This is a genomic window from Flavobacterium sp. PL12, from assembly GCF_039123485.1.
GTDB lineage: Bacteria > Bacteroidota > Bacteroidia > Flavobacteriales > Flavobacteriaceae > Flavobacterium > Flavobacterium weaverense.
Genome location: NZ_JBANDI010000011.1, coordinates 1 through 110,769 on the forward strand (window position 1 = coordinate 1; position 110,769 = coordinate 110,769).

Annotated in this window: 94 protein-coding genes and 2 riboswitches; of the genes, 58 read left to right on the plus strand and 36 right to left on the minus strand. The window is 32.9% G+C overall.

The genetic code is table 11. From position 1 onward, the window contains the following. Positions 1-97: 97 nt before the first annotated feature. The 4 genes from RCH19_RS06685 to surE form a co-directional block, all read right to left on the minus strand. The gene (locus tag RCH19_RS06685; protein WP_343022577.1) at positions 98-616 is read right to left on the minus strand and encodes a C40 family peptidase; all 519 of its coding nucleotides are present in this window, start codon (positions 614-616) and stop codon (positions 98-100) included. A 38-nt stretch (positions 617-654) separates the two neighbouring features. After that, the gene (lpxB, locus tag RCH19_RS06690) at positions 655-1,767 is read right to left on the minus strand and encodes a lipid-A-disaccharide synthase (RefSeq protein WP_343022578.1); all 1,113 of its coding nucleotides are present in this window, start codon (positions 1,765-1,767) and stop codon (positions 655-657) included. A gap of 96 nt (positions 1,768-1,863) precedes the next feature. Then, complete coding sequence (locus tag RCH19_RS06695; RefSeq protein WP_343022579.1) at positions 1,864-2,136, minus strand: hypothetical protein; 273 nt, start codon at positions 2,134-2,136, stop codon at positions 1,864-1,866. Next, positions 2,129-2,908, minus strand: a complete 780-nt coding sequence (gene surE, locus RCH19_RS06700) for a 5'/3'-nucleotidase SurE (RefSeq protein ID WP_121925004.1) — start codon at positions 2,906-2,908, stop codon at positions 2,129-2,131. Before surE ends, RCH19_RS06695 begins: the two co-directional genes overlap by 8 nt. Positions 2,909-3,117: 209 nt before the next feature. Here surE and RCH19_RS06705 point away from each other — a divergent pair, with 209 nt between their 5' ends. Both RCH19_RS06705 and RCH19_RS06710 read left to right on the plus strand, forming a co-directional pair. After that, positions 3,118-5,295: a carboxy terminal-processing peptidase gene (locus tag RCH19_RS06705; protein ID WP_343022580.1), complete on the plus strand. Its 2,178-nt coding sequence runs from the start codon at positions 3,118-3,120 to the stop codon at positions 5,293-5,295. Between the two features lie 310 nt (positions 5,296-5,605). Then, complete coding sequence (locus RCH19_RS06710; RefSeq protein WP_343022639.1) at positions 5,606-6,295, plus strand: DNA/RNA non-specific endonuclease; 690 nt, start codon at positions 5,606-5,608, stop codon at positions 6,293-6,295. A 13-nt stretch (positions 6,296-6,308) separates the two neighbouring features. Here the strand turns inward: RCH19_RS06710 and rodA are convergent, their stop codons facing one another. The 6 genes from rodA to purH all read right to left on the minus strand — a co-directional run bounded on the left by rodA (position 6,309) and on the right by purH (position 13,529). Continuing rightward, entirely contained in the window at positions 6,309-7,544 is a 1,236-nt protein-coding gene (rodA, locus tag RCH19_RS06715) for a rod shape-determining protein RodA (RefSeq protein WP_121925007.1), read from the minus strand. Positions 7,545-7,549: 5 nt separating this feature from the next. Beyond that, complete coding sequence (gene mrdA / locus RCH19_RS06720) at positions 7,550-9,502, minus strand: penicillin-binding protein 2 (protein WP_121925008.1); 1,953 nt, start codon at positions 9,500-9,502, stop codon at positions 7,550-7,552. After that, positions 9,499-10,005, minus strand: coding sequence for a rod shape-determining protein MreD (gene mreD, locus RCH19_RS06725; RefSeq protein WP_121925009.1), 507 nt, complete (start codon positions 10,003-10,005; stop codon positions 9,499-9,501). Before mreD ends, mrdA begins: the two co-directional genes overlap by 4 nt. Further along, entirely contained in the window at positions 9,998-10,822 is an 825-nt protein-coding gene (mreC, locus tag RCH19_RS06730; protein ID WP_121925010.1) for a rod shape-determining protein MreC, read from the minus strand. Before mreC ends, mreD begins: the two co-directional genes overlap by 8 nt. A 96-nt stretch (positions 10,823-10,918) precedes the next feature. Continuing rightward, on the minus strand, positions 10,919-11,947 hold the full coding sequence (locus RCH19_RS06735; RefSeq protein ID WP_121925011.1) for a rod shape-determining protein: 1,029 nt from the start codon (positions 11,945-11,947) through the stop codon (positions 10,919-10,921). Positions 11,948-12,002: 55 nt separating this feature from the next. Further along, positions 12,003-13,529 carry a bifunctional phosphoribosylaminoimidazolecarboxamide formyltransferase/IMP cyclohydrolase gene (gene purH / locus RCH19_RS06740; RefSeq protein WP_343022581.1) on the minus strand — a complete coding sequence of 509 codons (1,527 nt, stop codon included), beginning with the start codon at positions 13,527-13,529 and terminating at the stop codon, positions 12,003-12,005. A gap of 196 nt (positions 13,530-13,725) precedes the next feature. Between purH and RCH19_RS06745 the strand changes: the two genes are divergently transcribed. Next, positions 13,726-14,976: an ABC transporter permease gene (locus tag RCH19_RS06745; RefSeq protein WP_121925013.1), complete on the plus strand. Its 1,251-nt coding sequence runs from the start codon at positions 13,726-13,728 to the stop codon at positions 14,974-14,976. 94 nt (positions 14,977-15,070) lie between these two features. Here RCH19_RS06745 and accD read toward each other — a convergent pair whose 3' ends face one another. The 3 genes from accD to RCH19_RS06760 all read right to left on the minus strand — a co-directional run bounded on the left by accD (position 15,071) and on the right by RCH19_RS06760 (position 19,721). Beyond that, positions 15,071-15,925 (minus strand): acetyl-CoA carboxylase, carboxyltransferase subunit beta, encoded by an 855-nt coding sequence (gene accD / locus RCH19_RS06750; protein ID WP_121925014.1) that lies wholly within the window; start codon positions 15,923-15,925, stop codon positions 15,071-15,073. A gap of 101 nt (positions 15,926-16,026) precedes the next feature. After that, positions 16,027-17,094: a class II fructose-bisphosphate aldolase gene (gene fbaA, locus RCH19_RS06755; protein WP_121925015.1), complete on the minus strand. Its 1,068-nt coding sequence runs from the start codon at positions 17,092-17,094 to the stop codon at positions 16,027-16,029. Between the two features lie 59 nt (positions 17,095-17,153). Then, the gene (locus RCH19_RS06760; RefSeq protein WP_343022582.1) at positions 17,154-19,721 is read right to left on the minus strand and encodes a BamA/TamA family outer membrane protein; all 2,568 of its coding nucleotides are present in this window, start codon (positions 19,719-19,721) and stop codon (positions 17,154-17,156) included. 37 nt (positions 19,722-19,758) lie between these two features. On the opposite strand from RCH19_RS06760, the gene RCH19_RS06765 reads away from it, so the two are divergent. Then, positions 19,759-20,481 carry an RNA methyltransferase gene (locus tag RCH19_RS06765; protein ID WP_343022583.1) on the plus strand — a complete coding sequence of 241 codons (723 nt, stop codon included), beginning with the start codon at positions 19,759-19,761 and terminating at the stop codon, positions 20,479-20,481. Between the two features lie 29 nt (positions 20,482-20,510). On the opposite strand, the gene RCH19_RS06770 is transcribed toward RCH19_RS06765, so the two are convergent. The 8 genes from RCH19_RS06770 to RCH19_RS06805 all read right to left on the minus strand — a co-directional run bounded on the left by RCH19_RS06770 (position 20,511) and on the right by RCH19_RS06805 (position 27,331). Beyond that, positions 20,511-21,239 carry a porin family protein gene (locus RCH19_RS06770; protein WP_343022584.1) on the minus strand — a complete coding sequence of 243 codons (729 nt, stop codon included), beginning with the start codon at positions 21,237-21,239 and terminating at the stop codon, positions 20,511-20,513. 1 nt (position 21,240) lies between these two features. Next, positions 21,241-21,972, minus strand: coding sequence for a bifunctional demethylmenaquinone methyltransferase/2-methoxy-6-polyprenyl-1,4-benzoquinol methylase UbiE (gene ubiE, locus RCH19_RS06775; RefSeq protein WP_121925018.1), 732 nt, complete (start codon positions 21,970-21,972; stop codon positions 21,241-21,243). Positions 21,973-22,557: 585 nt separating this feature from the next. Then, positions 22,558-23,040 carry a dihydrofolate reductase gene (locus tag RCH19_RS06780; protein ID WP_343022585.1) on the minus strand — a complete coding sequence of 161 codons (483 nt, stop codon included), beginning with the start codon at positions 23,038-23,040 and terminating at the stop codon, positions 22,558-22,560. Positions 23,041-23,042: 2 nt separating this feature from the next. Next, entirely contained in the window at positions 23,043-23,384 is a 342-nt protein-coding gene (locus RCH19_RS06785; RefSeq protein WP_121925020.1) for a 2TM domain-containing protein, read from the minus strand. 426 nt (positions 23,385-23,810) lie between these two features. Beyond that, on the minus strand, positions 23,811-24,635 hold the full coding sequence (locus tag RCH19_RS06790) for a thymidylate synthase (RefSeq protein WP_343022586.1): 825 nt from the start codon (positions 24,633-24,635) through the stop codon (positions 23,811-23,813). A 123-nt stretch (positions 24,636-24,758) separates the two neighbouring features. Then, positions 24,759-25,382 carry a bifunctional nuclease family protein gene (locus RCH19_RS06795; RefSeq protein WP_121925022.1) on the minus strand — a complete coding sequence of 208 codons (624 nt, stop codon included), beginning with the start codon at positions 25,380-25,382 and terminating at the stop codon, positions 24,759-24,761. 123 nt (positions 25,383-25,505) lie between these two features. Further along, positions 25,506-26,471 carry an electron transfer flavoprotein subunit alpha/FixB family protein gene (locus RCH19_RS06800; RefSeq protein WP_121925113.1) on the minus strand — a complete coding sequence of 322 codons (966 nt, stop codon included), beginning with the start codon at positions 26,469-26,471 and terminating at the stop codon, positions 25,506-25,508. A 113-nt stretch (positions 26,472-26,584) separates the two neighbouring features. Next, the gene (locus RCH19_RS06805) at positions 26,585-27,331 is read right to left on the minus strand and encodes an electron transfer flavoprotein subunit beta/FixA family protein (RefSeq protein ID WP_121925023.1); all 747 of its coding nucleotides are present in this window, start codon (positions 27,329-27,331) and stop codon (positions 26,585-26,587) included. 340 nt (positions 27,332-27,671) lie between these two features. On the opposite strand from RCH19_RS06805, the gene RCH19_RS06810 reads away from it, so the two are divergent. The 5 genes from RCH19_RS06810 to RCH19_RS06830 all read left to right on the plus strand — a co-directional run bounded on the left by RCH19_RS06810 (position 27,672) and on the right by RCH19_RS06830 (position 35,096). Beyond that, entirely contained in the window at positions 27,672-28,652 is a 981-nt protein-coding gene (locus RCH19_RS06810; protein ID WP_121925024.1) for a pyruvate dehydrogenase complex E1 component subunit beta, read from the plus strand. Positions 28,653-28,785: 133 nt separating this feature from the next. Then, positions 28,786-31,272 (plus strand): DUF5686 family protein, encoded by a 2,487-nt coding sequence (locus RCH19_RS06815; RefSeq protein ID WP_343022587.1) that lies wholly within the window; start codon positions 28,786-28,788, stop codon positions 31,270-31,272. Positions 31,273-31,387: 115 nt separating this feature from the next. Next, positions 31,388-31,990 carry a DNA-3-methyladenine glycosylase 2 family protein gene (locus RCH19_RS06820; protein ID WP_343022588.1) on the plus strand — a complete coding sequence of 201 codons (603 nt, stop codon included), beginning with the start codon at positions 31,388-31,390 and terminating at the stop codon, positions 31,988-31,990. Positions 31,991-32,098: 108 nt separating this feature from the next. Next, the gene (locus tag RCH19_RS06825) at positions 32,099-32,629 is read left to right on the plus strand and encodes an inorganic diphosphatase (protein WP_343022589.1); all 531 of its coding nucleotides are present in this window, start codon (positions 32,099-32,101) and stop codon (positions 32,627-32,629) included. 109 nt (positions 32,630-32,738) lie between these two features. Next, positions 32,739-35,096 carry a sodium-translocating pyrophosphatase gene (locus tag RCH19_RS06830; protein WP_343022590.1) on the plus strand — a complete coding sequence of 786 codons (2,358 nt, stop codon included), beginning with the start codon at positions 32,739-32,741 and terminating at the stop codon, positions 35,094-35,096. A gap of 186 nt (positions 35,097-35,282) precedes the next feature. Here the strand turns inward: RCH19_RS06830 and RCH19_RS06835 are convergent, their stop codons facing one another. Together RCH19_RS06835 and RCH19_RS06840 are read right to left on the minus strand one after the other, a co-directional pair. Further along, positions 35,283-35,897, minus strand: a complete 615-nt coding sequence (locus RCH19_RS06835) for a deoxynucleoside kinase (RefSeq protein ID WP_121925028.1) — start codon at positions 35,895-35,897, stop codon at positions 35,283-35,285. After that, positions 35,897-36,688, minus strand: coding sequence for a hypothetical protein (locus RCH19_RS06840; protein ID WP_343022591.1), 792 nt, complete (start codon positions 36,686-36,688; stop codon positions 35,897-35,899). The genes RCH19_RS06835 and RCH19_RS06840 overlap by 1 nt, the downstream gene beginning before the upstream one ends. 114 nt (positions 36,689-36,802) lie before the next feature. Here RCH19_RS06840 and RCH19_RS06845 point away from each other — a divergent pair, with 114 nt between their 5' ends. Next, positions 36,803-37,690 (plus strand): GLPGLI family protein, encoded by an 888-nt coding sequence (locus tag RCH19_RS06845; protein ID WP_343022592.1) that lies wholly within the window; start codon positions 36,803-36,805, stop codon positions 37,688-37,690. A gap of 7 nt (positions 37,691-37,697) precedes the next feature. Here RCH19_RS06845 and RCH19_RS06850 read toward each other — a convergent pair whose 3' ends face one another. Both RCH19_RS06850 and RCH19_RS06855 read right to left on the minus strand, forming a co-directional pair. After that, positions 37,698-38,378 (minus strand): response regulator transcription factor, encoded by a 681-nt coding sequence (locus RCH19_RS06850; protein WP_343022593.1) that lies wholly within the window; start codon positions 38,376-38,378, stop codon positions 37,698-37,700. Then, complete coding sequence (locus RCH19_RS06855) at positions 38,371-39,915, minus strand: HAMP domain-containing sensor histidine kinase (protein ID WP_343022594.1); 1,545 nt, start codon at positions 39,913-39,915, stop codon at positions 38,371-38,373. Before RCH19_RS06855 ends, RCH19_RS06850 begins: the two co-directional genes overlap by 8 nt. 117 nt (positions 39,916-40,032) lie before the next feature. On the opposite strand from RCH19_RS06855, the gene RCH19_RS06860 reads away from it, so the two are divergent. From RCH19_RS06860 to RCH19_RS06870, 3 genes are all read left to right on the plus strand, one after another. Beyond that, positions 40,033-40,875 (plus strand): GLPGLI family protein, encoded by an 843-nt coding sequence (locus RCH19_RS06860; RefSeq protein WP_343022595.1) that lies wholly within the window; start codon positions 40,033-40,035, stop codon positions 40,873-40,875. Between the two features lie 60 nt (positions 40,876-40,935). Continuing rightward, positions 40,936-43,641, plus strand: coding sequence for a carboxypeptidase-like regulatory domain-containing protein (locus RCH19_RS06865; RefSeq protein ID WP_343022596.1), 2,706 nt, complete (start codon positions 40,936-40,938; stop codon positions 43,639-43,641). 127 nt (positions 43,642-43,768) lie between these two features. Then, the gene (locus RCH19_RS06870; RefSeq protein ID WP_343022640.1) at positions 43,769-44,266 is read left to right on the plus strand and encodes an outer membrane beta-barrel protein; all 498 of its coding nucleotides are present in this window, start codon (positions 43,769-43,771) and stop codon (positions 44,264-44,266) included. 193 nt (positions 44,267-44,459) lie between these two features. Here RCH19_RS06870 and metK read toward each other — a convergent pair whose 3' ends face one another. Further along, positions 44,460-45,710 carry a methionine adenosyltransferase gene (gene metK, locus RCH19_RS06875; protein WP_121925034.1) on the minus strand — a complete coding sequence of 417 codons (1,251 nt, stop codon included), beginning with the start codon at positions 45,708-45,710 and terminating at the stop codon, positions 44,460-44,462. 572 nt (positions 45,711-46,282) lie between these two features. On the opposite strand from metK, the gene RCH19_RS06880 reads away from it, so the two are divergent. The 6 genes from RCH19_RS06880 (at position 46,283) to RCH19_RS06905 (ending at position 55,039) form a co-directional block, all read left to right on the plus strand. Continuing rightward, positions 46,283-47,575: an O-acetylhomoserine aminocarboxypropyltransferase/cysteine synthase family protein gene (locus RCH19_RS06880; protein WP_343022597.1), complete on the plus strand. Its 1,293-nt coding sequence runs from the start codon at positions 46,283-46,285 to the stop codon at positions 47,573-47,575. Positions 47,576-47,893: 318 nt separating this feature from the next. Then, positions 47,894-48,184, plus strand: coding sequence for a hypothetical protein (locus RCH19_RS06885; RefSeq protein ID WP_343022598.1), 291 nt, complete (start codon positions 47,894-47,896; stop codon positions 48,182-48,184). A 902-nt stretch (positions 48,185-49,086) separates the two neighbouring features. Continuing rightward, positions 49,087-49,209: riboswitch (SAM riboswitch) on the plus strand. An 82-nt stretch (positions 49,210-49,291) separates the two neighbouring features. Continuing rightward, entirely contained in the window at positions 49,292-52,678 is a 3,387-nt protein-coding gene (gene thrA, locus RCH19_RS06890) for a bifunctional aspartate kinase/homoserine dehydrogenase I (RefSeq protein ID WP_343022599.1), read from the plus strand. A 110-nt stretch (positions 52,679-52,788) separates the two neighbouring features. Then, positions 52,789-53,241: an OsmC family protein gene (locus RCH19_RS06895; protein WP_343022600.1), complete on the plus strand. Its 453-nt coding sequence runs from the start codon at positions 52,789-52,791 to the stop codon at positions 53,239-53,241. A gap of 90 nt (positions 53,242-53,331) precedes the next feature. Next, positions 53,332-54,504 carry an aminotransferase class I/II-fold pyridoxal phosphate-dependent enzyme gene (locus RCH19_RS06900; protein ID WP_343022601.1) on the plus strand — a complete coding sequence of 391 codons (1,173 nt, stop codon included), beginning with the start codon at positions 53,332-53,334 and terminating at the stop codon, positions 54,502-54,504. 124 nt (positions 54,505-54,628) lie between these two features. Beyond that, positions 54,629-55,039, plus strand: coding sequence for an Rrf2 family transcriptional regulator (locus tag RCH19_RS06905; protein ID WP_343022602.1), 411 nt, complete (start codon positions 54,629-54,631; stop codon positions 55,037-55,039). Between the two features lie 323 nt (positions 55,040-55,362). Here the strand turns inward: RCH19_RS06905 and RCH19_RS06910 are convergent, their stop codons facing one another. Beyond that, entirely contained in the window at positions 55,363-56,121 is a 759-nt protein-coding gene (locus RCH19_RS06910) for a sulfite exporter TauE/SafE family protein (protein WP_343022641.1), read from the minus strand. A 345-nt stretch (positions 56,122-56,466) separates the two neighbouring features. Between RCH19_RS06910 and RCH19_RS06915 the strand changes: the two genes are divergently transcribed. The 13 genes from RCH19_RS06915 (at position 56,467) to RCH19_RS06975 (ending at position 72,943) form a co-directional block, all read left to right on the plus strand. Next, a complete protein-coding gene (locus RCH19_RS06915) occupies positions 56,467-57,177 on the plus strand; it encodes a phosphoadenylyl-sulfate reductase (protein WP_343022603.1) in 711 nt (236 codons plus the stop codon). Between the two features lie 97 nt (positions 57,178-57,274). After that, positions 57,275-58,174, plus strand: a complete 900-nt coding sequence (gene cysD / locus RCH19_RS06920) for a sulfate adenylyltransferase subunit CysD (protein WP_121925044.1) — start codon at positions 57,275-57,277, stop codon at positions 58,172-58,174. A 111-nt stretch (positions 58,175-58,285) separates the two neighbouring features. Continuing rightward, positions 58,286-59,530, plus strand: coding sequence for a GTP-binding protein (locus RCH19_RS06925; RefSeq protein ID WP_343022604.1), 1,245 nt, complete (start codon positions 58,286-58,288; stop codon positions 59,528-59,530). 107 nt (positions 59,531-59,637) lie between these two features. Beyond that, on the plus strand, positions 59,638-61,731 hold the full coding sequence (locus RCH19_RS06930; protein WP_343022605.1) for a HEPN domain-containing protein: 2,094 nt from the start codon (positions 59,638-59,640) through the stop codon (positions 61,729-61,731). Further along, positions 61,721-62,497, plus strand: a complete 777-nt coding sequence (gene cobA / locus RCH19_RS06935) for a uroporphyrinogen-III C-methyltransferase (protein ID WP_343022606.1) — start codon at positions 61,721-61,723, stop codon at positions 62,495-62,497. Before RCH19_RS06930 ends, cobA begins: the two co-directional genes overlap by 11 nt. Further along, the gene (locus RCH19_RS06940; protein WP_343022607.1) at positions 62,497-63,141 is read left to right on the plus strand and encodes a bifunctional precorrin-2 dehydrogenase/sirohydrochlorin ferrochelatase; all 645 of its coding nucleotides are present in this window, start codon (positions 62,497-62,499) and stop codon (positions 63,139-63,141) included. The genes cobA and RCH19_RS06940 overlap by 1 nt, the downstream gene beginning before the upstream one ends. 100 nt (positions 63,142-63,241) lie before the next feature. Further along, positions 63,242-64,294, plus strand: a complete 1,053-nt coding sequence (locus RCH19_RS06945; RefSeq protein ID WP_121925115.1) for an NAD(P)/FAD-dependent oxidoreductase — start codon at positions 63,242-63,244, stop codon at positions 64,292-64,294. 92 nt (positions 64,295-64,386) lie between these two features. Further along, a riboswitch (SAM riboswitch) is annotated at positions 64,387-64,507 on the plus strand. A gap of 272 nt (positions 64,508-64,779) precedes the next feature. Then, positions 64,780-65,781: a homocysteine S-methyltransferase family protein gene (locus RCH19_RS06950; RefSeq protein WP_121925049.1), complete on the plus strand. Its 1,002-nt coding sequence runs from the start codon at positions 64,780-64,782 to the stop codon at positions 65,779-65,781. Positions 65,782-65,885: 104 nt separating this feature from the next. Next, the gene (locus tag RCH19_RS06955) at positions 65,886-66,386 is read left to right on the plus strand and encodes a hypothetical protein (RefSeq protein WP_343022608.1); all 501 of its coding nucleotides are present in this window, start codon (positions 65,886-65,888) and stop codon (positions 66,384-66,386) included. Positions 66,387-66,868: 482 nt separating this feature from the next. Beyond that, positions 66,869-69,550, plus strand: coding sequence for a methionine synthase (metH, locus tag RCH19_RS06960; protein ID WP_343022609.1), 2,682 nt, complete (start codon positions 66,869-66,871; stop codon positions 69,548-69,550). A gap of 81 nt (positions 69,551-69,631) precedes the next feature. Beyond that, positions 69,632-70,588 (plus strand): methylenetetrahydrofolate reductase [NAD(P)H], encoded by a 957-nt coding sequence (gene metF / locus RCH19_RS06965; protein ID WP_343022610.1) that lies wholly within the window; start codon positions 69,632-69,634, stop codon positions 70,586-70,588. A gap of 196 nt (positions 70,589-70,784) precedes the next feature. After that, on the plus strand, positions 70,785-71,573 hold the full coding sequence (locus RCH19_RS06970; RefSeq protein WP_343022611.1) for a polysaccharide deacetylase family protein: 789 nt from the start codon (positions 70,785-70,787) through the stop codon (positions 71,571-71,573). A 62-nt stretch (positions 71,574-71,635) separates the two neighbouring features. After that, positions 71,636-72,943: a TIGR00341 family protein gene (locus RCH19_RS06975; protein WP_343022612.1), complete on the plus strand. Its 1,308-nt coding sequence runs from the start codon at positions 71,636-71,638 to the stop codon at positions 72,941-72,943. A 4-nt stretch (positions 72,944-72,947) separates the two neighbouring features. Here the strand turns inward: RCH19_RS06975 and gldA are convergent, their stop codons facing one another. After that, positions 72,948-73,847, minus strand: coding sequence for a gliding motility-associated ABC transporter ATP-binding subunit GldA (gene gldA / locus RCH19_RS06980; protein WP_343022613.1), 900 nt, complete (start codon positions 73,845-73,847; stop codon positions 72,948-72,950). A 184-nt stretch (positions 73,848-74,031) separates the two neighbouring features. On the opposite strand from gldA, the gene RCH19_RS06985 reads away from it, so the two are divergent. The 11 genes from RCH19_RS06985 to queA all read left to right on the plus strand — a co-directional run bounded on the left by RCH19_RS06985 (position 74,032) and on the right by queA (position 85,647). Further along, entirely contained in the window at positions 74,032-74,949 is a 918-nt protein-coding gene (locus tag RCH19_RS06985) for a M28 family peptidase (protein ID WP_343022614.1), read from the plus strand. A 364-nt stretch (positions 74,950-75,313) separates the two neighbouring features. Next, positions 75,314-76,141, plus strand: a complete 828-nt coding sequence (locus RCH19_RS06990) for a prephenate dehydratase (protein WP_343022642.1) — start codon at positions 75,314-75,316, stop codon at positions 76,139-76,141. Positions 76,142-76,174: 33 nt separating this feature from the next. Then, on the plus strand, positions 76,175-77,326 hold the full coding sequence (locus RCH19_RS06995; RefSeq protein WP_343022615.1) for an aminotransferase class I/II-fold pyridoxal phosphate-dependent enzyme: 1,152 nt from the start codon (positions 76,175-76,177) through the stop codon (positions 77,324-77,326). Between the two features lie 226 nt (positions 77,327-77,552). After that, complete coding sequence (locus tag RCH19_RS07000) at positions 77,553-78,404, plus strand: prephenate dehydrogenase (RefSeq protein WP_343022616.1); 852 nt, start codon at positions 77,553-77,555, stop codon at positions 78,402-78,404. Positions 78,405-78,542: 138 nt separating this feature from the next. Continuing rightward, a complete protein-coding gene (locus RCH19_RS07005) occupies positions 78,543-79,625 on the plus strand; it encodes a bifunctional 3-deoxy-7-phosphoheptulonate synthase/chorismate mutase type II (protein WP_343022617.1) in 1,083 nt (360 codons plus the stop codon). A 239-nt stretch (positions 79,626-79,864) separates the two neighbouring features. Then, positions 79,865-80,842 carry a ribosome small subunit-dependent GTPase A gene (gene rsgA, locus RCH19_RS07010; protein ID WP_121925058.1) on the plus strand — a complete coding sequence of 326 codons (978 nt, stop codon included), beginning with the start codon at positions 79,865-79,867 and terminating at the stop codon, positions 80,840-80,842. 43 nt (positions 80,843-80,885) lie between these two features. Then, on the plus strand, positions 80,886-81,338 hold the full coding sequence (gene dtd / locus RCH19_RS07015; RefSeq protein ID WP_343022618.1) for a D-aminoacyl-tRNA deacylase: 453 nt from the start codon (positions 80,886-80,888) through the stop codon (positions 81,336-81,338). Positions 81,339-81,433: 95 nt separating this feature from the next. Beyond that, positions 81,434-82,756 carry a type ISP restriction/modification enzyme gene (locus tag RCH19_RS07020; RefSeq protein ID WP_343022619.1) on the plus strand — a complete coding sequence of 441 codons (1,323 nt, stop codon included), beginning with the start codon at positions 81,434-81,436 and terminating at the stop codon, positions 82,754-82,756. A 5-nt stretch (positions 82,757-82,761) separates the two neighbouring features. After that, positions 82,762-83,088 carry a nucleotide pyrophosphohydrolase gene (locus tag RCH19_RS07025; protein ID WP_343022620.1) on the plus strand — a complete coding sequence of 109 codons (327 nt, stop codon included), beginning with the start codon at positions 82,762-82,764 and terminating at the stop codon, positions 83,086-83,088. Between the two features lie 99 nt (positions 83,089-83,187). After that, complete coding sequence (locus RCH19_RS07030) at positions 83,188-84,405, plus strand: 3-phosphoshikimate 1-carboxyvinyltransferase (RefSeq protein WP_343022621.1); 1,218 nt, start codon at positions 83,188-83,190, stop codon at positions 84,403-84,405. Positions 84,406-84,597: 192 nt separating this feature from the next. Then, on the plus strand, positions 84,598-85,647 hold the full coding sequence (gene queA / locus RCH19_RS07035) for a tRNA preQ1(34) S-adenosylmethionine ribosyltransferase-isomerase QueA (RefSeq protein WP_121925062.1): 1,050 nt from the start codon (positions 84,598-84,600) through the stop codon (positions 85,645-85,647). Positions 85,648-85,892: 245 nt separating this feature from the next. On the opposite strand, the gene RCH19_RS07040 is transcribed toward queA, so the two are convergent. Continuing rightward, on the minus strand, positions 85,893-86,627 hold the full coding sequence (locus RCH19_RS07040) for an SIMPL domain-containing protein (RefSeq protein WP_121925063.1): 735 nt from the start codon (positions 86,625-86,627) through the stop codon (positions 85,893-85,895). Positions 86,628-86,781: 154 nt separating this feature from the next. Here RCH19_RS07040 and kynU point away from each other — a divergent pair, with 154 nt between their 5' ends. Further along, the gene (kynU, locus tag RCH19_RS07045; RefSeq protein WP_343022622.1) at positions 86,782-88,065 is read left to right on the plus strand and encodes a kynureninase; all 1,284 of its coding nucleotides are present in this window, start codon (positions 86,782-86,784) and stop codon (positions 88,063-88,065) included. 80 nt (positions 88,066-88,145) lie between these two features. Here the strand turns inward: kynU and RCH19_RS07050 are convergent, their stop codons facing one another. Then, a complete protein-coding gene (locus RCH19_RS07050; protein ID WP_343022623.1) occupies positions 88,146-89,708 on the minus strand; it encodes a hypothetical protein in 1,563 nt (520 codons plus the stop codon). A gap of 216 nt (positions 89,709-89,924) precedes the next feature. Here RCH19_RS07050 and RCH19_RS07055 point away from each other — a divergent pair, with 216 nt between their 5' ends. Next, a complete protein-coding gene (locus RCH19_RS07055) occupies positions 89,925-90,368 on the plus strand; it encodes a YMGG-like glycine zipper-containing protein (RefSeq protein ID WP_343022624.1) in 444 nt (147 codons plus the stop codon). Between the two features lie 76 nt (positions 90,369-90,444). Here RCH19_RS07055 and RCH19_RS07060 read toward each other — a convergent pair whose 3' ends face one another. Further along, positions 90,445-91,977, minus strand: coding sequence for a cryptochrome/photolyase family protein (locus tag RCH19_RS07060; protein ID WP_343022625.1), 1,533 nt, complete (start codon positions 91,975-91,977; stop codon positions 90,445-90,447). Positions 91,978-91,979: 2 nt separating this feature from the next. Beyond that, the gene (locus RCH19_RS07065) at positions 91,980-92,621 is read right to left on the minus strand and encodes a flavin reductase (protein ID WP_343022626.1); all 642 of its coding nucleotides are present in this window, start codon (positions 92,619-92,621) and stop codon (positions 91,980-91,982) included. 163 nt (positions 92,622-92,784) lie between these two features. Here RCH19_RS07065 and RCH19_RS07070 point away from each other — a divergent pair, with 163 nt between their 5' ends. Then, positions 92,785-95,175, plus strand: a complete 2,391-nt coding sequence (locus RCH19_RS07070; protein WP_343022627.1) for a penicillin acylase family protein — start codon at positions 92,785-92,787, stop codon at positions 95,173-95,175. A gap of 55 nt (positions 95,176-95,230) precedes the next feature. Next, entirely contained in the window at positions 95,231-96,568 is a 1,338-nt protein-coding gene (locus RCH19_RS07075) for an NAD(P)/FAD-dependent oxidoreductase (RefSeq protein WP_343022628.1), read from the plus strand. 35 nt (positions 96,569-96,603) lie between these two features. Here the strand turns inward: RCH19_RS07075 and RCH19_RS07080 are convergent, their stop codons facing one another. The 3 genes from RCH19_RS07080 to RCH19_RS07090 are packed head-to-tail and all read right to left on the minus strand — an operon-like array spanning position 96,604 to position 99,842. Then, positions 96,604-97,863, minus strand: a complete 1,260-nt coding sequence (locus RCH19_RS07080; RefSeq protein ID WP_343022629.1) for an NAD(P)/FAD-dependent oxidoreductase — start codon at positions 97,861-97,863, stop codon at positions 96,604-96,606. A 44-nt stretch (positions 97,864-97,907) separates the two neighbouring features. Next, positions 97,908-98,270, minus strand: coding sequence for a cupin domain-containing protein (locus tag RCH19_RS07085; protein ID WP_343022630.1), 363 nt, complete (start codon positions 98,268-98,270; stop codon positions 97,908-97,910). 60 nt (positions 98,271-98,330) lie between these two features. Further along, positions 98,331-99,842 (minus strand): helicase HerA-like domain-containing protein, encoded by a 1,512-nt coding sequence (locus tag RCH19_RS07090; RefSeq protein ID WP_343022631.1) that lies wholly within the window; start codon positions 99,840-99,842, stop codon positions 98,331-98,333. A gap of 370 nt (positions 99,843-100,212) precedes the next feature. On the opposite strand from RCH19_RS07090, the gene RCH19_RS07095 reads away from it, so the two are divergent. The 9 genes from RCH19_RS07095 (at position 100,213) to RCH19_RS07135 (ending at position 107,236) form a co-directional block, all read left to right on the plus strand. After that, the gene (locus RCH19_RS07095; RefSeq protein WP_121925074.1) at positions 100,213-101,031 is read left to right on the plus strand and encodes a MotA/TolQ/ExbB proton channel family protein; all 819 of its coding nucleotides are present in this window, start codon (positions 100,213-100,215) and stop codon (positions 101,029-101,031) included. A gap of 39 nt (positions 101,032-101,070) precedes the next feature. After that, complete coding sequence (locus RCH19_RS07100; RefSeq protein WP_121925075.1) at positions 101,071-101,682, plus strand: biopolymer transporter ExbD; 612 nt, start codon at positions 101,071-101,073, stop codon at positions 101,680-101,682. An 18-nt stretch (positions 101,683-101,700) separates the two neighbouring features. Then, positions 101,701-102,270 (plus strand): biopolymer transporter ExbD, encoded by a 570-nt coding sequence (locus RCH19_RS07105; protein ID WP_121925076.1) that lies wholly within the window; start codon positions 101,701-101,703, stop codon positions 102,268-102,270. Positions 102,271-102,304: 34 nt separating this feature from the next. Next, on the plus strand, positions 102,305-103,102 hold the full coding sequence (locus RCH19_RS07110; RefSeq protein ID WP_121925077.1) for an energy transducer TonB: 798 nt from the start codon (positions 102,305-102,307) through the stop codon (positions 103,100-103,102). Next, positions 103,102-103,332, plus strand: coding sequence for a hypothetical protein (locus RCH19_RS07115; RefSeq protein ID WP_121925078.1), 231 nt, complete (start codon positions 103,102-103,104; stop codon positions 103,330-103,332). Before RCH19_RS07110 ends, RCH19_RS07115 begins: the two co-directional genes overlap by 1 nt. Positions 103,333-103,335: 3 nt before the next feature. After that, positions 103,336-104,259, plus strand: coding sequence for a substrate-binding domain-containing protein (locus tag RCH19_RS07120; RefSeq protein ID WP_343022632.1), 924 nt, complete (start codon positions 103,336-103,338; stop codon positions 104,257-104,259). A gap of 16 nt (positions 104,260-104,275) precedes the next feature. Next, entirely contained in the window at positions 104,276-105,949 is a 1,674-nt protein-coding gene (locus tag RCH19_RS07125) for a hypothetical protein (RefSeq protein ID WP_343022633.1), read from the plus strand. A 217-nt stretch (positions 105,950-106,166) separates the two neighbouring features. Next, positions 106,167-106,799 carry a 7-carboxy-7-deazaguanine synthase QueE gene (locus RCH19_RS07130; RefSeq protein WP_343022634.1) on the plus strand — a complete coding sequence of 211 codons (633 nt, stop codon included), beginning with the start codon at positions 106,167-106,169 and terminating at the stop codon, positions 106,797-106,799. 35 nt (positions 106,800-106,834) lie between these two features. Then, positions 106,835-107,236: a DUF2059 domain-containing protein gene (locus RCH19_RS07135; RefSeq protein WP_343022635.1), complete on the plus strand. Its 402-nt coding sequence runs from the start codon at positions 106,835-106,837 to the stop codon at positions 107,234-107,236. Between the two features lie 75 nt (positions 107,237-107,311). Here the strand turns inward: RCH19_RS07135 and RCH19_RS07140 are convergent, their stop codons facing one another. Beyond that, complete coding sequence (locus RCH19_RS07140; RefSeq protein WP_343022636.1) at positions 107,312-108,028, minus strand: class I SAM-dependent methyltransferase; 717 nt, start codon at positions 108,026-108,028, stop codon at positions 107,312-107,314. Between the two features lie 106 nt (positions 108,029-108,134). On the opposite strand from RCH19_RS07140, the gene RCH19_RS07145 reads away from it, so the two are divergent. Beyond that, positions 108,135-108,629: a YkgJ family cysteine cluster protein gene (locus RCH19_RS07145; RefSeq protein WP_343022637.1), complete on the plus strand. Its 495-nt coding sequence runs from the start codon at positions 108,135-108,137 to the stop codon at positions 108,627-108,629. 166 nt (positions 108,630-108,795) lie between these two features. After that, on the plus strand, positions 108,796-110,031 hold the full coding sequence (locus RCH19_RS07150; protein ID WP_343022638.1) for an FtsX-like permease family protein: 1,236 nt from the start codon (positions 108,796-108,798) through the stop codon (positions 110,029-110,031). Positions 110,032-110,769: the final 738 nt, after the last annotated feature.

Consider the following 110,769-nt stretch of genomic DNA (forward strand, 5'->3'; position numbering starts at 1 on the left):
TTTTATAAAAGCACAGAAAATAAAAATTAAAACATTGGCAATCAAATAGATGAAAAATAAAATCATGCGGATTTATTTTTTATCGGACATTAATGTTTTATAATACTCTGTTGATTTGTACTAAAGCATTCCTGTAATACGCTTGTTTAGTTGACGAGATAATAACACCTTTTGAAGTGGAAGAGTGAATAAATTTAATTTCGTCTTCACTCACTTCGGTAATAATTCCAACGTGGTTAATTATTTTACTATTATCGGTTTTAAAGAAAATTAGATCTCCTTTTTGCGCTTGTTCCCGCTTTTGATTTAGAACTACACCTATTTTAGATTGTTCGTACGAATTACGAGGTAACACTATATTTTCAGCATTAAAAACTGTGTACATTAAACCAGAGCAATCAAATCCAGATCTTGTAGTTCCTCCATATTTATACCTTACACCAATATTATCTGCGGCAAGATCAATTAAATGATCAGCCACTTTATCAGTTCTTCTATTTTCAGAGCGACTGGATTTCTCTCTCTTTTCTCCTTTTTTAGAAGTAATTATGGGAGACGTAGATTTACAAGCTGTAAAAAAACTTGCTAAAAGTAGTAGCAGTATAAAATTTTTCAAAAGAGTTTACTTTTTATTTATGAGCGTTAATTATTGTCTTATTTTAGATCATCAAAAATAAGGGCAGCCGTTTTTTCGCTTGCACCAATTCCGCCCAACTGCTTTTCTAATAACGCATATTTTTCTAAAAGCGTATCTCGATAGCTAGGAGTCAATAGTTTTTGAAGTTCTTCTTTAATTCGCTTGTGCGTACAATCCTCTTGAATTAGTTCTGTTACAACTTCCTCATCCATTATTAAATTTACTAATGAAATATATTTCAATGTGATGATTCGTTTGGCAATTTGATACGAACCCCAACTCCCTTTATAACAAACCACTTCCGGCACTTTAAACAGTGCTGTTTCTAATGTCGCAGTTCCTGAAGTAACTAATGCTGCCGTCGAATTACGCAGCAAATCATAAGTTTTATTAGATATGAATTTTATATTATCTTGAGTGATAAAATTTTTGTAGAATTCGAAATCTTGACTTGGTGCTCCAGCAATTACAAATTGATAGTCTGGAAAATCATTAACTACGCTAAGCATAACCGAGAGCATTTTTGTAATTTCTTGTTTTCTGCTTCCAGGTAAAACAGCAATAATTGGCTTATCACTAAGTTTGTTTTCCGTTCTAAATGTAATTGCATCGACTTTTGGCTGATTGTTGATGGCATCAATAAGTGGATGTCCTACAAATTCTACTGGATACTGATGCTTTTCTTCGTAGAACTTTTTTTCGAAAGGTAAAATCACATACATTTTATCTACATCGCGCTTAATGTCACTGATTCTACTTTCTTTCCAAGCCCATATTTGTGGAGAAATATAGTAATGAGTTCGCATCCCTAATGCTTTTGCCCATTTTGCAATGCGTAAATTAAAACCAGGATAATCGATGAAAATTAGAACGTCAGGATTGAATTCTAAAATATCTTTTTTACATATTTTAATATTTCCAAGTATCGTTTTTAAGTTGAAAATAACTTCTACAAATCCCATAAAAGCTAATTCACGGTAATGCTTCACTAAAGTTCCGCCTACATTTTGCATTAAATCGCCACCCCAAAAGCGGATATCAGCAGACGAATCTTTTTTGTACAGTTCTTTCATTAAGTTAGAACCGTGTAAATCTCCTGATGCTTCACCTGCAATTATATAGTATTTCATTTTTTTACGATTTAGAATTTTCAATCCAAAACGAATTAAATTAGATGGAATTTAATTGTCTTAATTTGATATGCAAAGGTAAAGTAATATCCTTGTCTAAATAAATAAAGTAAGTATTGCCAGCAAAATCACTGATAACACTACACCACGTGCCATCATTTCTTTATTCAATTTCAATAGAATTCCAAAAACAATCAAGGTGAGAATAGTCCCAAGAGTACTTATTTTACCTAGATTTCCTTGGGATTTTAAGATTTGAATTCCCGCTAGAAAAGTAAAGTCAGTAAACAAGCTGATAAATAAATAAGATCCAACTACCGTAGCAGTAAATCCTATTATGAAGCCAATGAGTAAGTCTTTTTTATTCATTCCATTTCCATGTATTGAGGTTTTGTATAGTGTGGTGCGCTGTTAAATCAAATTGTACGGGAACCACTGAAATGTAATTGTGTTCTAATGCCCATTCATCGGTATCTTCTCCTTTATCTTGATTTACAAATTCTCCAGCAAGCCAGTAATAATCTCTTCCTTGCGGTGTTTTTCTTTTATCAAATTTCTCCATCCATCTGGCTTTCGCTTGACGGCAAATACGAATTCCTTTTATATCCTTTTCTTCAAGCTTTGGGAAATTAACATTTAGCACGACACCGTCTGGCAAGCCATTTTCTAATACTTCAGAAGCTATTTTTTTAATAAATGATTTTGTAGGTTCAAAGTTAGCATTCCAGTCAAAATCCATCAATGAAAATCCTATTGCAGGTATACCTTCAATTCCAGCTTCTACAGCGGCACTCATTGTACCAGAGTAAATAACGTTTATCGATGAATTAGAGCCGTGATTAATACCAGACACACATAAGTCAGGTTTGCGTTTTAAAATCTCATTCACCGCTAGTTTTACGCAGTCAACTGGCGTTCCTGAACAGCTATATTCAAGAATTGCATCACTGTCTTTTGAAATTTTATTTAAATACAAAGTGCTATTTGTTGTAATAGCATGTCCCATAGCGCTTTGTGGAGAATCCGGTGCAACGACTATGATTTCGCCAAGCTCTGCCATAACAGAAACAAGTGCTCGAAGTCCAGGTGCAGAAACACCGTCATCATTTGTTATTAGTATTAAAGGTCTTTGGTTTTTCATTGTAAATATGTTAAAAAGCAACGTTAATATATGATTTTACTGATAAATATAGCCACGCAAATTGGCATTGTGTGAACAAAAGATAAAAATATGTTATCTTAAATCATTTCCAATAGTAAAAAAAGAAGTATTTTATATCTTTAACAAAAGTTTATGCGCACTATGCTGCCGATGGCATGGTTTTTACCGTAAATTAGAATAAAAAATTCATGAATACTATTCTTAACTTTATGAAAAGAAATTATAAAATTATCCTTGTTGTCGTACTTATGTCGGTGACATTATTTGCTTTCAAAATGAATTCAACAAAAGCTAACGATCCAGAAAAGGATAAGTTGCTTTTAGAGTTGCTAACTTTTGTTATTGAAAAAGGACATTACAGTCCTGCGACAATTGATGATGCATTTTCGAAAGGTATTTACAAAGACTATATAGATGCACTTGACCCTTCAAAAAGATTCTTTTTGCAAGCAGATATTGATGAATTTTCAAAATTTGAGCTGCAGTTAGATGATCAGTTGCTAAATAAAGATTTATCTTTTTTTAGTCTTACTTATGATCGTTTGATGAAAAGAATGGATGAAAGTGCTAAAATATATAAGGAAATTTTAAGTAAGCCATTCGACTATACTGTTGATGAAAGTTTCAATATTGATTATGAGAAGGCTCCTTATCCAAAAAACTTAGCAGAATTAAAAGACAGATGGCGTAAGCAGATTAAATTGACTACTCTTTCTTCGTTGACTGATAAGCAAAAGTTAGAGGAAGACAAGAAGAAAAATGATCCTAAATACGAGGCTAAATCTTTTGAAGCATTAGAAAAGGAAACGAGAGAAAGTTCCGCTAAATCTTTAGATGAGTATTTTGGATTTATAAAAGACTTAAATCGAAATGACTGGTTTTCCGTATACGTAAATTCAATCACAGCTCGTTTTGACCCACATACAAACTATTTTGCGCCAGAGGAAAAAGAGCGTTTTGATGTTAGTATTAGTGGTAAGTTAGAAGGTATTGGAGCTCGTCTACAAAAGAAAAATGATTTTACTGAAATCACAGAACTTATATCTGGTGGACCAGCATGGAGAGGAAAACTTTTAGAAGCAGGTGACTTAATCATGAAAGTGGCTCAAGGTAAAAGTGAGGCAGTAGAAGTAGTGGGGATGCGTCTTGATGATGTTGTTAAAAAAATAAAAGGACCTAAAGGTTCTGAAGTTCGATTGACCGTTAAGAAAGTAGATGGAACTATTAAGGTTATTCCGATCATTAGAGACATCGTTGAAATTGAGGAAACATACGCAAAGTCAAGCGTTGTGAATAAAGACGGATTAAAATATGGGGTTATCTATTTGCCGAAATTCTATATTGATTTCGAAAATAAAGACGGTAGAGATGCTGGAAAAGATATCGCTATTGAAGTAGACCGATTAAAGAAAGCTGGTGTAGATGGAATCGTATTAGATGTTCGCGATGATGGTGGTGGATCTTTATCTACTGTTGTAGATATTGCAGGCTTATTTATTGAACAAGGGCCGATTGTCCAAATCAAATCAGCAGGTCGAAGAAAAGAAGTTCTATACGATAGAGATAAAAAGATTGAGTGGGATGGACCATTAGTGATCATGGTAAATAGTTTCTCTGCTTCAGCTTCAGAAATTTTAGCAGCTGCAATTCAAGATTATAAAAGAGGAATTATCATTGGTAGTAAACAAACTTATGGTAAAGGAACGGTACAAAATGTTATTGATTTAAACCAATTTGTTCGTAGTAGTTCTGCGGGTGACCTAGGAGCGGTTAAAACTACAACTCAAAAGTTCTATAGAATAAACGGAGGCTCAACCCAACTTGAAGGAGTAAGAAGTGATATCGTAATGCCAGATAGATATGCGTATTTAAAAATGGGTGAACGTGATATTAGTAACGCAATGCCATGGGATAAAATTGATAAGGCTGAGTATACAGAATGGAATAAAAATGCAAATTTTAATCAAGCAATTGCTAATAGTAAAAGTAGAATTAGTGGTAATCCGCAGTTCCAGTTAATTGAGGAAAACGCAAAATGGATAGATAGCAGAAGTAAAGAAAATGTATATAATTTAAACATTGATAAATTCAAAACGGCGCAAACTGAAATTGAAGAGAAAGCTAAAAAATACAAACCAATCTTTGATTACAAGAACACATTAATATTTACATCTTTACCTTATGAGACAGACGTAATGAATAATGATGCTACTTTGAAAGAAAAAAGAGAAAGGTGGCATGAAGCATTAGCGAAAGATATATATGTTGAAGAAGCGCTTAATGTTTTAGATGATTTGCAATCCAAAACAATTACTAAAAAAGCGATTCCAGTTACTATTAAAAAAGAAAAATTAGTTAAATCTTAATAGATCATAAATCGGTAATTCATATAAAAATGCGCTCCAAAGGAAATTTTCTTTTGGAGCGTTTTTTTATACTTCACTTTATAAATGATATTTTACTTTTTATAAGTATCTTGTTTTCTTATTTAAACCAAAATAATCATTCTAAAATAGTATAATGAAGACAAACAGCTCGTTTATAATTTTATTATTTTCGTTGACGTGTTTTTATTCATGTAATAAAAACCAATCCAATGATAATGACACAACGATACAAACTGAAAAGTCTTTTGAAGGTGGAAGAGTAAATACTGATGACTATAATGATACGGCGATGACGGGTGGTAATTTTGACTTTTTACCAACTTCAACAACTAATCAAATTGTCAACCACAGTTATTATACACTTTCGTACAATGAAGAATTTGAGCAAGCAGAGTGGGTTGCATACGAATTAAAGAAGTCTCATGTGCAAAACAGTAATTTTAAAAGACCTTATTTTATAGAAGACTCGAAGGTTACAACCGGTTCTGCAGATTGGAAAAACTATAAAAACTCCGGCTACGATAAAGGACATCTTTGCCCAGCGGGTGATATGGCTTTCGATCAGAACGCATACAACGACACTTTCTTAACCTCAAATATTTCACCCCAAGATCATAAATTTAATGAAGGAGTCTGGAATAGATTAGAGCAAAAAGTACGTTATTGGGCTGTAAAATATGATGGTTTATATGTCGTTACGGGAGGTGTTTTAGAAAGCTCATTGCCAACAATAGGGAAGGAAAAAGTTTCAGTACCTAAATATTTCTATAAAGTACTAATGAGCACAGTTGGAAACAAATCTAAAATGATCGCGTTTTTAGTTCCAAACGAAAAAAGTGATAAGCCACTTTATGAATTTGTGGTGTCTGTTGATAGCATTGAAAAATTAACGGGAATAGATTTCTTCCCAAAATTAGAAGATAAAGTGGAAGATATACTACAACGCAACACTGATTATAAAGATTGGAGTTTTAAATAGTAGGCAATATAATTTACCACTCATTCACTTTATTAGCATCCATTTTTATAAAGATAAACAGTAAGATCGTGAATCCCCAAAGTCCTGATCCTCCATAAGAGAAAAAGGGCAGTGGCACTCCAATTGTTGGGAATATACCAACAACCATCGCAATATTTACAAAAAAGTGTGTAAATAAAATTCCAGCGACACAATAACCGTAAACTCTACTAAATTTTGTTTTTTGCCTTTCAGCTAAATAGATTATTCTAAGAAATAAACCTGCAAAAAGTGCAATTACAACTAATGAACCAGCGAAACCCCACTCTTCACCTACAGTTGTGAAAATATAATCGGTATGTTGTTCCGGTACAAACCCACCTTTAGTTTGTGTTCCTTCAAGAAATCCTTTTCCAATCCAACCACCAGATCCGATTGCGATTTCTGATTGGTTTGTGTTATATCCTATTCCTTTCATGTCTACTGTTTTTCCTAAAAGGATGTTGAAACGGTCTCTATGATGCTGTTTGAATAAGTTGTCAAATACGTAGTCGACAGAAAAAACAAATGCAGTAATAAGCGCGAAAAGTATGCTACTTAAAACAATGTTTCGGTCGCCTAATCTAGATTTAAAATGGACGATGACTAAAACTGCAAGTCCTATTAGTATCACATATTGCGGTTCTAATACTAGTGTTAAGATAAATAACAGTACAGTCACAAAACCAGTTACTACATACCAAGCAGGTAAGCCTTCACGGTACAAAACAATTATAAAAATGCTGTAGATTAACGCACTCCCAGGATCGGGCTGTGGCAAAATTAACATTACAGGTAATAGTATAATAGCGAGGGCTTGCCATTGTCGACTGACTTCTTTTAAATTTATTTGAGTGTCACTTAAATATTTTGCTAGCGCCAATGATGTTGCGGCTTTTGCAAATTCAGAAGGTTGTAATGTAAAACTACCTATTGCATACCAACAACGCTGTCCAGCAATTGTTTTTCCAAAGGCGAATAAGCCTACTAATGACAGTAAGGAGATTATAAAAATAATACTGGCATACTTTTCGTAAAATTTGCCATCAACTGATAGCACTACGAAAATCAAAGGAATGGTTAGAACAATAAATATCAATTGCTTCTGATACGTGTCCTCCATTGAAGACAAGGATGAAGAGTATATATTTAGCCAGCCCAAAATAACTAATAACGTATAAATTACTATACTTATCCAGTCAATATTGTTTGATACACTTTGGTTTTTCATCTGAATTATATCGCTTGTTTTTTCTCTTTTGTAGTATCAATTTTCACTTTAACTACTGGAATTGCTATTTTTTTGTTTAAAATCGAATCGCGAATTCTCATTTGTGCCTTCACTTTTGCAGAAAGCCCGCCTAGTTTAGCGTATTCACTTTGTAAACTAGTCGCCAATATCTTTTTCTCTAAATCAATTCTTGTGATTTTTTGACGAAGGTATTTCTCAATCATTAAGCTGGCAATTGGTCCAGCTATCGCAGCTCCAAACCCTCCATTTTCAACCATTACAGCAATTGCTATTTTTGGATTGTCTTTTGGCGCGAAAGCTACAAATATGGAGTGATCTTTTAATTGTACTCTTTTACCTCCAATTTTTGCAAAATTTTCTGCTGTACCTGTTTTACCGCAAATGTCTATTCCTTCAACTTTAAGAGCTCTTGCAGTACCTAAGTTAAAAACGTCCGAAAGACCGCTTATAATTGGCTTAAAATGTTTTTTATCGATGGTAGTTACATGTTTTGTTGTAAACTTCTCATCTATTTTATGCTCTTCTATTTTTTTGATGATGTGAGGCGTGTAATAATAACCTTCATTAGCAATTGTCGCCATCATGTTTGCTAACTGAATTGGAGTCATTACTATTTCTCCCTGTCCGATAGCATTAGAAACGATAGTGGTAGATCTCCAACCTCCATTAGGATAGATTTTTTTATAAGTTTTCGAATCTGGGATTTTTCCTCTTTTACCTGTTGGTAAATCATACCCCATAAATTGACCTAGACCAAAGCTTTTTACGTGATTACTCCAAATATCCACTGCTTTAGCTGGATTATTGTATTTGTTTATGGTTAGCATAAAGGCTTGTGCAAAATAAGTATTGCAAGAATTGTAAATCCCGTTATGTAATTGTTGGGCAGGTGGGTGCGCGTGACATTTCATAAATCTACCGCGTCCATAACTAAATCCATGGTTGCAATAGAAAGTTGTTTGTTCATTAATTACGCCTTCCTGCAACCCAATAAGTCCGGTTAAAATTTTAAACGGGGAACCTGGTGGATATTCTGCTAATAAGCCTCTGTCATAGAGTGGTTTTGCTATAGAGTCGCGATATAATTCAGTGTAATTTTTAGAGCGTTGTCTTCCCACTAATATTCCAGGATCATAAGATGGTGCTGTTACTAACGCTAGTATTTCACCTGAACTAGGTTCAATGGCAACAATTCCTCCTCTTTTGTTGAGCATTAATTCCTCTCCATATTTTTGTAGTTCAGCGTCAATAGTAAGATTGATGTCTTCACCCTGAACGGCTATAGTATCATATTTTCCATCCTTATACGAACCGATTTCGCGGTTGTATTTATCTTTTTGAACATATTTCACTCCTTTGACACCTCTCAAAAGGTCTTCATAACTCTGTTCTACACCTTGTTGTCCTATTAAGTCACCGCTGTTATAGTATGGGTTTTTAGCAACTAATCTCTCATTAACTTGAGTGATGAATCCAAAAATATTGGCACCAAAACCTACTTCGTAATCTCTCAACGAACGTTTTTGGAAATAAAAGCCTTCATATTTTCGAATTTTTTCTTGGAAAGCAGCAAATTCACTTTTGTTTAATTGCGATAAGAAAACGGAGGGAAGTCTAGGACTGTATACTTTAGCCTTTGCAATTTTTTGGATAAAGTCTTCTTTAGTGATGTTCAGTAATTGGCAAAACTCTAATGTGTCAGTTTTTTTTACCTCGCGAGGAATTACCATAATGTCATAAGACGCTTGATTAGCAACTAATAACTTTCCTTTTCGATCATATATATAGCCACGCTCTGGATATTCGTATTTTTTTTTGATAGCGTTATTCTCCGACTTTAATTTTAAAGTATCGTCAACAACCTGTAAGTAAAAAATTCGAATTAAAAGTAATGAAGTGGCAATGATAATTAAAGAAGGCAACAAGACTTTTCTCATCTTTTGTTAGGCTTAATAAGATATATGATAATAATACAAATTATGATGGTGAATACAGTACTTAATAATGTCGTTATTAAAGTATCTAATATATAGGTCAACTGGAAAGCCTCTAATAAAAATAAGGTAAAGTGATGTATAACAACTGATAGTAATATAAATGAAAATCGTTGTGGTGTTAAAACATCATTTAATTTTATTGTTTGATATTCATAACTTAGTCCAAAAGCAAACTTGAAAATGGATGGCCTAAAGTAAGCTAAAACTAAACAGGCTGTTGCATGCGTTCCTCCAGAATTACTAAATAAATCCATGATTATTCCAAGTAAAAAACTCGCCGCTATTAAACCAGATTTATTACCATTTACGGGATACAAGATTATAAACAAAATATATGGAAATGGACTTATGTAGCCCAAAAAGTTCATATTATTGAATATGATGATCTGAACGGCTAATAATAGCAAAAAACGAAAAATATTGGCTAACAAGGCACTATTCATCTTTTAGTTTTTTTTCTAAATTAATAACTTCGTCGCGATCTTTTCTTTTGATAATATATACATGACCTAGATTTGTCATGTCATTAAAAAGTTTGATATCTAGTGTGTAAAAATTAGTTTGAGTATCTCTATAAATTTTAGCGATTGTTCCAATGTTAATGTTCTCAGGAAATATCACAGATTGTCCACCAGTAACAACTGTGTCTCCAACTTTGATTAATGCAAGTCTAGGAAGATCTGTTAGTTGGACAAAACCAGTGCTTTTACCATTCCAGTTTAATGAACCAAAATGATCAGACTTTTTAATCTTAGCGTTGATTTGAGTTCTTTTGTTTAATATACTTATTACAGTAGAATATCTTGGCGAGGTGTTTTCTATAATTCCAACAATACCTAAACTATTGACAACACCCATGTCAGATTTCACACCATCTAACTCACCAGAATTTAAAGTCAGGTAATTTTCGTAAACATTATAGGAGTTATGAATTACTTTTGAAACAATAATATCTTCCAGCTTTACGCCTTTTAAGCTATCAAGTTTTCTAGCTGAAGCAGTGTCTTTAGCGTTAAATAGAAGACTTTTTAGTTTAGCATTTTCAATAGCAAGAGCATCGTTTTGAGTTTTTAGATTCAAATACTCATTAAGATTACTCACTTTTTCATAAACTCCACCACTTAAAAAATTAGCTGAGCTTATAATCTTACTTCTGTGGAAAGAATGTGACTGTATCGTTAAGGACAACGATATAGTTAAAAGCAGCAAAAACAGTATTCTGTTACTGTTTTTAAAAATAAAATTAAATATTTGCTGCATTGTATGAAATTGAATATTTAAAAAAAAATCAAAAATGTAATTCTAAATTCTAATCGCTCCACTATCGAGGATTAGAATTTAGAATTTATCTTTTCGTTATTTTATAAGAATACTTTTAAATTTAGTAACGTTTTTAAGTGCCATTCCAGTTCCTCTTACAACTGCTCTTAATGGATCTTCCGCGATATATACTGGTAGATCTGTTTTTTGAGAAATTCTTTTATCAAGACCTCTCAACATTGATCCACCACCTGCAAGATAAATTCCAGTGTTGTAAATATCAGCAGCTAATTCTGGAGGAGTTTGCGATAATGTTTCCATTACTGCATCTTCAATACGTTGAATTGATTTGTCTAATGCTTTGGCAATTTCTCTATAAGAAACTTCAACTTGTTTAGGCTTACCAGTTAGTAAATCTCTACCTTGAACTGACATGTCCTCTGGAGGAGTTTCTAGATCTTCAATAGCAGCCCCAATTTGGATTTTTATCTTTTCAGCAGTACTTTCTCCAACAAAAAGGTTGTGTTGTGTACGCATGTAATAAACGATATCATTTGTAAAAACATCACCAGCAATTTTCACTGATTTGTCGCAAACAATCCCGCCTAATGCAATAACTGCAATTTCAGTTGTTCCACCACCTATGTCAACAATCATGTTCCCTTTAGGTTGCATAATATCAATTCCGATACCTATAGCCGCAGCCATTGGCTCATGAATTAAATATACTTCTTTACCGTTAACGCGTTCACAAGATTCTTTTACAGCTCTCATTTCCACTTCAGTAATACCAGAAGGGATACATACTATCATTCTTAACGCAGGAGTAAACATTCTTTTCTTCAATGCTGGTATGCTTTTGATAAACATACTAATCATTTTTTCTGAAGCATCAAAGTCAGCAATTACACCATCTTTCAAAGGCCTTATGGTCTTAATGTTTTCATGTGTTTTACCTTGCATCATGTTGGCTTCTTTACCAACAGCAATGATTTTACCCGAAACCCTATCACGAGCGACTATTGATGGGCTGTCAATTACAACTTTATCATTATGTATGATTAAAGTATTAGCGGTACCAAGGTCTATCGCAATATCCTCGGTCATGAAATCAAAAAATCCCATAAGTTTTTTAAGGGTTAAAATTTATAATAAATAATAGGATGCAAAGTTAAACAAATTAATGTTTGAAATGACGAGTTCCCGTAAATACCATTGCAACTTTATTTTCATTGCAATAATTAATACTTAGTTCATCTTTTATTGATCCTCCAGGCTGAATTACTGCTGTAATCCCTGCTTTTTTAGCTAATTCCACGCAATCTGGGAAAGGGAAAAAAGCATCACTTGCCATAGAAGCTCCATTCAAATCAAATCCGAAATTCTTTGCTTTTTCAATTGCTTGTAGCAATGCATCTACTCTTGAAGTTTGTCCTGTTCCAGAGGAAATAAGTGTTCCATTTTTTGCAAAAACAATCGTATTCGATTTAGTGTTTTTACATATTTTTGAAGCAAATATTAAATCTTTAATTTCTTGTTCAGTAGGTGCTGTTACTGTAACGGTTTTTAAAGCTTCTTTATTGTCAGTGATATTGTTTCTTTCTTGAATTAAAAGTCCATTTAGGCAAGTTCTTACTTGTTTATTAGGAAGTTCAACTTCATTTTGAATCAATATAATTCTGTTTTTCTTTTCTTCTAAAATTGCTTTAGCCTCGTCATCATAAGCAGGTGCTATAACTACTTCGCAAAATAATTTGTTTATTTCTGTAGCGGTTGCAACATCTATTTTAGTGTTCGAAATTAAAACTCCTCCAAAAGCTGAAGTTGGATCACAAGCTAAAGCGACATTATAAGCCTCGCTAATAGTTGGTCTAGTTGCTAATCCACAAGCGTTATTGTGTTTTAGTATCGCAAACGTTGGACCGTCGTTTTTAAATTCATTAATCAAGTTTACTGCAGCATCAACATCTAATAAATTGTTGTATGACAATTCTTTTCCATGTACTTTGTTAAACATTGCGTCAAATTCACCAAAGAAGTATCCTTTTTGATGTGGGTTCTCTCCGTATCTTAACACTTGTCCATCAGCGATGCTTTCTTTATAGATTGTTTCATCAGTATTGAAATAGTTAAAAATAGCACCATCGTAATGAGAAGAAACGTGAAAAGCTTTAGTTGCAAGAAGTTTTCTGTTTTCTAATGTTGTTGCTCCGTTTTGAGAAGTAATTAAATCAAGCAATAAACTATATTGATCTACTGAAGAAACAATTACAGTATCCTTGAAATTTTTTGCAGCAGCACGAATCAATGAAATTCCACCAATATCAATTTTTTCAATAATTTCTGCTTCGCTTGCGCCAGAAGCAACTGTTTTTTCAAAAGGGTATAAATCAACAATTACTAAGTCAATTTGCGGGATGTCAAACTCTTTCATTTGTTGAACATCACTTTCATTATCCTGACGATTTAATATTCCACCAAAAACTTTCGGGTGTAAAGTTTTCACTCGGCCACCTAAAATAGAAGGGTAAGAAGTTACATCTTCAACAGGAATTACTGGAATTCCAAGATTTTTTATAAAATCCTCTGTTCCACCTGTAGAATAAAGTGTAACATTTTGACTGTTTAGTTGTCTTACTATAGGTTCTAATCCTTCTTTAGAAAATACAGAGATTAATGCTGATTGAATTGTTTTAGTAGTGCTCATTATGTAGTTATAGTTATAAAATGCAAAAATAGTTTTTTAATGTTAAAATAAAGGCATTTGAAAACGAGATAATTGTAATTTTTACTTCTATTTTATTGGTAGACATGAAATAGTAGCATCTGCTGATATTCAAAAAATATTTCATTAGGATTTTGACAATTATTTATGGAATTTTACTTTAACAAAAATAGATTGTATGCTAGTTTACCTTAGGTTATTAAAAGAGAGTTTTGGCTTTGCAATGAATGCATTGAAAAATAATAAATTAAGAACCTTACTTTCTTTGTTAGGAGTGACTATTGGAATTTTCTCCATCATTGCAGTTCTTGCTGCTGTTGATTCATTGGACAGAAAAATCACTAAAGACTTAAGCAGCTTAGATAAAAATACTATTTATTTGATGAAGTTTTCATTTGGTCCATCAGAGATTCCGCAATGGAAAAGAGAACAGTTTCCTAATGTTAAGTATGATGAGTACACCTACATGAAAGGAGCAATGACAAATACTGCCCAGATGGCTTATCAAATTTTTACGAGAAGAGAAGCAATCAAGTACGATTCCAAAACAGTAAGTGATGTAAAAATAATTCCAGTTTCTCATGAGTTCATCGATATTCAAGGTATCGAATTTGAAAGCGGAAGATTTTATAACGAATCTGAAGCTAATTCAGGAGCGACAGTAATTGTGTTAGGAAATGAAATAGCTAAATCTTTATTTGAAGGCTTTGATCCTATTGGAAAAAATGTTCGTTTGTACGGGAAAAGATTTACAGTTATAGGAGTGATGAAAAAAGAGGGTTCAGGATTATTTGGAGATAGTAATGATACTGCTGCTTATATTCCTGTAAATTTTGTTCGTCAATTATATGGAGATAATAATAATTCATTGACTAATGTTATTATTTTTAAACCAGCTAAAGGTGCTGATATGGAAGCATATCAGGGAGAAATTACTCAAAAGCTAAGAAGTTTTAGAGGCTTGAAAGCTGGAGAAATTGACAATTTTTTTATAAATGTTTTTTCGGGTTTTACAGATCTTATTGATGGTATTTTAGGACAGATGAATGTAGTAGGATGGATCATTAGTGGGTTTTCATTACTTGTAGGTGGATTCGGAATCGCTAATATTATGTTTGTTTCGGTAAAAGAGAGAACTAATTTAATAGGAATTCAAAAATCATTAGGAGCTAAAAATAGGTTTATAATGTTTCAGTTTTTATTCGAAGCAGTAATATTATCAGTTATCGGTGGAGTTATTGGACTTTTACTAGTTTGGATTATTTCTGTGATTCTAACAAAAGCTTTAGATTTTGAATTCGTATTAGGAGTAGGAAATATAGTTTTAGGAACAGGACTTGCAGCAGCAATTGGATTAATATCAGGTATTCTTCCAGCTATAGCAGCATCTAAACTTGATCCTGTTGAAGCTATTAGAACTGGAATGTAAATAGTTATTTCTAATTCACAACAATATCTAAGCAAAAAAAATAGCTTCCAAAATTTTGGAAGCTATTTTTTTTAAACACTATTGTAATGAAAATTTACCTTATATCGTTGTTTTGAATCAAATCGATGTATAAGTTAATGTTGTCTTTTAATTGCTTTCTAGGTGTAATAAAATCTAAGAAACCGTGCTCTAACAGAAATTCAGCAGTTTGAAATCCTTCAGGTAAATCTTTTCCTGTAGTATCTCTAACAACTCTAGGTCCTGCAAATCCAATTAATGCTCCTGGCTCAGAAATATTGATATCTCCTAACATCGCATAAGAAGCTGTTGTTCCTCCAGTTGTTGGATCAGTACAAAGTGAAATGTATGGTAGTTTAGCATCTGCTAGCTGCGCTAATTTAACAGATGTTTTAGCTAGTTGCATCAATGAATAAGCTGCTTCCATCATACGAGCTCCACCAGATTTTGAAATCATTACAAATGGAAGTTTGTTTTTAATTGCGTGATCAATACCTCTAACGATTTTTTCTCCCACAACCGCACCCATTGATCCACCAATAAAGGCAAAATCCATACAGCAAATTACTAACTCTTTCCCTTTTGATTTACCAACTCCTGTGCGCACTGCATCTTTCAATTTGGTTTTTTCCATCACATCTTTCAAACGATCACCATATTTTTTTGTATCAACAAAATTTAAAGGATCTTTAGAAGTCATGTTTTTATCTAATTCAACAAATTCATTGTTGTCAAATAGGATTTGGAAATACTCGGCGCTTCCAATTCTAACGTGGAAACCATCTTCTGGACTTACAAATAAATTACGTGCAAGTTCATCGGCGTCAATAATTTTTCCCGTTGGAGATTTGTACCAAAGTCCTTTTGGAATATCCATTTTGTCCTCAGTAGCAGTCGTAATCCCTTTTTCTTTTCTTTTAAACCAAGCCATTTTTCTAGTATTCAGTGTTCAGTAATCAAATATTCAGTATTCAGTTTTTAATAATCAATTGTACTAACTGAAGATTAAAAACAGAATACTAAATACTATTTTTATAATGTATTCACATTGTTCAAGTCAGCAAATGCTTGTTCAAGTCTTGTGTTGAAAGTAACTTCACTTTCACGTACCCATTTTCTTGGATCGTAATATTTTTTATTTGGTACATCAGCACCGTCTGGATTTCCAATTTGCGTTTTCAAGTAGTCAATATTTTTAACCATATAATCGCGAATACCTTCTGTGTATGCAAACTGCAAATCAGTGTCAATATTCATTTTAATTACACCGTAGCTAATACCTTCTCTAATTTCTTCTAAAGTAGAACCTGATCCGCCATGAAAAACGAAATCAACTGGGTTATGACCCGTTTTAAATTTAGTTTGAACAAAATCTTGCGAATTTTTTAAGATTTTTGGAGTCAACTTAACGTTTCCAGGTTTGTAAACTCCGTGCACGTTTCCAAAAGCAGCAGCAATTGTAAATCTTGGGCTAACTTTCAAAAGTTCTTCGTAAGCGTAAGCCACTTCTTCTGGTTGTGTGTATAATTTTGAGCTATCTACATCTGAGTTATCTACACCGTCTTCTTCACCACCTGTAATACCAAGTTCAATTTCAAGTGTCATTCCCATTTTGCTCATTCTCTCTAAATAACCTTTGCAAATTTCGATGTTCTCTTCGATAGGCTCTTCAGATAAATCAATCATGTGGGAGGAGTAAAGCGGTTTTCCAGTTTTAGCAAAATGCGCTTCTGAAGCATCCAATAACCCGTCAATCCAAGGTAGTAATTTTTTTGCACAATGGTCAGTGTGCAAAATTACGGTTGCTCCGTAAGCTTCCGCTAAAGCATGAATATGTAAAGCACCAGCAATTCCACCGGCGATCGCAGCTTTTTCATTTGCATTAGAAAGTCCTTTTCCAGCATTAAATTGTGCTCCTCCGTTAGAAAATTGAATGATAACTGGAGCATTTAATTTTGCTGCAGTTTCAAGAACACCGTTGATTGTACTTGAGCCCGTAACGTTTACTGCTGGTAATGCAAAACCTTTTTCTTTTGCATAATTAAAGATTTCTTGAACTTGATCTCCTGTAGCTACGCCTGGTTTAATGTTGTGTGCCATTGTAAATTTTTTAGTTTTTTTTTAGTTTTTAGTCCTGCAAAAATAAGAATTAATTAGCACTAGAACGGATAATTTATTCCGAAATTTAAAACTGAGTTCGAAAAGTTGTATTCTCTAAACCATCTTCTGTTAGATTCATTGGCTGGATTGTATGTTTTAAATCCTAAGTCAAAACGAATTACAAAAAAACTTAAATCATATCGCAATCCAAATCCAGAACCCAAGGCAATGTCTTTTAAATCTTTAAATCCTGTAAATGTTGATTTTTCATCAGTAACATTATCAAGTACATTCCAGATGTTACCTGCGTCAGCAAAAACAGCTCCTTTTAAACTTCCCGCTACTTTAAATCTAAATTCACCGCTTAAGGCAATTTTCATATTAGCCTCATTAAAATCATCAAGTCCACCGCTACTTCCTGGTCCCAGACCGTAGGGTTGCCAAGCTCTATTGTCATTCGATCCTCCGGAGAAGTAACTTCGTGAAAAAGGAATATAATTAGAATTACCAAAAGGAATAGCAATCCCAAAAAACGATCTAAATGCTAGTATTTTTTCTTTGGATAAATCCCAATGCTTTATATAATCAAATTCAGTTTTAATGTATTCTGAATATTCCAAATTAAAAATTTGATAGTTACCGTTTATGCTTTTCTTTTGATTAGTAGTTTTTGCGAATGCACTTAAAATTGTTCCTGCAGATTCTATTTTAGTTTTAAAAAGATAAAAATTATTATCTGTCAAATCTTTTTTTGTTGTTTTCGAAAAAGTAAAACTGGTCGCAAAAATAAAGTCATTTTCAGTTAGTCTAAGTCTTCGTTCTTCGATGCTTTTTACAGCTTCTAAATCTGCATTTTCAAGAGGTTTTAAAAAGCTTCCTGTTCCATTTAAAACATCATTTGTAAATCCACGTGTTCCTCTTTCAATTGCTAGATTTTGGTCAGTAGGATTATTATAGTAAGAAGTATTTGTGTTGTAAGCTTTACTAATGTTATTTAGCGCTTTGTATGAAGAGCCGTAAACATTGAAATAATTCCTAGGATTTAAGTTTCTAACAAACTGAGTATTAAATAAATCAAATCGTGCGGTGTTATTTATTTTTGGTGTCCAATTATACGATAATCCTCCAGTAAAATTTTCTTTATCTAAACCTATATTTTGCTGTTTTGCAAAACCAATAGTTGCTAATGTGGACGGAATCATTCGCTTAGGTATAATTTTATCGGTATTGAAAGGCATTAAAATTCGCGGAATGTTTAATTTTAAATCTAATCCGTATTCTAGAACGTTGAAGAAGTTGTTTTTAGGATTTGCTAAATCTTTAGAGGAACCTACGTTTCCACGTGCCGCTAGTTCAAGCGTCTCTGCTCCGTTAAAGACATTTCGTATCGTTTCAGAAACACTTAATCCTATACCAAAATCTTGAATATTAGAATGCGTGATATCTAATGTTGTTCCAAAACTATATTTTTTTCTAGGCGTTAAATACACTTTTGCAATCAATGACTGTGCTGTCGTATCTCTTTTATCAACTTCATACTGTATGGTAGGATAGTTGAAAATTTTCAGGTTGTTAAGATATCGAGTCGTTAATACGGTTCTAAAATCAGCATACATTCCACCTTTTGAGATGAAAATAGCATCAGTAATTGCTTTTGGTTTGTATTTTAATTTTTTCTGACTGTATAAATTAAAATTTTTATAAGTAGAGCTATCAGTAATCTTTAATGAATTACTGCTAGGCGAGTAATCAGTATAAATATTAACATCACTTATTTTATATAATTTAAAAGGTTCAGTCCTTGTCGAATCGCGATCTTGAAAAGAATAATTGTTAATCATCAAAGTGATATCTGCTTTATTCACTTTTTTGATTGTGTCGATATTAAATGTCACATAATTAGGCTGAAAATAATAAGCACCATTATTTCTAAAATTAGTCGTAATGCGGTTTCTCTCATCCTCAAAATCGTCAGTTTTGTATTGCTTCCCTGATTTTATGAACGTATTAAATTTATTCAACTGATACAATGAATCTAGTGCTGGAGTTGAAATAGACGCTTTTACCGAATCTAAAAAGAAGGCATTCCCTAATGTTATGTCATATTTAATTTTAGCTTTTTTAATGCCTACAGTATCTAATTTAAATGCGGCATCAACATTAAAAAAACCATTGTTAAAGTAGTAATATTTTAGTCTTAATAAAGATTTTTTAGCTTTCTCTTGATCAATAATTACTGGTGGTTCACCCGTTTTAATTAAAAAATCATGAATACCGTGATACCAAAAAGATTGACCAAGCCTATCAACTTGTTTTGCAGAAAGCCACTTCGATTTTCGCTCGTACTTTCCTGGATTATTAGCGAACTTAGCTTGATAAGTGGAGTCCGGATTTAGATTCGCAAAATTATATAGGTTCAAGCGCAGTCGGTAACCTAAAAAAGTACTATTAGGTTTTTGATACAACTGGTTAAAAACACTTTCCTCCTTAGTTGTCTTATCATTAACAGTAATTTCGTTCTTAGTTAGCAGTAATTTGCCATCTGGAACTCTTTTTACAGCGTTACATGCAGAAATTAGTATTGCAATTACAATAAATGCAGTTATTTTTGTGGAAGTCTTTTTCAAGTGTTCTAAAATATTTAATTCAAAAGTACATTATTTTATGGTTAGTAAAAACCAAATAAAGCTTATAACGAGTTTGCAGCAAAAAAAATATAGAAATGCCAATAAATTATTTTTTGCCGAGGGTGTAAAAGGGATTGAAGAGTTATTAGAATCAAATTTTGAATTGGAGCATTTGTATACAACTCAAACTAATTTTGATACTGTTTCGAAGGAAAAGAAAACAATTATTTCTGAAAATGATTTAAAAAAAATCAGTGCTTTAGCTAGTCCAAATTCGTGCTTAGCTATTTTTAAAATGCCAGAAGAAAAAGTCATTATTGAAAATGGTTTAATTCTAGCATTAGATTCGATTAGAGATCCTGGTAATTTAGGAACTATTTTGCGTTTGTGCGATTGGTTTGGAATACAGCAAGTGCTTTGTTCAAATGAAACTGTTGATCTTTTTAATCCAAAAGTAGTACAAGCCACTATGGGTTCGATAGCAAGAGTTAATTTGAATTATGTCGATTTAAATAAGTTTTTACAACAAACTAAACTTCCTATTTACGGAACATTCATGGATGGTGAGAGTATTTATAAATCTCATCTGCCACAAGATGGAATAATAGTAATGGGGAATGAAGCTAACGGAATCTCTGAAGAGCTTGAAAAATTAGTTCAAAATCGCATTACAATTCCTCGTTTTGGTGACATTCAAAAAACGGAAAGTTTAAATGTAGCGACTGCAACAGCAATTGTTTTAAGCGAATTCCGTAGATGATAATTTGCACTGCAAAAATAAATTGATTTCTAGTGGAAGGTGAAATTAATAAATATAGCTCTCGTTTTCATAGATTCTATGTTTCCAGTCCAAGGACTGGAAGGATTTTTATCCCTAATTAATTCATCATTTATTCCAAATACGCCTCTTATGGATGGTGAAAATATAAAGTACTCAGAGAAAAGATCAATTCCTAAACCTAGTTCGTAATTAGGAGTCCATGCTTTCACTCTAAAACGATTCTCAACGTTGTCATCTAATGATTTAGAATTACTGGACAAGTTTAGCGTTGCAGATAATCCGCCTAATGCATATGGACGAATATTTCCTGTTCTGAGTGAGGAAAATTTCAATAGCAAAGGAAAGTGAATGTATGTGCTATTTACTTCTCTAAGTTTAGCGCTCGGCGTAAATTCTACTCCAGAATTAAGGAAAAAATCAGAAGGATAATTTAAATCTCTTTTAGTGTAATACAATCCGGGTTCAAATCGTAAATTAACGTATTCATGAAGCTTTAAATCGGCGACGATACCTACATTAAATCCAGTAGTTTTTTTAACTAATATATCTGGTGTTACTTCTTTATAATCTATTTTAAAATCATAAGAGTTAAAGCCTAAATAGAAACCATAATAAATTCTACTTTTTTGAAAATTCTCTAAGTTAATTATTGGATCTTTACTAAAGATATTTTTTGATCTTTGGGCATACCCATTTAGAATACTGACAAAAAAAAGTAATAGAAATAATTTTTTCATGTTATTTTTTAGAAGCTGAATAAATAGTAGCCACTCCAAAAGTTTGAGGCAATGCTACAACATCTATAAACCCAGTTTTTCTTAAAATATTGTTTAGAGCCTCGCCATAAGGAAAAGCTGCAGCTGATTCTGAAAGATATCCATAAGCAACATCATCTTTAGAAAATAATTTCCCTATTAACGGAAGAATATTTTTACTATAAAAATTGTAACCTTGCTTGAATGGAGTTTTATCTGGTACAGAAGTTTCTAATATTACAAAAACACCATTAGGCTTTAAGACTCTTAAGATTTCATTCAGACCTTTTTCTAAATTTTCAAAATTACGAACACCAAAAGCAACGGTTATCGCATCAAAATAATTATCTTCAAAAGGCATGTTTTCGGAGTCGGCCAAAATCATATCTATTGTACTAGAGAGATTTTTAGAAGCTATTTTTTTCTTACCTACATCAAGCATTCCTGCTGATATATCAAGACCAATTATTTTCTCCGCATTAGTCTGAGCCATTAAAATAGCTAAGTCACCGGTTCCAGTCGCGATATCCAATATTATCTTTGGATTTGAAGCGCTAACCATTTTTAATACTTTTTTACGCCATTTTAAGTCAATTCCAAAAGAAATTACGCGATTCAAATTGTCATAATTACCAGAAATGGTATCAAACATTTGTGCAACTTGTTCTTTCTTGCCTAGGGCTGAATCTTTATACGGAGTTATTTTCTCAGACATCTTTTTTGTTTGTACAAATATAGAACAAACTTGAGAAACATAAAATCAGTTTTAAAAATAGAATTAAGATTTATTAATTACGGGATTTAACAATTTTTATAAAAAAGCGAAGAAAATTTTATTTTGTTATAAATATCACTAAAAGTGGGTATTGTAACTGCAGTTTTTATTATTCACATTTGTCACATAGTTAAGCTATGATATTAATGATTAAAAAAGAGACGATGGGCCAAATCAAATGGATAGTTTTAGCGCTCCTTATCTCATTTGTCCTTGTAAGTGTTTTTGAAAGTGCTGCTTTTCAAAGCGGTATTGAATTGAATGCGCAAAATACGTTCTTAGGATTAAATTTGTTTTTGGAAATTTTAATTTTTTTCGTCTTTAGTACCTTCGTGGTATTTGGTATTAAAGGCTTTTTTGAGATGTACTCTCAAAAAACAGCAAATATTGTAACCTTCATTTCTGGAGCGTTATTAGTATTTGTGATTTTTATTTTATTTTATCAAATACTCTTTCAAGGCTAAGTCGTTTTTTTAAAATCATTATGTAAAGAAAAACATCCCGTTAAAAGGATGTTTTTTTGTTTTATTTTCTAACGAAGGTTTGATAAGTGTACTCAAAATTGTGAGAGTCGTCTTTTTCGTTGAACTCAGAATTTTCTAATTTCCATTCTTGTTCATCTATCTTAGGAAAAAATGCATCTGCTTCAAAGGTGCCGTGAACTCTTGTAAGTTCGATTTTATCGGAATAAGAAATACCAATTGTATAAATTTCACCACCGCCTATTATAAATGAATCCTCCTCTTTTGGACAAGCATCTAAAGCTTTTTGCATGGTGTCTACCACAATACAGTCCTCGGCTTTATAATCTTTCTGTCTTGTAATTATGACATGCTTTCTATTAGGCAATGGTTTTTGAAGACTTTCGTAAGTTTTACGACCCATTATAATATGATGTCCAGTTGTGAGTCTTCTAAACCTTTTATAATCGTTAGGCAAGTGCCACACTATTTTCCCATCTTTTCCCAACGCATTGTTTTCGGCTGCCGCCGCAATCATTGTAATCATAGTTATATACTATTATTAGTTTCTTCGCTTTCTATTTGTAACTGTAGTTGCTCAATTTTCTTTTTCTGCAAAGCTACTAAGCGGTCAATTTGTTCTCTTTCCCAATCTTTATTCATAAAACGGTCGGTTATGAAAATTTTTATAAAATGCAAAATAAATAAAAACAACCATGTCGCAATTATCCATTGATACCAATCAGAAATTACATTGCTGTTTAGAAATTGGTGTCCAAGAAATAATAATAAACTTCCTAAAACGAAAACAACAAAATGGAAATATAATCTCTTTTTTTGCTTTATCCTTCTTCTTGCATATTCATATTGTTCATGTACTTCTTTTTCCATCTGTAATATTTTATTTTATAAAGATAAAATTTATTTAAGCAAAATGCTGTTTTGCTTCTAGAATATTTAATTTCAGCGCACTTTTAATTGCTAAAATATTAATTATTAGAAATTATCAAGTTCTAAACAAGAAGAAACTTTAATATTCATAGAATGTAGTGTAGCTTATAATAATATTGAACTAAGATAGGTATTGAAAGGATTTATTATAAACACGAATAAATTAGATATGTTTACTTTAATTTTAAAGTTTTAGTACAAATTTGGTATGTTACTATTGATAAAATCACTTAAGCAAATCCAATAGGGAAAGACTTATTCGAGACCAGTTTGCTGAAATTTAATTAAAAACTTTAAAATTATTTGGCTGAATGATAAGCATTCAGTTATAGTTACGAAATTTTTTTAAGACGTTTTTAAAAGTTACTAAACCGCAACACTCCCTTTAATTAATGGATGTGGGTCATAACCTTCGAGAGTAAAATCTTCGTAATCAAAATCAAAAATATTTTTTATCTTTGGATTTAAGATCATTTTGGGTAATGGTTTTGGATCACGAGACAATTGTAACTCCAGCTGTTCAAAGTGATTGTTGTAAATGTGTGCATCGCCAAAAGTGTGAATGAAAGCACCTGGTTTTAAGTCGCACACTTGAGCAATCATCATCGTAAGCAAGGCATAAGATGCAATGTTGAAAGGAACGCCTAAGAAAATATCGGCGCTTCTTTGATATAACTGACAAGATAACTTGCCATCAGAAACATAAAATTGAAAAAAGGCATGACAAGGTGGTAAGGCTGCTTTATTATTCCCAACATTTTCATCAAAAGACTTTGTAGTATCTGGAAGAACAGAAGGATTCCATGCTGAAACCAGCATTCTTCTACTGTTAGGATTAGTCTTTAACTCTGTAATTAAATCGGAGATTTGATCTATTTCTTCACTATTCCAGTTGCGCCATTGGTGACCATAAACTGGGCCTAAGTCTCCACTAGCATCTGCCCAAGCATCCCAAATTTTAACTCCGTTTTCTTGAAGATATTTAATGTTAGTATCACCTTTTAGAAACCAAAGCAATTCATAGATTATAGATTTAAGATGCAATTTCTTAGTAGTAACCATTGGAAAACCTTCGCTTAAGTCAAAACGCATTTGGTAACCAAAAACACTTTTTGTTCCAGTTCCCGTTCGGTCTCCTTTTTGGCAACCATTATCCATTACATGCTTTACTAAATCTAAATATTGCTTCATTTTATGCTATATAAATGGTGGTAGAAATTATTATGAAATGTCTCTATTTCTTATTAGTAATAATTATTATTTTTTATTTCGAAGAAAATAAAATTAGGAGGCTTTATGAATTACATATAAGAATTATCGCTTCGAAATCTCATCTCTAATTTTTGCTGCTTTCTCATAATCTTCGTGAGAAACTGCCTGATCTAGAAGTTCGTTTAGCTCCTGCAACGTATGTTTAGAATAGGTTTCTCCAGATTGATTACTTTCTTCTTCACGACCAAAAGTCTCTGGGTTAGAAAGGACATCATCTATTTCTTGAGAATCTTTATTACCGTCAGAAGGATTTGTTTTTAAATAAATTCCTGCTTTATCTAATATGTTTTTGTAGGTAAAAATAGGAGCGCTAAAACGCAACGCCAATGCAATTGCATCTGAAGTTCGTGCGTCGATTATTTCTTCTATCTTATCTCTTTCACAAATAATGCTCGAATAAAAAACACCGTCTACTAGTTTGTGAATGATAACTTGTTTTACAATAATGTCAAATCGTTCCGCAAAGTTTTTGAATAAATCATGTGTAAGTGGACGTGGTGGTTTAATTTCTTTTTCTAAAGCGATAGCAATAGATTGAGCTTCAAAAGCGCCAATAACAATTGGTAATTTGCGCTCGCCATCAACCTCATTCAAGATTAATGCGTAAGCTCCATTTTGAGTTTGACTGTAAGAAATTCCTTTTATAGATAATTTAACTAAGCTCATAATTGTTATAGTGGTAGTAACGACATACTTTTATTAAATAATAAGCATAAAAAATGCTATCTAAAGGCAAAGATACAAATATCTTATTTTTAGATAGCATTAAAAATTGTTTTATTCTGAGTGCTAGTTGTGTGCTTTGAAAGCTTTAAATTTCTCAATTAATTGAGGAACGATTTCAAATGCATCGCCAACGATTCCGTAGTCAGCCACTTTAAAGAAAGGAGCTTCTGGATCACTATTGATTACTACTTTTACTTTTGATGAGTTAATTCCAGCAATGTGCTGAATAGCACCTGAAATTCCAATAGCAATATATAAATTAGTAGCAACTGGCTTTCCTGTTTGCCCTACGTGTTCTCCGTGAGGTCTCCAACCTAAATCAGAAACTGGTTTTGAACATGCAGTTGCAGCTCCTAGAACTGATGCTAATTCCTCAACCATTCCCCAGTTTTCAGGACCTTTAAGTCCACGTCCTGCAGAAACTACGATATCAGCGTCAGCAATTGATACTTTACCTGAAACTTTTTCCACTGATTCCACTTTTACACCAAAATCATTTTCTCCAATTGTTGGATTAAAATCTTCTTCAGTTAAAGTAGATGGTGTTTCAAAAATACCATAAGAGTTTTTAGCTAAGCCAAGAACTTTAATATCTGTTGTGATTTCAGTAATATTAAAAGCTTTGTTTGAGAAAGCATTTCTTTTTACTTGAAAAGGTGAAGTTGAAACCGGTAAGCCAACAACGTTAGACGCGTATCCCGCTTCTAAAGCTACTGAAACAAGTGAAGATAAGTACACACTATCTGTTGTAGAAGATAATAATACTAACTTAACATTCTCTTTCACTGCAGCTTGTTTGATTACATCAGCATAAGCTTTTGCAGTAAATCCAGATAGTTTATCATTGTTTACTTTTAAAACTTTATCAACTCCGTACTTTGATAATTCTGAAACATCTCCTGCGTTTACAGTAACTGCTGTTACAGTCGTTCCCAATGTTTCAGCTACTTTTTTTGCATAAGAGGCTAATTCGAAAGCTACTTTCTTGAATTTTCCTTCTGCATATTCTGCATAAATTAATATAGACATAATAATTTTAGATTTTAAGTCCTCACCCCAACCCCTCTCCAAAGGAGAGGGGCTAAAGTTTGGAATGTTTTTTTATTTTTTTATTCCCCTCCTTCGGAGAGGCTAGGGGAGGATTATATCACTTTTGCTTCGTTGTGTAATAAATTGATTAACTCGTCTAAGTTGTCAGCAGCTATCAACTTAACTGCAGATCTTGGAGCTGGTTTTTCAAATTTCATTGCTTTTGTATTAACTGCAGCATCCACTGGCTCTACAATTGTAAGCGCCTTAGATCTTGCTGTCATAATTCCTCTCATGTTCGGGATACGCAAGTCTTTCTCTTCAACTAATCCTTTTTGACCACCAATAATCAAGGGTAATGTAGTGGCAACTGTTTCTTTTCCACCGTCAATTTCACGTACTGCTTTTACATTCGTTCCATCAACAGTTAAACTTGTACAAGAGTTTAGGAAGTTATATCCTAAAATTCCAGCTATCATTCCAGGAACCATTCCGCCATTATAATCTAAAGACTCTTTTCCTGCAATTACAATATCGTAACCACCATTTTTTATAACTTCAGCTAGTTGTTTTGCAACATAAAAACCATCAGCTGGATTTGCGTTTACACGAATTGCTTCGTTTGCGCCTATTGCTAATGCTTTTCTTAATGTAGGTTCCGTCTCTGGTCCACCAACATTTACAACCGTAACTGTTGCGCCTTGTTGTTCTTGAAACCAAATTGCACGTGTAAGACCAAATTCGTCATTTGGATTAATTACATATTGAACACCATTTGTGTCAAATTCAGAATCACCATTGACAAAATTGATTTTTGAAGTAGTATCAGGAACGTGACTGATGCAAACTAATATTTTCATAAGTATATATTTAGTTATTCTTAATTTCTTTTACAAATTTAAAATATTAAATTGAATAATATACTATGCACGCATAATATTTTTTAGTAACTATTACGTTTTCGTACCGTGAAATAGAGCATAATAACTTTTAAGCAATATTTTTAAATAAATGTAGTGAAGAATTACAGCACAGTTACATCTCGAAATAGAGAGTCGTAGCGCACTTTTTCGGCTGGAAAATTCAAAAATAAAATAGTAGCGCAAGTCTTGAATTAATTTAGGGAATTTTATGCATTAAAGTGATTTAAAATAATTATTTTTGCTTTTCGAAAAATTTAGACACATACAACATAATAATATGAGAACGATACAATTTAGAGAGGCTATTTGCGAAGCGATGAGTGAGGAAATGCGTCACGATGAGTCCATATACTTGATGGGTGAAGAAGTTGCTGAATACAATGGTGCTTATAAAGCATCTAAGGGAATGCTAGCTGAATTTGGTGCAAAAAGAGTAATTGATACTCCTATTGCTGAGCTTGGTTTTACCGGTATTGCAGTAGGTTCAGCAATGAATGGTTGTCGTCCAATTGTGGAATACATGACTTTCAACTTCTGTTTAGTTGGAATTGACCAAATTATAAATAATGCTGCGAAAATGCGTCAGATGACTGGTGGGCAATTTAATGTGCCAATCGTTTTTCGTGGACCAACAGCTTCAGCAGGACAATTAGGAGCAACACACTCGCAAGCTTTAGAAAACTGGTTTGCAAATACACCAGGTCTTAAAGTTGTAGTTCCTTCTACTGTTTATGACGCTAAAGGTTTATTAAAAGCAGCTATACGTGATAATGATCCTGTGATTTTCATGGAATCAGAACAAATGTATGGTGACAAAGGAGAAGTTCCAGATGGTGAGTATACAATTCCATTAGGAGTTGCTGATATTAAACGTGAAGGTACAGATGTAACAATTGTTTCTTTTGGAAAAATTATTAAAGAGGCTCATATCGCTGCTGAAGAATTAGCAAAAGAGGGAATTTCTTGTGAGATCATAGATTTAAGAACAGTACGTCCTATGGATTATGAAACGATTTTAACTTCAGTTAAAAAAACAAATCGTTTAGTAGTTCTTGAAGAAGCATGGCCTTTTGCAAGTGTTGCTTCAGAGATTACTTATATCGTACAAGAACGTGCATTTGATTTTCTGGATGCGCCTATTCAACGTATAACAACAGCAGATACTCCAGCGCCTTATTCTCCAGTTTTATTGAAAGAATGGTTGCCTAACTCTGAAGATGTTATAAAAGCAGTTAAAAAAGTAATGTATAAAAAATAATAGTTTTGATTTATTTGATTTTAGTTGAGATTTAACAATTGACATACTAAAATTCGAATAATCAAGTACTGCAATTAACTACCTTTGAAACTTCATCAATTATTTATTTGATGAAGTTTTTTTTTGAATGATTATGAAAAAGAATATTTTATTTCTCGTTGTTTTTTTACTTGTTTCTGCAACTGCTATTTTAGCGCAAACTAAAGTAAGCGGTACTGTTTTAGATAAAATGAATCAGCCCATTCCTTTTGCAAATGTGGTTTTTAAGAATTCTAGTACGGGAATCGTAGCTAACGAGGATGGTGCATTTTATCTTGAATCTCCACAAGCATATACTGTTTTAGTAATTTCATCAGTAGGTTATTCTGAAAAAGAAATTACGTTGCAAAAAGCGATTAATTATAATATGAAGATTCAGTTAAGTGAAGCAGAAACTCTGAATGAAGTGGTAATTTTCACTGGAAAAACTTCAAAGAAAAACAATCCTGCTTTAGATATTCTTCGAAAAATTTGGGAGAAAAAACGAAAGAATGGTTTGTACTTATACAACCAGTACGAAATGGAAAAGTATGAAAAAATAGAATTTGATATGAATTCTATAGATAGTGCTTTTATGAAAAGTAAGCTTTTTAAAGGTATGGAGTTTATTTTCAACCAAATGGATACTTCAAAAGTTACTGGTAAAACCTATTTACCCATTTTTGTAAACGAAGCTTTGTACGACGTTTATGGAGATATGAAAATGAAGAAGCTCAAAGAGAAATTAAAAGCGAGCAAAACATCTGGTTTTAATGGTAATCAACAGATTTTAAATTTTGTAAAAGATTTATATTCTAACTATGATATCTACAATAACTATTTGACATTTTTTGATAAAAGTTTCACTAGTCCGTTGTCAAAAACTGGTATTGATGTTTATAACTATATATTAAGAGACAGTGCTTACATTGATGATAAATGGTGTTACAATATTGTTTTCTATCCAAGAAGAAAAAATGAATTGACCTTCAAAGGAGACTTTTGGGTAAACGATACGACATTTGCTATCAAAAAAATTAATATGGCCGTTACTAAAAGTGCCAATATTAACTGGGTAAAAGACATTTACTTAGAGCAAGAATTTGATGTTGTAAGTGACTCTGTGTTTTTATTGACGAAGGATTATTTAATGTCTGATTTCGCTTTAAATAAAAAAGAGAAATCAAAGGGTGTTTACGGAAAACGAACGACCTACTTTAGAGATCATAAATTCAACATAGAAAAGCCAGTCGCCTTTTATAAGGATGAGGTGAATTATATGGATGCCGACGTATATAATAAATCTAATGAGTATTGGGAAAAAAATCGTTTTGAGAATTTGTCTAAGGATGAGTTAGGCGTTTATAAAATGCTTGATACATTGCAAACAGTTAAAAAATTTAAGCAAATTTATAGCTCAGTCCAAGTACTCGCTAGTGGATTTGTACAATTTGGTAATTTTGATTACGGACCTATATTCTCCACATTTGGTTACAATGAAGTAGAAGGTGCACGATTGCGTGTGGGTGGAAGAACTTATTTTGGTACAAATGATACTTGGAGAGTTCAAGGATATACTGCATATGGATTTAAAGACGATAAATTCAAATATGGATTTTCGGGAAAATGGATGGTTGACAAGAAAAACAGAGTTATACTCTTTGGAGGTAATAGACGTGATATCGAGCAAATAGGCGCTAGTTTAACTACCACTTATGACATCTTAGGCCGAAGTGGCGCATCGTCTTCTGTATTTGCTTCTGGAAACAACGGAAAACTCACTAATATTAATCTAAGTAATGTAGCCGTTGAAATAGAACCAGTTAAGAATTTAACCTTTCAAACCGGATTTTCATATCGTACTTTAGAGTCTGCGTCACCAACTTTTAGTCTTGATTATTTCATTGATGTTGCTAATGGAATTATTAAAAGTGATGTTAAACAGTCAGAGGCTAGTTTGCAAATTGAGTATACACCAAAGAGAAAAACGATTGGATTTGCTGTAGAAAGAGAGAACGTAGATAGTCCTTACAGCCGGTTTTTTATTAATTATAGCCACGGATTTAAGGGATTACTGGATAGTGACTTTCAATACGATAAAGTGCAATTGTACTACAAGCAACCTATTATTATTGGACCATTAGGTCGTTCTAATATTATAATGGAAGTTGGAAAAACTTTTGGAGCTGTTCCTTTAGGATTGATGAGTGTTATACCAGGAAATCAAACTTTTTTCAGCCTAGAAAACACTTTTAGTAATCTTAATTATTATGAATTTATTTCTGATGAATATGCGACTTTGCAATGGAATCACAATTTTGGAGGGCGTCTATTCTCTAGAATTCCATTCATGCGTAAACTAAATTGGAGAGAAATAATTGCTGTAAAAGGTGTTTACGGAACCATATCTGATGAAAACAGAGCTATAAATGCATCTGGATTACTATACAATGCTCCGGATAAAGGGTACTGGGAATACAGTGCGGGTATTGGAAATATTTTTAAATTATTCCGAATCGATTTTTCGTGGAGAGGTAATTATCTTAATACTCCCGACACAAATCGCTTTAGCGTTAAAGGTTCTTTCGGATTTAATTTTTAGCATCAATGAAGAGATTTTTATTTTAAATATTCAAATACTAGATTAAGTGAGATTGCTTCATTCTTATGCTGTAAGGATGAAGCAGCGACTTTTCTTGATAATAGAAAATCAGATTATGAAAGAAGCGTTCGATTATCTCTCAGAAAAAGAAAGCATCTTTAAAGAAATAATTGAGCAACACGGAATTCCTATTATTCCGCAAAGACCTCAGGGATTTGAAACTCTCGTTTTATTAATCTTAGAGCAACAAGTTTCTATTGACTCGGCTAAAGCTACATTCTTAAAAATTAAAGGGAGGTTCGAAAATCTAGTACCAGAAGTTTTAGTGGCTGTTACTGACGAAGATTTTAGATCCTTTGGCGTAAGCCGTCAAAAAACTAGCTATATAAAAGCACTGGCGACTGCAATACTTGATAAACAAATTGATCTCCAAAGTTTACCAAACAAAACACCAAAACAAGTACGAGAAGAACTGATAAAGATAAAAGGTATAGGAAACTGGACCATTGATATTTATTTAATGTTTTGCCTGGAGGAGCCAGATTTACTCCCAATAGGCGATATTGCGGTAGTGAACACTATAAAAGAGTTGCTACATATTCACGATAAGAATGAGATGGAAATTCATTCCTTGCAATGGAGTCCCTATCGTTCCTTTGCAACTTATCTATTATGGCATCACTACTTAAAAAAGAGAAATAGAACAGTAGTTTTCTAATATGTTGGGTTTTAAAAATGATCCAATTTTTAGAGTTAATATTTTTATTGTAAAAAAGCGATAGATTCCTTACTTTTGCACCCATAATTATAGAAAAGAAAAACGAAAATGACTGCAGACAAATTAACAACTTTCGATGTTTTAATCGAAATACCAAGAGGAAGTAGAAATAAATACGAATATGATTTCGAAATAAAAAGAATGCGTTTTGATAGAATGTTGTTCTCTTCAATGATGTATCCAGCTGATTACGGTTTCATTCCTGAGACTTTAGCTTTAGACGGAGATCCATTAGATGTATTAGTTTTAGTAAACGAACCAACTTTTCCTGGATGCGTAATGGAAGTGAAGCCAATTGGTGTTTTCCACATGGCAGATGATAAAGGACCGGATGAAAAAGTAATTTGCGTTCCTGTTTCAGATCCAATTTGGAATTCATTGAATGATTTATCTGATATGAATCCGCATTTATTAAAAGAAATTGAGCACTTTTTCCAAGTGTATAAAGATCTTGAAAATAAAAGGGTAGATGTAGGTGGTTGGGGAGATGTTAAAGAGGCATATTCTATTATTAAAGAATGTACAGACCGTTTTGACCAAATTGAAAACAAGCCAAAAGGATTATTTAGCATCAAATAATTAATCTCATAACTTTATAAAAAAAGCAATACTCCGTTAAGAGTATTGCTTTTTTGTTTATTTTCGTTACGTTACAGTATTGAATTTAACCAAAAACCAAACCAAAGTTATGGATACAATAATGATCTACTTGCCAATTGCTATGGCTTTTATTGGACTGGCATTTATGTTTGCCAAAAGGAAATGGGTTTTAAAACAAGATCCTGGAGATGGTAAGATGAAAGAAATTTCAGATTACATATACGAAGGAGCATTAGCTTTTCTTAAAGCTGAATATCGATTATTAACCTTTTTTGTTATAGGTGCAAGTGCGGTTTTAGCGGGAATTTCCTTTATTGTTCCTACGACTCATATCTTAATCGTTGTTGCTTTTATTTTTGGAGCCTTCTTCTCAGCATTAGCTGGTAATATGGGAATGAAAATAGCAACAAAAACAAATGTTAGAACAACCCAAGCAGCAAGAACAAGTTTACCGCAGGCTTTAAAAGTTTCTTTTGGTGGTGGAACGGTAATGGGCTTAGGTGTTGCCGGTTTAGCAGTTTTAGGACTAACAACTTTCTTTATTTTCTTCTTCCACTTTTTTATGAACGGCGTTTGGACTTCTACTCAAGACATGACAATCGTTTTAGAAACTTTAGCTGGATTTTCTCTTGGTGCTGAATCTATTGCCTTGTTTGCAAGAGTTGGAGGTGGTATTTACACTAAAGCTGCTGATGTTGGCGCTGATTTGGTAGGTAAAGTTGAAGCTGGAATTCCTGAAGATGATCCTAGAAATCCTGCAACAATTGCAGATAACGTAGGAGATAATGTAGGAGATGTAGCTGGAATGGGCGCTGATTTATTTGGTTCTTACGTAGCAACGGTTTTAGCAGCAATGGTCCTAGGAAATTATGTTATAAAAGATATGGGCGGAAATATCCAAGATGCTTTTGGCGGTATTGGTCCTATTTTGTTACCAATGGCGATAGCAGGTTTCGGAATTTTATTTTCTATCATTGGAACTATGTTGGTGAAAATATCAGATGATAATGCTAAAGAAGCACAGGTTCAAAAAGCATTGAATATAGGAAACTGGGTTTCTATAGCATTGACAGCAATTTCTTGCTACGTATTAGTAAAATATATGTTGCCTGAAACTATGAAAATGGATTTCTTTGGGGAAGGAACTAAAGAGATATCATCAATGCGCGTTTTTTATGCAACAATAGTTGGATTAGTAGTTGGCGCTGTTATTTCATCAGTTACTGAATATTACACAGGATTAGGAACAAAACCAGTAATGGCTATTGTGCAAAAATCGTCGACTGGTGCTGGAACTAACGTAATTGCTGGATTGGCAACAGGAATGATCTCAACATTTCCAACTGTTTTATTATTTGCAGCTGCGATTTGGACGTCGTACGCTTGTGCAGGATTTTATGGTGTAGCATTAGCTGCTTCAGCAATGATGGCAACAACTGCTATGCAATTGGCAATTGATGCTTTCGGACCTATATCAGATAATGCTGGTGGAATTGCAGAGATGAGCGAATTACCGAAAGAAGTTCGTACTAGAACTGATATTCTAGATTCTGTTGGAAACACAACAGCTGCCACTGGAAAAGGATTTGCAATTGCTTCGGCGGCATTAACTTCACTAGCTTTATTTGCAGCCTATGTTACATTTACAGGAATCGACGGAATTAATATATTTAAAGCGCCAGTTTTAGCTATGTTATTTGTTGGTGGAATGATACCCGTTGTTTTCTCGGCATTAGCAATGAATTCTGTTGGAAAAGCAGCAATGGATATGGTTTATGAAGTACGTCGTCAGTTTAGAGAGATTCCTGGAATTATGGAAGGAACTGGCAAACCAGAATATGCAAAATGTGTGGATATTTCTACTAAAGCGGCATTGCGTGAAATGATGTTACCAGGTGTTCTAACTATTGGTTTTCCAATCGCAATTGTTCTCCTTGGTAAAATAGTTTACGCAGATAATAATCAATTGATCGCAGAAATGTTAGGAGGTTATATGGCTGGAGTTACTGTTTCTGGAGTCCTTTGGGCTGTTTTCCAAAATAATGCAGGTGGTGCTTGGGATAATGCTAAGAAATCTTTTGAAGCTGGAGTAATGATTAATGGCGAAATGACTTTTAAAGGTTCTGATGCACACAAAGCTGCAGTAACTGGTGACACTGTTGGAGATCCATTTAAAGATACTTCTGGGCCATCAATGAATATCTTGATTAAACTAACTTGCTTAATAGGTTTAGTTATCGCTCCAATTTTAGGTGATGGAAGTGAAGCAGTTGTGAAAAGAGTGCAGCAAACCGAAATAAGTTCTAAAGAAGTAGCTATCGAAAAATCTAATATTGATGGAAAAGTGACAGCAACCGTTACCACTACAATTAACGGCAAACAAGATATTCAAAATTTTGAAGGGACAGATGCTGAAGTTCAAGCAAAAATTGATGCTTTGAGATAAAGTATTAGTAACTTTTGACAAACTCCCAAATAGACTTAAACCTTTGTCAAAGTTTAAAACTTTGACAAAGGTTTAAATTAAAATGCCTCACTTTAGAAATTAAGAGTGAGGCATTTTTTATATTTAGTAGTTCTAGATAATTATATTTCTTCTCCCTCTCCTTCGGAGAGGGCCGGGGAGAGGATTCTAAAACAATCCGTTTATCTCTGCGTCAATTCTATTAATAATGTTTCCCAAATCTTCTTGACTGTCAACAAAATTGATGTTGTCTACGTCTATAATTAGTAGTTTTCCTTTATCATATGTTTGAATCCAACCTTCATAACGTTCGTTTAAACGGCTTAAATAATCAATTGAAATTGAGTTTTCATACTCTCGTCCTCTTTTATGGATTTGCCCCACTAGATTAGGAATAGAACTTCTTAAATAAATCAATAAATCAGGTGCTTTAACAGTTGATTCCATTAATTCAAAAAGTGATGAGTAATTTTGAAAATCGCGATTCGTCATCAAGCCCATAGCGTAAAGATTAGGGGCAAAAATATGTGCATCCTCGTAAATAGTTCGATCTTGAATAATCTTTTTACCACTTTCACGTATCTGCATCACCTGACGAAAACGGCTATTCAAAAAGTAAATCTGTAAATTAAATGACCAACGTTCCATTTGGTGATAAAAATCATCCAAGTAAGGATTGTCAACAACATCTTCAAAATGTGGTTCCCATTTAAAATGTTTTGCTAATAAACGAGTTAATGTTGTTTTTCCAGAACCTATATTTCCTGCTATCGCTATGTGCATTATGGTATTATGATTTTATAATTTGTAATTCCTTCTGATGTAAAAATAGATAAAATTTGGTCCTTGTAATAGAATTTTTCAAAGGATTTTTGCGAAAACTTTATTTCATAACTTTTATTCTTTTCCAAATCTTTAAGAATTAAAATCCCTGATTCAGAATAGATAAATTGACTTTTACTAATAATTTGAATTTGATCAAATTCAGTAACATTTACTCTAAAATTTACAGCGCCAAAAATATCTGAAGTGTACCAATTATTTTTTGAGTCGATCCAAGAAAAGAAATTAAAGTCTGAAGTATATTGCTTTATCGTTTCAGAAAATGGAACGCTAATAGTTTTAGACTCATTCTTTAAATAATCGTATAAACCCAATTGTTGATTCATGCTATTGTAAAGCCACAAATTATTTTGTGAAGATAAACCAATGGCAGATACAACTATTGGAAGAGTAAAGTCGGAAAAATTTATTTTTTGAATTTCGTTGAGTTGATTGTCAAGTACAATTATCGTATTGAAATCACTGTAAAATAATATAATTTTAAGCGGATTTTGAAGATCAACTTTAGTGATTTTACCAAGAGAAACATTCTTATATTCCAAATTGGTATTCATACCAACTTTAGAAAAAACATTATTTGTAATACTATAATAAAATCCGAACGCATCGTATCCAAGGAATTCATCGCCCTCAAATTTAAAACTGTTAATTTCTGTAGCTGTCAAATTTATATTCTGACTTGAAACGACTGAAAAAGAGGTGATAAGGAATAAGAGGAACAATTTTTTCATAAAAGCGAATTTACAATTAAACCTTAAAGAATAAGGATTGTCTTATTACTAATTTAACAAATTTATTGTAACGAATGCTGTATTTTTATGTCCTACTTACTAAAATCTAAAACTATGTATAAAATAATTTTCACATTAGCAGTAATTGTTTTTTCTGCTGTAGAAATTAAAGCTCAGGAATTTCAAGGAATGGCAGTTTACGAATCTAAAACTAGTACTTCGGATTTTAGTAAAAGAATGGAGGGAAACAAGAATGTGACTCCAGATATGCAAAAAATGATTGAGGATAGAATGAAGAAAATGTTTGAAAAGACATTCATTCTTAATTTTGATAAATCAGCTTCTATCTACAAAGAAGAGGAAAAGCTAGAAGCGGGTGGACAAAGTGGTGCAGGAATGAGAATGATAATGTCAATGACTGGTGGCGGCGGAACTTTCTATAAAAATGTTAAGGAGAAATCTTATACGGTTGATAAAGAGTTTATGGGCAAAGAGTTTTTAGTAAAAGATTCATTACCTAATCTTCAATGGAAAATGGAAGGTGAAACAAGAATTATTGGCGGTTACAATTGTTTCAAAGCGACAGCTGTTCGTGAAGCAAGTAAAACTGACTTTAGAAATTTCACACCTAAAAAAGAGGATGCAAATGCAAAACCCGCAGATGCGACAAAGAAAACAAGTCTTTTAGAAGAATTAGACATGCCTAAAGAAACAGTAATTACTGCTTGGTACACTCCAGAGATTCCTGTCAATCAAGGCCCAGAAAATTATTGGGGTTTGCCAGGATTGATTTTGGAGGTAAACGATGGTAAGACTGTGATTCTCTGTTCAAAAGTGGTTCTAAATCCAAAAGTAAAAACGGTTATAAAAGCTTCGACGAAAGGGAAAGTAGTTGCGCAGAAAGAATTTGATGATACGGTTTTTAAAAAGATGGAAGAATTTAGAGATATGAATCAAGGTCGCGGAAACGGCGGTGGAATACCTGCGAGATTTGGAGGGTAACCTTAAATTAACAAATTAATTTACAGCCTTGGCCACGAACATTAATAATTTGAATGTTGGGGTCAAGGCTTAATTTTTTTCTCAACTTTGTAATGAAAACATCCATACTTCTACCAGTAAAAAAATCATCATTCCCCCAAATTTTATTTAATATTAAAGAACGGTTAACTATTTTGTTTTTATTTTCAGATAGTAACTCTAATAGGACAGCTTCGCGATGGGTTAATGAGATTATTGCTGCAGAACATTGTAAGGTTTGTTTAGTAAGATTAAAAAAATAGTTGCCAATTACAATGTTTTGGTTGGTTTCAAGATTAATTTTTCGCCCAAGAAGAGAGTGGATTCTAACAATCAGTTCTTCCATACTAAAAGGTTTTTTTAAGTAGTCATTGCCACCAAAATTAAATCCATCAACCACATCTTGGGTTTGTGATTTAGCAGTGAGAAAAATTATAGGAATCTTATTATCTAATTTCCGAATATCTTTTGCTACTGAAAATCCATCTTTCTTTGGCATCATGACGTCTAAAACTATTAGCTCTATTTTTTCATTTTTAAAAGCATCAAAAGCTTCTTCGCCGTCTTTACAGAGAATAACCTCAAAATTTCTAGTTTCTAAACTTTCCTTAACGATTTGTGCTAAGGCGGGTTCGTCTTCGGCTAGTATTATTCTTGTTTTTTTAGACATTCGAGAGAGTAATTTTAAAAATGTTTTTTGAATTCACGATTAGCTCAAGTGTTCCTTGATGTTTTTCTATAATTTTTTGCGAATAGTATAACCCTATTCCAAAGCCTTTCACATCATGGATATTGCCTTTTGGAATTCTATAAAACTTTTCGAAAATCTTTTCACGTTGATTTCTATCAATCTCAATTCCGTTGTCTTGTACTGTTATTTCTACCCTTTTTTGGTCTAATTTCAATGCAACTTCGATTTGACTTCCACCATATTTAAGAGCATTATCAATTAGATTTGAAATTGCATTTTCAAGATGAAATGCATCCACATTCAAAATTAGTTCTTCAGACTGTGAAAGAAAAGAAATGGTTTTGGTAGCGGTATTTAATAGGTGTTTCTCAATATTTTTTTCTAGTAATTGAACGATATCCATCGGTTCTTTGTTTATTGTAAGATTGTCAGATTCTAAGGATGCAGTTTCCAAAAGTTTCTCGACCATGTTGGCTAACTTGCCCAATTGCTGGCTTGCTATGCCTAAGTAACGATCAGTTTTTTTTGGATCATTGTTGGAATTAAAATTCTTAATTCCATCTATCGCTGAAGAAATAGTGGTAATAGGCGTTTTGAACTCGTGGGTAATGTTGCTAATTAAATCGTTTTTAATCTCATCAATCTTTTTTTGACGGTGTATAATTTTTAAAAGATAAAATAAACATGCAATAATAGAAAGCGATAACAGTAATGAAAGAAGTATTTCAATCATGCTTCTTTTTACAAGTAATTCTACAGGTTCAGAAAATGAAATTTTCAATTGTTCATTAACGGGAAGATAAGTTGAATTTGAAAAAGCAGAAAGTTTTAATTCAGACGATTTGACTGATGTGTCTTTTTCAAATTTGTCAAAAAGAGTATCTCTTTTAAAATGTTCTATAGTATAATTAACAACAATTTTTTTTCGAGAAAGTTCTTTATTTAAAGCTTTATTTAATTTCTTAAAAGAAATAGAGTCTTTAACCATAGATACTACAATTCTACTTCTAGAATCGCTTATTTTTAAGATGCTATCTGTTGCACTTTTTCCTTTTAGTACCACTACAGAGGAATTCCTCCTGGATATAGGTTTAACAGTAGCAATTGTTTTTTTGTTATTTCCTTTTTGTTTTTCAATGATTTTCGAATCTAATTTTATAGATTTAGTTGCTTCTGAATGAGAAATTATTTTCGGTTTGACGGATCCAAATTTTGAAAGTTTAAGCTGGTCTCTTTTTGCTTTATAGTTTTTAAAAACCGTATCAAGTTTTAAGTCATCCATAAATTGCTCATCAGAAACTGAATCATCTCGGTTCACAAAACCGATATAATTTTCTTTTGATTCTTCGATATAATAAAATTCACTACTATTATCAAAAGCAATTTGTACATCATTAATCAATCTTTGCTTATTTTCCTTGTAATTTTTAATATTCCAATGTACCTGTAAGCCTATGGTTGCTAAAATGGTAATGCTTATAAAAATAATAATTGAGGCATAGTTTTTTACTTTCATTTTTCAAATATAAGGACTAAATGGTTTTAAATGTAGCCATTAACAATCGTTAACTTTGCTTAACTAACATTGTAGTTATTTACTACGTAATTTGTCAAGTAACTTAAAAACAAAAAAATGAAAAATTTATTCAAGTTAATTTATTTAACTGTAATTTTTATCAATGTGAATTTGATTACTGCTCAAGATTTTAATGGTGTAGCGGTTTATCAATCTAAAATCAAATTAGAGGAGAATGACGGTGAGTTTAAATCGTCTGGTAATGCTGAGTTTGATAAAGTATTTCAAGATGAATTGAAAAAAATTTCACAAAAAACCTATTCGTTAAGTTTTAATAAGTTTGAATCTGTATTTGAGGAAGATAAAAAGCTTGAGCCAATTGGGAAGAGTGATAGCGGGATGACTATTTCTATTTCAGGAAATGGAAAAAAGTATATGAATAGGAAGGTAAAAAAACAAATTTTCGAAGGGGAGATTTTTGACAAGGAATATCTTATCACGGATGAATTAAAAAATTGGGATTGGGAGTTAAAAGGAGAAACTAAAAAAATTGGCGAATACTTTTGCTATAAGGCAATGACTATAATTAAAGTTTCTAATGCTCAAAAAAAAGAGTATAAAGATTATTTAAAAAATAAACTTAAACAGAGAACTAACTTATTTGAAATGAACGAGCCCAAAGATCAAATTATTACTGCTTGGTACACATTAGAAATCCCAGTTAATCATGGGCCATATAAATATTCAGGCCTGCCAGGTTTAATTTTGGAATTAAATGATGGAGAAGTAATATTTCTATGTAATAAAGTGGTTTTAAATAGTGAGGATAAAGTGAAAATTAAAGCGCCAACTAAAGGTAAAGTTTTAACTCAAAAAGAATTCGATATAGAAGAAAAAATGAAAATGGACAGCATGAAAGATAAGGATGGCAATATCATTTTTAGAACCTTTACAAATTAGTCGTTTTGTAACGAGTTAAGCCTTTTAATGACTAACATGTAACACTTAGTAATCAACTCAATGAAAACAGCAATACTTCTATTTTTATCATTATTAATTACCTCGATTTCGTTTTCACAATCGATCAAATTTGAGGGCTTAATCACTGATTCGAATGCAAATGGTTTAGAAATGGCTAATGTAATGGCAGTCAATAAAGTCACAAAAGCGATGGACTCTTATGCTATTACAAATGATAAAGGTAAGTTTCTTCTCAATTTGAAGCCAAATACAGCATACAGCTTGAAGATTAGTTATTTAGGAATGCAAAATAAAGAACTAGATGTTACTACTGCTACCGAAAATATAATTAAAAATATTGCTCTAGAGGAAGGTGGAATTGAACTGGAGGGTGTCGAAATTGTTCGTGAAATGCCAGTTTCAATAAAAGGAGATACTATTGTTTATAATGCCGATTCCTTCAAATCTGGAACCGAAAGAAAGCTAGAAGATATTCTAAAAAAGCTACCTGGTGTTGAGGTAAATGCAGACGGTGAGATAGAAGTAGAAGGAAAAAGAGTTACTAAATTGATGGTGGAAGGAAAGGATTTTTTTGACGGTGATACTAAGTTAGGAGTAAAAAACATTCCGGCTGATGCTATCGACAAAATTCAAGTTTTAAGGAATTATAGCGAAGTAGGAGCGTTGAAAGGAGTTGAGAATAATCAAGACAACCTAGCTATGAATATTAAACTAAAGTCGGGAAAGAAAAATTTCTGGTTTGGTGATGTTACTGCAGGCGTAGGTGTAGCTCAAAAACAAAGTCGTTATTTAATCAATCCAAAGCTATTTTATTACAGTCCAAAATATAGTATCAATGTTTTAAGTAATATTAATAATATTGGGGAATTGCCTTTGACGGTTCAAGATTATTTTAAATTTACTGGTGGTTTTAGAGGTGTTGCACAAAAGGGAGGTTCAAGTTTTAATGTTTCTTCAAATGATTTAGGAATTTCTCTTTTAAGAAATAATCGTGCTAAAGACATTGAAACTAAATTTGGAGCTACTAACTTCTCTTTTAATGTTAATAAAGCGTGGTCGCTGAGCGGCTTTGGGATACTTTCATCAGCACTAACAGAGTTGGAAACCAAATCACAGACCAATATTTTACAGCCTAAATCTTCTGATGTTTTATCAACTGAAAATCGGGAGGAGAACGTAAATCAAAAAAGCAATTTAGGTTTATTCAAATTAAGCTCTACTTACAAACCCAATGTTCGTTTTCAATTTGATTACGATGTTTTAACTAAGTTGTCTAAGCAAGACGAAAATAATTCGTTAATAAGAGAATCTATTGTAGGTGGTAATTCTGCTACTGAAAATATTAGTACCGTAAAAAAGCAAGACCCAATTTCAGTCAATCAAAACTTGAGTTTGTATTATACGCAGAGTGATAAAAGTATTTTTGCATTCGAAATGCAGCATTTATATCAAGATGAAAATCCTTTTTATAATGCCAATTTAAAATCGCAGCCCTTCAACTTGACTGATTATATTTCCGGTCAAAATAGAAATGATATCAATCAAAATCGTTTTGTGAAAACGAACAAAATTGATGCTAAATTAGATTACTATTATATGCTTACTAATAAAAGTAATATAAATCTAACCCTTGGAAATACCTATTCTAATCAAAATTTTAATTCTAGTATTTATCAAATCTTAGACAATCAAAACAGAAATGATTTAAATGATAATTCTAATAAAAATGATGTAAATTATAACTTCAATGATAGTTTTATAGGCTTGCATTACAAAATTTTGACAGGTAAATTTACTTTTACTCCTGGAGTTAGCATGCATAGTTACAACATGAGTAATGAGCAATTAGGCACTAGCAACAGTCAAAATTTCTTTAGAGCCTTACCAGATTTTTTGGCTATTTACCAAATCAAAAAGGCAGAGACATTAACTTATAACTTTTCTTACTCCAATACTTTTACCGATATTAATCAGTTAACTGAAGGATATGTTTTTTCAAATTACAACAGTTTAATGAAAGGAAATCGCTTGTTAGAAAATGCAACTTCGCAGGTTCACTCGCTGCGTTATTTTAAATATAACATGTTTAATTTCGAAAACATTACAGCATTTGCTACTTATTCGAAAAGAATCGATGCTATAAAAACTAGAGCTATTTTTAACGGAGTGAATCAAACATCGTCTCCTTTCAATTCTGATTTTGCTGATGAAACGATTCTTGGTAATGGTTCATATGGTAGGTCATTTTTAAAGAATTACAAAGCATCTCTAAGCGCTAATTTGAATTGGTCTAAGTTTAATAATATTCAAAACAATCAGATATCAACAAAAGAAAGTTTCACTCAGAGTTATACTTTTAAAGCTTCTACGAATTATAAAAACATGCCTAATATCGAATTAGGATACAATCTTGTTAAAAACGATTACAATAACAGCACTTTTTACACCGAAAGGCCATTTGCTAAACTAGATTATTTCTTTTTGAAAAGCTTTTCATTTGTAACTGAATATGAGTTCTACCATTATTACAACAATAGTAAAAGCGTAAATTATGAATATGATTTCTTGACGGCAAGTCTAATCTATCAAAAGAAAGGCGGAAAGATGGAATATAAAGTTAGTGGAACAAACTTATTAAATACTACTTCTTTGAACGATGATAACTTTAGTCAATTTGCAACAAGAACATCACAATATTCCGTTCAGCCTAGATACGTACTGTTTTCTTTGAAATACAACATATAATCGCTGCCGTAATACTTTTTTTACTTTTAATACGTTTATTTATTAGATAAATACTACTTTTGCACCATAAATTCCGAAGTAGGAGAAATAACATTATTTTTAACTTAAAATTTTTATTATAAAAAAAATCGCTCTTTTATTAGCTGTATGCGCTTTTAGTTTTGCAAATGCTCAAGCTCCTTTGGAAGAAGGAGGAATTCAATTAAACGCTGGAGTTGGAACATCTGGATGGGGAACACCTGTTTATGTAGGTCTTGATTTTGGTATTGCTAAAAACTGGACTTTAGGTGGAGAATTATCTTACCAGTCTTACAATCAAACTTATGCGTCTACAAGAATAAAAAGTTCTATTTTAGGAGTTCAAGCAAATGGAAATTACCATTTTAATGAAGTATTAAATATTCCTAGTGAATGGGATTTTTACGCTGGAGCTAATTTAAATTATTACAGCTGGAATACAAAATCGAATGGTAATTCATTCAATTACGATGATGAAGATAACTTTGGTTTAGGATTACAAGTTGGTGGTCGTTATTTCTTTAGTGACAATTTTGGTTTAAACCTTCAAGTTGGTGGCGGTAATGTTGTAAGTGGTGCAAAAATCGGAATCACTTATAAGTTTTAATTACAAACTTAAATACTATATAAAAGCCGTCATTTCTTAATTGAAATGGCGGCTTTTTCATTTTATATAACTGACGAATGATTGGAGGATAAATTTTTTGTTTTTGATTTGGATCCAAAAAAAAACCGCAATCCAAATGGAGTGCGGTTTTATTTTTCCTTTCTTCGAAAAAATCAAAAGTAAAAATGATTAATTATAGACCGAACGCAGCTTTAATTTTATCTACGAAATCTAATTTTTCCCAAGTAAATAATTCAACAGTAACTGTCTTTGTTAAACCACCTGGAGCAGAAAACGTTTTTGTAACTGTTTCTGGTGTGCGACCCATGTGACCATAAGCAGCAGTCTCACTATAGATTGGATTTCTTAATTTTAATCTTTGCTCAATAAAGTACGGACGCATATCAAAGATAGCCTCTACTTTCTTAGCAATCTCACCGTTAGTTAGGTCAACTTTTGAAGTTCCATAAGTATCTATAAAAATACCCATTGGTTTAGCTACACCAATTGCATAAGAAACTTGTACTAAAATCTCATCAGCAATACCTGCAGCCACTAAGTTTTTAGCGATATGACGTGTAGCATAAGCTGCACTTCTGTCAACTTTACTTGGATCTTTTCCTGAAAACGCACCACCACCGTGAGCACCTTTTCCTCCATAAGTATCAACAATAATTTTTCTACCTGTAAGTCCAGTATCTCCATGAGGTCCACCTATTACAAATTTCCCTGTTGGATTAATATGATACTGAATTTTATCATTAAATAAATGAGCGTGAGCTGGATTTTTTGCTATAATTCTAGGAATTAATATTTCAACAATATCTTTTTTAATTTTAGCAAGCATTGTAGCTTCTTCATCAAAATCATCATGTTGCGTAGAAATTACAATAGCATCAATACGAGTAGGTTTATTATCGTCGCTATATTCTAAAGTCACTTGTGATTTTGCATCAGGACGCAAATAAGTGATTTCATTATTTTCACGTCTTAGTATGGCTAATTCTTGCAATAATTTGTGAGATAAATCTAGTGCTAATGGCATGTAATTATCTGTTTCATTAGTGGCATAACCAAACATCATTCCTTGATCACCTGCACCTTGCTCTTCAGGATTTGCTCTGTCTACACCTTGATTAATATCAGCAGATTGCTCATGAATAGCTGAAAGAATGCCGCATGAATTAGCTTCAAACATGTATTCACTTTTTGTGTAACCAATTTTTCTGATTACTTCACGAGCTATATGTTGTACGTCTAGATAAGTATTTGATTTTACTTCGCCAGCCAAAATAACTTGACCAGTAGTTACAAGAGTTTCGCAAGCTACTTTTGAATCAGCATCAAATGCTAAAAAGTTATCGATTAGTGCGTCTGAAATTTGATCTGCAATTTTGTCTGGATGTCCTTCGCTTACAGATTCTGACGTAAATAAATAGGCCATAATATTATTATTTTAAATTAAACGAGAAAAAATAATTGCTGAAAAGGACTAAAGGAGAGTTTCTGCTTTAGCATTTTTTCTACTGAAAATTTTTCAGCATCCACAATGAATTGGTTTCATTATGAAGAGGTTGCAATCAGTTCAAATTTTTCCTCTGTATTCGAGTGCAAATGTATGAAACCATTTTGAATTGTAAATTATACTTTTGTTTTTTTAATTTAATTTAAGAAAGTTTAACAAATCCTACTAATTCTATAGGGATATTATTTTTTTACATTTTTATTTGGTTAATTCAAAAATAGGTTGCAGATTTGCAGTATTAAATATTAAAAATATGAATTTAATTGCTATCAATATGTGTTTTATGATGCCGGAGTATTCCGCAGAGTGCACTATTGTATAATTTTAAATTTTAAAATATATAATTAGAACCTCTGCTAAAAGCAGGGGTTTTTTTTTGGAAATAAGATTAATGACAGTTTAAAACTGGAACTGCTTTAAAAATTTAAAATCAATTATTTAAAATCAACTATTAATAAAAATACCAACTACACTATTAAAATCTAAAAATTATGAGCACACAAAAATTTGAAACAAATGCATTACACGCAGGACATGACGTAACAAAAACAGCAGGAACAAGAGCAGTTCCTATTTATCAAACAAGCTCTTACGTATTTAACAACTCAGAGCACGCAGCTAAAGTTTTCGGTCTTGAAGAGCCAGGATTTATATACACGAGATTAAATAATCCAACTAACGATATTCTAGAACAGCGATTAGCAGTTTTAGAAGGTGGAATTGGAGCAGTGGTTACAGCTTCAGGAACTGCAGCAATTACTACGGCGCTACTAGTATTGCTGAAAGCTGGCGATCACATTGTAGCATCTAACAGTTTATACGGAGGAACGTTTAATTTATTTAATGTTACCCTTCCACGTTTAGGTATTACAACCACTTTTGTAGATCCATCTGATACTGAAAATTTTAAAAATGCAGTTCAAGAAAATACCAGAGCATTTTTTGTAGAATCTTTGGGTAATCCAAAGTTAGACGTCCTCGATTTGAAAGCCATTTCAGATGAAGCTAAAGCGGCGAAGGTTCCTTTTATAGTGGACAATACTGTCGCTTCTCCTTATTTATTGAATCCAATTCACCATGGTGCTGATATTGTGATTCACTCGTTAACAAAATATATCACAGGAAATGGAACTTCCTTAGGTGGAGTGATCATTGATGCAGGAAACTTTGATTGGACTAATGGTAAATTTCCTGAATTCACAGAGCCTTCTGCTGGTTACCACGGTTTAGTGTATCACGAGGCTTTAGGTAGAGCGGCTTTTATAGCCAAGGTGAGAATTGAAGGCTTGCGAGATTTTGGAGCAGCCTTAAGCCCTTTTAATGCTTTTCAAATAATTCAAGGTTTAGAAACTTTGCCAATTAGAATTCAAAGACATAGCGAAAATGCTTTGGCTTTAGCCGAATGGTTAGAAAGTCACGAAGAGGTTGCTTGGGTAAATTACCCTGGATTGATGTCTAGTAAGTATTATGATTTAGGGCAGAAATATTTACCTAAAGGTCAAAGTGGAGTAGTAACTTTTGGTTTAAAAGGTGGCTTTGAAGCAGCTAAAAAAGTAGCGGATGAAACTAAAGTATTCTCACTTCTAGCTAACATTGGCGATACAAAATCTTTAATAATACATCCGGCAAGTACAACGCACCAACAATTATCAGCAACGGAGCAAATTGCTGCAGGAGTTCCAAATGACTTAATTAGATTATCTGTTGGTTTAGAAGATATTCAAGATCTAATTCAAGACCTAAAACAAGTATTTGAAAATATAAAACAGGCTCAGCTAGTTTAAAGAGAAACCTGTTTTTCTTTGAATGTTTAAATTTTAAATGAAGGACTTCTGTAAATTCAGAAGTCTTTTTTTATATGATTGATGAGTTATATAAGAGAAAATATTTGACTTGTCAACATCGAAATATAATTCCCTACGAAAGCAATAAAATTGGTAAGAAATTATATAAGTTTTAAAACTAATTGTGTAACCTTTTTAGCAAAAGATTAAACTAAATTTGCTGAACAAGAAAAAAGAGCGAATAACTATCTTGTTAGCTTCTCTTTTTGATTATAACGTAATGTGGGTATTTATAAATAATTAAACTAAAATTTTATTATGGAATCAAAAGAATTATTGGATACAATGGAAAATTCGACCAAAGTGAATAATAGAATTGGAGATCACAAATGGGATAAATATCTAGATGATTATTTTAACTATTTTAAAGAATATAAAAAGCATTACAATAAATCAGTTGAAGGAAATAGTAAGTCACTATCAATATATCCTTATATGCAGCAAAAATGGGAGTCTCTGAAAAGAAGAATCAGTAGAGCGCATAAGTATAATCGCTTAAATGATAAACAAATTGAAAGGCTGATTGTTATGAAAATTAAGGAATATTAATTTAAAGTTATTAATCCGTTAAATCCGTTAATCACATTAGGAGAATGCGAAAATAATTTCGATATTTGAGTAAATAAAAAATAAACATGGAATTTAAAATTAGTAATACGTTTATGGTCGGTCAGGATAAATCCTGAGGGTAGTTTATTGCGTAATTTTAAATCGAAATTATAATAAATAAGCTTCCCAGGTAACGGGAGGCTTTTTTTATAAATAGTCGTGTAACATTTTTTTAATAGAATATAGTCAAAACAGATGAATAGAATAAAAAATCATAATAGTAGCAAGCTAGCAGTCACAAAAATAATTTGTGTCATTATGATGCTGCGTATGAATGTCTGTTAAATCCAAATGTGAAAGTTTAAAGCATAGCTTAAAACCCTTTTGGATATAAATCTAAAAGGGTTTTTGCTTTTAGAAATAAATGAAATAAGTAAAAAAATGAATATTATAAACCTAACAACTAATTAATTATGAGTGCCACTAAGTACGTAGCAAAAACATTTCAGTTATTAAAAAATCTTAATTTCAGAAATAAAAGAAAGAAGAGTAATGACTTTATAAATGAGTTAATCGATTCTAGATTCGGAGTTTCAATAAATGATAATTTATCACAGACAAAAGTGCCAAATTCATTGCTTTTTTTAATGTATTCAAAAGAGAATGAAACTTTATTTATTTAAAAAACGGGATTTTAATTTCCTCCATTTTAAAGTAGAAAAAACGTGCACTGCTTATTCAAATTAGAGATTGTAAAATCTATCGTTATATTTATTTTGCGAGAATAGGCAGTGTACTTTTCATTTTTAGAATGTAAAAATTAGGAATCAAAAGAGGCAAAAGTTTTGTTTTTAAAAATAATTACAGTTAATTTGCTGCTTTAAGTTCACACTTGTATTGAAATGTTATAAAGAAAGGCAGAGGGATTAGACCCGATGAAGCCTTAGCAACCCTTCGATTTATCGAAGAAGGTGCTGCATTCTACCTCGAACTGAAATTATTTCAGTTACATGGAAAGATAACAATAAGAATTCGTCTAGACACCTAACATCTAGCTTTCTTTCTAATATTTCCAGACACAAATCAAAAATCATTAAAGATTTGAAATTGGAAAATAAACCTTCATTAATTACATTACAAGATTTCACCACACATAATGGTGCTTTCTATGCTACACTTAACTTAAGTTATCAGGTTTTTGGTGCTGCTTTGCACACCGCTCCTATAATTTTAATCAATCACGCTTTAACTGGAAACTCACAGGTAATAGGAGAATCTGGTTGGTGGAATGAAATAGTAGGAGTTGATAAAACAATCGATACTAGAAAATATACAATCATCGCTTTTGATGTTCCAGGTAATGGTTTTAATTCAGCTACAATCGAGAATTACAGAGATTTTATTGCCAGAGATATTGCTAAAATTTTTCTGGAAGGACTTCGTGTCTTAAAAGTTGATCAACTTTTTGCGCTTATCGGTGGATCTGTAGGAGGAGGAATAGGTTGGGAAATTTTAGCCTTAGAACCAAAACTAACACAAAATTTTATTCCCATTGCTACCGATTGGAAAGCTACTGATTGGTTGATTGCTAACTGTTACTTGCAAGAGCAAATATTAAACAATTCCAAGAAACCTATAGAAGACGCGCGCATTCACGCAATGTTGTGCTACCGAACTCCTGAATCTTTTAAAGAAAAATTTAATAGAGATATCAATGTACAACTTGAAACCTTTCAAGTAGAGAGTTGGCTGAATTATCACGGAGAAAAATTGGAGAAAAGATTTCAGTTAGCTGCGTACAAGATGATGAATCAACTATTAAAAACGATTGATATCACTCGGAATCGAGAATCTTTAGAATCACTGATTTCTAAAGTCGATGCCAATATTTATATCGTAGGAATCAATTCTGATTTATTTTTTACGGCAAAGGAGAATAAAGAAACATACAACGATATTAAAAAATTTAAAAATAATGTATTCTATAGTGAGATTGACTCGCAGCATGGACACGATGCTTTCTTGATGGAATACGAACAATTAGACAATTTATTAGAAGTAGTCTTCAAAAATAAAAAACAAATGAAAATATTAAAATTTGGTGGAAAATCTTTAGCAAACGGTGAAGGGATTAATACGGTTCTAAATATTATTGAAAGTAAAATAAAGCAAGAAGAAAAAGTTGCAGTTGTTGTATCAGCAAGAGGAAAAGCTACTGATGAGCTAGATGATATTTTAACCATCGCTGTAAAAAATGGTAATTACAAACCACTTCTTGAGAGTTTTAAAAAATATCAAAAAGATGGATTTGAATCAATTGATTTTTCTGTTGAATTTGAAAAATTAGATAAGCTTTTTGAAGGCGTAAGTTTAATAGGCGATTACAGCACTAAAATTCAAGATCAAATTTTAGCGCAAGGAGAAGTGCTTTCTGCTAAATTACTTGTGTTTTTATTGAACGAAAGAGGTATTCTTGCAAAATTCGCCGATACCCGTGAATTGATAGTGACAGATTCGAATTTTGGGGATGCTCAACCTATTGAAGCTGCTTCGAAAAAGAATATCATCCAGATTTTTAAAGAAAATGAAGATGCCGTTTTAGTAATTACAGGTTTTATTGGTGCAAATGCAAAACAGGAGACCACTACTTTAGGTAGAAATGGAAGTAATTACACAGCTTCACTAATAGCAAATTTCATCAATGCTGAGGAACTACAAAATTTCACGCATGTTGATGGAATATATACTGCAAATCCAGATTTAGTTCTAGATGCTAAGAAGATAGATCACCTGACTTTTAATGAAGCTAATGAGTTGGCTAATTTTGGAGCAACAATTTTACATGCTAAGACTATCATTCCTTTATTAGAAAAAAATATCCCGCTTCGTATTTTAAATACTTTCAATCACGAAAATAAAGGAACTTTAATTACTGCTAATGCTGCAGGAGCTGGTATAAAAACACTTTCTGTTTTAAAAAATGTAGCTCTAGTGAATCTTGAAGGAAGAGGATTATTAGGAAAAACAGGTGTAGATGCTCGTATTTTTAAAGTAATGGGCGATAATGACATTAGTGTAAGTATCATTTCTCAAGGTTCGTCAGAAAGAGGAATTGGATTGGTCGTTGCAGCTGATAAAGCCACTAAGGCTATGATCGAATTAGAAAAGGAATTTGAAAATGATTTCTATTCTAAGGATGTAAATAAAATTACTGTAGTCGATAATGTCTCGGTAATTTCTATAATAGGCCAAGATTTAAGTACGTTCCATAAGCCGTATACTGCTTTAATTAAGAACAAAATAATTCCAATACTTTTCAACAATACTGTTACGGGTAAAAACGTGAGTTTAGTGGTTAAGAAAACAGAACTTTATAAAGCATTAAATGTTATTCACGGCGAGATTTTTGGAGTTTCAAAGAAAATAAATATTGCTATTTTTGGTCATGGTTTGGTAGGAGGAACTTTAATTAATCAAATTTTAGAGTCTGCTGAAGCAATTGATAAAAGGAAACATATTAAACTAAATGTTTTTGCTATTGCCAATTCTAAAAAAATTCTTTTAGACAAAAATGGTGTTTCTTTAGAATGGAAAAATCAAATTCAAGATCAAGGAATTCCGTACAAGATGGAAGACGTTATTGCTTATGCAAATGAACATCATTTAGAAAATTTGATTGCAATCGATAATACAGCAAGTGCTGCATTTGTCGAAAATTATATTCCGCTTGTAGAAAGCAGCTTCGATTTAATTTCGTCGAATAAAGTAGCAAACACCTTAAGCTATGGTTTTTATAAAGATCTAAGAAATTCGCTAGCCGAAAACCAGAAAAATTATTTGTATGAAACTAACGTAGGTGCTGGATTACCTTTGATTGATACAATAAAATTATTACACCTATCAGGTGAAAACATCACTAAAATTAAAGGTGTATTTAGTGGAACGTTAAGCTATTTATTTAATAATTTCTCTGCAAAAGATGCTCCATTTAGTGAAATTTTAAAAGAAGCAATTGAAAACGGTTACACGGAGCCAGATCCAAGAGAAGATTTATGCGGTAATGATGTAGGAAGAAAATTGTTGATTTTAGCAAGAGAACTAGATTTGCAAAATGAATTTGAAGAAATTAAAATCCAAAATCTTATACCAGAACATTTACGTGAAGGTGATGTTGCTGATTTTTTAACAAAACTCAAGGAATTTGATCCTATTTATAATAAAATAAAAGCGGACCAAAAACCGAATCATGTTCTAAGATATATAGGCGAATTGTCTGGAGATTTGCAGCATGATAAAGGAATACTGGAAGTGAAATTAGTTTCAGTTCCTTCAGATACTGCATTAGGAGGATTGAAAGGTTCTGATTCTTTCTTCGAAATTTACACAGAGTCTTATGGAGATCGACCAATTGTAATTCAAGGAGCGGGCGCTGGATCAGCGGTAACAGCGAGAGGAGTTTTTGGAGATATTTTGAGATTGTCGGATAAGGGATAAAATCCCCCTAACCCCCGAAGGGGGAATAAAGAAAATATAAATAAGTATAAAAGGGACATACCTCCGGTCTTGGCTCCCTCCCTTTCGGGGAGGGTTGGGGAGGGGATATTATGAAAGTAACATTAAATAGAGTAAACGACAATTTCCATTTCGAATTAAAAAACGAACGTGGACATATAGTAAACGTAGACAGTCGTCCAGAATTTGGAGGCAATGATATGGGGCCAAGTCCCATGGAATTGATATTAATGGGAGTAGCTGGATGTAGCGCCATAGATATGATTTCGATTCTAAAAAAGCAACGTCAAGAAATTACTTCGTTTAAAGCTGAGGTTGATGGCGAAAGAGTCCAAGTAGGAGAGGCAAAGCCTTTTAAAGACATTCACGTTGTTTTTCACTTAGAAGGTGAAATTATTCCTGAAAAAGCAGCGAGAGCCGCACAACTTTCTTTCGAGAAATATTGCTCGGTTTCGAAAACTTTAGAACCAACAGCTACTGTTCATTACAAAGTGGTTTTGAATGGAATCCCCTTAACACACGAAGGGGGAACTAGCAACTTATAAATAATTGCTGATTTTTTAAATAATAACACTCTAGTCTCGGCTCCCTCTCCGCCGCAGCGGAAGGGCTGGGGTGGGGAAAATACAACTTATATGAACGAAGAAGAATTTGGATTTGAAACCCAAGCGATCCGCAATCAAATAGAAAGAACACAATATTTAGAGCATTCAGTGCCTTTATACTTAACATCTAGTTTTGTTTTTGAAGATGCCGAAGATATGCGAGCATCATTCGCAGAAGAAAAGGATAGAAATATCTACAGCCGATACAGTAACCCAAATACCAACGAATTTGTAAATAAAATTTGTAAAATGGAAGGGGCTGAGGCCGGTTATGCCTTTGCTTCAGGTATGGCAGCGGTATATTCTACTTTAGGAGCTTTGTTAAACTCTGGTGATCACATCGTGTCAGCAGGAAGCGTTTTTGGAGCGACTCATTCTCTTTTTATGAAATACTTCCCGAAATGGAATATTGAGACCTCTTATTTTGATATCAACAAACCAGAAACTATTGAAAGTTTCATAAAGCCCAATACAAAAATACTTTTCGCAGAATCGCCTACCAATCCCGCAATTGATATTATAGATTTGGAGTTACTAGGAGACATAGCTAAAAAGCACAATTTGATTTTAATAATTGATAATTGCTTTGCTACACCTTACATTCAACAGCCTATAAAATGGGGAGCGCATTTAGTCGTTCACTCCGCAACTAAACTAATTGATGGTCAAGGACGAGTTTTGGGAGGAGTAACTGTGGGGGATGTTGATTTGATTAAAGAAATATATTTATTTTCTAGACTCACAGGGCCATCTTTATCACCATTTAATGCTTGGGTACTTTCAAAAAGTTTAGAAACATTGGCCGTTCGAGTAGAAAAACATTGCGAAAACGCGCTTAAAGTAGCAGAGTTTTTAGAAAGTCATCCTAATGTCAACCAGGTAAAATATCCTTTTTTAAAGTCTCACGCGCAATGTAAAATTGCAAAAAAACAAATGAGTTTAGGTGGAAACATTGTAGCATTTGAAATCAAAGGAGGTCTTGAAGCGGGAAGAGCATTTTTGGATAAAATTAAATTATGTTCATTGTCACCTAATTTAGGCGATACGCGAACAATTGTAACGCATCCTGCTTCAACAACGCATAGTAAATTATCAGTTGAAGAAAGATTAGCTGTAAGTATCACAGATGGTTTAGTTCGTGTTTCAGTTGGGTTAGAAACTGTAAAAGATGTGATTGCTGATTTAAAGCAGGCGCTTGCGTAAGATTTTAGATTTGTGATTAACGATTTTTGATTGTAGATTTGGTGTTGGTGCCAAAAATTAAAAAATACGATACTAATTTTTTAAAGATCTAAAATCGTTAATCCTCAATCAACAATAGTTAAAAATGCTTTCAAAAAAAACAAAATACGGAATAAAAGCAATGACTTTTTTGGCTCGTCAGGAGAACAACACTCCTATTCAAATTGCTGAAATAGCAAAAAGCGAAAATATTTCATTAAAGTTTTTAGAAAGTATTTTGTTATTACTTCGTCATTCGGGGTTTTTAGGTGCTAAAAAAGGTAAAGGTGGTGGATACTATTTGATCAAAGATCCCAAAGATATCAATATGGCTCATGTCTACCGAATTTTAGAAGGACCCATAGCACTTTTGCCTTGCGCAAGTCACAATTTCTATGAAAAGTGTGATGATTGTAAAGATGAGGTGGCATGTGCTGTTCGCAAACTAATGATTGATGTTCGTGATAATACGTTACAGATATTGGAAAGTAACACACTCGCTGATATCGCCTTTTAATTCATTATTTCAATACCATTTATTTGGGCGTGTCCCGCAGTTTACTTCGTCGTTCCTCCTCGCAACTTCGGGTCGGGCTTTACGTTCCCGCTTTTATTTAGTAAGTCTCGTTTTTCAAACGAAACCCAATAAATAAAGAGCTCCACTGCAATCCCTCACGCAAAAAAACCGATTTCAGTTTCAAATTCTTTTACGAAATAACATTTTAAAGGATCTCGGTAATAAAAAATACCGATCGATTATATTTTCTTAAATGTCTTATATGGATTAAAAAAGGAAGTACTTTCTTAGTAATTAAAATACCGCATCGCAAAACCTAAAAACTAAAAAAGCAATTTATATCCCACCATAAATAGCATGATAGCGATTGCATTTCTCAAAAACAAATCAGGAACTTTTCCGCTAAGCATGCTTCCAAAATAAATTCCAGGTAGAGAGCCCAGCAATAATTGTCCCAACAAGCCTAAATCTAAGTTTCCCATTGAAGCGTGTCCTAAACCAGCAACAAGTGTTAGCGGAACAGCGTGAGCAATTTCAGTTCCTACTAATCGTGGAGTTGCTAGAAGAGGATAAAGGAAAAACAAAGTGACAGTTCCCAAAGCTCCCGCTCCAATTGATGTTAGTGTAACTGTTGCGCCAAGTAATATTCCAATTGCGACTGTCAATAAATTGCGCGTTTTACTTTCGCTATGAAATTTATTGCCAGCGTGTTTTTGAGACAATATCAATAATTTCTTTTTAAATAAAATCGCTATTGACGTAAGGATAAGCGCCCAACCTAATCCGTATTTTATTATATCGTTTAGTGCGGTTACATCGGTTTTTATACTGTGTAAAATCCACAATGTTAGTAAAGCCGCTGGAACACTTCCTAGCGATAGCCAACCCGTAATAGACCAATTGATGTTTTGTTTTTTATGATGGACATAGATACCGCCCATTTTAGTAAAAGCTGCATACAATAAATCAGTGCCAACTGCGGTTGTAGGTGGAATTCCAAACCATAATAAGATAGGAGTCATCAAAGAGCCACCGCCTACACCTGTCATGCCTACAATGAAACCCACAACTAATCCTGCAATTACTAAACCGAATTAGAAATCCATAAAATTTTTTTTTCGACAAAAATAATAATATTTTATAATCATCCTATCGGGAAAGTAGAGTAATTAATATATTTTAGTTAGAATTACGTCAAATGTAAACTGACAAACTATTTTTTGAGGATATAATAAAATAATTGTTGCTGTTTAAGAATTCCATAAAAATAATGCTTAATCTCTTCAAAGCCTTTGCTGTCAAGCGCTAAGAAGCGAACTAAAATAGAATAAAATAATTTTTTTATTTTGTTTTCTAAAATTATATATTACATTTGCAATTCAATCTACTATTCCGATAGGGTAATAGATTTAAAATAACATACTATAATGAGTATAATACTAGCACAGCAATTAAGTGAAAAAACGAAAAACTTCTCAATAGACGAGACGTTACGTTTTTTAGCTTCTGAATTTCAAAACGAAATAGTTTTTTCAACTTCTTTTGGGCAAGAAGATCAAGTAATCACTGCGCTAATTACTGCTGAAGATTTGCCAATCACCATTTTTACTTTGGATACAGGCCGATTGTTTCAGGAAACTTATGATGTATTTCATAAAACATTGAAAAAATATAAAAAAGAGATTAAAGTTTACTTTCCTGAGTCTGTCGCTGTAGAAGAATTACTGAATAAAAAAGGTCCGAACAGTTTTTATGAAAGTATTGAAAATAGAAAAGAATGCTGTTTTATTCGAAAAGTAGCACCGCTAACCAAAGCATTAAGTGGGAATAAAATTTGGATTACAGGCTTGAGAGCAGAGCAATCAGACAATAGGAATGATTTGAATTTTTTTGAATATGATGCGCATTTCAAGATCATCAAATTCAATCCGTTATTGAAATGGACGTTAGAAGAAGTTCAACACTATATTGATCATCATAATGTGCCACAAAATGTTTTACACAAACAAGGATTTATAAGCATTGGTTGCGCTCCTTGCACCAGAGCGATTGCTGCAGGAGAAGATATTCGAGCAGGAAGATGGTGGTGGGAATCCAGCCATAAAGAATGTGGTTTGCATGAGGCGAAGAAAGAGTAAAGAACAAAGAGAATATAAAATATGATACTAGTGAGAGATTTTAGACGAGGCTATACTAACCTTGAACTTTTAACCTTAAACTTTTAAACAAAGAAAAATGAGTACGACATTAAAAACAAATGCTTTAGAAAGCGAAGCGATATATATATTTAGAGAAGTTATTTCTCAGTTTGACAAACCGGTTTTGCTTTTTTCAGGTGGAAAGGATTCAATTACTTTAGTGCGATTAGCTCAAAAAGCATTTTTCCCAGCTAAAATTCCTTTTCCATTGTTACATGTTGATACTGGACATAATTTTCCAGAAACTATCGAGTTTAGAGACCGATTGGTTAAAGAATTAGGTTTAGAACTTATCGTTCGAAATGTTCAAGATGCTATCGACGAAGGTAAAGTTGTTGAGGAATCAGGAAAATATTCGAGTAGAAATAGTTTGCAAACGACTACACTTCTTGATGCAATTGAAGAATTTAAATTTGATGCTTGCATTGGTGGTGCGCGTCGCGATGAAGAAAAAGCGAGAGCTAAAGAACGCATTTTTTCTGTTCGTGATGATTTTGGTCAATGGGATGAAAAAAATCAACGTCCTGAATTATTTGATTTGCTAAATGGCAAAATTGAAAATGGTCAAAATGTTCGAGTTTTCCCAATTTCAAACTGGACAGAGCTGGATGTTTGGAGTTATATCGAACAAGAACAAATTGAAATTCCATCTATTTACTTTTCACATAAACGCAAAGTTTTTATGCGAGATGGATTGATTTGGTCTCATTCTCCTTTTGTTTACCAAGAAGAAGATGAAGAAATCGAAGAAAGAATTGTTCGTTTCAGGACTGTGGGAGATATGAGTTGCACTGCTGCAGTTGATTCTTACGCTGCAACAATTACTGAGGTTGTCGGCGAAATTAGGACATCAACTATTTCTGAAAGAGGTGCTAGAATTGATGACAAACGTTCGGAAGCAGCAATGGAGAAAAGAAAACAACAAGGATACTTTTAGGAAATTATTTTAAATTATAAATTATGAATGTTTGAATTATTTCTGATGCATTTAAAATTCAACATTTAAAATAAAGTTTAGAATTCAATATTTAAAATAAAACAAAAACTGATGGAAGTTTTAAAAATAGCAACAGCAGGAAGTGTAGATGATGGAAAAAGCACTTTAATTGGGAGATTATTGTATGATACACAATCTTTAACATCAGATAAATTAGAAGCAATCGAAAAAAGCAGCAAGCAAAAAGGATATGATTATCTTGATTTTTCGCTAGCAACTGACGGATTAGTTGCTGAGAGAGAACAAGGAATTACAATTGATGTAGCGCATATTTATTTTTCGACAGCCAAGAAAAGTTACATCATTGCGGATACGCCAGGTCATGTAGAATATACAAGAAACATGGTAACGGGAGCTTCTACTTCTCAAGTTTCAATTATTTTGATTGACGCTAGAAAAGGAGTTATTGAGCAAACCTACCGTCACTTTTTTATCAATAATTTATTGAGAGTAAAAGATGTAATTGTTGCCGTAAATAAAATGGATTTAGTTGACTATTCTGAAGAAGTGTACAACAAAATCAAAGAAGATTTTCAAGCGTTAAATAAAAAAAGCTGCTACAAAGAACAAAATGTAAGTTACATTCCATTAAGTGCTTTAACAGGAGATAATGTGGTAGAAACATTAGGAAAAATGCCTTGGTACACTGGACAAACTATTCTACAACATTTGGAAGGATTAGAGTCAAAAGATATCTATGATAATGGAAAAGCACGTTTTCCTGTACAAACGGTAATCCGTCCTAAGACAGAAGAATACCACGATTTTAGAGGATATGCTGGTAAATTATACGGTAATAATATCAAAGTTGGAGATGCTGTGACAGTTCTTCCTTCGTTAACCGAATCTAAAGTGACGAAAATTCACTTTTTCGATAAACAATTTAGTGAAGCAAGCGTTGGTTCTTCCATTACTCTTGAATTAGAAAATGATATTAATGTCACTAGAGGAGACATGATTGTAAAATCAGATGAACTTCCTAGAATAGAAAAAGACATCACTACAACCGTTTGCTGGATGGACAGCAAAAAATTATTTGCAGGAGCTAAATATTATATTCAGCATAACACAAATAGAGTTTTAGCTAAAATTGATAGTGTTAAAAACGTTATCGCAACTGATTATTCAGGTGCTACGCCAGCTACTCAATTATCTATTAATGAAATTGGAGAAGTCACAATTAAATTGAGTAAAGCTCTTTATTTTGATTCTTACAACGATAATAAATCAAATGGCGCTTTTATCTTAATTGATGCATCCACAAATACTACTGCTGGAGTTGGTTTTATAAAGTAGATCCTCCTAAACCGCCTCGGAATAAACAACCATTTAAGACAACCACTTTCCATAACGGCTCCCTCTACTTTGGAGGGGGTCGGGGGGAGGAAAAATCATACTAGGAAATGCAAAGTTTTAGAACAGAATTAGAAAATCCAATCGTCGAAAAAGAAATAATTGATTTAGAAAAAAAGATTCATGCTTTTCGTGGCGGAACAATTGATGGAGAACGTTTTCGCAGTCTTCGTTTAGCACGAGGAATTTACGGTCAGCGCCAAGAAGGAGTTCAAATGATACGCATTAAATTACCTTTTGGAAAAGTTACTAGCGAGCAATTAGTGCGTATTACAAAAGTTTCTGATGAATATTCAACAGGCCGTTTGCATATTACCACTCGTCAAGATATCCAAATTCACTATGTCAGTCTAGACAGAACACCTGAACTTTGGGCAAATTTAGCTAAAGATGATATCACATTGCGTGAAGCTTGTGGAAATACGGTTCGTAATATTACAGCGAGCGAATTAGCGGGTGTTGATGTCAACGAACCTTTTGATGTGTCTCCTTATGCGCACGGAATGTTTCAATATTTGTTGCGAAATCCTATTTGCCAAGAAATGGGACGTAAATTCAAAATTTCATTTTCTTCGTCTGATGAAGATACTGCTCTAAGTTATTTACATGATTTAGGATTTATTCCAAAAATTGTTAATGGAAAAAGAGGATTCAAAGTGATGCTTGGTGGTGGATTAGGTTCTCAACCTATTCACGCAGAACTTTTAAGCGATTTTATTCCCGCAAACGAAATTGTTCCAACGGCTGAAGGTATCATTCGCGTTTTTGATAGACATGGGGAACGCAATAAAAGAATGAAAGCACGTATGAAGTTTTTAATCAAAGATATAGGAAAAGAAGCTTTTCTAGAATTGGTTGAAAAAGAGAAAAAAGCAATCGCTTTTGAGACATACGAAATCGACATTGCAGGATTTGATGAAACTATTCCAGAAACTTTATTGGAAGTGCCAAAAGTTACGATTACGGATGCCTCCGCTTATGAAAAGTGGAAAAAATCTAATGTTATCCCGCAAAAACAAAAAGGATATGTTGCTATAGGTATCAAAGTACTTTTAGGTGATTTTTATACGGACAAAGCGAGAATTTTAGCAGACTTAATAAAAAATTATGCGGCCAATGAATTGCGTTTTTCACTGCGTCAGAATATTGTTATTAGGAATGTAAAAGACGAAAATCTTCCTTTCTTTTATCAAGAATTGGCTAAATTAGATATGGTCGCTCTAGGATATAATTCTACTGCTGATATCACCGCTTGTCCAGGGACTGATACTTGTAATCTCGGAATCGCAAGCAGCACCGGAATTGCAGAAGAACTTGAGAAAGTTATTGAAGCCGAATATCCTTACTATAAAAACAACAGCGAAATTGAAATTAAAATTAGCGGTTGTATGAATGCTTGCGGACAACATAATATGTCAGCAATTGGTTTTCAAGGAATGTCAATTAATGCTGGAAAATTAGTTGCTCCTGCTTTGCAAGTTCTTTTGGGTGGTGGAAACCTAAGAAACGGGAAAGGTCGTTTTGCTGATAAAGTAATCAAAATTCCCAGCCGACGAGGACCTGAAGCGTTGCGATATATTTTAAATGATTTCGATGCAAATGCAAATGGATCTTCATTTGTGAATTATTATGAAGAAAAAGGTGAGAAGTATTTCTACGAAATTTTAAAACCTTTAGCTAATATAACCAACCTCACAGAAGCTGACTTTGTTGATTGGGGAAATGCTGATAATTACGTGAAGGCTGTTGGAGTTGGTGAATGTGCTGGCGTCGTGATTGATTTAGTAGCGACTTTATTATTAGAAGCTAAAGACAAATTAACTTTTGCGAGAGAAGCTTTCGAAGAGAAAAAATGGTCAGACGCTATTTATCACGCCTATTCCGGTTTTGTAAATGGTGCCAAAGCACTGTTACTTTCTGAAAACCAAAAAACGAATCATCAGGCAGGAATAATAGAATTATTTGATACCGTTTTTGTAGAAACAAATAAAATTCCCTTTCAAACTTCATTCAAAGATTTAGTTTTCCAAATCAATAAGAATGAGCCTTCTGAGGCCTTCGCCAAAAAATACATACAACAAGCAATCACCTTTTTTGATACTATAGAAGAGTTCAGAGCTAAAGAATTAATATATGAAAAATAGAATCAAACCTCAAGTAACTTTAGTTGGTGCGGGTCCAGGAGATCCAGATTTACTAACAATAAAAGGAGCAAAAGCTTTGGCAGAAGCCGATGTCGTTTTGTACGATGCGCTATCAAATGATGAACTATTATCTTTTGCACCTAAAAACGCATTAAAAATATTTGTTGGAAAAAGAAAGGGTTACCATGCATACACGCAAGAGGAAATTAACCAATTAATTGTAGACAATGCGCTGACTTATGGCCATGTGGTTCGGTTGAAAGGTGGAGATCCATTTATTTTTGGAAGAGGAAGTGAGGAAATAGAATTCGTAGAAAGTTTTGGAATTCCCACATTTGTAATTCCTGGAATTTCATCCTCGATTGCGGTTCCTGCAATGCAAGGAATTTCGTTGACAAAGAGAGGAGTTTCAGAGAGCTTTTGGGTAATTACGGGAACAACTTCGACAAGAAAATTGTCTAATGATGTTGCTTTAGCGGCTCAATCAACAGCAACAGTAGTAATATTGATGGGTATGAGCAAGTTAGATGAAATTGTTGCTTTATTCCAAAAAGTGTCTAAAGGAGAAATGGCAGTTGCAATTATTCAAAACGGAACAACACCTCAGGAAAAAGTAGGAATTGGAACAATCGATAGCATTCAAAAAGTCGTTGCAGAGAACAAATTGAGTTCTCCTGCGATTATCGTAATTGGTGAAGTTGTCAAAGAAAGTAATAAGTTAAAAGGCTTTTACGAAGAATTTGTCTCTTCTAAAATACGATTGTAATGAAACAAGAAGAATCATTTTCCAAAATTCACGACTCGGCTCCCCTCTCCTTCGGAGAGGGGTTAGGGGAGAGGAATGAATTGTATCCCATTTTTTTAAAAGTGCATCAGCTAAATGTACTTATTGTTGGCGGCGGAAATGTAGGATTAGAAAAATTATCTTTTTTATTAAAATCTAGCCCGAAAGCTATCGTTGAAGTTGTAGCTCCGCGATTTTTACCAGAATTAGTCGATTTAGTACATCAACATGATTCGGTAAAACTGACAATGAAAAAATTCAGGAAAAGAATGCTTAAAAAAAGGCATTTGGTTATTGCTTGCACGGATGATTTAGAAGTCAATAAGAAGATCTACAACTTATCAAGAGAAAGATATTTGCTGTGCAATATCGCTGATACGCCTCAATTGTGTGATTATTATCTGGGCGGAATTGTCACTAAAGGCAACGTAAAAATTGCTATATCAACTAATGGTAAATCTCCGACAACAGCTAAAAGGCTGCGACAATTTTTTGAAGAAGTAATCCCAGATGATATTAATAAAATGGTAGAAAACTTAAATGAATATCGGAAAACATTGAAAGGAAACTTTGAAGAAAAAGTTGAAAAAATGAATAAGATTACTGAAACGTTAAAAAATATATAAAAAGTTCCTGTAGATTTAAAGGAATGATAAAAATCATAAAAAGGAGAAGCAAATATTCGTTTCTTTGTAAACTCAAAAAATGACTATAAATAGTAATGTAATGATTAAAACTGATATTCTTATAATAGGAGCTGGTCCAACAGGTTTATTTGCTGTTTTTGAAGCCGGTTTGTTAAAGTTAAAATGCCACATACTAGATGCGTTGCCACAAGCAGGAGGGCAACTTTCAGAATTATACCCTAAAAAACCAATATACGATATTCCAGGATTTCCAGAAGTTTTAGCTGGGGATTTAGTTGATAACTTAATGGAACAAATTAAGCAGTTTGAACCTGGATTTACGTTAGGAGAACGAGCAGAAACAATAGAAAAGCAAGATGATGGAACTTTTATAGTTACATCTAATAAAGGAACACAATTTCACGCTCCAGTAATTGCGATTGCAGGTGGTTTAGGAAGTTTTGAACCAAGAAAACCACTTATTGATGGGATTAATTTCTATGAAGATAAAGGAATTAAATATTTTATAAAAGATCCAGAGGAATTTAGAGATAAGAAAGTTGTTATCGCTGGAGGTGGAGATTCTGCTTTAGATTGGAGTATTTTCCTGTCTAATATTGCTTCAGAAGTAACGTTAGTTCATCGAAGAAACGAATTCAGAGGTGCTCTAGATTCTGTTGAAAAAGTACAAGAATTAAAAGATGCTGGAAAAATAAGATTAATCACACCGGCAGAGGTTATCGGTATAAATGGCGCCGAACATATCGAATCGGTTGTTTTAGATGAAAACGGAGCACAAAGAACAATTGCTACAGATTTCTTTATTCCACTTTTTGGTCTTACACCTAAATTAGGTCCTATTGGAGATTGGGGATTAGAAATTGAAAAGAATGCAATCAAAGTAAATAATGCTTTAGATTATCAAACTAATATTCCGGGTATTTTTGCAATAGGTGACGTAAATATCTATCCAGGAAAATTAAAATTAATACTTTGTGGCTTCCACGAAGCAACTTTAATGTGTCAAGCTGCATACCAGATCATAAATCCAGGTAAGAAATATGTTCTAAAATACACTACGGTTGCTGGAGTAGACGGCTTTGATGGAACTCGTAAAGAAGCTCCAAAAGCAGTGGTTAAAGCAATAGTTTAACAATTTCCCATAAAATAGTTAAAAAATATAGCGTTATTACTTGCAAGTAGTAGCGCTATGTCTTTACTTTGCATTGTTCATATATTTATTGACAGTTATCACGAAAGGCGGAGGGAAAGACCCAATGAAACCTTAGCAACCCTTTATCTTTTAAAGAAGGTGCTACATTCTACTTTATGCTGAATTTATTTCAGTAATTAAGATAGATAACACACGAATACTCACAGCAGTATTTCTCAAAATTTTTCTTGATAACATATCGATATTTAGCCCACTGAATTAATTTCAGTTTTAGGAGCGAATTATTATGCTTTTTTGCTAATAATTTTCCCGCTGTTCACTGTATCTTTTTATACTGAAATAAATTCAGCATAAAAAGGATGCCGTTTCCATCGGGGCTAAGCAGTTTATATATTGAATTTTTGTTAGTATTAATAAAATGTACAGATCTCTATAACAAAGAGGTTTTTAAGAAATAAACGATTATGTCAGATATTCAAAAGGCCATAAAAGAGAGAATTCTTATTCTTGATGGCGCAATGGGAACTATGTTACAACGCTACAATTTCTCCGAAGAAGATTTTCGTGGAGAGCGTTTTAAAGATTTCCCACATTCACTTAAAGGAAATAATGATTTACTATCACTGACCCAACCCAAAGCGATAAAAGAAGTTCATGCTAAATATTTTGATGCAGGAGCAGACATCATAGAAACGAACACTTTTTCGAGTACCACTATTGGAATGGCTGATTATCATCTCCAAGATTTTGTATACGAAATGAATTTTCAATCTGCAAAAATTGCTCGCGAAGTTGCTGATGACTTTACCGCTAGAAATCCAGAGAAACCTCGTTTTGTAGCAGGTTCAGTAGGACCAACAAATAGAACGGCAAGTATGTCGCCAGATGTGAATGATCCAGGGTATAGAGCAGTAACTTTTGATGATTTGCGCAAAGCTTACAAGCAGCAAGTAGAAGCCTTGATGGATGGTGGCTGCGATATATTACTTGTAGAAACTATTTTCGACACCTTGAATGCTAAAGCAGCGCTTTTTGCTATTGAAGAAGTCAAAGACGAACGCAATATTGAAATCCCAATCATGGTTTCAGGAACAATTACCGATGCATCAGGAAGAACACTTTCAGGACAAACGGTTGAAGCATTTTTAGTTTCAGTTTCACACATTCCATTATTAAGTGTAGGTTTCAATTGTGCGCTTGGAGCTGACTTATTGAAACCATACTTGCAAACATTATCTCATAACACATCATTTAATGTTTCGGCGCATCCTAATGCAGGATTGCCAAATGCTTTTGGAGAATACGATGAAACACCAGAAGAAATGCAAGCCCAAATCAAAACGTATTTAGACGATAATTTAGTAAATATAATAGGTGGTTGTTGTGGAACAACTCCACAACACATCAAGTTGATTGCAGATATTGCTAAGGATTATAAACCAAGAGTTTCGACTGCGGTGATGTAAAACACTAATAACCTTTGTCAAAGTTTTAAACTTATAAATGGAGAGTTTTGACTGTTATGATGTAAATCTTTTTTTATTTAGAAATGAATTAAAAATTAGAAGCTATGTTAAAAAAAATCAATGCATTATTTGTACTTTTTAGTTTGATGTTTTTTTCAAGTTGTAAGCAAGAAATCAAAATTGATAGCGGTCGAGAATTAATTATTCAAAATATAAATGTTTTGTTAGATTCTGTTGAGCGTTTTGATACAAGTAAAATGCCTACTTCAGAAGAGTTTAAAAACGTTAAAATTGAGCAGATAAAAATAGGGTTAATTGATTCTGTTTTAGTTCAAAATATAAAAGACTACAATTCAAGTTTCATTATTAATAGAAATGATTTAGTTAATTTCAAATCAAATTATAATATAGAGATAGTAAAGGTTAATAATGATGATATCAATTTTTTGTTTGTGAGTTTTTCAAATTTCAAAGTTGACAAGTACAAAGCGACTATCGATGTTAAAAAAATGATTGGAATAGCTATGACCAAGGACAGATATTATTTTACAAAAGAAAATGGACATTGGGTGTTTGTCAGTAAAAAAAATATTGGAATAGGATAAATCATTTGCGAGTGCGAGAGTCTAGCTCGTGTCCACAAGGAGACTAAACGTGCTCAAGAAATAAAAGCATCAAGTGAGTCATTCCGAGGAACGACGGAATCGCATCACGAGAGCAACTAGTAGGATTGCTTCGTTCCTCGCAATGACAGAGAATACCCTGCGAGCGCGAGCGTCATGCTCGTGCCCACAAGGAGAATAAATATTTTCCAAGAAAAAAGCTATAGAGGAGATCATTCTGGCAAGTTGAGAGGAATTACGCAAAGGAATCGCATCATAAGGGCAAAGAAATAGGATTGCTTCGTTCCTCGCAATGACAGAGTACAAAACTGCGTGAGGGATAGTAGCGGCATCCTTTTGTGAAGCGATAGCGAAACAAAAGATATAGCGGATAGCCCGACCCTTTTGGGGCACGCCCAAAATAATAAGATAAAAGATTAAATCTATTTCGTTTTTAAAATGATTTAGAATTAAAAATAAATAAAATGGCAGAAAAAGTAACAAGAAAAAACCTTGTATTAGCAGGATTAGAGCCTTTGATTATAACACCAGAGAGTTTGTTTATCAACGTTGGAGAACGAACAAACGTTACAGGTTCTAGAAAATTTCTTCGGTTAATTAAGGAAGAAAAGTACGAAGAAGCACTAAGTATTGCAAAAGAGCAAGTAGAGGGTGGCGCCCAAATCATCGATATTAATATGGATGAAGGGATGCTCGATGGCGTTTATGCAATGAAAAAATTCCTGAATTTGATTGCTGCTGAACCTGATATTTCCCGTGTACCCATCATGATTGATAGCTCGAAATGGGAGATTATTGAAGCAGGTTTAAAAGTAGTTCAGGGAAAAAGTGTAGTGAATTCTATTTCTTTGAAAGAAGGTGAAGAAGCTTTTATTCAACACGCTAAATTAATCAAACGTTACGGAGCCGCAGTAATTGTAATGGCTTTTGATGAGGTTGGACAAGCTGATAATTACGAGCGAAGAGTCGAAATTTGTCAGCGGTCATATGATATTTTAGTGGATAAGGTTGGTTTTCCAGCACAAGACATAATCTTTGATTTAAATATATTTCCAGTTGCAACAGGAATGGACGAGCATCGCCTTAATGCTTTAGATTTTTTTAGAGGAACAAAATGGGTTCGTGAAAACTTACCTCATGCGCATATTAGTGGTGGAGTAAGCAACGTGTCCTTTTCTTTTAGAGGGAACGATACGGTTCGTGAAGCCATGCATTCTGTGTTTTTGTATCATGCCATTCAAAATGGAATGACAATGGGAATTGTAAATCCTGAAATGCTTTCGATTTACGACGAAATCCCAAAGGATTTATTAGAGCATGTTGAAGATGTTATTTTAAATAGAAGAGATGATGCGACAGAACGCTTATTGGATTTTGCAGAAAATGTAAAAGGCGATGTAAAAGGAAATGAGAAAGCAATTCAAGAATGGCGTTCAGGAACCGTTCAAGAAAGAATTACGCATTCGCTTGTTAAAGGAGTTGACCAGTTTATTGAAGAAGATGTCGAGGAAGCGCGACTATCAGCTAAAAAACCAATTGAAGTTATCGAAATAAACTTGATGACAGGAATGAATGTCGTGGGTGATTTATTTGGATCTGGAAAAATGTTTTTGCCGCAGGTGGTAAAATCGGCTCGTGTAATGAAAAAAGCGGTTGCTTATTTATTGCCATTTATTGAAGCTAGCAAACAAGCGGGCGATAAGCAAGGAAATGGAAAGATCTTAATGGCAACTGTAAAAGGGGACGTTCATGATATTGGTAAAAATATTGTTTCGGTGGTTTTAGCGTGTAATAATTATGAGATCGTAGATTTGGGTGTGATGGTTGCTCCAGATAAGATTATAGCTGCGGCAATAGAACATAACGTTGATATTATTGGTCTTAGTGGATTAATTACTCCGTCGCTTGACGAAATGGTTTATCTAGCTAAAGAATTAGATAAGCGTGATTTCAAAATCCCTATCATGATTGGCGGTGCGACTACTTCGAGAGCGCATACTGCCGTTAAAATTGCCCCACAATACAGACAAACAGTAATTCACGTTAATGATGCTTCAAGAGCTGTTACGGTCGCGGGAAGCCTGCTTAATAATGATCGAAAAATATATATGGCATCGATTCGTGAAGAATATGACGCTTTTAGAGAGACATTTTTAAATAGATCTCGAGATAAAAATTATTTAACTATTGAACAAGCTCGAAAGAATAAATTGAAGTTGGATTGGGAGAACTACACTCCTAAGAAACCGAATTTTATTGGCGTAAAATCAATCGAAGTTGATATAGATGTTTTAGTTCCATATATCGACTGGACGCCATTTTTTAGAACTTGGGAATTGCACGGAAAATATCCAGCTATTCTTACTGATGAGGTAGTTGGTGAGCAAGCAACTGCTGTTTTTGCTGATGCTCAGGAAATGTTAGCGGTTATTTTGAAAGAGAAAAAGCTTGATGCCAAAGGAATTTACGGTATTTTTCCAGCGAACCAAGTCAACGATGATGATATCGAGCTGAGCGACGAAAATGGAAAAGTATTAGATAAATTTTTGACATTACGTCAGCAATCACAAAAAACTAAAGGTGCTCCAAATATTGCATTATCTGATTTTATTGCACCAAAAGACAGTGGTAAAACGGATTACATGGGTGCGTTTTGTGTTGCTACTGGTTTTGGTGTTGATGAATGGGCTGAAGAATTTGTAAAGGATTTAGATGATTATAATGCGATAATGGTCAAAGCATTAGCGGATCGTTTAGCGGAAGCTTTCGCAGAATACCTTCACGAAAAAGTACGTAAGGAAATTTGGGGTTACTCAGCTGATGAAGCTTTAAGTACGGAAGATATGATTGCAGAAACCTATAAAGGAATTCGTCCAGCACCAGGTTATCCAGCTTGTCCAGACCATTTAGAAAAGCCAACAATTTTTAAACTACTTAATGTAGAAGAAGAAATTGGAGTTGTTTTAACCGAAAGTATGGCGATGTGGCCTGCTTCTGCTGTTTCAGGATATTATTTTGCCAACCCAGAAAGCAAATATTTCGGACTAGGTAAGATAAAAGATGATCAAGTTATTGATTACGCTAAGCGAAGAAGTATTCCAACAGAAGAAGCAATGAAGTGGTTAAACCCAAATATAGCAGATTAAAAAATTAGTCATAATGTCAAAAGTTATAAAGTCCAAAGGATTTGACTTTAGACTTTAGGCATTCAAACTTTAAGACTTAGAATGAAAGTAACACAACATATAGAGGAATCCAAAGGAGAAACATTATTCTCATTTGAAATTATTCCGCCTCAAAAAGGCAAAAGTATTCAAGAATTATACGACAATATTGATCCATTGATGGAATTTAAACCACCATTCATTGATGTTACTACTTCACGAGAAGAATATATTTATGTAGATAAAGGCAATGGTTTATTAGCTAAAAGATTAACGAGAATGCGTCCAGGAACGCTTGGTATCTGTGCTTCTATAAAACATAAATATGATGTAGACACTGTCCCTCATGTTCTTTGTGGTGGTTTTACTAAAGAGGAAACGGAGTATCTTTTAGTAGATTGTCACTATTTAGGAATTAATAATGTTATGGCTTTACGCGGTGATGCGATGAAGGATGAGCAATCCTTTGTAGCAAAAGTTGGAGGGAACAATTATGCAGTTGATCTGGTAAATCAAATTTATCATTTGAATCAAGGGAAGTATTTACATGATGTAATGCATGTGGACAACAAAGCTGATTTTTGTATAGGTGTTGCAGGTTATCCTGAAAAACATCTAGAATCACCTTCACTACTTTCCGATTTAAAACGTCTTAAAGAAAAAGTTGATGCAGGAGCAGATTATGTGGTTACACAGATGTTTTTTGACAATGCTAAATATTTTCAATTTGTTGAGAAAGCAAGAGAAATGGGAATAACTGTTCCTATAATTCCTGGTATTAAACCGCTTGCAGTGCAAAGACATTTACAGGTTTTACCACAAATTTTTCGTATCGATTTGCCTGAAGAATTAATCAGAGCAGTGGACGATTGCAAAGATAATGCAGCCATTAGAGAAGTAGGAATTGAATGGGCAATCCAGCAATCATTAGAGCTTAAAGCTGCCGGTGTTCCGGTTTTACATTATTACTCAATGGGAAAATCAGAAAATATTAGACAAATAGCAAGTCAGGTTTTTTAAGAACAATAAAAAGTCAGGTTTCGTTATTTGAGAAGATGCTTTCTTTACTGTTTGATTTCTATTCGATTTTGATTTCTTTTACTTAAAACAAGAGCATAATTTATTCCTACTAAATTTTGAAAAAAAATAGTGTGTAAGAATAAGTAGATTTAATTCAATTACATTTATCAAATAAAAACGATAGAGAAAACAATATATGAATCTAAAATATGCTTTTGCTTTCGTTGCTTTTCTTTTTCTGACTGCTTGCAGCAAGAATGAAAATGACCTTATTGCTGTAAAAGATCAAAAGATTCAGGCAGGAGTGGCAATTACTTTTGATGATAACTACGTCGATGAATGGTACGATGCAGCTAAAGTTTTAGAGAAATACAATTGGAAGGCTACATTTTTCGTTTCACAATTTAATACTCTTTCTTCTAAAGAATTAAATAAATTAAAAATCTTAAAACATAGAGGTAATGAGATAGGCGGCCATGGATGGATTCATGTAAAAGCTGCACCTTTCGAAAAGAACAATGGCAAAGCCAGTTATCTCGAAACGGAGATTTTTCCAATGATAAATTCTATGAATCAAAAATCATTTGAGATTCACTCTTTCGCTTATCCCTACGGATCAAGAGATGCGTTGACAGATACTATTTTACTCAATGAATTTAATATTATTAGAGGAACGACTTATGGTAATGAACCGCCACATTTACAGAGATGCTATTTTGACAATCAGAGTAGGGTATTATTTGGTTTAGGAATCGATAATAATTATGCACAATACAGCATTCCTTATTTTCTATCATTACTAGAATATGCAAAAGCTAATAATAAAGTCGTCGTATTTTATGCTCATAAACCGGTTTTGAAATCAAAATCAAAATACGAAACAGAATACAAAACATTAATCGCGATTTGTAAATATATTCAAGATAATGACATGAAATTTTACACTGTCTCAGACCTGTATTTGAAAGAAAGAAATAAAAAATGATTTGGTTATGGTATTCGAGAATAAAAATGTAATTTCATTTTTGTTTAAAAAACGTAACATTGATGAAAGAAATTCTGCATAAAGTTATAAACTTCATAAACCTTCATACAGGAGAAGAAGATCGGCTTAAAGTTTTAGAAAATGTAAAAGCTAATATTTCTTTTAGAGGTTCAAATTTTTGGATTTTAGCTTGTGCAATTGTAGTCGCATGCGTTGGATTAAATGTAAATTCCACTGCTGTAGTTATTGGGGCGATGCTTATCTCTCCATTAATGGGACCTATTGTTGGTGCCGGTTTTGGTTTAGGAATTTATGATTTTAATCTACTAAAAAAAGCCTTAAAAAATCTTCTGATTGCAACAATCGTAGGATTAGTAGTCTCCACATTTTATTTTTACTTAAGTCCATTTAAGGAAACGCAATCTGAATTGTTATCCAGAACTTCTCCCAATATTTATGATATTTTTATAGCCTTTTTTGGTGGTTTAGTTGGTGTAATCGCCATCACTAGAGTAGAGAAAGGAAATCCAATTCCTGGAGTAGCGATTGCAACTGCATTAATGCCTCCTTTGTGTACAGCTGGATATGGATTAGCGATTGGTAATTATAGTTATTTCTTTGGTGCGATTTATTTGTACGTTATCAATTGTGTTTTTATTTGTATTGCTACCTTTCTAATTGTAAAATATCTTAAATATCCATCAGCAAAGCAAATTGACGAGACTAAAGAAAAAAAGGTAAAATATGCAATGACATCGTTGATATTAGTAATGATTATTCCTAGCGTGTACTTTGCTTACATATTAATTCAAGAAAAGAAATACAATCAAAAAATAGAACTTTTTATAAGTGATGAATTTACCGCAAAAGGGTATACGATTCTTTATAAAAAAATCAAAACTAACGTAAGTCCTAAAAATATAGAATTAGTGTTTTTAGCTAAAAAGACTAGTGACGATGAATTGAAGGTCCTAAATAAAAGACTGAAAACCTATGGTGTTGAAAATACAGAACTTAAAATTCGACAAGACACCACCGATATCAAAAAGTATATTTCGAATCAAATAAATTTTGAAAAAGCGACTATAAATAAAAAAGATTTAACCATTCTAGAATTAGAAAAACAGATAAAGAGAAATAATTATAATAATGCTGTGATTTTAGCCGAGGCAAAAATAATTTTTCCTGAGATTGAAAACTTGTCAATTTCTAATCATATTTACGATGAAAACACAGAAAAAGCTCAAATAATTCCGGTGCTCGTTTACAAAAGCAAAAGGGAATTAAATAGAGCCTCAAAAACAAAGTTTGTTTTATGGCTTCAGCAAAGACTTTCAAAAGAGAAGGTTGAAGTTTACAGACAGATTTAGAGGTCTATTCTTTTGTAATTTCTCTAAAAACCGCTTCTAAATTTTTGTTCTTTTGGTTCAGCTGTAGTGTTTTTAAACCATTTTCATTCGCAAAGTCAAATACTGCAGGACGCATATCCTTATCAGCAAGGAACGTTAATTCCCAGATCATATCATGGGTGTTTTTGTACGAAGTAAGATTTTCTATTTTTGCAATAGCTTGTTCTTCAATTTTATAATCAAATTCAACTTCGATAACTTGCTCCTTGTCTGCAGAAATTAATTTATCTAATTTTTTGTCTGCGACAATTTTGCCATTATTGATAATAATAACTCGGTCACAAATAGCCTCTACTTCCTGCATAATGTGAGTAGAAAGAAAAATTGTTTTATCCTTTCCAGCATTTTTGATCACATTTCTTATTTCAATTAATTGATTAGGATCTAAACCTGTAGTAGGTTCATCTAAAATTAATACTTCTGGATTATGCAATAAAGCGTTAGCTAAACCTACACGCTGACGATAACCTTTTGATAATTGTCCAATTTTCTTGTGACTTTCAGAAGATAGACCAGTAAGTAAAATAACTTCTTCAATACGTGATTTTGCAATTTTATATACATCCGCATTAAAAGCTAAATATTCTCTGACGTATAAATCTAAATACAAAGGATTGTGTTCTGGCAAATAACCAATAGAGCGCTGAACAGCTTTTTGATTTAAATTTACATCATGTCCGTTTACGACGGCAGTTCCTTCATCTGCGTTGATATAAGTCGTTAATATTTTCATCAAAGTAGATTTCCCAGCACCGTTTGGACCTAAAAAACCAACAATCTCACCTTTTTCTACAGAAAAAGAAATGTTGTCTAATGCCTTTTGAGCACCGTAACTTTTTGATATATTATTTACTTCTATCGACATGTCATATTATTTGTTGCAAAAGTAAACAGAAAAATTATGGATTTGTTGTTTCTTTGATTGCCAAATATGTATTTTTAAAAAATATTACAAGGGAGCGTTTTGAAATTGAATTGTAATTTTAAGAGTTAAGCTTTGATATTGCATCGCTTACCTCTGTGAACTGATAAATAAAATGAGTCTAATTATGAAAAATAAGAGCATACTGTTGTTTGCGTTTCTTGGGTTTTTTGCCCAAGCGCAAGTAGTTATAGATAAAGAAGAAGTAATCCGAATCGAAACCGAACTTGCGTCAGATAAGATGGAAGGAAGAGCGACTTTTTCTCCTGGAATTGAATTAGCTTCTACTTTCATCGAAAGTGAGTTTAAAAAAATCAATCTTTCTTATTATGATGACTTAAAAAATTACCGTCAAGAATTTGATGTAAAAGGAAAACCAGCAAACAACGTTATCGCAATTTTACCGGGGAAATCTCGGCCAAATGAGTACGTGATTTTTTCAGCGCATTATGACCATTTAGGAATGGAGAAAGAAGGTGTTGATAAAATTTATAATGGTGCAAATGATGACGCTTCCGGAACAACAGCAGTAATTGCTTTAGCAAAATACTTTAAGGACTTAGATAAAAACGAGCGCACAATGATTTTTGTAGCTTTTACTGGAGAAGAAATAGGCGGTTTTGGTTCTAAATTCTTTTCTGCAAAGATGGATCCAAATAAAGTTGTTGCTATGTTTAATCTCGAAATGATAGGGACAGAAAGCAAATGGGGTAAAAATTCAGCTTATATTACAGGATTTGAGAAAACAGATTTTGGAACTATTTTACAGAAAAACTTAGTTGGCACAAATTTCAATTTCTATCAAGATCCTTATCCAGAACAACAATTGTTTTATCGTTCAGATAATGCTAGATTAGCAGCTCAGGGAGTTCCAGCGCATACTATTTCAACTTCAAAAATGGATGTCGAAATGAATTATCATAAATTAAGCGATGAGGTTTCAACCTTAGACTTAGATAATATGACTGAAATTATAAAAGCGATCGCAATTAGTTCAGAAAGCATTATTAATGGCACTGATACTCCCACAAGAGTAAAAAAATAATGTTTTTATTAAGCTGATTATTACTTTTCTTTTTAATACAGCATTATTTAAATGTTATTTTAGAAGCCTTTTTTTAACTATAGCATAATTTTAAATGGATTTTATCGCCGATTCTTTTTTTGTTTCAAAATAAATAGATTTTTTTTTGGTGCAGTCGAAATTATTTATACATTCGCAGAGAGTTTAATACAAAAAATGAAAACATAATGTTCAATAACCGATTTTATTTTAGCAATTCTTTTTATTTCTGGAAACAGGAAAGGGATTGTCGTATGGTTATTTAATTAGAAAATTAAATTGATAATTATAAATATACAATCCCGATGTGAATCGGGATTTTTTTTTGCCTAAAATTTAAAAAATGATAAATAATATAATTGCAATTCAAGGAATTAAGGGTTCTTTTCACCATCAAGTAGCACAAGAATACTATCAGCGAAATGTTGCTGTAGATGAGTGTTTGTCGTTTGAGGAATTGATAGATAGCTTACTTTCAGGAAAATGTGATCAAGCAGTGATGGCAATTGAAAATTCTATTGCAGGTCCTATAATTCCTAATTATGCATTAATTGACAAAAATAATTTACACATAATAGGAGAACATTATTTAAATATTAATCAAAATTTAATGGCTTTAAAAGGGCAACGAATCGAAGATATTACAGAAGTTCATTCGCATCCTATGGCAATTTTACAGTGTATGGATTTTTTAAAAAAATATCCGAATATAAAGTTGGTTGAAGATAAAGATACTGCTGAAACGGCTCGACGAATTCAGCAGAATCAGTTAAAAGGGATAGCTGCTATAGCGAGTGAAACAGCTGCAGAAATGTACGGTTTAGAAATATTAGTACCTAAGATTCAAACTATAAAAAACAATATGACTCGTTTTGTTATTTTGAAAAAAGAGAATTCGTTTGTGCCAGAATCAGAAATTAGAAGAGCTTCAATCAAATTTGAATTAGATCACAAGCGAGGCAGTTTAGCTGCAGTTTTGAATGTAATGAGTGACTGTAAAATGAACTTGACTAAGATTCAATCATTGCCAAAAATAGAGACTCCGTGGAAGTATTCATTTTTTGTGGATATTACTTTCGAAAAATACGAAGACTATGCAAAGGCAAAATCATTACTGGTAATTATGGCCGAGTATTTTAAAGTACTAGGAGAATATAAAAACACAAAAGATTAAGTACAAGAAGGAATAAAGATTTAAAATAAAAACATGATTACAACAGCAAAACGTTTAGATACAGTCGAAGAATACTATTTCTCTTCAAAGTTGAGAGAAGTGAGACAACTAGCGTCTGAAGGGAAGCCCATCATCAATATGGGAATTGGAAGTCCAGATTTATTGCCTTCAAAAGCAGTGGTTGATGCTCTAATTTTAGCAATGCAAGATAACAATGCGCACCAATATCAAAGTTATCAGGGCTTGCCAGAATTACGCGAAGGAATGGCTAATTTCTATAAAAATAATTATGACGTTGTTGTAAATCCAATTAATGAAATTTTGCCATTGATGGGTTCAAAAGAGGGTATCATGCATATTTCTTTAGCTTTCTTGAACGAAGGAGATCATGTTTTAATTCCGAATCCAGGTTATCCAACCTATACGTCGGTTACTAATCTAGTTGGTGCAGTACCAGTTTTTTATGATTTAAAAGAAAATACAAATTGGGAACCCGATTTTGAAGCTTTAGAAAAGTTAGATCTATCGAAAGTTAAAATTATGTGGATAGGTTATCCGCACATGCCTACGGGAGCTCGAGGTAGTCTACAGTTGTTTTCAAAACTTGTGGCATTCGCTAAGAAACATAAGATTTTACTAATAAATGACAATCCATATAGTTTTGTTTTGAATGATAAACCAATGAGTTTGCTGCAAGTTGAAGGTGCGAAAGAAGTGGCTTTAGAACTAAATTCGTTGAGCAAAACATACAATATGGCGGGATGGAGAGTAGGAATGCTTTTAGGGAATGCTAAATTTATTGATTCTGTTTTGAAAGTGAAAAGTAATATGGACAGCGGAATGTTCTTTGCAATTCAGAAAGGTGCAACCGAAGCTTTAAAGAGTGATTCTTCTTGGTTTCAAGATATGAATACGATTTATAGAAAAAGAAGAGTGCTGACTGAGAAATTAGCTAAGAAATTAGGATGCAAAGTTTATAAAGAAGGAGTCGGATTATTTGTGTGGGCCAAATTGCCTGACGGTATCCAATCAGCAGAAAAGTTCATTGATGGGATATTATATGAAAAATCAATTTTCATAACACCGGGTACTATTTTTGGAAGTAATGGTGAAGGATATATAAGATTTTCATTGTGTGTAACTGAAGAAAAAGTTCAAGAAGCAATAGATAGATTCACAACTTAGAGAAGCGATTTATTTCGGAGGATCTTATAATGAATAACAGACTTCTTTGTCAAATTTTCAAACTTTGACAACGATTTAGTAAAGAAGAATGTTCTTAAAGGGCAAAACATTCTAGCCCTGATAGTAGTAAAAATCCTTTTATGTCCGCCACGGCGGAAATAAAAGATTGCAGCGGATAGCAGGAAATAGCTCCTAGTAAAAATTAGGAAAATATAGAAGATATAAAATGAAAACATACATAATAGGGATAGGTTTAATAGGTGGTTCGATGGCTTTAGACATCAAAGCGCTACAACCTAATTCCAAGATATTTGGGATTGATAGTAGTGAAAAACATTTGCAAGAAGCAATGGAGCTAGGGATTATTGACGAGCCTGGAAAAATGGAAGATTTAGCAACAGCTGATTTTGTGATAGTTTCGGTTCCGGTAGATGTGGCGATGGTTCTCTTGCCAACGGTACTAGATTTAATTGGAGAAAATACTATCGTTTTTGAAGTTGGTTCTACCAAATTACCAATTTGTGAAGCAGTTAGTGAACATCCAAAAAGGAGAAATTTTATTGCGACTCATCCTATTGCAGGGACGGAGTTTTCAGGACCGTCTGCAGCTATAAAAGGTTTGTTTCAAGGGAAGACTAACATTATTTGCGAGGTTGAGAAAACAGCTTTCAAGCTGCAAGAAAAGGCACTAGAACTGTTTAGAGAATTAGGAATGAGAATTCGTTATATGGAACCTAAATCGCATGATAAACATATAGCTTATGTGTCGCACTTGTCCCATATTTCTGCATTTATGCTTGGTAAAACGGTTATTCAAAAAGAGAAGCACGAGCAAGATATATTTGATATGGCCGGTTCTGGTTTTGAAAGCACTGTGCGATTAGCTAAAAGTTCGCCAGCAATGTGGACGCCCATTTTTAAGCAAAATAGAAAGCAAGTTGTTAAAACTTTAGAGGAGTATATTTCCAACTTAACGCAGTTTAAAGATTTACTTGTAAACGAGGATTACACGGCCATTTTTGAAGAGATGGAAAGTGTAAATAGAATAAAAGAAATTTTAAACGGAATGGGCAAGTAAGTATTGATCAGTATTAAGTGGTAAGTCACAGTTTGTATTAAAAAAATAAAACATAATAAAAGTAATTAACAACAGTCCTTTTTTAGATCTCTCTCTGCTATGGCACGAGTTTAAAAATTAAGGACAAATTTAGAAAATATGGAAAATAAGAAAGAAATGAGAAGTTGGTTAAATGATTTCAATTTAACACATCCTTTAGTGATAGCGGGTCCTTGTAGTGCAGAAACAGAAGAGCAAGTTTTAAAAATTGCACATGAATTGAAAGATTCTGATGTAAGTATTTTTAGAGCTGGAATCTGGAAACCAAGAACGCGTCCCGGAGGATTTGAAGGTGTTGGCGAAATTGGATTGAAATGGTTAGTTAAAGCCAAAAAGGAAACAGGTTTGCTAATGGGAACTGAGGTTGCAACTGCGGCACACTGTAAATTAGCTTTAGAATATGATATTGACGTTTTATGGGTTGGTGCTCGTACGACTGCAAATCCATTTGCTGTTCAAGAAATTGCTGATACATTAGCAGGAACTGATAAAATTGTATTAATAAAAAACCCAGTTAATCCAGATATGGCTTTATGGCTAGGTGGGGTAGAACGTTTGTATGCTGCTGGAATTAAAAAATTAGGAGTAATTCACAGAGGTTTCTCTACATACGAAAAAACTAAATATAGAAATATTCCAGAATGGCAAATTGCAATTGACTTGCAAAATAAATTTCCTGATTTACCTTTAATTATTGATCCATCACATATCACAGGAAACAGAGATATGATTCTTGAAGTAACGCAAGAAGCGCTAAATTTAAATTATGATGGTATGATTATCGAAACTCATACGGATCCTGATAATGCGTGGAGTGATGCTGCACAACAAGTAACACCTGATGCATTGAAACAGATTTTTAAAGATTTGAGAGTAAGGAAGCAAGATGATGTTTCTGATGAATACACTCAAAAAATGAATAAGCTAAGAGCTAATATCGATGTGTTAGATGGTAATTTACTTGAATTGTTGGGCAAACGTATGAAAGTAGCGGACCAAATAGGTCAAGTGAAAAAAGATGCTAACGTTGCGGTTCTTCAAAATACGCGTTGGAATGAAATTCTTGGCAAAATGATTTTAGAAGGTGAAAAGAAAGGTTTGACAGAAGAGTTTGTTCTTAGAATGTTCAAGGCAATTCACCAAGAGAGCATTGGTCACCAAGAAAAAATAGTTAATGTTTAAAACATTCGGCATTGCATTTTAAATATTTCTTATTTTAGATTTCGTGAGCTCAAAAAAATGATTTTGAAAAAATCCCAAAGTTTATAATTTTGGGATTTTTTATTTAGAGTCACTTATAAAATCATAATTCTAAAATTGTCACTCCTCAATCATAAATCATTTATCTTTGCAAAACATTCGAATTAAAATAAAAATCGATCCCGCACTTTCGGGACGTTAATCTTCAATCAAAATCCTACATGACAGGACTCGTATATAAATCTACAGGAAGCTGGTACACCGTAAAATCCGAACAAGGTGATTTTATAGAATGCCGTATGAAAGGGAAATTTAGAATCAAGGGAATTAAAAGCACCAATCCTATTGCGGTAGGTGATATTGTTGATTATGAACTCGAGGAATCTTCAGATACTGTCACTGGAACAATACACAATATTCACGAGAGAAAGAATTACATTGTTCGAAAATCAGTGAATTTATCTCACCAAATGCATATTATTGCTTCTAATATTGATTGTGTTTTTTTATTAATTACAATCAATAATCCTCCAACGACTTTTAATTTCATTGACCGTTTTTTGGTTACTGCTGAAGCGTACGGAATAGAAACTATTTTAGTTTTTAATAAAATTGATACTTTAGATGACGCTACACTTGATGAGCAATTGTATATGCAGCATGTTTATGAACAAATTGGATATAAATGCTTGAGAGTTTCTTCGACTGAAATGAAAGGAATCGAAGCTTTAAAAGAAATAATGATTGGTAAGGTTAGTATGTTTTCAGGACACTCCGGTGTTGGGAAATCGACATTGGTTAATGCAATGGAGCCAACATTGCATTTGAAAACAAAGACAATTTCAGAAGCAAGTAAACAAGGACAACATACGACGACTTTTGCTGAAATGTATGATTTGTCTTTTGGTGCAAAAATTATCGATACTCCGGGAATCAAAGGTTTCGGGATCGTTGACATGGAAAAAGAAGAAATCAGCGGTTATTTCCCTGAATTTTTCAAATTGAAAGAACAGTGCAAATTTAATAATTGCTTACATAAAGAAGAACCGCATTGTGCTATTAAAGCTGCTCTAGAAAGAGATGAAATTCCGTGGTCTCGTTACAATAGTTACTTAAAAATACTAGAAGGTGATGATGAAAACTATCGCACTGATATTCATAATGAAGACAGAATAATAAGTGATAAAACAAGAGAATAAAATTGCTCTAAAAACCCCAAATTTAAAATTTAATATCTAATATTTGAAAACAGTAATCCAACGAGTATCCTCCGCTTCAGTAACGATAGATTCAAAAGTAGTTGCTAATATTGACAAAGGCTTACTGGTGTTGGTTGGAATAGAAGACGCCGATAATCAAGATGATATTAATTGGCTAACCGCTAAAATTGCTAATATTCGGATTTTTGAAGATGAGAATCAGGTAATGAATCTTTCAATAAAAGATACCGAAGGAGATATAATTGTAGTAAGTCAATTTACGTTACACGCCAATACCAAAAAAGGAAATCGACCGTCCTATATAAAAGCTTCAAAACCTGATGTTGCTATCCCGCTTTATGAGAGTTTTTTACAGCAGTTAGAAAAAGAACTTGGTAAAAAAGTACAAACGGGAGTTTTTGGCGCTGATATGAAAGTTGGTTTGATAAACGATGGGCCAGTAACTATAGTGATAGACAGTAAAAACAAAGAATAAGTTTGAAATTTTAGTTTTCTGCTCAAAATTTAGTAAGAATCATTCTTAAAGATATCTTACTTACAATTCTTTACATTTGTTTAAATTCATAGTCAATGACTTTAGAACAATACATCCAAAATTTAAATTCAGCTATTTTTTCAGCCGATACTAATGATTTAGTCTTGACTAATCTCCCTGATTTTAATCATGAAAGTATTGTTGCTTTTAGTAAAAAGATAAATTTAGATTTTGTTTTAAAAAAAGAAAATGGAAATGTCTGTTTTGCGAACAACAATGACGAATTAAGAGACGACTTTAAACAAGTTTTTGACACGACCGATTTTCTAAATTATATTTATGCTGTTTCTTTCTCAGTTATTTATAAAGAAAAATTCCAAAAATATTTTAGTATAAATTTTCCCAAAATTCCATTTCCAAAAGTTGATGATGATTTTTGGAAGCTGGTGAAATTGGGAAGAGAAATGCGAGAAATAAATTTGCTGGAAAGTCCATGTTTAGGAGGGAATATTGCTCAATTTCCTGTTGATGGGAATAATAAGGTTCATAATCTACGATTTAAAATTAAAGATACCACCCCGGCCTACAGCCACCTCTCCGAAGGAGGGGAATTTACTAACTCGAATTCCCCTCCTTTGGATGGGTGTCCGCCGCAGGCGGACGGGGTGGTATTTCCTTCTGCGACACAAGTCCTGGAAAATAACACAACTCCCCCACATTTCACAATCAAAAACATAAAAATATTCCACAATACAGTTACCACAATACAGTACAATCCAAAATTAAAAGAAAGAGCAAAAGCACTTCGATACGCATATAACTTGTCAGAGGTATTGTTCTGGATGCAAGTTAATAAAAGTCATTTTTATAAAATAGATTTTGACCGTCAAAGAATTATTGGCAATTACATTGTGGATTTTTACGTAAAAAAGCTAGGTTTAATTGTCGAAATAGATGGAGTAAGTCATGAAGGAAAAGAAAAGAATGATGCTGATAGAGAAGAGTATTTCAAATCATTGGGTTTAAAAATATTCCGAATTCCAGTTGTAGATGTTTTGCAAAATATGAGTAAAGCTATGACTGATTTAGAAAATTTTATTGTTGAAAACTATGGGGAGATTGATTGTGATGAAATAGAAAGACCACCCCGTCCAGAGGAGGGGAATTGTATCGAAGGAAATTGTAGTGATGAAAATCTAGCTAAAGTATTTATCAACGACACACAATATTTTGAAAACATTCCTGAAGCAGTTTGGAATCTATACATCGGAAATTCTCAACCAGCACAAAAATGGCTCACAGACAGAAAAAGTAAGTTACTAGAATCTAAAGATATTAAACAATATCAAAGAATAATAGCTACTTTAATAAAAGCAAATCGAATAATAAAACAAATTAATAAAATCAAAATACACTAATAAAAATGGACTTAAAGAACTCACAACTTGACGTAGATAATTGGATAAAAGAGCACGGTGTTCGTTATTTCAATGAATTGACAAATATGGCACAACTTACAGAGGAAGTAGGTGAAGTAGCTAGGATTATCGCGCGTCGTTACGGCGAACAATCTGAAAAAGAAAGTGATAAAAATAAAGATTTGGGTGAAGAATTAGCTGATGTGGTCTTTGTGGTTTTGTGTTTGGCAAATCAAACGGGAATTGATTTACAAGCAGCTTTTGACAAAAAGATGGATTTCAAGTCAATTAGAGATAAAGAACGTCACAAAAACAACGAAAAACTGAAGTAATTTGTAGATCATAAATTATGAATTACAGTCGACTATTGGTAAATTGCACACTTCATTTATTTCGAAAATAATTCCTACTACACAACTGATAATCACAACATGGATCTACTGTTACAAACTACCCATTCTAATTTAAAAGCTCAAATTGCCGTTACTGGATCAAAAAGCGAAACCAACCGATTACTATTATTACAAGCTTTATATCCTAATATAACTTTATCAAATACTTCTAATTCAGATGATAGTGAAGTCATGCAGAAAGCATTAAAAGGTAATAATGAATCTATAGATATTCATCATGCTGGAACTGCTATGCGTTTCTTAAGTGCCTATTTTGCTACTCAAGAGGGGAGGGAAATAGTTTTAACTGGTTCCGCGAGAATGCAAGAGAGACCTATAAAAGTTTTAGTAGAAGCTATTACGCAATTAGGAGTGAAAATCACTTATGAAAAGGAAGATGGATATCCGCCAATACGAATCAAAGGACAAAAAATCAAAGCATCTAGAGTTACGATGGCTGCAAATGTCAGTAGTCAATATATTTCAGCGTTGTTATTAATTGCTCCAAAATTAGTAAACGGTTTAGAATTATTATTGGAAGGTGAAATAACTTCTGTTCCGTACATCAAAATGACATTAGCTTTGCTGAATGATCTTGATATCCAAACTAGTTTTGAAGGAAATATAATTAAAGTTTTTCCAAAGCAAGAAGTAGAAGTTAAAGAAATGGTTGTAGAATCAGATTGGAGTTCTGCATCCTACTTTTTTAGTTTGGTTGCATTAGCTGATCAGGCTGCTATTTCATTGACTAGCTATAAAGAAAATAGTTTGCAAGGCGATTCAGCTTTGGTTGAAATTTACAAGCAAATGGGAGTTGTGTCAAATTTCGAAAACAATGTTTTGTCTTTAACCAAAATACTAAATTTCAAACCTGAAAATTTAAACTTGGAACTTAACAACACACCAGATATTGCTCAAACTATTGTGGTAACATGTCTCGGTTTAGGAATTGGTTGTCATTTGACAGGACTTCACACTTTGAAAATAAAAGAGACAGATAGATTAGAAGCGTTGAGAATTGAATTGACAAAATTAGGTGCAAATATTACAGTTACTAATGATAGTTTAACGCTTACAGCGTCAAGTAAAATCAACCATAATGTAAAAATTGCTACTTATAATGACCACAGAATGGCAATGGCATTCGCTCCTTTAGCATTAAAAGTGCCCATTATAATTGAAAATGCTGACGTGGTTTCAAAATCATACCCTGATTTCTGGGAGGATATGAAAACTTTAGGTTTTATTATTTCATAAACTATAGACTAATTCTCAATGTTTGCGGGCTAAACTGCTGATATTTTGTGACTTTCTAACTTTGTTTCTAAATTAAACATCAAAACACTTGACAACGCCTATCTCACAGTCGTATATTTGCACTCTTAAGCAAGTTTACAATTTGTGGCAATTTTTTGCCGGGGGATTTAATCTTTTAAATAAAAAACAAAAATGAAGTTATCACATTTTCAATTCGATTTACCTAAAGAATTGCTTGCAGAGTATCCTGCTGAAAACAGGGACGAAGCGCGTCTAATGGTTATTGATCGTAAAAAGCAAACCATTGAGCACAAGATGTTCAAAGATGTTATCGATTATTTTGATGAAGGCGATGTTTTAATCTTAAATAATACTAAGGTTTTTCCAGCTCGTTTGTACGGGAACAAAGAAAAAACAGGAGCAAGAATCGAAGTTTTTTTACTTAGAGAACTTAATTCTGAGCAAAGACTTTGGGATGTTTTAGTTGATCCAGCACGTAAAATCAGAATTGGAAACAAATTATATTTTGGTGATGATGATTCATTAGTAGCTGAGGTTATCGACAATACAACTTCTCGTGGAAGAACATTGCGTTTCCTTTATGACGGTTCGTATGAAGAATTTAGAAATAAATTGACTGAACTTGGAGAAACTCCAATACCAAAATACATTTCAAGAGACGTAACTCCAGAAGATGCGGAACGTTATCAAACTATTTATGCTAAAGAAGAAGGAGCTGTTGCAGCGCCTACTGCAGGATTGCACTTCTCTAAACATTTGTTGAAAAAACTAGAAATTAAAGGAATAAAGTTTGCTGAAGTTACGCTTCACGTAGGTTTAGGGACATTTAATCCAGTTGAGGTTGAAGATTTATCTAAGCATAAAATGGATTCTGAGGAGTTGAAAATTACTCAAGAAGCCTGTGATATTGTGAATGACGCTAAAGCTAAAAAGAAACGTATTTGTACCGTAGGAACTACTTCTATGCGTGCTGTTGAAAGCTCAGTTTCATCACATGAAACATTGAATCCTTTTGACGGATGGACTAATAAGTTTGTTTTCCCTCCGCATGAGTTTACAATTCCAACATGTATGATTACTAATTTTCACACACCAAAATCAACTTTATTAATGATGGTTTCTGCTTTTTGTGGACATGATTTAATGAAAAAAGCATACGCAGATGCTATTGAAAAAGAATACAAATTCTATTCTTATGGTGATGCTATGTTAATTATTTAATCTGAATTTATTTCAGATTCTCAATAATTATTTATTTCAGATTCTCAATAATTGGTACATATCAATTTAAAGCATAAAAAAAACTCGTCAGTATTGGCGAGTTTTTTTTTGGGTGTGCCCCAAGGGTCGTGCTGTACGCTATATCTTTATTTTCTTTATCAAGAAAATAAAGGATGCCGCTTCCATCACTCACACAATTTACGATGCAAAAACTATTCAGTAGTTTCTAAATGATTAGAAATAATCTAATTAACCTGATATACTAACCGAACAGTGATATTAGCTGTTTTGTTTTTAGAAGCAGTGTTAAACGAACCTCCATAAGAGAAATCCTCAGATGAATTTTGACCTGTTATCTGGAAAACACCCATATCTGATTTTTTAAGATTCCCTAAACTAGCATCTGCATTTTCGGCAATGCTTTTTGCTCTTACACTAGCGTCTTTTGTAGCTTCAGCGATCATTTTTATCTTTAGCTCGGCTAATTTTGTATAATAATATTCAGGAGCATTAGAATAAAATTCAACACCTGAATTGATTAGCTCACTAGATTGCCTAGATAATTCTTCAATTTTATTTACTTCTTTAGATTGGATACTTACACTTTGAGTTAAATTAAATCCAGTAAAAATTTGTTGTCGAGTCGTCCCGTTTTCATTGTAAGTAGTTTCAATGTCTTTATTGAAACTTACCGCTGAAAAAACCATCTCATTAGCTGCAATTCCTTTACCTGACAAATAACTTTTTATTTTCTCACGATCAGAATCTAATTCGGCGTAAGCCTCCTTCAAAGTCATGCTTTTTTTCGAAAAAGAACCACTCCAAACGATTAAGTCAGAAACGAAATCTTTTTTACCTGAACCTGTAACGCTAATAGTGTCGTTACTTTTATTCCGATTCTGAAAAGCATTCGAAAATAAATAAGAGGAAATTACAACAGCTACTGCGATTATAATAACGTTTAAACTATTTTTAAGCATAGATATAAATTTAATGTTCTATCAAAGGTAGTCAATTATTAAGCCAAGAATAATAGTATTAAATTGAAGAGTCTAGATTTGTTTTTTTATTCGTTACAAAATCTCCTTTCCTCTATTTTCTTTTTTCTTATTTTTACAATTCAAATTATACAACATGACTTTCGAAAATACAATTGAATTTGCGCAACGTTTAGATGCTCAAGATAAATTAAATAAATACCAAGACGAATTTATTTTTCCAAAGGTAAATGATAAGAAAGTAATTTATTTTACTGGAAATTCATTAGGTTTACAACCTAAGCGTACAAAAGCTTATGTTGACGAGGTAATGGAAGATTGGGCTAATCTTGCAGTAGAAGGGCACTTTTATGCTGAAAAACCTTGGTGGGATTACCATGAGCGTTTTGCTAATCCCTTAAGTAAAGTTGTAGGCGCTTTACCATCTGAAGTTACAGTGATGAATACACTTACCGTTAATCTTCATTTGCTGATGGTTTCTTTTTACCGACCTACAAAAACGAGATATAAAATTATTTGTGAAGAGAAAGCTTTTCCATCTGATCAGTATATGTTTCAAAGTCAAGTTCATTCTCATGGATACAAAACAGAAGATGCGATTGTAGAAATTAAACGTCGTGACGGAGAACATAATATTCGAACAGAAGATGTCTTAGCTAAAATTGAAGAAGTAGGTGATGAATTAGCATTAGTCTTAATAGGCGGAGTTAATTATTATACGGGACAAGTTTTTGACATGAAAACGATAACTGCTGCAGGTCATAAAGCAGGAGCTTATGTAGGATGGGATTTAGCTCATGCCGCAGGAAATATAAAAATGGAACTTCATGATTGGAATGTAGATTTTGCCGCTTGGTGCAGTTATAAGTATATGAACTCGGGGCCAGGAAATGCTTCAGGATGTTTTGTACATGAGAAACACCATCAAGACGCTGACTTACCAAGATTTGCCGGCTGGTGGGGACATAATAAAGAACGTCGTTTTAAAATGGAACCTTCTTTTGATCCAGTTCATGGCGCTGATGGTTGGCAGATAAGTAATCTTCCCATTCTTTCCTTAGCTCCTTATTTAGCATCAGTAGAAATGTTTGATGAAATAGGAATGGACTCAATTGTTGAGAAAAGAGATTTAATCACCTCGTATTTAGAATTTATTCTTCAAGAAATTGATAAGGAAGTGGACAGTACTTTTGAAATCATTACTCCGTCAAGTCCAGTTGAGAGAGCATCACAATTATCAGTATTACTGCACGGAGAAGGACGCAGCTTATTTGATTTTTTAATGGAAAATGGTGTAATAACAGATTGGCGTGAGCCAAATGTTATTCGTTTAGCGCCGGTTCCATTGTATAGTTCTTTTGCTGATATGTATGAATTTGGTCAAATTTTAAAAAGAGGAATTCTACAAGTTGAGAAATAAAATTTCCTAAAATAATCTAAAGAATATTTAATAAAAAAACTGATTTAGAAATAGCAATTATTTCTAAATCAGTTTTTTTATTATATCAAAATATGTTTGAGTACAGCTGCAACGTTAAGCCACAGAAAGTTAAAAAATGACTTTTCTGGAACACGTTCAATTGTAGCTGTTGTCTTTACAACTTCTCCATCCGAATCATTTTTCAAAATTAAATTAGCCAATGCACTTTTAATTTTATTCTTTTTTTCGGGCGCGCCTTTTCTGTAAAGAGTCACTTTTAAATCATGATATTTCAAAGATGCATTTTCATAAGAGTTGAAATCATTTCCTTTTATCGTGAATTTTAATTCATCAAATATCCCTTGTGTAGTGGCATTGATATAAGGTTTAGTAAATCGGTATAAATCGTTCGTATTTAAATTTGAAACCACACCATTCATTGTAAAATTGTCTTTTTTGTCCAGTACATTAAAGTTCCAATTTAGCTTGAAAGGCGAGTCTTTCATAAATTTACAATCTATATCAATATTGACATGACCATTTTTTTTAAGTCCGTAACCACTTTGTATATTGGTTGCCGTCAAATTAAAGTCTTTGAATTTAAGTACTCCAGGACCTTTGTCAAAACTCAGCTCTTCTTCATAAACTAGAAGAGAGTTACGTATTGCAAGTGTATCTATTCGTAAAGGAAACTTTATATCTCTAAGTAATTTGCTATACAATGGCTTTTTACGCATATCATCAGCCGGAAGTTTATTCCTGTAAATGTTAGCGGCTAATTGATTTATTTTAATTGAGTTAGCATTAAAAAATAATTTGTCGTCTTTAAATCCCCATTCAATCTTATTAACTTTAATAATGTCTGAATTGAGAGTAAAAAGATCTTTCTCCTTTTCTAACTTGCTAACAAATTCTTTTCTGCTGTACTCGGGATCTAATTTGAAATTCTTAACAGTTAAACTTTTAGTGTTAAGAAGCAACTCTTTTGCTCTTAGATGGTAGTCGTCACTCACACGATAATAAATACTATCTGCATTAAGTTGGTAATTAGAATACTGAAAGGGGATTTTATTTTTAAGAATGTCGTCAGTGATAACGATTCCATCTATTTGCAAATTCAGATTCTTTAGATCTAGAATTGACTGATTTTTTTGATTATGTATTATTTTAAGCGCTCCTTTGTTTAATTTAATGTTTGATACCATAATAATTTCTTGGAAGGGCTTGACAACATCTGAACCTAAACTTTTAGAGTTATTAATAGCATTTTGAGTGTTCTTGTAGAGATAAACTTCTGGAGTGTTAATTTCGATGCTATTGGCTTTAATTCTATCGCTAAAAACAATATCCCATATTTTAAATTCTCGTACCTTAATAGATTCTATAGTAGCATATATTCCTATCTTTTTTAAGCTATCTTGTGATTTACTTTTTGGTGAAATCGTAACGTCAGATGCTGTAATATTTTTTGAGAGAAGGTCAATTTTTAAATTTTTGTAGGTGATATTGTAAGGGGTCTTATTTTTTTCATTGATGATTTTAGGTAACTGTCTATTAAGCCAAAAATTTAACCCAAAGTTCAGCAGTAGTATAAGCACAATTAAACTACCTATTATCAATGCTATTTTTTTAAAGATCTTCATAAGTTACTTGTTTATCAGGTATTTGTGAACTAAATTATATTGAATTACTATTCTTTTAATCTATAAAATAACAACTATTATAAGAGCCAAGAGTGTTGAGACATTAATTATATAAGTTATTGTTATAATTATATAAGCAATAGGGATAATTGTATAACTGATCTAGACGAGGTTTGTGTTTCCTTTGCCGTATTATTTATCATTAAAATTAAAATTATGAAAGCATTATATTTTATACTAATTTCTTTAGTTATCGTTTCTTGTCAAAATCAAGGTAAAACTGATGTTCAGGCAGTGAAACAAGCTACAGTGGATTCAATGAAAGTTGTTTTAGAAAAACAAAGAGTGATTGATTCGATGCAGGTTGAGATGGCTCAAATGGAAGAAGCTAAGGTAGAAGAGGCTAAAGTTGAAAGTAAAAGAGAAGTTATTGTTGTGAATCAGCAAGCGCCTGCTTCAACTACGACAACAACTACAACTACAAAAAAGAAAGGTTGGAGTAGTACTGCAAAAGGAGCTGTGATAGGTGCTGGAGTAGGAGCTGCAACTGGAGCAATTATCAGTAAGAAAAAAGGTCAAGGTGCTATAATAGGTGGTCTTGCAGGAGCTGGAGTTGGTGCAGGGACTGGAGCAATTATTGACGGAAAGAACAAAAATTAAATTCTAATTTATAAAAAAAAGAGTGTTTAAGTTCGTTGAGAATTTAAACACTCTTTTTTTTTAAAACTATTTGTAATTAAAATGAGTCCATATCTTCGATTATTGAATTTGCTTTTACTTTAATTTTGTAAAGTTCTTCAGGATCTATTTTATTCAATAAATTGAGCATCATTCCCATACGCTGATTTCCTTTGAAATAGGACCTTTTTTCATCTAAAAAGTTCCAATATAAAGTATTGAAAGGACAGGCCTTGTCGCCAAATTTCTCTTTAACATTATAATGGCATTTACTACAATTATTACTCATCTTATTAATGTAACTTCCAGATGATACATAAGGCTTGGTTGCAATAATTCCGCCATCAGCATATTGTGACATTCCTCTAGTATTAGGCATTTCAACCCATTCAATTGCGTCAATATATACTCCTAAATACCACGAATCTACTTCGTCAGGATGAATTTGAGTCAATAAAGTAAAATTTCCTATTACCATTAAGCGTTGGATGTGGTGTGCGTAAGCATCATTTAAACTTTGGTTAATAGCGTGACTCATGCAATTCATTTTAGTTTTTCCAGTCCAGAAAAAATCTGGTAATTTATTGGTGTTGTTCAAACGATTCATATGAGCATAGTTTGGCATTTCTTTCCAATAAATTCCACGGACGTATTCTCGCCAACCCAAAATTTGCCGCACAAATCCTTCTACTTGCGAAATTGAGATTGTTGATTCGTTCTTGTAGTAATAATTAATTACGGTTTCGATCACTTCCTTTGGCGATAGCATCTTGGTATTCATTGCAAAAGATAATCTCGAATGAAAAAGAAATTTTTCGTCCGTATGCATTGCGTCCTCATAATCTCCAAAATGCTCAAGTAAATTACTGCAGAAGTAATCAAGAACTTCTAGACATTGCTCTCGAGAAGTAGGCCAACTATAATTTTCTAAATCAATATTTCCAAAAGTAACTATTCCTGCTTTCTCAATTTCGGAAACTACTGCTTTAACATCTTTGTGAAAATTTTTCTCATTTGGAACCGGAACTTCACCTTTATACTTCTTTCGATTATCAGCATCATAATTCCATTGATTGCCCGTTGGTGTTGATCCATCCATCAATACATGGTGTTTTTTACGCATGTTACGATAGAAGTTTTCCATTAATAGTAACTTTTTGCCTTCGTAGAATTCTGAGAGTTCAGTTCTTGTAGTATAAAAATGTTCTGAATCGAAAGCTTCTGATTTAATATTTAAAGATTCGCAAATCGATTTTAACTGAATATCTAAGCGATATTCATCTGGAAGTTGATATTCAAATTTCTCAATCTTATGTTTTTCGATAAGGAGAGAAATAATTTTTTCTAAATTCTGCGGATTTTCAACATCATTTATATGAAAATAAGTCGCTTGATGACCTAATTCTGTTATTGCTGTGTAAAAATTCCTCATCGAGAGAAAGAACCCAACAACTTTTTGAATATGGTGTTTAACGTAATCAGATTCTTGACGCATTTCAGCTAATACGTAAATAGTATTTTTATCAATGTCTTTCAGCCAAGAATGCTGTAAATTCAGTTGGTCACCAAGAATTAATCGCAGTTTTTTCATTTTTACTTTTTAGGAAAGGGTGTAGTTGTGATTTCTTTTCGAGCGTATTGAAAGCGATCAATTAACTTGGGTAAACAATACCCGTCAAGTCCATTCAAAGTCACAACATTTCCCTTATCTATTTGCAACCAACCATCTTTATGTTCTAATTCTTCGTTGAAAAATAAATGTTCTATAGAAGCAATTACGTGAATTGTATCGTTCTCTTTAATGTAATATTCATTTAAGTATTTACAATACAATTGAACGGGACTACCTTTAACAAATGGAATTTTTAATTCATTCTTATATTCTTCTTCCAAGTTTGTTTTATCAAATTCAGAAACTCCAAGATCATAATTAGCAGAGGTATGATGCGCATCTTCAATCATGTCAACGGTAATATGATTTACAGTAAAAAAACCAGTTTCTCTAATATTTTTATAGGTATCGCGGGGAACAGTTGTAGGTCGCATAATAAAACCAATCATTGCAGGATTGCTTCCAAGATGGGTTACACTGCTGAAAATTGCAACATTAGAATCTCCATCCACTGATTTTGTAGCTATAAGGTTAGCTGATTTATATCCAGTGCAAGAATTGATCAAGTTTAATCTTTCGATTTTCTCCATTTGAGAAATATCATCTCTAGAAATGTGTTTCATAGTTCACGTAATTTAAAGCAAATATACTTTTTGTTTAATTAATTATAAAATATATTAAACAAAATTTAGCTCGTTGCATAGAATTATTTAATTTTGTTTCTTATTAATGATTTTAACATAATAGTTTAAAATCCTATATATTTGTTTTTCAATTTATTTACAGATGAAAATATTTAAAAAGATACTTGTCGCAGTACTGTCGCTGGTAGTTATTTCTGTTATTGCAGCTTTCATTTATGGCTTGTATTTGAAGCCAAAATATGAAGGAGAGGTGAAGCTAAGCAGGATTGAAAAAGAAACTAAAGTTTATTTTGATGAGTTTGGTGTACCTCATATTTACGCCTCAAATTCTAATGACGCAATGATTGCGTTAGGTTACGTTCACGCGCAAGATAGATTATGGCAAATGGAACTAATGCGAAGAATAGCATCAGGAAGACTTTCAGAAATTCTTGGTTCAGTGACTTTAAAAAATGATCAATTCTTCGTTGGTTTGGGAATTGAAGAAGCTTCGGCAAAAGCGATTGCAGCTTTAGATAAAAAAAGTCCTGAGTACCAAATGACAATTTCTTATTTAGAAGGAATTAATCAGTATTTAGAGGAAGGAAAAACGCCTATTGAATTTACTATATTAGGTGTAAAAAAAGAAAAATTCACTATAAAAGATGTATATAATATTTTTGGGTATATGTCTTTCAGCTTTGCGATTGGTCAAAAATCAGATCCTTTGATGACCGACATTCGAAATAAATATGGAATGGATTATCTCAAGGATTTTGGAATCGACGGTTCATTCAATACCACAAAGATTAGAAATGCAAAAGATAAGTCGCAGCAATATACTCCTATTTCAAAAGCAGTTGCTTCGATTTTAGAAAAGTCGCCTATTTCACCATTTATAGGAAGTAATAGCTGGGTGATTGCTCCTAAGAAAACTAAAAATGGAAAAGTGATTTTTGCTAATGATCCTCATATTGGTTTTTCACAACCTGGAACTTGGTACGAAGCACATATCGTAACACCTGATTTTGAATTGTATGGATCTTATTTAGCGGGAACACCATTTCCTTTGCTAGGACACAATAGAGAATATGCTTACGGTCTAACAATGTTTGAAAATGATGATGTTGACATGTACCAGGAAGAGCAGAACCCAAACGATAATACCACTTACAAGACTCCAACGGGATTCAGTAAATATGAGGTTCGTAAAAAAGTTATAAAAGTTAAGGATTCAACTGATATCGTTATGAACGTGAAATCCACGCGACACGGACCCGTGATGAATGACTTAATTGATGGATTAGACAAAAATAAACCGGTCGCGATGTCATGGATTTATACTCAGCAACCTATTCTTATTCTCGAGGCTGTTTACACACTTTCTCACGCTAAAAGTATTGCTGATTTTCAAAAAGGAGTTTCTCTTATTGCTGCGCCTGGTTTAAACGTTATGTACGGAGACGCTACTGGTAACGTTGCTTGGTGGGCTACTGGAAAATTATACAAACACAATGAAGGCGTGAATACTAATTTTGTTCTAGACGGCGCTAGCGGAAAAGAGGATATTGTTGAATACTTGGATTTCTCTAAAAACCCTTCAGCAGAAAATCCAACGTGGAATTACGTTTATTCTGCTAACAATCAACCTGAGGCTATCGATGGTTATAATTATCCGGGATATTATCTTCCTGAAGATCGCGCAAAAAGAATTACCCAGCTCTTAAAACCAAAATCAAATTGGGATAAGGCTTCAGTTGGAAAAATGATTTTTGACAACACATCTTCTGTAGCGCCTAAAGTAGTTAAAAATTTAATTTCGAATATTGACACTGAATCACTTAATGAAAATGAAAAGCAGGCACTTATGATATTAAAAAATTGGAAAGGATCAAATAACTTAAGTGATGTTGCTCCTACAATTTATAACAAATTAATTTATAATTATCAAAAAAACACATTTGAAGACGAGTTGGGAACTGAGAATTTTAAACAGTTTTTGACTACTCATGTTGTTAAGCAAATAATTGCAAATCAGATTAAGAATGAAAACTCGCTTTGGTGGGATGATGTAAGGACAAAAGAAAGTAAAGAAACAAGAAGTCAAATTATATCTAAATCATTTAAAGAGTCAATTGTTGCGCTAGAAAAACAATTAGGAAATAAAATAGAGAAATGGACTTGGAATAAAGTACATACTTTAGAACATGAACATCCATTAGGAAAAGTTGCTGCCTTAAGACGAATTTTTAATGTAGGACCTTACGAAGTTTCAGGATCGATGGAAGTGATCAATAATTTATTTTTTGATTTTACAGCTGATGGAAAGTATAAAGTAAAAGGCGGCCCATCTACTAGACGTGTTGTTGATTTCTCTGATATTGAAAATAGCTGGAGTATACTGCCCACTGGACAATCAGGAAACCCATTGAGTGCACATTATAACGATCAAGCTGAACTATATAACGCTGGTAAATTCAGACGAATGATGCTTAACAAAGGTGAAATTGTAAGAACTTCAACAGAATTGGTTTTTAAACCCACTAAAAAGTAATAATTTTACAAACTGCGTCAATTAGTAATTGCGCTTAACTATTTAAAGTAAATTAATGCAAAATATAAAAAAAATAGCGGTAGTAGGTTCTGGTCTTGTCGGTTCTTTACTCGCTATTTATCTCCGTAAAGCTGGACATCAAGTTCATGTTTATGATCGCAGCCCCGATATTAGAAAAATACAATTTTCTGGTCGCTCGATTAATTTAGCAATGTCTAATCGCGGTTGGAAAGCTTTAGATGCAGTTGAAATAGGCGATGTAATACGTGAGATTGCAATTCCAATGGATAAACGAGCTATTCATCTTGTTGATAAACTTAATTTTCAAAATTACGGACAAGAAGGAGAATCGATTTATTCAATCTCTAGAGGAATATTGAATAGGAAAATGATTGATTTGGCGGAAGCCGCAGGAGCTAAATTCTTTTTCGAACAAAAAATTTGGGATGTTTCATTAGACGATGCAACACTTCATAGTGGTGAAACGGAACGTGGTGTTTGGGAAGATAAAAAATACGATCTTGTATTTGGTGCAGATGGTGCTTTTTCAAGGATTCGTCATCGCATGCAACGTCAAAGCATGTTTGATTATTCTCAAGAATTCCTACCTATAGGTTACAAAGAATTAAACATTCCTGCAAATGCAGATGGAACACACAAATTAGATAAAAATTCTTTTCATATTTGGCCAAGAGGCGAGTACATGCTTATCGCTTTACCTAATTTAGATGGCAGCTTTACTTGTACTTTGTTTATGCCTTTTGAAGGTGAGAATTCCTTCCAATCATTAAACGATATTCCATCAGTTGAAGCTTTTTTCGAAAAAAATCTACCAGATACGATAGATGTAATTCCTAAGTTGACGGAAGATTTCTTCAATAATCCAACAAGCACATTGGTGACTATGAAATGCTTTCCATGGACTTATAAAGATAAAGTAGCGCTAATTGGCGATGCTAGTCATGCTATTGTTCCATTTTACGGACAAGGTATGAACGCAGGATTTGAAGATATAACAGTGCTTTATGAAATGATGGAAAAATACGGTGACGACTGGAAAACTGTTTTCTCAGAATATGAAAAGTCCCGTAAGCCAAACGCAGATGCTATAGCGGAACTTTCGTATCGTAATTTTTTAGAGATGAGTTCTAAAACTGCCGATGAAAACTTCCTATTACAGAAGAAAATCGAAAAATTATTTTCTGATAAATATCCAGAAAAATGGATTCCACTTTACAGTAGAGTAACCTTTAGTGATAGACCTTATGCCGAAGCTTTAGCGATAGGCGATTATCAAAATGAGATAATGGAAAAAGTTTTGAAAATGGATAATATAAACCAAATTTGGGATTCAGTAGAAGTTGAAAATAAAATTCTTGAATTATTGAAATAGAAAAAGGGCGCTAAATATTTAGAGCCCTTTTCATTTTATTTTACTTTTGTTGCTGATTTTAATATTACTCTTAATGTACTGTCGTTGTTAAAATAGCTAAACATCCAGTTGATGAATATTGACAACTTGTTTTTTACGCTTAGTATCAACATCAAGTGAATAAACATCCATGTAAACCATGCCAATCTACCTTGAAAACTAAATTTAGGTAAATCCACTACAGCTTTTCGTTTCCCAACGGTTGCCATTGATCCTTTGTCGTGATATTCGTATTCAACTCTAGTTTTGTTTTTTAAACTGCGTTTAAAGTTATCTGCTAAAACTTTAGCTTGTTCAATCGCAACACTTGCAACTTGTGGATGTCCATTAGCATATTTTGGAGTAGTCATAAATGAAATATCGCCTAAGGCATAAACGCTATTTAGGTTTTCAATCTCGCTAAATCTATTAACTATTAGGCGATTTCCCCTTGTAACGCAATCAGCTGGAATTCCTTGTAACATGTGTCCAACAATTCCTGCTGCCCAAACTACGTTGGTTGATGCTATGATTTCGCCACTTTGTAGCGTAACAATTTTACCATCATATTTACTTACTATCGAACTAGTTTTTACAATCACTCCTAATTCCTCAAGATACTTTCGCGACATTTTTTGGGAGTCGCTGCTCATTGGATTTAAAACATTGGGAGATCCTTCGAGCAAGTAAATAGTTAATTTTGAAAAATCTTTATCTGGGTAATCTTTAGGAAGAATGTTTTTTTTCATTTCAGCTAAAGCACCTGCAAGTTCTACTCCCGTTGGTCCTCCTCCTACAACTACAAAATTCATTAAAGCTTGCATATCTTCTTCAGGCGCCATTAAAGCATCTTCAAAAGTTTGCAAGATGTGATTTCGTAATTGAATTGCCTCCGGAACTGATTTCATTGGGTAAGCAAATTTTTCAATTTCAGCGTTTCCAAAATAGTTTGTCGTACAACCAAATGCGACAACAAGATGATCGTAATCAAAATCAGCTATAGAAGTTTTAAGCGTTTTACTCTCTGTATCAACACTCAGAACATCTGCTATTCTTATTCGTATATTTTTTGAATGCTGAAAAACTTTTCGCAGTGGAAATGAAATACTAGCAGGTTCAAGTCTAGCCGTAGCTACTTGATACATGAGAGGTTGGAATTGATGATAATTGTTTTTATCGATTAACAATACATCAAAGTCACTATTCTCTAAGTCTTGTGCTAAACGCAATCCTGCGAATCCAGCTCCTATAATTATTATTTTTTTTTGAATTTTCATGCATTTTTTATTGATAAGGATAAAGATACCGTTTTTTATAATCTTTAGTCCTCCCTATTAACTTTTTCTATGGAAAATGCTGGTGTGCAAATAGCAATGTACTCACAGATTTCTTCAAATGGATTTGAATATTGTACTCTTGTGTTTTTATTAATTTTGATGGATTGACCGGCTTCTAAAATGACCGTTTCGTCATCTATAATAAATTGTTTTTTCCCTTTTATAATATAGGTATATTCATCAAATTCAGGAGTTTGGAATGGTTCTTTCCAATGAGGAGGTGCAACCATATGCGCGATTGAAATGTCATTATTATTAGTTGCTACTTTTCCATGATGCTCTTCGATTAATTTACCATCAGTGGTAGGGAAAACAAAAGGTGATTTCTGAATAAAATACTTTTTCATATCTAGTTGTTTGTAGAAAAAATCCCTTTTTAAAGGAATTCTAAAAAGGGGTTATGAATTTTATTTTTTAAACATTTTATTTAAGACTCCAAACGCTCCTCTGATAAATGTAGCGCTTGTAAGAACTTTTAAAACTGTTTTACCTACTACTGCAGCTGTACTAGGTTCCTGAGTTTGTTTTTTTTCTACTTGCTTTTTCTCCACTACTACTTCTTCCGCAGACGCTATTTTTTTATTAAGCATTTCATAAGCACTTTCACGGTCAATCAGCTCGCTGTATTTTTTTACTAGTTTTGAGCCGCTATTAATTTCTTGAATTTCACTTTCTGTTAGAACGTCCATTCTACTCATAGGTGCACGCATCATCGTAGCCGCGAGAGGTGTTGGGATTCCTTTTTCGTTCAGTGCTGTAACTAGCGCTTCTCCTATCCCTAGACTTGTTAATACCTCGTCGGTTTTATAATAGCTTGAAGTAGGGTAGTTATCTGCAGTTTGTTTGATTGCTTTTCTATCGTTAGCTGTAAAAGCTCTTAAAGCATGTTGGATTTTTAAACCTAATTGTGCCAAAACGCCACTTGGAATATCCATTGGATTTTGTGTAATAAAATAAATTCCAATTCCTTTAGAGCGTATTAGCTTGACTATTGTTTCAATTTGTTCCAATAAAACTTTACTTGCTTCGTTGAAAATTAAATGCGCTTCATCAATAAAAATCACTAATTCTGGTTGGTCAGAATCTCCTTTTTCTGGCATTTGTTGGTAAATTTCAGCTAATAAACTTAGCATAAAAGTCGAGAACAACTTTGGTTTATCTTGAATGTCAGTCAGCCTTATAATACTCACATAGCCTTTACCAGTTTTATCAATTCGCATTAAGTCATCAATATCAAAAGACATTTCACCAAAAAACAAATCGGCACCTTGCTGTTCAAGTTCAATAATTTTTCGCAAAATCGTTCCTGTAGTAGAGGTAGATATTTTTCCGTAATGCTGTTCAATTTCGCTCTTGCCTTCTTCGGTAATATAATTAATTACTTTTTTAATGTCTTTTAAATCTAAAAGAGGCATTTGGTTATCGTCACAGTATTTAAATATAACAGAAATTACTCCTGATTGTGTGTCGTTTAAGTTTAAAATTCGGGAAAACAATACGGGTCCAAATTCTGAAATTGTAGCACGCAAACGAACACCATTTTGTTCTGAAAGTGTTAATAGCTCAACAGGGAATTTTGCTGTCGTATAGGGAATGTTTATCTTTTCATGGCGATCAGTTATAAAAGGTTTTTCTTCACCTTCTTTTGCAATACCACTAAAATCACCTTTGATATCCATCATTAAAACGGGTATTCCAAAACTGGATAATTGTTCAGACAGAACTTGAATTGTTTTTGTTTTTCCTGTACCTGTAGCCCCTGCAATTAACCCGTGACGATTCAATGTTTTCAACGGAACTTTTACGTGAGCATCTTGCAAAGCTTCACCATCTAATATAGCGCCACCTAAAATAATGCTCTCGCCTTTAAAATTGTATCCTTCTGAAATATGTTTAACAAAATCCTCTTTTATACTCATAATCAATTTATTTAAATCAAACGCAAGTTATTATATTTTTTTAAAAGTAACAATTTTAGTGCATACTGCAGTTTTCCTGCTTTTATACTGTTAATATCGCAAATTAATACTTTACTTACTTAAGTGGTTGTTATTGAAAATTCATACATTTTATTCACAAAAAATTACATTATTTTTGGTGAAATGGTTGATTTCTCTGCATATATTGATATAAATGCAATCTAGAAACAGTCAAAAACGTTTTTAAAATAAATTTAATTACAATAAAATAAAAAAAAGTTTTTTTATTTGAACTAAAAATATAAATTTGCTCCACTACAAGTTTAATATAACTAAGAGAATTTATTTAAAACTATTAAAATTAAAAAAAATGGCAAACGTTAAAAAAGAAAAAAGCACAAACGGTGGAGGAATGGTTTCAGGAATCATTATTGTTGCTTGTGTATTAGTTGGGGTATTGATTTGGAAATTTGTAATGGGAGCTCCAGCGAATTTTGAAGGTGGAAATCCAGAAACTGGACATCCATTGAATACTTTAGGTCAAGTTTATCATGGAGGTGCGATTGTGCCAATATTATTAGGAATGTTATTAATGGTTCTTGTTTTTTCTATCGAAAGATATGCAGTTATATCTAAAGCAGCTGGTAAAACTAAACTAGATACTTTTATGACTAAGATACAAGCAAGTATCAAGGCGGGTCAAATTGAAGAAGCTATCGAATCTTGTGACAAACAACAAGGATCAGTTGCAAATGCAATTAAATCAGCGTTAATTAAATATCAAGAAGTTAAAAAAGAAGGATTCAATAGTGAAGAAGCATCAGAAACTATTCACAAAGAAATTGAAGAAGCTACTTCTCTAGAAATGCCAATGTTACAAAAGAACATGACAATTATTTCGTCTTTAGTTTCTTTAGGTACACTTATTGGTTTGTTAGGAACAGTATCAGGTATGATTAAAGCGTTTGGTGCATTAGCATCTGCTGGAACTCCGGATCAAGCTGCTCTTGCAAGTGGTATTTCTGAAGCACTTATTAATACTGCAACAGGTATTGGTACTTCAGCTGTAGCGATTATCTCTTATAACTTCTTTACATCTAAAATTGATGATTTAACATACTCTATCGATGAGGCTGCTGTATCAATTGTAAGTACTTACAGAAGATTCAGAGGTAGTTTGAAGCAATAATTATGTTGATATTTATATCAAATAAAAAATAAAAAAAGAATGGCTAAAATAAAAATAAATAAAAATCCGGGCTCTACAGATATGACAGCAATGTGTGATGTAGCATTCCTTTTGCTTACATTCTTTGTAATGACTTCAACAGCTAAGATTCCTGAAGCTTTGCCTGTAGATACTCCTTCTTCAACAGTTCAGACTAAATTGCCTGAAACTGATTTAGCTACATTAACTGTAGGTAAAGGAAAGATATTCTTCGATTTGAAAGGGAAAGAAGTTCGTGTTAGAACGTTAGAGTTAATGGCGGAGAAATACGGCGTAACTTTTACTGATGACGACAAGAGTACGTTTTCAAGAATGGATGATTTTGGTGTGCCAATTCTAAATCTAAAGCAGATTATTGAAATGAAAGCGGCTGATAGAAGTAAAGCAGGGCAACCTGGTATTCCAGCTGATTCACTTGATAATCAATTGAAAGAATGGGTATATAACGCTCGTATTGCAAATATCGAAATTAACGATAAAGAATTGCAAGTTGCTATAAAAGGTGACGCAAAAGAAGAATATCCAGCCATTAAAAGAGTGATGGATATTTTACAAGAGCAAAAAATCAATAGCTTTAGTTTAGTTACTGGTTTAAGAGGAAAAGATTTTTAATAAAAAAAACACACTAAAATGGCTGAATTAAATACCGGCGACGGTGGAGGCAAAAAAGGTGGTAAAGTAAGAAGTCAAAAATTAAATGCAAAAGTTGATTTAACTGCCATGGTGGATTTGGCTTTCTTATTAATAACATTTTTCATGCTAACCACGACCTTGTCAAAACCTCAATCGATGAGCTTGGGGTTGCCAGATAAAGATCCCACAAAAGATAATGTGGATATGAAAGTTGACGAAAACCGTACAATGACAATTTTGTTAGGTGCGGATAATAAGTTAGTTTATTATGTGGGTCTATTGGCTACTCCAATTGGAGGGCCTAAAGATTTGGCTTTTGGAAGAGATGGTATTCGTAAAGAATTGTTGTCTAGACAGAAGTCTGTTTTGGCATATTCCGCAGCTTTAGGTAAACCGAAAAACGGACTTATTGTAATTATCAAACCAAGTAAGAAATCAAACTATAAAAATTTGATTGACATACTTGATGAAATGGCAATTGTTGGGGTTGGAGATTTTGGTAACTACGCTATCGTTCCAGAATTTTCTCCAGAAGAACAGAAATTGTTAGAAGGAAAAAAAGAGTAATCTTAATTCCCCAATAACCTAATAATTAAGAAAAATGAAATTAGACATATTAAAAAACCAATGGCTTGATATCGTATTCGAAGGACGTAACAAATCTTACGGTGCTTATGAGTTGAGACAGACAAACAGAAAAACTACTATAAAAGCCCTTATCATTGGAGCTATTGTATTTAGTGTTGCTGTTGCTGCTCCTCTAATCATAAACATGTTGCCTCAAAACGAAGAAGTAGAAATTGATAGAGATATCAAGATCACTGCGATAAAACTACCTCCAAAGAAAGAGGAGCCAAAATTGAACGTTCCACCACCACCACCACCACCACCAAAAGTGGATCAGGTAAAGTTTGTTAAGCCAGTTGTGGCAAAAGCAAATGAGGTAACAGAAGAACCGCCAAAAATTATCGAAGTAAAAGATAAAAAAATTGGAGCTGAAACTATCAAAGGTGATCCTGATGCGGTTTTAACTGTTCAACCAGTTGGAACAGGTACTGCAGCTGTTGTAGAAGAGGTAGATAACCAAATTTATAATACAGCAGGTATTGAGGTTAAACCTGATTTTCCAGGTGGAATTGATAAGTTCTACAAATTTGTAGGTAACAACTATCAGACTCCAGAGGAAGAAGGTTTAAAAGGAAAAGTATATGTAACTTTTGTAGTTGAAAAAGACGGTTCATTAACAGATATTAAAGTAATTAGAGATATCGGTTACGGAACTGGAAAAGAAGCTATCCGTGTTCTGAAGAAATGTCCAAAATGGACACCAGGTGAGCAAAACGGTAAAAAGGTTAGAGTACTTTATTCACTACCTATTACGATTCAATCTGCAGACTAATGTTAGATAACATACTAGATAATATTAAGAAGAAATCGCTTAAAGAGCGATTTCTTCTTGTTTTAGGAATTTTGTTTTTTCTGCTCTATTTGGTTTTAGGATTATTCATTATATTTATGGACAATTTTCCGCTCGATATGAGTTTACCTTATAGAATAGCTTTTGGAGTAATACTTATTGCTTATGCCTCTTTTAGGTTTTTTAGAATAATTAACGACACAAACACTTAGATAATGAAGAATTTTGGTAAACTTTCGTATTTTGCTGTTTTAATACTAATTGTAATATTTACGGCTTGTAATCAAAAGAACAAATCCAAAAATCAGGAAACCGTTATAAAAGGATCAGCAACGATTTATGTTGATGAAACTTTGGCTCCGATCATTGAAGATCAAGTTGCAATTTTCGAAAACAACTATGACGCTAATATAAAATTAGTTTCAAAGTCCGAAGCAGAAACTCTTAATTCTCTGTTTAACGAAAAAGCCAGTATTGCAATTCTAGCAAGAAATTTAACTGCTGAAGAACTCAAGATTTTTCAACAACGTAAAATTAATCCGAAAGTAACTCCCATAGCTACTGATGCGATAGCATTTATATCCAAAAGTAATGCTAAGGATTCTATTATTGCCTTAAAAGATGTAATAAGCTTTATGCAAGGAAAAGACGTTGCGAATATTAAAGGTCTAGTTTTTGATAATTTGAATTCTAGTACTGTTCGTTATATGAAAGAATTAGCTGCTGTTAGTGCAGTTCCTCAAAAAGGAGTTTTCTCTTTTAAAACTAATGATGAAGTGATAAAATATGTTTCTGAGAATAATAATATGATTGGTGTAGTTGGTGTTAATTGGTTGTCACAACCTTCAGCTGCGACGGACAAAAACATTCAAAATGTTACTATATTACGAGTGGTTGGTGTTACTGACGATAAATCGTATCTTCCTTCACAAAACGATATTGCAGAAAAAAAATACCCTTTGGCACGTGATTTGTATATAATAAACTGTCAAGGTTATTCAGGTTTAGGAATGGGGTTCGCCTCATTTGTGGCTGGAGATATTGGACAAAGAATAATTTTAAAATCAGGTTTACTACCAATTAGGATGCCTGGACGAAAAATTACGATAAAGACAAAATCAATTAATGATGAAAAATAAATCAACTATAATGAACATGAATAAATTTACAACTTTTAGTGTTGCGATATTAGCTTCAACTTTTACAATCCAAGCGCAAGACATCAATCAAGCTAAAAAAGCAATTGATGCTGAGCAGTTCGAGACTGCAAAAACAATGTTAAAGTCTATCATAAAAGATAAACCTTCTAATGGTGCAGCGTTTTTTACATTAGGGAATGTATATTTAACACAAAATGTGCAGGATTCAGCTAAGATTTATTTTGACAGAGGATTGACTGCTTCTGATGAAGGTAAGTTGAATTACATAGGTTTAGGTCAGATGGATTTAGATAAAAGCGATCTTACTTCTGCTCAGTCTAAATTTGCAATGGCAACAAAAGATATGAGAAAAAAAGACTTTCAAGAATATATCTATGTTGCGAGAGCTTACATGAATGCTGATAAACCAGATTATAAAACTGCAATTACTACTTTAAATAAAGGTGTAGCATATAATGCTCAAGATGCACAACTTCAATTAGCTTTAGGTGATGCTTATTATGGTGACTCTAAACAAAACGAAGCGTATGTAGCTTACAGAAATGCTTTTCAAGCTGATAATACTTTATTGAGAGCTAAAATGCAATTAGGTGTTTTATTAAAAGGAGCAAAATCTTATGATGAAGCTTTAAAAGCATACAATGAAGTAATTGCTTTAAATCCTAATTATGGACCAGTTTATAGAGAGCTTGCTGAAACGTATTATAAAATAGCGCGTAACAAGCCATCTCAAGCTGCAGCTAATTATAAAATTGCAATGGGACATTATGATAAATATATGTCACTAACAGATTATTCAATCCATTCAAGAATGCGTCGTGCAGATTTTTTAATCTTAATTGAAGATTATGTTGCACTTGAAGCTGAAGCAAATAAAATGATTGAATTAGACAAAGTTAATCCTAGAATTTATAGGTATTTAGGATATGCTGCGTACAAAAATGGAAACGTTGATGTTGCTATTAAATCTTTAAAGAACTTTATCACAGCACCAGGAAATAAAGCAATTGCATTAGATTACTTGTACTTAGGTTTGACAAAAATCAAAAAAGGAACAAGTGCGGATGAACTTACTATTGAACCAGCTGCTTTTGAAGCAGGGATGGTCGATATTAAGAAATCAATTGAGATGGAACCCTTAGCAGTTCAAGAATTAAGTGAAGTAGGTAAAAAATTGTTTGGACAAAAACTATATAGTGAAACTGCAGCAATATTTGAATTTGGAGCTAATACCGCCGAATCTACAAGTTACTTAGATGATAATGTGTACTATGGTTTAGCGATATATTATGCAAACATAAATAAAGCAAAAGGCGTTCAAGTTGATGCTGTAGCATTGCAAAAAGCTGATGCTGCTTTTGATAAAGTTTTAGTTGCTTCACCAACTTACCTTGAGGCATATCTTTATAAAGCTAGAACAAATAGATTACTTGAAAAAGATGATTTAATGGTTAAGAACTATGAGGATTATGTAGCGAAAACTACTGAGTTAGGAGCAGAAGAGTTAGCTAAGCCGGCTATCAAAACTAAAATTGTAGAATGTTATAATAATATGGCAGCTAGTTTTGCTAATACTGATAAGGCAAAAGCAATCGAGTACTTCAAAAAAACATTAGCATTAGATCCAGAGAATAGTTATGCTGCGGATTCTATTAAAATTCTTAAATAACAAAAATTAAGTTTTTTGCAATTACTAAACCGATGGTTATCAAGCCATCGGTTTTTTTGTGGCTGATATTGAGTACTCAAGTATATATTTCTTCTTCGATTGTTTGTATTAAGCCTATGAGTTATTAAATTAAGGTTTTTAAAGTTTATTATATTCCGAGTTAATTTCAAATTGACTCCTTTTCAAATTAACTATCTTTGCACTTTAAATTAAATAAATGTTATCAAAAGAAGTACAGTTAGAAGTAAATAAAGGAATGATGTTGCCTTTGATGGAAGAATTTTATACCATTCAAGGAGAAGGATTCCATACAGGAACAGCAGCATATTTTATAAGAATAGGTGGTTGCGATGTGGGTTGCCATTGGTGTGATGTCAAAGAAAGTTGGAATGCAGAATTACATCCTCCTACGGGAATCGATTTAATAGTAGCAAATGCTAATAAATATTCGAAAACTATAGTTATTACGGGTGGAGAGCCATTAATGTGGGATATGACATTGCTCACACAAAAACTAAAGGATAAAAATTTAAATGTCCATATCGAAACTTCAGGAGCGTATTCGCTATCTGGTACATGGGATTGGATTTGTCTTTCGCCAAAGAAAAATAAGTTACCTACAGATACGGTTTATGATAATGCACATGAGCTAAAAGTAATTATCCATAATAAGCATGATTTTATCTTTGCAGAGGAACAAGCAGAAAAAGTGAATCCAAATGCAATATTATTTCTGCAACCAGAGTGGAGTAAGAATGACGAAATGACACCGTTAATAGTTGACTACGTAATGAAAAATCCGAAGTGGAGAGTTTCATTGCAGACACATAAATATCTTAATATTCCTTAGAAAAGTTTATATTTGGACTTCTAAAATCAAACCAAATGAAAAAAATAGTAATAGCAGCAGCATTTATGTTTGTAGCAAATATTGCAACAGCCCAGGATTCTTTCAAAGCTGATGCTTTAAAAGTAATTGAGATATCTGGCGCCGCTGGTCCAATGCAAATGGCAAAGGAGCAAATTATGCAAAATATTCCAGAAGCGAATAAGATTGAGTTCTCTAAAGATTTTGACGCAAGTTTACCTTCTTTGTATGAAAAACTAGCCGTGATTTATATGGAGACCTATACTCAGGATGATATTAAAGAAATGCTCAAATTTTATAATTCACCATTAGGTAAGAAAATATCAAATTCTACAGGAGAACTTTATAAGAAATCTACTGCTGCGGGCCAAGAATGGGGAGCGGGATTACAAGGTATGATGATGAAGTACATGAAATAGTAAATACAGTTTACATAAGAGCCCAAATTCTAAATTTGGGCTTTTTTGTATAATATATTTTTCTTTTTAAGTACTTTAAATAGAGATTTTTGCCAAGTAATCATAATGCTCACCTTCTTGAATTAATTCACATTTTAATCCATTAGCTAAAGCTGCATTTTGCATAGTATTGTAATCGAGATAAAGCCATGGAAAGGGATTTTCTTTTTCTCCCTTGTAACTTACTGTAAATTCCAATTCCCCATAATAACCTTCTGCAGGAATTGAGTATGCACCTTCTTCATCTTCGTCAAACATATAGATGATGTCTGAACTATCAATTAAAATTTGGCCTTGTGGATTTAAGAGACTTTTTAATTTCTGTAAGTACTTTGTCATATCTTTTAGTGTCCCAAATATCCCAGTTCCATTCATTAACAATAGGATTGTATCATATTTACTTGCTGAATCATTAGAGTCTAAGTCAAGTATATTTTGCACTTTCGTATTTTTAATGCCTCTTAATTGACAGGCATTAATAGCGTATTCTGATATGTCAATGGCTAAAACTTCTAAGTTTTTTTCGTTTTGCAAATACAAACTATGACTTCCTGCGCCACATCCAACGTCTAGGATTTTTCCTTTTGATAATTGAAGTGCCTTCTGTTCTAAAATTGGCATCTCATCGTATGAGCGAAATAGATAAGACACAGACATCTCATCTTCTTCAGAAATTGTAGTCTCCGTTATTAAGTCTTCAGGAAAATTATTTGTTTGATAGTCGAGAATGGCTTTGCCAAATAGATCTTTCATCTTTTAATTTCGAGGAATGAAACAATATTATCCTCTTTATTTGTTATTATTTTATTTTTCGAACTTGAAGTCGTTACTTTTGTACCGTCAACTTTAATATAAAAAATTGAAACCTACTTTAAACGAATTACCTAAAGAAGCCAAAGATAAGCATATCGAAAACAAAAAGTATTTTGATAAGCTGAAAAAAAAGGTGCCTAAGAATCTAGATTATATAATGCAAGATTTACATGATGCTGAGTTTAAAAAAACGGATTGTTTAAAATGTGCTAATTGTTGTAAAACAACAGGTCCATTATTTACTTCTGCTGATATTGAACGGGTATCAAAACATTTACGACAAAAACCCCAGCAATTCATTGAGCAGTATTTACGTATTGATGAAGATCAGGATTATGTATTGCAATCTGTACCTTGTTCTTTTTTAGATAATGAAAATGCTTGTTTTATATACGACGTAAGACCAAAAGCATGTCGTGAGTTCCCTCACACAGATAGAAAAAAGTTTCAACAAATTACAGATCTTACTTTGAAAAACTTAGCAATCTGTCCCGCGGCTTTCAATATAGTTGAGGAAATGAAAAAGAAACTTCCTTTATAGGATTATAAATCGTCTTTAAAATTCCATTGAAAGCTTTTACTTTCTATCAAAAGCAGAACTTAATAAATTTTATTTTACGTCAATTAGTGTAGTTCGTGTTTTAGCAGTATTTTTGACAAAAGTGCTATATTTTCGCTCCTAATTTTAATCAGATACAAATCAAACCTTGAATTTAGAATACTTTATTGCCAAAAGGCTAATTACAGCTAAGGATTATAAAAGCAGTATATCTGCGCCTATTATAAAAATTGCAATATCTGCTATTGCTATTGGTATGATAATGATGATTGTTTCTGTAGCAACTGGTATTGGATTGCAACAGAAAATCCGTGAGAAGATTTCAGCCTTCAATGGTCATATCATTATTTCAAACTACGACAATAACTTATCAGAAGTTACACTAGTTCCTATCTCTAAGAAACAAAATTTTTATCCTAAGTTCACTTCTGTCAAAGGTGTGAATCATGTTCAGGCAATTGCGACTAAAGCGGGGATTATAAGAACAGAGACTGCCTTCGAGGGAATAATTCTTAAAGGAGTGGGTAAGGATTACCAGTGGAAAAATATAAATGAATATTTGATTTCAGGAAAACTGCCTGATTTTTCGCAGGATTTAAATCAAGAAGTTGTAATTTCTCAATTCCTTGTAAATAGATTAAATCTGAAAGTCGGTGACTCTTTCAACACGTTCTTTATTAAGGAAGAGCAAAATAAACTGCCTATCAGTCGACGATTTAAAATAACTGGAATATTTAATTCAGGATTTCAAGAATTTGATGCTACTTATGTAATCGGCGATATCAGGCACTTGCAACGCATCAATAAATGGGGTCCGGACCAAGTGGGAGCATTTGAAGTCTTTGTTGATGACTTTGATCAGATACAAGAAGTAGGTGAAAAAGTATATCAACAAACTTCCTCAACTCTCGATACAAAAACAATAATTGAAAAATACAGCTATATTTTTGAGTGGCTAGAGCTATTTGACTTTAATATCATCGTAATTCTGGTTGTAATGATTTTAGTTGCTACTATTAATATGGTAGTTGCACTGCTCGTTCTTATATTAGAGCGAACGCAAATGATAGGAATATTGAAAGCTCTAGGCGCAGAGAACTGGTCTGTTCGAAAAATATTTCTTTACAATGCATTGTATCTAATAGTAAGAGGTCTTTTCTGGGGAAATCTCATTGGAATCTCGTTATTATTGGTGCAGCAATATTTCGGACTCATAAAGTTAAATCCCGAAAATTACTATGTTAACGAGGCGCCAGTATATTTGAACTGGGGTTATATAGGTTTGCTAAATTTACTTACCGTAACTATTTGCTTTTTAGTTTTACTAATCCCCTCTTATATAATCACTAAGATTTCACCTGTAAAAGCAATCCGTTTCGATTAGATTTTCTTTTGGGCGTTACCCTTCATTAAAAAAGAGCCTGTTACCTTTTATGGTAATAGGCTCTTTTTTATAAAGGGTCGGGCTATTCGCTTCAAGTCCTCGCAAAGTTCCGCTTCACTTCACTTTGCTGTGGGCTATCCGCTGCTATCCCTAACGCGGACTAAAATTAAAATAACGACTTTTTAATTCTCCTATATATACTGTATAACATAAGTGTAAAGATATTTAATTTAGTGATGAATTGTAAACACGCTAAAGCAATGTAGAATTGCATTCAAAGCGCGATCATACTTCGTGATAGGTTAGTTTAATCTACATCTCTTACTTGTTATTGCCGTAAAAGTAGAGTCGTGATAAAAAACTATAGAGCCAAAGTTCGTATTTACAGTGAGTTAAAAACAATCTTGAACAAATCTTAAAAAAACTCATAAAAAAAGCTTGTATAATGGTATAAACGTTGTAGTTTTGCACCCGCAACAGCGCAGACGTTCTTACTTAATTAATGGAAATCGAATCAAAATTAAGGCGAAAGTTTTAGAAAAAAGATTTGGCAGAAATAAAAGAAGTAATTACATTTGCACCCCGCCACGGCGGGAGCAAGTTCTTAGACAGATTGAGCAGGAGGAGAAGTGGAGTGATCGACTTATCACTTGAAAAGCGGAGAAAATTTATTTTCTAAAAACTTTTCAAAAAGCCTTGTGAGATTTAAAAAGAGGTTGTACTTTTGCACCCGCCTTG

Excerpts from the sequence above, each read along its gene's own strand:
- RCH19_RS06855 (WP_343022594.1), bottom strand. The coding sequence starts at position 39,915 with ATGAAAGTAAAAAACTATGCCTCAATTATTATTTTTATAAGCATTACC.
- RCH19_RS06815 (WP_343022587.1), top strand. The coding sequence starts at position 28,786 with ATGAAAAAGAATATTTTATTTCTCGTTGTTTTTTTACTTGTTTCTGCA.
- cysD (WP_121925044.1), top strand. The coding sequence starts at position 57,275 with ATGAGTACGACATTAAAAACAAATGCTTTAGAAAGCGAAGCGATATAT.
- RCH19_RS06950 (WP_121925049.1), top strand. The coding sequence starts at position 64,780 with ATGTCAGATATTCAAAAGGCCATAAAAGAGAGAATTCTTATTCTTGAT.
- RCH19_RS06955 (WP_343022608.1), top strand. The coding sequence starts at position 65,886 with ATGTTAAAAAAAATCAATGCATTATTTGTACTTTTTAGTTTGATGTTT.
- RCH19_RS06975 (WP_343022612.1), top strand. The coding sequence starts at position 71,636 with ATGAAAGAAATTCTGCATAAAGTTATAAACTTCATAAACCTTCATACA.
- RCH19_RS07060 (WP_343022625.1), bottom strand. The coding sequence starts at position 91,977 with ATGAAAAAACTGCGATTAATTCTTGGTGACCAACTGAATTTACAGCAT.
- RCH19_RS06970 (WP_343022611.1), top strand. The coding sequence starts at position 70,785 with ATGAATCTAAAATATGCTTTTGCTTTCGTTGCTTTTCTTTTTCTGACT.
- RCH19_RS07110 (WP_121925077.1), top strand. The coding sequence starts at position 102,305 with ATGAAATTAGACATATTAAAAAACCAATGGCTTGATATCGTATTCGAA.
- RCH19_RS07095 (WP_121925074.1), top strand. The coding sequence starts at position 100,213 with ATGGCAAACGTTAAAAAAGAAAAAAGCACAAACGGTGGAGGAATGGTT.
- RCH19_RS06850 (WP_343022593.1), bottom strand. The coding sequence starts at position 38,378 with ATGTCTAAAAAAACAAGAATAATACTAGCCGAAGACGAACCCGCCTTA.
- cobA (WP_343022606.1), top strand. The coding sequence starts at position 61,721 with ATGAAAAATAGAATCAAACCTCAAGTAACTTTAGTTGGTGCGGGTCCA.
- RCH19_RS07090 (WP_343022631.1), bottom strand. The coding sequence starts at position 99,842 with ATGAGTATAAAAGAGGATTTTGTTAAACATATTTCAGAAGGATACAAT.
- RCH19_RS06840 (WP_343022591.1), bottom strand. The coding sequence starts at position 36,688 with ATGAAAAAATTGTTCCTCTTATTCCTTATCACCTCTTTTTCAGTCGTT.
- RCH19_RS06900 (WP_343022601.1), top strand. The coding sequence starts at position 53,332 with ATGAACGAAGAAGAATTTGGATTTGAAACCCAAGCGATCCGCAATCAA.
- RCH19_RS06930 (WP_343022605.1), top strand. The coding sequence starts at position 59,638 with ATGCAAAGTTTTAGAACAGAATTAGAAAATCCAATCGTCGAAAAAGAA.
- RCH19_RS06705 (WP_343022580.1), top strand. The coding sequence starts at position 3,118 with ATGAATACTATTCTTAACTTTATGAAAAGAAATTATAAAATTATCCTT.
- RCH19_RS07030 (WP_343022621.1), top strand. The coding sequence starts at position 83,188 with ATGGATCTACTGTTACAAACTACCCATTCTAATTTAAAAGCTCAAATT.
- RCH19_RS07130 (WP_343022634.1), top strand. The coding sequence starts at position 106,167 with ATGTTATCAAAAGAAGTACAGTTAGAAGTAAATAAAGGAATGATGTTG.
- mrdA (WP_121925008.1), bottom strand. The coding sequence starts at position 9,502 with ATGAGAAAAGTCTTGTTGCCTTCTTTAATTATCATTGCCACTTCATTA.
- mreC (WP_121925010.1), bottom strand. The coding sequence starts at position 10,822 with ATGCAGCAAATATTTAATTTTATTTTTAAAAACAGTAACAGAATACTG.
- RCH19_RS06845 (WP_343022592.1), top strand. The coding sequence starts at position 36,803 with ATGTATAAAATAATTTTCACATTAGCAGTAATTGTTTTTTCTGCTGTA.
- RCH19_RS06695 (WP_343022579.1), bottom strand. The coding sequence starts at position 2,136 with ATGAATAAAAAAGACTTACTCATTGGCTTCATAATAGGATTTACTGCT.
- RCH19_RS06895 (WP_343022600.1), top strand. The coding sequence starts at position 52,789 with ATGAAAGTAACATTAAATAGAGTAAACGACAATTTCCATTTCGAATTA.
- RCH19_RS06805 (WP_121925023.1), bottom strand. The coding sequence starts at position 27,331 with ATGAAAATATTAGTTTGCATCAGTCACGTTCCTGATACTACTTCAAAA.
- RCH19_RS07070 (WP_343022627.1), top strand. The coding sequence starts at position 92,785 with ATGAAAATATTTAAAAAGATACTTGTCGCAGTACTGTCGCTGGTAGTT.
- RCH19_RS06940 (WP_343022607.1), top strand. The coding sequence starts at position 62,497 with ATGAAACAAGAAGAATCATTTTCCAAAATTCACGACTCGGCTCCCCTC.
- RCH19_RS06810 (WP_121925024.1), top strand. The coding sequence starts at position 27,672 with ATGAGAACGATACAATTTAGAGAGGCTATTTGCGAAGCGATGAGTGAG.
- RCH19_RS06735 (WP_121925011.1), bottom strand. The coding sequence starts at position 11,947 with ATGGGATTTTTTGATTTCATGACCGAGGATATTGCGATAGACCTTGGT.
- RCH19_RS07005 (WP_343022617.1), top strand. The coding sequence starts at position 78,543 with ATGGAAAATAAGAAAGAAATGAGAAGTTGGTTAAATGATTTCAATTTA.
- RCH19_RS07135 (WP_343022635.1), top strand. The coding sequence starts at position 106,835 with ATGAAAAAAATAGTAATAGCAGCAGCATTTATGTTTGTAGCAAATATT.
- RCH19_RS06860 (WP_343022595.1), top strand. The coding sequence starts at position 40,033 with ATGAAAAATTTATTCAAGTTAATTTATTTAACTGTAATTTTTATCAAT.
- RCH19_RS06865 (WP_343022596.1), top strand. The coding sequence starts at position 40,936 with ATGAAAACAGCAATACTTCTATTTTTATCATTATTAATTACCTCGATT.
- RCH19_RS06945 (WP_121925115.1), top strand. The coding sequence starts at position 63,242 with ATGATTAAAACTGATATTCTTATAATAGGAGCTGGTCCAACAGGTTTA.
- RCH19_RS06825 (WP_343022589.1), top strand. The coding sequence starts at position 32,099 with ATGACTGCAGACAAATTAACAACTTTCGATGTTTTAATCGAAATACCA.
- RCH19_RS07125 (WP_343022633.1), top strand. The coding sequence starts at position 104,276 with ATGAATAAATTTACAACTTTTAGTGTTGCGATATTAGCTTCAACTTTT.
- RCH19_RS06905 (WP_343022602.1), top strand. The coding sequence starts at position 54,629 with ATGCTTTCAAAAAAAACAAAATACGGAATAAAAGCAATGACTTTTTTG.
- RCH19_RS06915 (WP_343022603.1), top strand. The coding sequence starts at position 56,467 with ATGAGTATAATACTAGCACAGCAATTAAGTGAAAAAACGAAAAACTTC.
- RCH19_RS06925 (WP_343022604.1), top strand. The coding sequence starts at position 58,286 with ATGGAAGTTTTAAAAATAGCAACAGCAGGAAGTGTAGATGATGGAAAA.
- RCH19_RS07120 (WP_343022632.1), top strand. The coding sequence starts at position 103,336 with ATGAAGAATTTTGGTAAACTTTCGTATTTTGCTGTTTTAATACTAATT.
- fbaA (WP_121925015.1), bottom strand. The coding sequence starts at position 17,094 with ATGGCACACAACATTAAACCAGGCGTAGCTACAGGAGATCAAGTTCAA.
- RCH19_RS06745 (WP_121925013.1), top strand. The coding sequence starts at position 13,726 with ATGCTAGTTTACCTTAGGTTATTAAAAGAGAGTTTTGGCTTTGCAATG.
- RCH19_RS07115 (WP_121925078.1), top strand. The coding sequence starts at position 103,102 with ATGTTAGATAACATACTAGATAATATTAAGAAGAAATCGCTTAAAGAG.
- RCH19_RS07000 (WP_343022616.1), top strand. The coding sequence starts at position 77,553 with ATGAAAACATACATAATAGGGATAGGTTTAATAGGTGGTTCGATGGCT.
- RCH19_RS06800 (WP_121925113.1), bottom strand. The coding sequence starts at position 26,471 with ATGTCTATATTAATTTATGCAGAATATGCAGAAGGAAAATTCAAGAAA.
- surE (WP_121925004.1), bottom strand. The coding sequence starts at position 2,908 with ATGAAAAACCAAAGACCTTTAATACTAATAACAAATGATGACGGTGTT.
- kynU (WP_343022622.1), top strand. The coding sequence starts at position 86,782 with ATGACTTTCGAAAATACAATTGAATTTGCGCAACGTTTAGATGCTCAA.
- lpxB (WP_343022578.1), bottom strand. The coding sequence starts at position 1,767 with ATGAAATACTATATAATTGCAGGTGAAGCATCAGGAGATTTACACGGT.
- RCH19_RS06780 (WP_343022585.1), bottom strand. The coding sequence starts at position 23,040 with ATGATTACAATGATTGCGGCGGCAGCCGAAAACAATGCGTTGGGAAAA.
- RCH19_RS06880 (WP_343022597.1), top strand. The coding sequence starts at position 46,283 with ATGAGCACACAAAAATTTGAAACAAATGCATTACACGCAGGACATGAC.
- RCH19_RS06765 (WP_343022583.1), top strand. The coding sequence starts at position 19,759 with ATGGTTAGTAAAAACCAAATAAAGCTTATAACGAGTTTGCAGCAAAAA.
- metF (WP_343022610.1), top strand. The coding sequence starts at position 69,632 with ATGAAAGTAACACAACATATAGAGGAATCCAAAGGAGAAACATTATTC.
- rsgA (WP_121925058.1), top strand. The coding sequence starts at position 79,865 with ATGACAGGACTCGTATATAAATCTACAGGAAGCTGGTACACCGTAAAA.
- RCH19_RS07100 (WP_121925075.1), top strand. The coding sequence starts at position 101,071 with ATGGCTAAAATAAAAATAAATAAAAATCCGGGCTCTACAGATATGACA.
- RCH19_RS06830 (WP_343022590.1), top strand. The coding sequence starts at position 32,739 with ATGGATACAATAATGATCTACTTGCCAATTGCTATGGCTTTTATTGGA.
- RCH19_RS06820 (WP_343022588.1), top strand. The coding sequence starts at position 31,388 with ATGAAAGAAGCGTTCGATTATCTCTCAGAAAAAGAAAGCATCTTTAAA.
- rodA (WP_121925007.1), bottom strand. The coding sequence starts at position 7,544 with ATGAAAAACCAAAGTGTATCAAACAATATTGACTGGATAAGTATAGTA.
- RCH19_RS06790 (WP_343022586.1), bottom strand. The coding sequence starts at position 24,635 with ATGAAGCAATATTTAGATTTAGTAAAGCATGTAATGGATAATGGTTGC.
- RCH19_RS07065 (WP_343022626.1), bottom strand. The coding sequence starts at position 92,621 with ATGAAACACATTTCTAGAGATGATATTTCTCAAATGGAGAAAATCGAA.
- RCH19_RS07105 (WP_121925076.1), top strand. The coding sequence starts at position 101,701 with ATGGCTGAATTAAATACCGGCGACGGTGGAGGCAAAAAAGGTGGTAAA.
- RCH19_RS07020 (WP_343022619.1), top strand. The coding sequence starts at position 81,434 with ATGACTTTAGAACAATACATCCAAAATTTAAATTCAGCTATTTTTTCA.
- RCH19_RS06785 (WP_121925020.1), bottom strand. The coding sequence starts at position 23,384 with ATGGAAAAAGAAGTACATGAACAATATGAATATGCAAGAAGAAGGATA.
- RCH19_RS06770 (WP_343022584.1), bottom strand. The coding sequence starts at position 21,239 with ATGAAAAAATTATTTCTATTACTTTTTTTTGTCAGTATTCTAAATGGG.
- RCH19_RS06835 (WP_121925028.1), bottom strand. The coding sequence starts at position 35,897 with ATGCACATAGCGATAGCAGGAAATATAGGTTCTGGAAAAACAACATTA.
- purH (WP_343022581.1), bottom strand. The coding sequence starts at position 13,529 with ATGAGCACTACTAAAACAATTCAATCAGCATTAATCTCTGTATTTTCT.
- RCH19_RS07040 (WP_121925063.1), bottom strand. The coding sequence starts at position 86,627 with ATGCTTAAAAATAGTTTAAACGTTATTATAATCGCAGTAGCTGTTGTA.
- RCH19_RS06995 (WP_343022615.1), top strand. The coding sequence starts at position 76,175 with ATGATTACAACAGCAAAACGTTTAGATACAGTCGAAGAATACTATTTC.
- RCH19_RS06710 (WP_343022639.1), top strand. The coding sequence starts at position 5,606 with ATGACGGGTGGTAATTTTGACTTTTTACCAACTTCAACAACTAATCAA.
- RCH19_RS07085 (WP_343022630.1), bottom strand. The coding sequence starts at position 98,270 with ATGAAAAAGTATTTTATTCAGAAATCACCTTTTGTTTTCCCTACCACT.
- RCH19_RS07140 (WP_343022636.1), bottom strand. The coding sequence starts at position 108,028 with ATGAAAGATCTATTTGGCAAAGCCATTCTCGACTATCAAACAAATAAT.
- gldA (WP_343022613.1), bottom strand. The coding sequence starts at position 73,847 with ATGTCGATAGAAGTAAATAATATATCAAAAAGTTACGGTGCTCAAAAG.
- mreD (WP_121925009.1), bottom strand. The coding sequence starts at position 10,005 with ATGAATAGTGCCTTGTTAGCCAATATTTTTCGTTTTTTGCTATTATTA.
- RCH19_RS07025 (WP_343022620.1), top strand. The coding sequence starts at position 82,762 with ATGGACTTAAAGAACTCACAACTTGACGTAGATAATTGGATAAAAGAG.
- metH (WP_343022609.1), top strand. The coding sequence starts at position 66,869 with ATGGCAGAAAAAGTAACAAGAAAAAACCTTGTATTAGCAGGATTAGAG.
- RCH19_RS07075 (WP_343022628.1), top strand. The coding sequence starts at position 95,231 with ATGCAAAATATAAAAAAAATAGCGGTAGTAGGTTCTGGTCTTGTCGGT.
- RCH19_RS07055 (WP_343022624.1), top strand. The coding sequence starts at position 89,925 with ATGAAAGCATTATATTTTATACTAATTTCTTTAGTTATCGTTTCTTGT.
- RCH19_RS06985 (WP_343022614.1), top strand. The coding sequence starts at position 74,032 with ATGAAAAATAAGAGCATACTGTTGTTTGCGTTTCTTGGGTTTTTTGCC.
- RCH19_RS07080 (WP_343022629.1), bottom strand. The coding sequence starts at position 97,863 with ATGAAAATTCAAAAAAAAATAATAATTATAGGAGCTGGATTCGCAGGA.
- metK (WP_121925034.1), bottom strand. The coding sequence starts at position 45,710 with ATGGCCTATTTATTTACGTCAGAATCTGTAAGCGAAGGACATCCAGAC.
- queA (WP_121925062.1), top strand. The coding sequence starts at position 84,598 with ATGAAGTTATCACATTTTCAATTCGATTTACCTAAAGAATTGCTTGCA.
- RCH19_RS07050 (WP_343022623.1), bottom strand. The coding sequence starts at position 89,708 with ATGAAGATCTTTAAAAAAATAGCATTGATAATAGGTAGTTTAATTGTG.
- RCH19_RS06795 (WP_121925022.1), bottom strand. The coding sequence starts at position 25,382 with ATGAGCTTAGTTAAATTATCTATAAAAGGAATTTCTTACAGTCAAACT.
- RCH19_RS06885 (WP_343022598.1), top strand. The coding sequence starts at position 47,894 with ATGGAATCAAAAGAATTATTGGATACAATGGAAAATTCGACCAAAGTG.
- accD (WP_121925014.1), bottom strand. The coding sequence starts at position 15,925 with ATGGCTTGGTTTAAAAGAAAAGAAAAAGGGATTACGACTGCTACTGAG.
- ubiE (WP_121925018.1), bottom strand. The coding sequence starts at position 21,972 with ATGTCTGAGAAAATAACTCCGTATAAAGATTCAGCCCTAGGCAAGAAA.